Genomic DNA, 115,343 nt, shown 5'->3' with positions numbered 1-115,343 from the left:
CTGCACCATGTTCAGGCGGTCTGGCAGGTTGCTGCTGGTCGATCCGGTTGCAACGAAGCTGACCAGCCCTGCAAACAGCATGGCTCGCAAAGTCTTATGCATGATGATGCCCCCCACTGGCTGGCGTCCTCCTAGCTCGCCAATGAGTCGTGCGCGTTTCTTCCGCACTGCAATATGATGAAAGTTGGATGGCGGCGGCGTCACTGAACCGACCAGTAATTGTCATGCAGCGATCGGCAGGCTGCGTCTGGTCGCTTCATAGAGGGTGAATAGGTCGGCGAAATGCGCGTCCATGGTGCGCGTATCAATGGCGGCGGCGCTAGCATTGGCCAGATGACCGGACGGACCCTGCGCCAGGAAAAGGCGAATGGCCGCTGCCAGGCTGGATGCGTCGGCCGCGCGGTAATGATGGCCAGCGCCCGGCACCAGATGATCCGCCGCTGCCCCGCCATCGGGCAAGAACATCGGAATGCCGCTGGCCCGCGCCTCTGCCGCGATCATGCAGAAGGTTTCGGATTCGCTGCCATGGACCAGCGCGTCGGCGCTGGCGAGCAGGCTGGCAAAGCCATGGCGGTCCGTGATCGGCGCCATCAGCCGGACATGCGGATTGTCCGCTGCGGCGCGCTGCACGCTGGCGCGCGCGCGACCATCGCCAGCAATGACGAGGCCGACCGGGCGATCGAAGCCACACGCCGTTACCGCTTCGATGATCATCGGCCATCGTTTTTCCGGGGCGTGACGCCCGGCACCGAACAACAGCAGCGCATCCTCATCCAGGTCGCACCATTGCAGCAGCCTTCGCCGCAGATCGGGGTCGCGGTGACGGGGCGAGAATATGCCGGGCTGCACCCCCATTCGATTGGTGACGACATGCCGCAGGCCGCCATTTACAAGCCGTGTCGCCAGTTCGTCGCTCGCGCACACGATATGATCGAAGCGCGCGTCCAGACGCCGCAAATGCCGCCAGAACCAGTCAAATCCGCGATCAATCTGTTCGCGGCTGGCAAGGCTGCGAAACCAGCGATAGGCGTAGTTGCCCAGTGGATCGGCATGCATGATCAGGCTGCGCGGAACATCGCCGCGCCAGTTGGCGACCATTGATGCGCTCCCCCATGGCGTCGATGCCTCCACCAGATCGGGGCGCAGGGCATCCAGCCGGGCGTGCAGGGCCGCTTCATCATGAAAATAATGATAGCGTCCGTCGAGCGGGAAGCGGCGGCCGGGCACATATTCGATGCGCCCATGATCGCCAAAATATTCCACATGCGCCTGCGCCGCTGGCGCAAGAATGATGATTTCATGCCCGCGTGCAGGCCCGGCCAGCATTTTGTGCCGGACATAGGTTTTAACGCCCCCGCCCTGCGGCGCGTAAAAGGCGCAAATGTCGACGATCCGCATGACCTAAAGCGCCTTGATCGGGCCGAAGGACAATAATCCCCGGCGATAATTCATGATGATCCGCCCGCGCGTCGGCCCGCTGCCGACGATCATCGTGGCGGCTGCGGCCTTGGGCTTGCCCATGCCCAGCTTCGGGTTGCCGCCAAAGCCGACGCCGTCGACCGATAGCCCGAATTTCCGATTGCCGTCGCGATCATGCAGCACGCTGACCGCATAACGGCCAGGCCCCGGCACACGGATGCAAATTTGCGCCACATGGCCATTTTGCGTCGCAACTTGCTCGACCGGCGCTTCCACCCGGCGGAATGTCTTGCCCTGGGAAATCAGGATATTGTCGTCCTGAAGAAAATCCTGATCATTGGCCGGATAGACTTCCGCCTTCAGGCGGCCTTCCCGATCCTTCAGCCCCACTATGTCCAGCAGTAGGGAAGGGCCGTTCTCGCCGGGGCGACAGCGCGCTTCCGCTTTCCCCAGATCCGGGGTCGACGGGATGGTCGGCACCGCCGCAGCGGCGATGATGCCGATCGTCCAAAGGGCCGGAATTGTCATGCCTGCCTCCGCTGTTTCACAAGCCCGCTCACGCCCAGGATCAATCCGACCAGCAGATGCGCGGCCAGCAGCAGGCTGGCGATCACGGCCAGAACCTGCGCAATTTCCAGTTCACGCCCGACGAGGAAAACGGCGACGCCTGCGAACAGCACGTCCTTGTTAGGCACCATCGGCAGGCGGGAGAGGACCAGCCGCAGCGTCGAGAGCATGAACCACCAGCTCAGCGCGACATCGGGCAGCAGCAGGTGCCACAATGTCGCATAAAGCAGCACATTCGCGACAATCCGCGCCAGATGCACCCCCGCCACCATCCGCCGTTCGGGCCAGGGCAGGCTGAAAACCTTGCGGCTGAACAGGATGGGGCCAAAGGAAGTCGCCACAAGGATGGTGAGCGAAATGCCCAGCGCCCGCCCGTCCATCGCCAACCGCAGCGATGACAGCAGCGGCAGCGTGAAGAGCAGCATCGCCAGCGTGACGATATTGCCCATCACGCCCGACAATATCGCTGAATCCTTGACTGCGCCGAAGGGCGATCCGGCCATCGTCACATGCCGCCGCGCCCATGCGTAGAAATAGACATCGCCAAGATAGCCAAGCAGCAATTCATTGCTGATCCGCTTGCGAAACAAGGCTGACAGGCCACCGGCTGGTATCGACCATAATCGGTTGAAAATGACCCAGTCGCACACCGGCGTCAGGCTGTATGTCACGGCAAACAGCAACCAGAAGAGCGGCGTTCTCGGCAGCATCGCGACAAGCTTGTGAAAATCGAAGGAGCCGATCTGGACGAATACGACCGCCAATATCGCAAAGGAGATGAGCGGACCGAACCATGCCGTCCAGTTGCGGCCAGACCGCACCAGCGGTGTCGGGTCCAATATGGCGCGCGCACCCTGCGGGTTGATCAGCGGGGCAAGGGTATCGGCTTGGCTCATGACAGCTGCGCCTCCAGAGGGGATTGCGAATGGAGCGTGGCAAGCGCGGCGTGGCGCTGGCGCGGGGACTGGGTCAGCATGTGACGGAAAAGCGCGCGATAGGCTGGAACGGCGCGTTCGATGGTGAACGCCGCCGCCTTTGCGCGGGCGCGCGGACGATCCTGCATATCGCTGTGCGCGGCACGGATGGCATCAGCGAACGCCGCTTCATCATCGCCATCGACCAGCGTGCCGAGCGCGCCATCGTCAAGCAGGGGCGACATGCTGGCGCAGCATCGGGTGGCGATGATCGGAAGGCCGCATGCCAGCGCTTCGACCACCACGCCCGGCTGCCCTTCATAGCGGGATGACAGCAGCAACACGTCATGGTCCGGCAACTGGCGTCGGACATCCGCGCTGAATCCGGCAAAACAAAGCTTCCCTGCAATGCCGAGACGGGCGGCCAGACGTTCGAGCCCGTCACGCGCGCGCCCTTGTCCAAAAATGGTCAGCCTGTCGTCCGGCCCGCGTCCCGCCGCGAAAGCGCGCAGCATCAGCGGATAATTTTTCTGCCGTTCCAACCGACCCACCGCCACGAAATGCCTGCCCCGGCGCGGCAGCGACGATGACGGCAATGGCGCGACGTCATCGAGATCGGCCAGCGCCAGCACCGGATTGGGCACGACATGCACGCGCGCATGATCAACGCCCATCCGTGCTGCGACTTCCTGTGCCATCGGATCGGACAGGGCGGCAAAATGGTCGATCGCCCTGCCCTGTATGCGCAGCCAAAGCCGATAAAATGGCCGCATGATCCATGGCATGTCGGATCGCATCAGGTCGTTGCTGATCTTGGCCAGAATGAGCGGGCAGCGCCGCCCCAGCCGCAATTTCAGCAGCACGGCCACGATCGCATAGACATTGCCGGCACAAAACAGAATGTCGGGCCGGTACGCATCAATGGCGCGCGCCATAGCAACCAAAAGGCGCAGGCTGGCCAGGCGTCGGCCGATCAACGGCCAGGCCGGAAGATATTGGGTGGCGTCGCCGGGCGGCATTTCATGCTGCATCGACCCTTCAGGGTTGCCGAGGAGCAAGCGCACGTCCATGCCGTCCCGCCGCCAACCGTTGATCAGCCGCAACGCAATGCGTTCGACCCCACCGGGGCCGGGTCCATGCAGAAAGACCAGAACGCGCGGTGACAAAGCCGCTTCACGGTTGCTGCCGACGATAGCATTGTCGCTTGGCGGTAACGGCGGAAGAGAGCAGTGCATGACCCGCCCATGTCGGATATTCATAACAGGCTGATGCATTATTCGTGACGGAATGATGAAGGCTGGACGAACCGCTTGTCATCGTTGCGCCGATCATGAAGCCGTCACAAATGTCGGCATATAGGGTGGAGATGCTCGTCTCTCTCCTTTTGCCCGTGCTGCTTGCCGTTCAGGGCGCGGCGCAGCCAGCCGTCCCTGCCGACATTGCGCCGGTGACCCTGCGCATAGAGGCAGAGGAAGCGCGGCAGGGCGTCGCTTCCGATGGCGTTCATATCTATGCGATCGATAATGATCGGATCGGCAAATATCGGATCAGCGACGGCGTGCGCATCGCGCAGTGGAAGGGCGACCGGACATTATTTGCGCATATGAACAGCTGCACGGTGGTAGGCCGTGAACTGATATGCGCCGCGTCCAACTATCCGGCGGTGCCACAAACGAGCGCTGTCGAAATCTTCGATACCAGGAGCCTGCGCCATATACGCAGCATCAGCCTGGGCATGGGACCAGGATCATTGACCGCGCTTGATAGGCATGACGGGGCCTGGTGGGCGATGTTCGCCAATTATGACGGCAAGGGCAGGGAAGCCGACCGCGACCATCGCTACACGACCCTCGTACAGCTTGACGATCAGTTCCGGCAGTTGCGGGGATGGCTGTTCCCGGCAGAGGTGCTGGCGCGTTTTGCGCCGTTCAGCTGCTCGGGCATGAGCTGGGGACCGGACGGGCGTCTATATGTCACGGGGCATGACCGGCCCGAACTCTATGTCATGCGCCTGCCAAGCGCTGGATCGACGCTGGAGTTGCTGGCGACCATCCCCATCGCGACGGAGGGGCAGGCGATCGATTGGGACCCCAAGACAGCCCATCGCCTCTGGTCGATTATGCGCGGCCAGTCCATTATCGCGGCCAGCGACATCCGTTGGAATGGCGGCAAGCCCGACTAGACGCCTTGCCTACAGCATCATGCGCTTTCATCTTCGACCGGCCGAAGCCTTGTTTTCAAAGAATACGGGCGAAACCGGCCACGCCTTCGGCTGCTGGCGCCGATATTGTCGTGGGTCTTGCAACGGGTAAAACCGGGCTACCACCGAAGCCAAACATCGCCTCGATATTGCGTACGCAGAGCGCCACATTCTCGTCCGCCAGCCTGTACCAGACCTGCTTGGCTTCCTTGCGCGTCTGAACGAGGTCAGCGCGGCGCAGTTCGGCCAACTGCTGGCTGAGCGCTGGCTGGCCGATGGAGGTGATGTCGGCGATTTCCCCGACATTATACTCGCCGCGCAGCAGGCAGGACAGGATCATCAGGCGCTGGGCCTGGGCGAATGTCTTGATCTTGTCCGCAGCAGCCGCGGCTGCATCGCGATCCTGGTAGAGCGCGGTCATGACTGGGGCGCCATCCGGCAGAACCAATCGGGCGCGGCGTCGGTGCCTTGCGCAGGCGGCAGCAAGACCGGCTGATCGGGTATCCAGCCTTCCGGCGTCAGGCTGGTTCCGCTGTCGACCCGTTGCAACGCGCATAGCAGGCGCAGCATTTCATCCACGGATCGACCGACATTGTGGGGGTAGGCCGTGGTCGCGCGGATCACGCCCTGCGGGTCGATGAAGAAGGTCGTCCGCATGGTCATGCTGTCCGCCGCATGCTCGTCGATCATCCCATAGGCGCGGCCAACGGCCATGCTGGGGTCTTCGATGATCGGGAACTCGATCTCTACATCGAACAGATCGCGCAGCGCCCGGACCCAGGCGATGTGGGAATACAGGCTGTCGACGGACACGCCCACCAACCGGCAGTCGCGCGCCGCAAAGTCCGCCTGCCGCCGTGCAAGAGCCGCAAATTCGGTGCTGCACACCGGCGTGAAATCAGCCGGATGGGAAAAGAAAATCACCCACTGTCCCCGCAGCGCCGACAACTGAAAATCGCCCATTGTCGAGCGCGCCCGAAAATCGGGTGCGGGGGAACCGATACGAAGCGGGATCGGGCGGGAAGTCGTGACATCATTCATGGCGCTTTCCTGCAACTGCCAGAGGCGTGTTGCAACCCCTTGACGATTTCATATTATATAAATACATGGTATGTGTAAATGTGAAATTGAAGGAGAGTCGCATGACCGATCCCGCACTTGAAAAAGCCTTTGTACAGGTCAGTGTCGCCAGAAGCGGAGTGCCGGTGGTCAAGGCCTTCTTCGACGCGCCGACCTTCACGTTCACCTATGTGGTGCATGACGCCGAAACCCGTCGCGCGGCCGTGATCGACAGCGTGCTGACCTATGATCCCGCCGCTGGACGTACGGGCCATGAAGCGGTCGAACCGGTCATCGCCTATGTAGAAGCGCAGGGGTTGAGCGTCGACTGGCATCTGGAAACCCACGCGCATGCCGACCATCTGTCGGCGGCGCCCTATCTTCAGCAGAAACTGGGCGGCAAGATCGCGATCGGCGCGCATATCTGCGAAGTGCAGCACACCTTTGGCGCGCTGTTCAACGCAGGTACGGCGTTTCAGCGTGACGGGTCGGACTTCGACCATCTTTGGGCCGATGGTGACCAGTTCATGATCGGCAATATCGCGGTCACGGTGCTGCATGTCCCCGGCCATACCCCGGCCTGCGTCGCCTATGTCATCGGCGACGCAGCGTTTGTGGGCGACACCATGTTCATGCCTGATTATGGCACGGCCCGCGCCGACTTCCCCGGCGGCGATGCACGCACCTTGTTCCGGTCGCTCCGTCGCCTGCTGGAATTGCCACCGGAAACCCGGCTGTTCCTGTGCCACGATTATCTGCCCGAAGGGCGCGATCATTATGCCTGGGAAACCACGGTCGCCGAACAGCGCCGCGCCAACATCCACGCGCATGACGGCGTGAGCGAGGATGATTTCGTCGCCATGCGCGAAGCGCGCGACGCCACCCTCGACATGCCCCGCCTCATCCTGCCATCGGTGCAGGTGAATATGCGCGCAGGCCATCTGCCGCCGCCCGACGACAATGGCGTCACCTATCTCAAAATCCCGGTTAACCAGCTATGATAGCGGGGTTTCCAGATGCGCAGCCAATTGCGGGCCTGATCGGCGGCCTCATGATCGGGCTGGCTGCCGCGATCATGTTGCTGGGGCTGGGGCGGATCGCCGGGGTCAGCGGGCTTGCGGCGCGGGCCATCGGCCTGTCTGCCAGCGGCCCGCCGCGCGGCGTGGCGATAGCATTCACCGTTGGATTGCCTGTTGGCGCGGTCCTGGTTGCGCTGCTGTCAGATGGCATCCCTGCCACCTTTCCAGCGCCTGGCTTGTTGATCGTCGCGGGTCTGATCGTGGGATTTGGCACCCGGCTGGGATCGGGCTGCACCAGCGGCCATGGGGTATGCGGCCTGTCTCGCCTGTCCCGCCGATCAATCGTGGCGACTGCCTTGTTCATGGGCAGCGGCTTTGCAACCGTGGCGCTCATGCGCCTGACGGGCATGATATGATGCGGATCATCATTGCCTTATTGTCGGGCGCACTCTTTGGCGGCGGGCTTGCCATTTCGGGCATGGCAGACCCCATGCGGGTTCGCGCCTTCCTTGACCTGTTCGGCGCATGGGATCCCACGCTCGCCTTCGTCATGGGCGGCGCGATGATCCCGATGGCGCTTGCATGGATGGTCCAAAGACGGGTCAGCCGCCCCTTTGCCGACCGTGCTTTCGCTCTGCCCGACACGCGCGCGATCGACGGCAAGCTGGCGCTTGGCGCAATAGTGTTCGGTATCGGCTGGGGCATTGGCGGGCTTTGCCCCGGTCCCGCCATTGCCAGCCTCGCGCTTTCCCCGGCGGCGGCCGCACCCTTCGTGCTGGCCATGCTGGGCGGCATGGCGATCCATCACTTCACGATAAAATCATAACCGGCCGCGCCGGATAGAGGAGGTTCATCATGGCCATCAAGCAATTGACCCCGACACTGAGTGTCACCGCGCAACTAACCCCGGCGGATATCGCGCAGGCAGCGGCGATGGGTTTCCGTGCGATCCTGTGCAACCGCCCCGATGGCGAAGGCGCGGATCAGCCGACGGCAGAGGAGATGGGCGCCGCTGCCCGGGCCGCGGGACTGGACTTTGCCTATGTTCCTGCGGTGGCCGGGGCGCTGACCGATGCCGATGCCATCGCCATGCGAGCCGCGCTCGACAGCCTGCCGGGACCCGTGCTTGCCTATTGCCGGTCGGGCGCACGCGCGGAAAAGCTGGCGGAGATGGCGGGGGCATTGGTCCGTCAGGACGCTGCCCATTATGACGTTGTAATCGTGGGCGGTGGCAGCGCCGGGATCGCGACCGCCGCCAGCATTCTAAAACGACGGCGGGGTATCCGCCTTGCGATCATCGAACCCAGTGAGGCCCATTATTATCAGCCCGGCTGGACCATGGTGGGTGCGGGCGTGTTCGACAGCGGCTTTACACGGCGTGAGGAAGCGCGACTCATTCCGCGCGGCGTGACGTGGATCAAGGCATCGGCTAGCGCTTTCCTGCCCGATGAGAAGCAGGTAGTACTGCATGACGACCGACGGGTCACCTATGGCGTGCTGATCGTTTGTCCGGGCGTTAAATTGGACTGGAACGCCATCCCCGGTCTGTCGGAAGCCTTGGGCAATGACGGCGTGACCTCCAACTATCGCTACGATCTGGCCCCTTATACCAACCGTATCGTCAAACAGTTCAAGGGTGGCCGCGCCCTGTTCACCCAGCCGCCCATGCCGATCAAATGCGCAGGCGCGCCGCAGAAGGCGATGTATCTGTCCTGCCATCGCTGGGAGAAGGCCGGCATGCTGGGCAATTGCGACGTGCAGTTCCATACGGCGGGCGCCGTCCTGTTCGGCGTTCCCGCCTATGTCCCGGCGTTGATGGACTATGTCAGGCGCTACGGCATCAACCTGAACTTCGGGTCGAAGCTGGTCGAAATAGATGGGCCGTCCAAAACCGCGATCTTCGAGCAGGCGGACGGCGACAGCGTTCGGCGCGTGGCCGAGCGGTTCGACATGATCCACGTCGTGCCGCCACAAATGGCCCCCGATTTCATCCGCCATAGCCCGCTGGCGGCGGCCTCTGGCTTTGTCGAGGTGGATGAAGCCACGCTCCGCCACCCGCGCTATCCGGACATTTACGCTCTGGGCGACGCTTGTTCGGCTTCCAATGCCAAAACCATGGCGGCCGCGCGCAAGCAGGCGCCGGTGGTCGCGGTCAACGCGCTGGCGGCACTGGATGGCCAGCCGCCTGTCGCGATCTATGACGGCTATGGCAGTTGCCCGCTGACGGTCGAGGCAGGCAAGATCGTGCTGGCTGAATTTGGCTATGGCGGCAAGTTGATGCCAAGCTTCCCCAACTGGTTGATCGATGGCACCCGGCCTTCGCGCCTGTCCTGGCTGCTGAAGGACACGATCCTGCCGCCCGTCTACTGGCACGGGATGCTCAAGGGGCGCGAGTGGATGGTAAAGCCCTGCCTGATCGGCGCGCAGTCATGATGACGAACATGCAATATCTGCTGGGCGGCCTGTCGGGCGGTCTGGTCGGCTTCGTGCTGGGCCTTGTCGGCGGGGGCGGATCGATCCTCGCCGTGCCGTTGATGGTCTATCTGGTCGGCGTGCCCAACGCCCATGTCGCCATCGGCACCAGCGCTCTGGCTGTCGCGGCCAATGCGGCGGCTGGCCTCGCCAGCCATGCCCGCGCGCATCATGTCAAATGGCGGTGCGGCGGCATCTATGCGGCGGCCGGGATCGTAGGCGCGCTCGCCGGATCGACCTTTGGCAAGATGGTCGATGGCGACAAGCTGCTGTTCCTCTTTGCATTGGTCATGCTGCTCGTCGGTGTGCTGATGCTGAAAGGGCGCGGCAATCCGGGCAATCCTGGGGCCGAATGCAATCGGGAAAAGGCGCCCAAGGTCGTTACCTATGGATTGGGGTCGGGATTATTTTCCGGCTTTTTCGGGATTGGCGGCGGTTTCCTGATCGTGCCCGGACTGGTGGCATCGACGGGCATGCCCATGTTGATGGCGGTCGGCACGTCGCTTGTCGCGGTGACGGCTTTTGGCCTCACAACGGCCGCGAACTACGCCTTTTCGGGTCTGGTCAACTGGCCGCTCGCTGGGATATTCGTGGTCGGTGGTGTTGTCGGCAGCATTGGTGGCACGCGGTTGGCCGAAACGCTGGGCGGCAAGACGGGCCGGCTGACCATGGTGTTTGCCGGGCTGATCTTCATCGTCGCCCTCTACATGCTCTGGCGCAGCGCGGCTGCCTTTTTGCCCGGCATGACAATCTGACCAATCCCCTTCCCCCTCCCCGCCTGCTACATGGCGGGTGAAAGGACATGCCCATGTTCGACTCGCTTGACGCACTGCTTCTTGCCCGCGCGCAATTCGCCTTCACGGTGAGTTTTCACTTCCTGTTTCCTGCCTTTTCCATAGGCCTTGCCAGTTATCTGATGGTGTTGGAGGGACTATGGCTGGCGACCGGCAAGGGCGTTTACGCCAATCTGTTCCGCTATTGGCTCAAGATTTTCGCGGTCGTATTCGCCATGGGCGTGGTATCGGGCCTGGTCATGTCATATCAGTTCGGCACCAACTGGTCGGTCTTTTCCGATAAGGCCGGCCCGATCATTGGCCCGTTGATGGCCTATGAGGTGTTGACTGCCTTCTTCCTGGAGGCCGGCTTTCTGGGCGTCATGCTGTTCGGCATCAACAAGGTGGGGCGCAAGCTGCATTTCACGGCTACGTGCGCAGTCGCGATCGGCACCTTCATTTCGGCCTTCTGGATATTGTCGGTCAACAGCTGGATGCAGACGCCGACAGGCTATGAGATCGGCGCGAACGGACAGTTCCTGCCAGGCCCAAGCTGGACAGCGATCATATTCAATCCCAGCTTTCCCTACCGGCTGGTCCATACCGTGTTGGCCGCCTATCTGACGACGGCCTTTGCGGTCGGTGGCGTCGGCGCCTGGCACCTCCTCAAGGACCGGACCAATCCCGGCGCGCGCACCATGTTTTCCATGGCGATGTGGATGGCGGCGATCGTCGCACCAATCCAGATATTTGCAGGCGACATGCATGGCCTCAACACGCTGGAGCATCAGCCGGTCAAGGTGATGGCGATGGAAGGCCATTATGAGAGCCATCCTGACGGTGCGCCGCTGATCCTGTTCGGCATTCCCGACAGCGCCAGGAAGCGCGTCGATTACGCCATCTCCATCCCCAAGGCGTCGTCGCTAATCCTCAAACATGATCTGAATGCCCCTATGAAGGGGCTGGACAGCGTACCCGATGCCGATCAGCCCCCGGTGGGTATCGTGTTCTGGGCGTTTCGCGTCATGGTCGGCTTAGGGCTTGCAATGCTGGGCCTTGGTCTGTGGAGCCTGATCGCCCGCTGGCGCGGCAAATTGCATGAATGGACGTGGCTGCATCGCGCGGCGTTACTGCTGGGACCATCGGGTTTCATCGCAGTGCTGGCCGGCTGGATCGTAACCGAAGTCGGGCGGCAGCCCTTCACCGTCTATGGCCTGCTACGCACTACCGCCAGCGCTTCGCCGCTGGATGCGCCCGCGGTCGCAGCATCGCTGCTGGCGTTCGTCCTTGTCTATTTCAGCGTATTCGGCATGGGCATCTGGTATCTTCTGCACCTTATGAGGAAGCCACCGCAAGCGCATGAAAGTACGCTGGACGGCGCGCCGATCCGCACCGCCGGCATCACACCTGCACCCGCCATCGAAGGAGGCGAAGGATGATCGACCTGACTGTCATCTGGGCCGCCATCATCGGCTTTGCGATCATCGCCTATGTCGTGATGGATGGATTCGACCTTGGCATCGGCATCCTCTTCCCGCTGTTCAAGGTGGGAAAAGATCGCGACACGGCGATGAACAGCATCGCGCCGGTATGGGACGGTAACGAAACCTGGCTGGTGCTGGGCGGCGGCGGCCTGCTCGCTGCCTTTCCCCTCGCCTATGCCATCATCCTGCCCGCCCTGTATGCGCCGCTGATCGCAATGCTGCTGGGCCTTGTCCTGCGCGGCGTGGCGTTCGAGTTTCGCTGGCGCGATCCGGCCCACAGGGCGATGTGGGACCGCGCCTTTACCGGCGGTTCGGCAGTGGCGACCTTTGCCCAAGGTGTGGCGCTGGGCGCATTGTTGCAGGGGATCAGCGTGGAGGGACGCGCCTATGCCGGTGGCTGGTGGGAATGGCTGTCGCCCTTCTCGCTGCTGACCGGGGTTGCCCTCATGGTGGGCTACGCCCTGCTGGGTGCCTGCTGGCTCAACTGGAAGACGGAAGGCGGGTTGCAGCGGCAGGTGGTGACCTATGCCGGACGGCTGGGCATCGCGCTGCTCATTCTGATCGGCGCGGTCAGCCTGGCCACATTGACATTGGAGGCGAGCTATCAGAGCCGCTGGCTCTCCTGGCCCGGCATCCTTGCCACAGCGCAGGTGCCGCTGGCGACCGTCATCGTCACCGCGCTATTCTATCGCAGCCTGTCGCAGCGCAAGGACGCGCAGCCTTTTCTCTGGGCGCTCGCGCTGTTTGGCCTTTGCCTGCTGGGACTGGGGATTTCGATATGGCCCTATGTCATCCCTGCCCGCGTCACGATCTGGGAAGCGGCGGCCCCCTATCGCAGCCAGTTGTTCATGCTGGTGGGCGGGGCCGTTCTGGTGCCGGTGATCCTGGCTTATACCGCCTGGGCCTATTGGGTGTTCCGGGGCAAGGTCGACAGCGAAGGATATCATTGATGCGCGCGCACCTGGTGAGGCTCGGCTGGTTCGTCGGCATATGGACGGCGAGCGTTGCCGCGCTGCTGCTGGTATCGCTGGGACTGCGTTACTGGCTGGTGTAATGGCTCGGCCGTCGGCCCGATGCCCTGCCCTACCCTGGCTCAGGTCTGCCCATTGTCATGATCTAGGCGTTTCTGCCGGATCGTGACGAGCGGACTCCGCTTCCGCATCTGTCTCGGCCGGCGGTGGCAGGAATGAAAGCGAGAGCGCGTGGTAAAGCCGCTCCTTCGAGACGGTCTGTGCAACCACATCGGCGATCAGCGCCGAGGCGAGCAGCGGCATCATCAAGCCGCGGCTGGCCGTCGTTTCCGAGATGATTATGACCGCAGTCAGCGGTGCGCGAACAACGCCGGTAAAGTAAGCGACCATTCCCAGCAGCACGATCGCGCCACCCGGATAGGTCGGGAACAGCCAGCGAAGCATGTCGCCGACACCTGCGCCGACCGACAGAGACGGCGCGAAGATACCGCCGGGCATGCCCGACACCGCCGTTGCAAGCGTCGTCGCCAGCTTGGCCAAGCCATACCAGTGGGGCGCATCGGCCCCGGTGATGATCGCACGCGCCGCGCTGTAGCCGGTGCCCCATGTCAGCCCGGTGGCGACCCCGATGATCGCGACGATGGCGCCAAGCAGCCCGGCGAACAGCATCGGTCGCGCCCGCAGCCACGCGACGGGAGACCAGCGCGTGCGCCCTGTCACCAGTACAGCGCGCGAAAAGAACGCACCCATCAGCCCGCCCAGCACGCCAGCGCAGGGCGCTGCCAGCATCGTCTCACGCACTGACAGCGTCTGCCGCATCACACCAAAATAGACATAGTCGCCCGACAGGCCGAGGCTGGTCATGCCCGCGATGAGCACGGCGGTCATGACGAGCAAGGTCATGCGCTGTTCATAGGCGGCGGCCAGTTCCTCGATAGCGAAGGCAACGCCGGCAAGCGGGGTATTGAAAGCGCCAGCGACGCCAGCTGCGCCACCTGCGATAAACACCGACGCGCGCAGGGGGATGGCCATGATCCGGTGCGCATAGCCCATGATCGACGCCGCGACCTGAACGGTTGGGCCCTCACGCCCGGTCGATGCACCAACAAGCAGCGTGCCGATCGTCAGGCCAAGCTTTACGATGACGATCCGCGCCGACACGAGCGCCGACATGGCATGATCGGGATCGCGCGTCGCCGCCATGACTTGCGGTATGCCCGACCCGCGCGCCGCAGGCGCGAGGCGAGCGGTGATGCCGGCAATGGCGGCATAGCCCAGCGGCGTGACGATCAGCGGCGCCCACCACCAGCGCATGGCAAGGACGGTAAAGCGTTCGCCCGCCCAGTCGGCGAGATGCGCGAACAGCAGAGCGACCAGGCCGATCGTGACTGCGCCGCCAAGAATAGCGACACGTCGCCGCCATACGGGCGCGGTGGGGCCATGTTCGCGCAGCAGATCGCGCGCCTGTTCGGGAAGATTCACCATGATCCGTCCGCCATAGCGCGTAACACTGCGGAAGTCAGGCAAAGCCGCCCGGCAAATGCGATAATCATGCGGAGCCGCCCAGCCAACCAATATCGTCCCGTAGCCGGCGTTTGTAATCCGGAGCCGCCAACGCCCGGAGCAGAAGGTCGGCGCGACCGACAACCACGTCGCGACACGCCCCGTCCAGCTTCCCCTCCGCCAGCGTCCGAAACGCGCGCGCCTCGTCAACAAGCGTGGCAATCCGCCCAGCATCGTCGCAGCTAAGCGCGACATCGCCGAGCGCCTCCAGGAAGCGCTTACCCGCGATCCTGTCCGCACTGGCATATTGGGCAAGTGCACCGAACGCGCGGTCAATGAAGCCGTCGAACGTCACCGGATAGGCAATGACCCGCAGCGCATGGTCTTCGTCAGTGCGCAGGTGCGATGGAAGGTCGCGTCGGGCCAGTTCCGCCATCGCCGCGCCAAGCCAGTCGAGGCAGCTGTTCGCGGTGAACGGGTCATTGACCCCCGGCGAAAGGGCGCGCGCCGCAATCTCCACCAGTTCATCGATCAGGAAGCGCAGATCCTGGAGAGCCGTGCGCCGCGCGCCGACCGCGAAGGCTTCACGCAACGCCTTCACCGCATCCTCACCGCATCGTTCGGCGGGCCAGGCTTCCAGCAGCACGCTGCCATTATGCGCGAAGTCGCCGGACTGATATTGCAGGCGGATCACCAGATCATGCTCACGCGCGGCCGCGAGCAGCGTGCCTTCGTCGATCAACTGGATATAGCCGATGTTCTTCGATCGAACAGGCGTCCGGCGCTCATATTCGGCAGAGGTCGCGTCTTCGCGGAAGGCGGAGGGAACAGAAGGATTGTCCGGGCGCTCGCCGGGCGCTTCGCCTATATAAGTCGGAAAGCGGGAGTCTATCTCCTCAATCAATCGGTCGCCAATGCGTTCGATCACATTGTTGATATGTATCCGCATCGGCACATGGTGAATGAAGAAGATCAGCACCGCGATCGAACAGAGGACGAGGATCAACGCCACCAGCAGCGCCAGTTGCGGCACGAATGCGGGTGCGCTCGCGCCGCTTTCCCCGGCCGATCGTATCGTGCGCAACACCGTCAGCGAATAGACGAAGGTCGCGATAAAGGTACCCAGCGTTACCTGGTTACCGCGATCGGACATGAAGTTGCTGAGCAAGCGCGGGCCATACTGGCCGGAGGCGTAGACAACGGCGGCGATCGTCACCGAAAAGGTGGTGCCGGCCACCCCGATCATCGACCCGCCGATCGAGGACAGCAGGGCGCGGGCACCATCGGGACGCGCGGCATAGAGCCACGGCATCCCGTCCATCCAGGTCGAACCAGCGTGGCTGTCGACATAGACCATTCCCGACGCCAGCAGCAGAGCGGCGATGGCCATGATCGTCGGCACGAACCAGTAGCTTTCGCGCAGGTCGTTGGACAGTCGCAGCAGGCGTGCCTTCATGACTGGTTCCTCGCATCGGCAGCAGTGAGCCGTTCCAGCACCCGCTTGATCGTGCCGCCCTGAACAATGACGGAGAACAGGACGACGACATAAGTGGCGGCAAGGATCACCGAACGCGCAGGCCCATCGGGCAATCCGAGCGCCAGCGCAATTGAGATGCCGCCACGCAAGCCGCCCCAGATCAGGGTGACCGGCACAACCCGGCCATATCGGTGCCCTGGCCGGATCGCACGAAGCGGCAGCAACACCGACAGCGAGCGAGCTACGAGCGCCAGAGGAATGGCAGCCAGTCCGAGGACGAGGAGCCGCAAATCAGCGGGGATCGTCACAACCTCCAGCCCGATCAGCAGGAACAGCACAGTGTTCAATATATCGTCGATCAGATCCCAGAATTTATGGAGATAATCGCGCGTCGTCTCGCTCATCGCATGCGCGACCCCGGCATTGCCGATGATGAGCCCCGCCACCGCCATCGCTACCGGGCCGCTGGCATGCAGCGGCCGGGCAATCGCATAGCCGCCCATCACGACTGCAAGGCTGATCAAAACCTCGACCTTATAGTCGTCGATCGAACGCATCATCCGGAACGCCAGCCACCCGACAATCAGTCCAAGCAGCACGCCGCCGCCTGCCTCCACCGCGAATAGTTCTGCCGCATGGGCCATTGAGAATGCATCGCCAGACAGGGCGGACGCCAGGAGAATGGTGAAGATCACAACGCCGACACCATCATTGAACAGGCTCTCACCGGCCACAGTCGCCTCCAGCGTGGGCGAGACGTTCGCGCGTTTGAGTACCCCCATCACCGACACCGGATCGGTCGGGCTGATGAGCGCCCCGAACACGAAGCACCAGATCGCTGGCAAATCGAACCCGATCGCGCGGGCGAGCAGCAGGAAGCCACCACCGACAAGGGCGGTGGAAAGGGCTACACCAATCGTACTCAACACAATGATCGGCCAGCGCCCGCGCCGCATCTCCCCCCAGTCGACGTGGAGCGCGCCCGCGAACAGCAGGAAGGAAAGCATCCCGTCCATCAACGTGGTGTGGAAATCAATGCCGGCGATGAACCGAACGACATCGCGCGCAAAGTCCGCGCCGGGCAGAATTCGGTCGATCCCGACCACGAGCAATGAAGCAATCGCACCCATCACGGTCAACCCGATCGACGAGGGCAGCTTCAGATAGCGATAGTTGAAATATCCAAGAGCGGCGGCCAGGACGATGAGGATCGCTGCCGCGTCAAACGGCGTCAGCCTGAGGCCGCCGATCATTGTGCGTCCCCGATAGACAGGCTGAAGCGTTGCCCCCCGCCCGGCGCGGGGGCGGCACGGATGCCCTGCGTCGCCAGCAGGGCGGCCACGGTCATGGCGCGGCGTTGGGTCAGGTTGGGACGTGCTGGCGGTTCGCCGACCGGCAATCCGGGCACAGCCAGCATCGGCACGTTCCAGCGTTGTGCCGCCCAGATGGACGTCAGCACTGCAGCGCGCGCCGATGGATCGAGCGTATCGACATTATCGGCGAAGGCGATCTCCGGCAACGGGCCTTGCGGCGGTACGATCGCAACGTGCCAGCCATCGGTTTCGGCTGCGGCGCGTTCCTCCAATGTGCGATAGGTGGCGACGGTCGCGCCCGGCAGCGGAACGGCGGCTGCGGTCGCGCGGCGGTGATCGCGGTCGATCGTCACATCATCGCTGGCAACTCCGGTGATCAGGGCGATCATCCGCGCCAGCGCGGCCATGCGCTGCGCCTCCAAATTTGTCTGTTCGCCCGCTTGCCGCAATTCCTCGCGCTGCGCGTCGAGCGCGCCGGCGCCCGGTTCGAGCAGGATCTGATCGATATCGAGCCGAACCGGATAGCCAAGCGCCGTCTCGATCGCCTGCTGCAGATCCGCGGTTCTCTGGGTCCGATTGCGTGGCGTGATGACGACCGCACGGACGACATTGGGATTGCGGTCGAACGCCACTTCCAACTGGGTCACGCGCGCATCGCCGCCGAAGCGTTCGTTCAGCAACGATCGAACGCTGGATATCGTCAGCGCCTCACGGGCAATGCGGTTGAGCGACAGGCCGAGCGGCACGGCCATGACGGCAAAGACGAGCAGCAGCACCACGGTCTGCGCCCAACTCTGGCGGCTGGAGAGATGATGCCCGAAGCCATAATAGCGCGCCATCACCGTTGCGGAGAGCGAGATGGTAATGAAGTTGGTGACAAATAGCGCAAGCGCGCCCCCCAGCACCGGCAGGTTCCAGGTCGCAAGACCATAGCCCACTACGGCGAGCGGCGGCATCAACGCCGTGGCGATGGCGACGCCCACGATCGTCTCGCCCCGGCCGCGAATGATCGCGAAGCTGCCGGCCAGCGCGGCAAACAGCGCGACGCCAAGGTCAAAGAGATTGGGGCGCGTGCGCGCGACAATCTCCGCCGTGGGCGCCTGCAATGGCGAGGCTGTCACAATCAGCGCCGTGAAGGCAACGGCAGCGAAGGAGCCGATGGCAAGCGCCAAAAGCGATCGCCGCATCTCGGCGAAATCGAACAGCGCGAGGCTGAATCCGAAGCCCAGAATTGGACTCATCAATGGCGAGATCAGCATCGCGCCGATCACAACCGCCGGGGATGATAGCAGCAGGCCGAGCACCGCAATGCCCGCGGACATCATCGTCATGAAAGCATAGCGGGGCGACCATCCACTTTCGTCGATGATGCGGGCGACGACCGCCTGATGGTCGATTGTCCCGACGACGCGCCGCCGCCACCAGCGATACAGGGCCAGCCGGGCCAGCCCCGCATTCACCCGCCTGCCCGCGACATATGCGCGTTCGGTCAATCCTTCCATGCTCATTCCGCCATGTCCCCCGATGCATGTAGCGCCACATTACCCGCCCGATGCAGCACGGCAAAGCCGATCAGCCCGGAGACAAACGACCCCGTCAAAATGCCGATCTTGGCCTGCGCTTGCAGCAATGGACTGTCGGGAAACGCAAGAAGCGTGATGAAGATGCTCATCGTAAAGCCAATACCGCAAAGAAGCGCTATGCCCAGCATCTGGATACGGCTCGCATGGGCGGGAAAATCCGCTATCCCCATGCGGACAGCCAAGGATGAAAAGCAAAACACGCCGATCGCCTTCCCGAATATCAGCCCGGCGGCGGCACCGAATGTGACGGGCGCCATCAACGCGCCGGATGGCAATCCGAGCAACGGCACGCCAGCATTCGCCAAGCCGAAAATCGGAACAACGATAAAGCCGACGGGCTTTTGCAGCGCGCGCTCGAGACGATGCAAGGGGCTGTCGCAGTCAGCGTCGGAGCGGCCAGGGGTGCGCTCCATCGGTATGGCAAAGGCAAGTATGACGCCAGCCAGCGTCGCGTGCAGGCCCGACCACAATATCAGTAGCCAGAGGAGCAGCCCAACCAGCAGGTAGGGCGACAAGCGGCGAACCCCGAAACGGTTAAACCCGATCAGGACAAAAATCGCGAGGATCGCGCCCGCAAGATAAGGCAGCGAAAGGCCAGACGTGTAAAAAGCAGCGATGATGATCACCGCACCCAGATCATCAATGATCGCCAGCGCAGCCAGAAATATGCGCAGCGATCCCGGCACCCGCCTTCCAAGAAGCGCGATGACGCCCAGCGCAAATGCGATGTCGGTCGCCGCCGGGATCGCCCATCCGATTGCTGTCGAACCTCGATTAAAACCAAGGTAGATCAGCGCCGGAACGATCATCCCGCCAAGCGCGGCCACACCTGGCAGGGCGCGCCGCGGCCATGTGGAAAGCTGGCCATCCAGAATCTCTCGCTTGATCTCCAGCCCGACCAGCAGGAAGAATATCGTCATCAGACCATCGTTGATCCAATGTTCCAGCGAAAGCGGTCCGACGTTGGCATGGAGGATTGCAGCATAATCCTGCGCCAAGGGCGAGTTGGCGATCAGCAGTGCCGCGACCGCAGCGCCCATCAGCACGATTCCAGCGGACGACTGCGCTTCAAGAAAGCGCCGGATCGCGCTCGGGTGCGCGTGGGGGTGGTACATGATATGATCGTCCGAATACGGCTAATGGTCGCTGGCGGCCCGACCAGCGTGAATACCTGCCCGCACCTGCATATGGAAAACGAACACCCGGCGCCTCCATCGCATCGGCGGGAGGCAACCGCAACCGCTTCCGGGATTTTCTGACCAAGGTCTTAGTCCTCAAAGCGCTTCTGTCATGGCGCCGCTGCACCATAGGGGTGAGCAGCCGTTCTCTCAGCCCTTCCGCCTTGAGTGTTGACGCTGCCGAGATTGATGTTTGACGGGACGTGATGGAGCACGAAGGTCAGGGCATTGCATTTCCGACAACGGACGTGATCTTGACCAAGCACGCATCCGCGGTGACGTTCCGTATCAGGATGAAACCGCCGCGAAATGTTGCAGCCGGGCGCCCTTCAGTGCGATTTCGCGAAGTTTGGCAAGGTCGGTGAATATCATGGAGCCCTGATGGAGCGACATGATGCCTAACTCCTGAAACTCGTGCAGCACCTTGTTTACGGTCTGTCGGGCGGTGCCAACCATCGCCGCGAGTTCGGACTGCGAGAGCCGCCGGGACAGACCGATTCCATCGTCGCGCGCAACGCCGAAGGTTTCCGTAATGTCGAGAAGGCGCTGGGCGAGCCTTGACGACACTTCGTCGAACGTAGCCGCCGCAAAATAGTCGCTGAGCAGCCGCATATGCCGCGACAGCAGCTTCAGCAGGGCATCGTTCAGTTCGGGATGCGCTTGCCGCAGTCGGTTTATCGTCGCGCGGTCGAACACCTGCAATGTCACGTGGTCAAACGCTTCTGCGGTATGGGGGCGTGGTTCTTCGTCAACGACGCTGCTGGTGCCGAAACAATCGCCGGGGCTGAACAACTGGTATAGAAGATCGCGGCCATCATCGCCGATCAGCGACAGTCTGACCGTCCCGGATACAAGCCGGAACATATCCCGGCCTTCTTCGGACTGCAGATAGATCGAACTGCGTGCAGGAAAGTGGCGCGTTTTGCCTTCCGCCAGAAACGCATCGGCGGTGTCCTTTGAAAGCCATTGCAGCAAATCGAATGCCGAATATCGTTCAGTCATCACTCCTTCTCCTTCGGTTGGCAGGGGAGAGCAATCTGCGCTGTCATGCAGGTGACAGCGCTTCATCAGCGCTTCCGATAGACGGTCACGGACGAGAAACGGGACCGATATGACCATAATCACCCTAGACGACAAATGGAATGTAACCACTGGGCGCGTGATGCTGAACGGCACCCAGGCGCTGGCCCGCGTGATGCTTACGCAGGCCGCGCTCGATGCGCGGGCGGGATTGAAGACGGCGGGCTATATCAGCGGCTATCGCGGATCGCCGCTGGGCAATGTGGACATGACCCTATGGTCGACGTCCAGGCGGCTTGAGGCGGCGCATATCAAGTTTCAGCCTGGCGTAAATGAAGACCTAGCGGCGACTGCCATCGCCGGCACGCAACAGATCGATCAGCTGCCCGGCGCTCGATATGATGGCGTGTTTGCCGCATGGTATGGCAAGGGTCCCGGGGTCGATCGGTCGGGCGATGCGTTCAAGCATGGCAATTATGCGGGCGCTCATGCCAAAGGCGGTGTCGTCCTGTTCTATGGCGACGATCATGGGGGCAAATCGTCAACCGTCGCGCATCAAAGCGAACAGGCTATTGCCGCGAGCCTGATCCCCTGTTTCTATCCCGCCGACGTGAGCGAGATTCTGCACTATGGATTGCTGGCGCTTGCGCTCTCGCGCCATTCGGGTCTGTGGACTGCCGTGAAGTGCGTCAACGAAGTGGTCGAACAGACCGCTACGATCGATATCGACCTCGAACATTTCGCGCCCGCGCTGCCACCCATCGCATCGCGGCCGCCCGAAGGGCTGCACGCTGCGATCCGACCCTATAATCCGCTGCGCGCGGAACAGATCGTGGTCGAGCACCGACTGCCGCTGGTCATCCCGTTCGTTCGCGCCAACCGGATCGACCGAACGGTCTTTCGTGCGGGGACGCCGCGGCTTGCCATCGTGAGTACCGGCAAGAGCCATGGCGACGTGATGCAGGCGCTGGAACTGCTTGGCCTGGACGCGGTGCGCGCTGCGGCAATGGGCATCTCGCTGTACAAGGTCGGGTGCATCTGGCCGCTCGACGGCGAGCGTGTCGCCGAATTCGCGAGCGGGCACGACACGCTGCTGGTGGTCGAGGAGAAGAAGGCGTTTCTCGAGGTGCAGATCGCCGAGGCGCTCGTCAACGATCGCGATGCGCCGCTTCTGATTGGGAAAAAGGATGAAAGCGGACGGGCACTACTGTCGTCCGTCGTTCAGCTCGATCCCGCCGATATCGCGCGGCTGATTGCGGGCAGGCTGGCCGAACTCGGCATTCGCGACGCGGCAATCGATCGGGCGATTGCGCACCTTACGTCCGCCCGCCCCGACAATGCCCATATAGCCAGTCTGAAGCGGAGCCCGTTTTTCTGCTCGGGCTGTCCGCACAACCGCTCGACACTAATCCCTGACGGCAGCGTTTCGATGACCGGCATCGGGTGCCACACGATGGTCAACTTCGTCACCCCCGACAAGGCGATGCTGCCGACTCAGATGGGGGGCGAGGGCGCCAACTGGATGGGGCTGGCGCCCTTCACCGACACCCCGCACATTTTTCAGAATATGGGCGACGGCACCTATTATCATTCCGGATTGCTAGCGATCCGGGCAGCGGTCGCCTCCGGCGTCAACATTACCTACAAGATCCTCTACAACGATGCCGTTGCCATGACGGGTGGCCAGCCTGTCGATGGCCCTTTATCGGTTTCGGAAATCGCACAGCAGCTTCTGCACGAAGGTGTCGGCAAGGTGGTCGTCCTGAGCGACAATCCCGATCACCATCGTCGCGACCGGACCATGCCGAAGGTGGTAACCATCGAGCATCGCGACGAGCTGGACAGCGTACAGCGGATGCTGCGCGAAACGCCGGGCTGCACGGTGCTGATCTATGAGCAGACGTGCGCGGCAGAGAAGCGACGCCGTCGCAAGCACGGCAATTTCCCTAATCCGCCCAAGCGGATGTTCATCGCCGAAGATGTTTGCGAAGGCTGCGGCGATTGTTCGGTCCAATCGAGCTGCGTCAGTATCCTGCCGCGGGAAACCCCGTTTGGCCGCAAGCGCGCGATCGACCAGTCGAGCTGCAATAAGGATTATAGCTGCGCCGACGGATTTTGCCCGTCGTTCATCACCATCCGCGATGCCGAGCCGCGAACGCCGAGCGGTGTCACACTGACGGACGCGCTGTTCGATTCACTTGAAACGCCCAAGGTGGTGCCGGGCAAATACAACATCATGGTTGCAGGCATCGGCGGCACGGGCGTCATCACCGTGGGTGCCCTGATCGGCATGGCGGCGCATATCGACGGACGCGCAGCATCCCTGTTCGACATGACGGGACTGGCTCAGAAAAACGGTGCGGTGTTCAGCCACATCCGCATCGCAGACACACCGGACGATCTGCATACGCAGCGGCTGGGGAGCGGAGAGGCCGACCTGCTGCTCGCCTTCGATCTGGTCGCGGCGCTTTCGCCCGAATCAGCATCGACGCTGTCGCCGAAAAGCCGTGCCATTGCCAATGAAGCGGTGGTTCCGACGGTGGCGTTTCAATTCGATCGCGACGCTGTTCCGCAAAGCGAAGTGCTGGTCGCGCATCTTGCCGAAAAGATCGGCGCGGAGCGCATGCAACAGGTCGATGCGACGGCGCTCGCGCTTGGCCTGACCGGCGACACCATTGCTGCCAATCTGATGGTCGTGGGCATGGCGGCGCAATCGGGCCTGTTGCCGGTTTCGGTTGCGGCGATGGAACAGGCGATCACGCTGAACGGCGTCGCGGTCCGTCTCAATCACAATGCCTTTCGTCTAGGACGCCTTTTGGTCGCCAATCCCGGTCGGGTGACGGCAATGATGCCTCGGCCAGACGTCGAGGATGCCGTACCCAACACATTGGAAGCGATCGTGGCGCATCGTTCCGCGCACCTTGCCACCTATCAGAACGAAGCACTTGCGCAGCGCTACCGCGAACGCGTTTCGGCGGTGCAGGCGCGTGAAAGCGCGGCGGTTCCCGATTCAACTATTCTGACGACCATCTTTGCGCGCAACTATGCCAAATTGCTGGCAATCAAGGATGAGTATGAGGTTGCGCGGATGCTGGTCGATCCGAAGCTGCACGCGCGTTTGCGCGAGAGTTTCGCCGAAGGCGCGCGCCTGAGCTTCAATCTGGCGCCTCCCTTTCTGGGCGGACGCGGGCGCGATGGGCGGCCGGCCAAGCGCGAATTTCCCGCATGGTTGATGCTGCCCGCATTGCGTTTCCTGAAAGGCCTGAAATTCCTGCGCGGAACGATGTGCGACCCTTTCGGCATGACAGCGGAGCGCCGTGCGGAGCGCAAGCTCATTGGCGACTATGAGCAACTAGCGGAGCGCACGCTCGATGGGCTGAGCGATGCAAATCTGCCGGAAGCGGCTGCACTGCTGGACGAAATTGACGCCGTGCGTGGCTATGGGCCGATCAAGGAGACCGCGATGGAAGCCTATGCAGAGCGGATCGCTGCTGCTGAAGCGCGGTTTGCGTCCCGCAATGGTGCCGCGAGCAGCTGGCCCTGAGCTATTGACGTTGGACACCAGCGGAACAAGACCTCCGCCCCGACGCCCCCGAAGTCGTCACCTTGCGTAGCGACTTGCGATCTGCTCCTGCGCCGCGGCGGCGAGTTGCCGGATCTGATCGGCATTTTCGGGTGCAGCGGCGGTGACGGCAATCTCGAAAGACGGACGGTTCTGAACCCGCTTCCACCATTGATGCAGGCGGGGCCCTTCTGCCTCAGGGAGCAGCAGTCCCAGCAATTCCATTCGCGCAAGAAACGGCGTCAATGCTGCGTCGGCGAGGCTATAGTCGCCCAAGAGGAAATCGGTAACCAGGCTCCGTTCGGCTTCTTGCTGCAACGCCTTGAGTCCTTGCAACGCGCCCGCCACTTCCAGCGCCTCCAGTCCCTGTTCGACTAGGTTGCGGTAGAGTTGCCGTCGCTCCGGGATCTGGACCGATGCATAATAGGCTTCGCGCTGTTCGATGGGCAGAGCGAGGATCGGATGCCGCATCGCAATCGCATAGGTGGCGATGCCCAAATGTCGCAGGCTGTCGTCGAGGAGCTTCAACCAATAGTTCACCCGTGCACGGCCGAGCGGGTGGTGGGGTCGTAAGGGTAGTCTGTCAAACGGCGTTCAAAAGGGACCCCCGATCGGCGTCGAAGAGGGACCCCCTTTTCAGATAATATGATGCTGGTTTGTTGAAGATGGCCTTGCGCTGCGTGCGGCGGAGGGCGGGCGTAGCCCGACCGGAGGCGCGCGCAGCGCAAGATAGATTTTTGAAGGCGCCGAAGGTGGCTGTCAGCTGCGGTTTTTGAAGCGCCAGCTGTCGTTGCCCGTCTCGACGATATCGCAGTGGTGGGTGACGCGGTCGAGCAGCGCCGTGGTCATCTTGGGATCGCCGAACACGGTCGGCCATTCGCCGAAGGCGAGGTTCGTGGTGATGATGACGCTGGTCCGCTCATAAAGCTTGCTGATGAGGTGGAACAGCAACTGCCCTCCCGAGCGGGCGAACGGCAGATAACCGAGCTCGTCGAGAACGATCAGGTCGAGCCGCGACAGCTGCGCCGCCAGGGTCCCGCCTTTGCCGATCCGGGTCTCCTCTTCGAGGCGTGTCACCAGATCGACGGTGTTGAAGTAGCGGGCGCGAGCGCCCCTTCGCACGACATTGGCGGTGATCGCGATGGCGAGGTGGGTCTTGCCTGTCCCCGTGCCGCCGACCAGCACGATATTGCGGCGAGGCGGGAGGAAGGAGCCATCGTGAAGGGAGCGGATCATCTCCTCATTGATCGGTGTGCCCTCGAAGCTGAACCGCTCCAGGTCCTTCACCACGGGCAGCCTCGCAGCCGTCATCCGATAGCGGATGGAGGCTGCATCCCGGTGGGTCGCCTCAGCACGGAGCAGGTCGGTCAGTATCTCCATGGTGGTGCGCTTGCGCTGGAGGCCGGTGGTGACCGCCTCGTCGAACGCCGCCGCCATGCCCTTGAGTCCGAGGCCGCGCATCGTGTCGATCATATCATGCCGCTGCATCATAGCCTCGCAGCAGATCATAGCGGGCACAGTCGGCGAGCGGAGGATGCTGCAGCATCCGGTCTTCCGAAGTGACGATGCTGTGGGGTGTCGCCGGCTCGCGGCGCCGGGAGAGGATGTTGAGGATCAGCTCGTCGCTGGCCGTTCCGTTCGCCAACGCTTCGCGCACGGCAGCCTCTACCGGCTCCAGGCCATCGGTGAGCACCGCCGAGAGGACCCGCACGAACCTGCGATCGGCCTCGTCCCCGGTGCCGAGCCTTCGCCGTAATCGGTGCAGGGCGGGCGGCAGATCCCAGTCCTGGAACGGTGCGCCGTTACGCAGCGCGCCGGGCTTGTGCGCGAGGACCGGCAGATAATGCCAGGGATCGTATATCGTGCGGTTCCGACCGAAGTGGCGCTCATGCTCCCCGACGATCGCATCGCCGCAGCGTATGACGATGCGATCGGCATAGGAGCGCACCTGAACGGTCCGGCGTGCGGCCGTCGACATGACCGAGTAGCGGTTGCGATCGAAGCTGATGAGGCAGGTGCCGGTGACGGCATGCTCGCTCTCATGGAAGCCGTCGAACGGTGCCAGGATCGGCTGCAGGGCCGGTCGCTCCATATCCAGCGCCTCGGCGACGGTAATATCCCCGCGTTCGGGATGGGCATGATGCTCGGCCCAGCGCCGGCACTCGGCCTCCAGCCACCCGTTGAGCTCGGCCAGGCTGGCGAACCGGAGCCGCGGCTGGAAGAAGCGGCCTCGGATTGTCTGGACCTGCTGCTCGACCTGGCCCTTCTCCCATCCCGCCGCCGGCGAGCAGGCGGTCGGCTCGACCATGTAATGATCGGTCATGATCAGGAAGCGGCGGTTGAACACACGCTCCTTGCCGGTGAACACGGCCGTCACCGCCGTCTTCATATTATCGTAGATACCGCGTCGCGGCACACCGCCGAAGAACGCGAACGCCCGGGCATGGGCATCGAACAGCATCTCCTGGCCCTCGCGCGGATAGGCCCGGACATAGGGTGCGCGCGAGTCGCAGAGACGCATATGCGCCACCTTCACCCGCATCGGCTTGCCGGCGATCTCCACATCCTCGTGGCTCCAGTCGAACTGGTAGGCCTCACCCGGCTGGAAGGTCATCGGGATGAACGCCGGTGCGCCTTCGCCAGCATCCTTCCGCCGCGCAGCACGCCAGCGCGCCGCATAGCGGCGCACCGCATCATAGGATCCATCGAACCCCTCGCGCACCAGCAGGTCATGGATACGCGTCATCCGTAGCCGATCGCGGCGGCCGCGACCTTCGTTCTCCTCAAGCAGCGCATCGAGACGATCCTGATAAGGACCGATCCGCGGCAGCGGCTGGACTTTGCGCTGATAGTTGAACGCCGCCTCCGGCGACCGGATCGCTTTGCGGACGACCTTCCGCGACAAACGAAGGTCACGAGCGATCGCCTTGATCGCCTTACCCGCTGCATGCTCACGCCGAATCCGAACCACTGTCTCCACGATCAACATCCCGTTCTCGCCAACTGATCAAAACCAGTCGGCCGACTAAATCCCCGGGATGAAGGGGTCCTTTTTGCACGCCGATCACCCCACGAAGGGGGTGCCTATTGCACGCTGATCCTCAACCTTGGTCACGCGCGACTGTTCAAAGATGCGCCCGCCCAGTGCCTCAAATGCTGCCGCTTCGCCTAGCACATAGTTCAGCGAGTGCATGTGGCCGCCGCGCGGATCGTAATAGCCACCGACATAGCGATCGGAGTTGACGACCTTGCGGATTGCATCGCCTTCCAGCAATTCGACGTCGGTATAACCGTGGCGGTGCCATTCCTCCACGCGACCACGCAGGAAGCGCATGTGCGCATCGTGCATGCCGACAATGCTGTTTCCGTCGCGCAGGTCACATTCGATGCCATATTTTGCAACACGTTCGCGAATGATGTCCGATCCTTCGCGCGCAATTTCGCCAAACTGGCGCTCCGCCTCCGCGCCATAATGCTTGCGCACTTCGGAAAGCTGGCGGCTGTAACCGTTGACGAGTTGGCCGCCATTGCGACCGGAAGCCCCCCAGCCCACCCGTTCGCCTTCAACCACGATGACGCTATATCCGCGTTCGGCAAGTTCAAGCGCCGCCGACATGCCGGTGAAGCCCGCACCTACGATCGCCACGTCGCACCTTTCCTCGCCGCGCAGCTGCGGGCGTTCGGTCACGCGATTGGCGGTTGCGGCATAATATGAGGGCAGGCCGGCATAGGGCTTGCGGATCGGCGCATGTTCCATCGATCAGACCGTTTCTGGTTAGCTTTTAGAACCGCACGACAACCGTGCGGCTGGGAATAAGTTTGGCGGCAGAACGATCCGGACCCACGACTGCGTGTGGCATTTAACGGACTTCGTCACAGTAGATCATGGATCGTTGCATACTGCTATAATGTGATCACATATTAAGACATCCTTTGGTTGTCAACACCCATAGCGATGCGATAGAGGCGGGATGTTGGCATCACATTTTCCCGTAGCCGTCTGTTTGAGGTGAAAAAATTGTCTAGGATCGCCGAGATTGAGCCGGTGGACCAGGATGCTGCGGTCGACGTCGTGACTGTGCAGCAACGGGTTTACAGCGAGTTGCGGACCGACATCCTGCTCGGCCGGATCGCACCCGGTGAACCGCTAACGATTCGCGGCCTGGCCGAACGACTCGGCGTAAGCGCCATGCCCATCCGCGAAGCGTTGCGGCGTCTTGCCGCGGAACGCGCCGTCGAACTGCTTGGCAACCGGCGCATTCGCATTCCGGTCATGTCGCCCGAGCGATTCGATGACCTGCTGGCGGCGCGCATAGCGCTGGAAACAGAGGCTGCGTCGCGGGCGCTGGGATATGTGGACGATGCCCTGATCGCAAAACTCGTCGAGTATAACGATGAAGTCGATGAGGGAGTCAGGATCAGGGACTATGATCGATGGCTGGCTGGCAACTTTGCTTTTCACCGCACGCTATATTCGGCACAGCCCGATTCGGTGTTCGTACCGTTGATAGAATCACTCTGGCTGCAGATCGGGCCGTTCCTGCGCCAGGCATTGGTATATATCGGGCCTGAATTCACGGTAGATCGCCATGCCGAGGCGCTGGACGCCGTGCGCGCCCGGAACCGGATGGCCCTTCGCATTGCTATCGAGGCCGATCTTCGCGACGGCATCACCCACATCGGCAATGAACTGATGCGCTTCAATGCCGCAGCAGCAGCGAAGGATAGCAAGCCGCGAAAGCGCGGCTAACGACCGGCACTGATCAAGGGTTCAGCAATCGGAATATCGACAGCTGTACCGCCGGCTTCTCGGCAGTACCGCCCTGCCCCACGGTTCCGGTGAAAATATAGCGATTGAGCCATTCGTAGCGACCGTCGGGTGCCTCCAACTGCGGAGTCGTCACCGCATAAGTTGCAGGCCAATCCCCGCTGGCGCTGTACCAAAGACCCTGATTTAACACATGAATCTGGACGCCGTCCGTAGTTTCCATGAAATAGTCGGCGGATAGTTCCCAATAGGCGTCCCGACGCAGGAGCTGCCAGTCGAAGCCGCCCGGCAAAATGCGACCGCTCATCTCCGGGCCGGAGAATGTGCCGCCGATGATCGGCACGCGAAAACGATCGCCCCGTATCGTCTTGCCCATCGGAATGTCCTTCTCAAGCTCCACCGTGGCGTCGTAAATCCACTCCGGGCGCGGCGCAGGTCGCGCTTTGCCGTGCGCCATGCCAGCCGAGGCAGCAGGGGCCGCGCCCGACGCACCGGCACTGGCAGCAAGCAACGATATGCCGCCTGCGCCTGCCGCCGCCATCATCCTTCGCCTCGTCAATTGGGCCATGACATCCTCCTTGTGATCACTAACACGACAGTTGCGGTTGCAAACGGGTTCGAGCTGAGGCAGGATAATGTGATCACACCTTGAGGTCTATAATGAAAAATATCCTTCTGATGGAAGGCAGCAGCCAGCCCGCACGGGAACGCGCCGCGCATCTTGGGCAGGAGACGACGGCTGAAGTCTATGTCCGGGCTTTGCTTGCCGAAAACCCGAACTTGCAGATCGATGTCCTTTACGGCGCCGACGAAGGCGCGCAGCCGCCTCGCTCGCCTGAAAATTATGCGGGCTTTGTCATCTCCGGCTCTGCCCTGCACGCTTACGACAATGAGCCGGACGTCACGCGCCAGATCGACTGGGTGCGGCGCGTGGCTGACGCAGGCCTGCCGATCCTTGGCAGTTGCTGGGGGTTGCAAATTTGCGCGGTCGCGGGGGGTGGCGCGATCGAGCGCAACGACGCCCATGCAGAGATGGGCTTTGCACGAAAGATCGTCCCAACCACCGATGGGTTAGGCCATCCTCTCCTTACCGACCGCGCCAGCGCGTTCGATGCGCCATGCATTCACTACGACCATGTCTCACGCCTTCCTGAAGGCAGTGTCTTGTTGGCCAGCAACAGCCGCTGCCCGGTCCAGGCCGCCGTCATTCCCCTTGGCAGGAGCATCGCCTGGGGCGTGCAATATCATCCTGAGTTCGACCTCCCGCATCTTGCCGAAATATACGAAGGCTATGGCGACGACATGGTGGGCGGGCAATTCTTCGATACCCGCAATATGCTCGACAGTCACATCGCAGACTTGCGGATCGCTGCGGAAGCCGCGGTCGACGCACCCGTGGTCTGGCGGCTCGGGATCGACACCGACATTCTCGATGGCAGCATCCGCCGCACTGAACTGCGCAACTGGCTGCGCCATCTCGGCGAATAGCAGCAAAGGGTCGCATGCCATGATTACTCCAGATGACGCCTTGGCGCATGTGTCGCTGCTCGTGCATAGCCTGCCTCCGCAGCCGTTCGTCGACGGCGCTTTCCGCGCAACGGCGCATGGCGAAACGCTGGACAATGTCAGCCCGCGCGATGGCACCAGCATCAACCGGATTGCGCGGTGTACCACAGCAGACGTCGATCTTGCCGTGGCGAATGCGAAAGCGACTTTCGATGCCGGACAGTGGCGCCACATGGCTCCGCGCGATCGCAAGCGCCTCCTGCTCCATTTTGCCGACCTGATCGAGGCGCAGGCGGAGGATTTTGCGCTGTTGGAATGTATCGATACCGGCAAGCCGATCAGCGCCACGCGCAGCTTCGACATTCCACAGGCGATCAACACGCTGCGCTACTATGCCGAGGCGATCGACAAGGTCTATGGTGAGGTTGGCCCGTCACCCGCCTCCCGTCTGTCTTATGCCGTGCATGAGCCTCTTGGCGTGATCGGCGTGATCGTACCGTGGAATTTCCCGCTTCATCTGGCGATGTGGAAGATCGCGCCCGCACTGGCGACAGGCAACACCCTTGTGATGAAGCCGTCCGAACTCACATCTCTGACTGCGCTCAAGCTCGCCCGGACCGCGATTGAGGGGGGCCTTCCCGCAGGCGTGCTCAACGTCGTGACGGGCCTTGGGCACGAGGCAGGCGATGCTCTGGCGCGGCATATGGACGTGCAACTGATTGCCTTTACCGGTTCCGAACGAACGGGCCGACAATTGCTGCGTGCGGCTGCCGATAGCAACCTGAAGCGGGTCAGCCTCGAACTAGGCGGCAAGTCGCCGCACATCGTCTTTGCCGACTGGCAGGATCTGGATATGGTGGCCACCCAGGCCGCCTGGGGCATCTTCTATAACCAGGGACAGGTGTGCACGGCAGGCTCACGCCTGCTGGTGGAGCGTGCGGTGATGGAGACGGTGCTCGATCGCGTGACCGCCGTTGCCAGCAACATCATTCCCGCCGATCCGCTGGACGAAGCGACGAACCTTGGTGCGCTGTCGAGCAAGGGTCATCTCGAAGCGGTCTTGGCACAGGTCGACCGTGCACGGGCGGACGGGCTGAGTATCCTATGTGGGGGCAGGCCGCACGCACAGATACAGGCGGCTACTATATGCTGCCCACGATCATTGCCGATGTGCCGTCCGACCACCCACTGGCGCAGGAGGAGATTTTCGGTCCACTGTTGTGCGTCACCGCATTCGACACTGACGATGAAGCGTTGAGCATTGCCAACGGCACGCGCTACGGCCTTGCGGCAGGGCTCTGGACGGCCAGCATGAACCGGGCGCACCGCTTTGCCGACGCGCTGGTAGCGGGCATGGTATGGATCAACGGTTGGGACAGCTGCGACATCACTATGCCTTTCGGCGGCTTCCGCCAGTCCGGCTTTGGCCGTGACCGCAGCATCCATGCGCTCGAAAAATATTGCGACGTGAAGGTCATAAGCCACACGTTCGGCTAAGTCAGAAGCCATGCGCCGGCCACTGCCCCCGCGTCGGCGCATCCTAGCGTCAGGACGCGAGCGCCTTTTGAATGTCCTGCGCAAGCTTTGGCATCCAAAGCTCTTTGCGCAGGTTTGCGGCTATATCGGGCCGCATTTCGCGCCAACTCACCAGTTGTAACGACCGTAGGAGCAGGAACAGATCAAGCTGTTGCAGAATGTCAGCCTGCAACGCATGCTGCATTTCGTAGCCTGCAAGAAAATGGTCGCGGATCGATGCGAAGTCAGCATGGCCCCAACTGCTGTGCAAGGCCACGCACATATCGAATGCCAGCCACCCATAGCAGCAATCATCAAAGTCGATCAGACCAAGACGGTCTCCACTGATCAACACATTGTCGAGATGACTGTCGGCATGAATCAGGCCGAACAACGCGCCGTTGGCCTGAAGATCATATAGTCTAGCGGTGGCCCATTCCCGCGCGCTCAACAGCAAGCGTTTTTCCTGATCGTCGAGCAACGCGCTGTCCCAGAAGCGACCCCAGAAAGGCGTTTCGCCCACCAGGCCATCGATGTCGAGCCGATGACGAACGAACCCTGAAGGGATCACCCAATTCCGGGTGTGGGTGTGCAATTCGCCAAGCAGAGCGCCCAGCCTGTGGAACCACGGCCAGGTTTCAGGCCCACGGTCCGATCCGATCCTGCTTTCCAGCGTTTGCCCTTCGTGCCAGATCGTCACCCCGGCATGGCGAAACCCACCGGGATCGGGCGTCGCAATAGGCACATACCAGTCTCCATTTGAGGCCCGTCTTCCAGTCGGTACCATCATCCCCTTGTCGGCCAGGGCCGTTGTCCAGTCACGCTCGGAAACCAGCGTGTCCAGCGCGTGATAGCCCGGACGGTGCAACCGCAAGGCATAGAGTTGACCTGTCTTCGCTTCACGCAGTCGAAACACGACATTTTCGGTCATCGAGATCGGACGCAGTTCCGCAGCCTGGAGGCCGAAGGCATCAGCCGCCGCCTGCGCCGCGTCAGCATAGTGCTCGATCGTCAGCTTTTCAGGCATGGATGGATTTCATGACGACGTCGAACGCATCGAGAAACGCGGCGGCGTCGGCAGCCTGCAATGGCAGCGGCGGGCGGATCTTGACCATGTTGTTGAACGCCCCGTCGATAGAAGTGAGGAAACCATGATCGCGCAGGCGGCACACCACGTCGAAGGCGAGAGGCTTGTCTGGCGCGCCCCCGCCATCGACGAACTCGATCCCGATGAACAAGCCGACACCGCGCACATCCCCTATGCTATCCCAGCGCCCCATGCTCTCCATCAGCCCGGCCTTCAGCGCCGCTCCCACGGTGCGGGCATTGTCGATCATCCCTTCGGATTCGAGCGTGTCGATCACTGCAAGCCCGACCTCGCCCTGCAACGGACTTGCCGCAAATGTGTTGAAGTAGCGGGTTTCTGCGCGGAAAGCTTCGACCAGATCCCGGCGAGCGGTGGTGGCCGCCAGTGGCAGGCCCGCCCCCATGGGCTTGCCGGTGACGACGATGTCCGGGATCAGCCCGACCGCGTCATAGCCCCACCATTGTCCAGTGCGCCCGTACCCCGCCTGAACCTCATCCGCGATGATGAGGCCACCGGCGGATTTCACCTCGTGCATGGCCTTGCCCATGAAACCCTCCGGTATGTCCGGAAGTCCCTCGTTAGCGAGGATCGGGCACAGGATCAGGGCAGCGATCCCTGCGCCTTCGGCCTGTAGTTCATCAATCGCCGCGCGGAGCCGGGCGATATAGGCATCGGCCAACGCTGCCCCCGATAAACCATGTTCGATCGGACGATAGGTTTCGGGAAAGGGTATCGACCGCAGGCCGGCATGGCGTCTGTCGTCCACGCTCAGATTGGTGAGCGCGCCGACAAGCGCGTTATTGCCATGGTAAGTATGGTTCGTGCAGATGATCCCGCGCGCGCCAGTAGCAATTTGCGCCATGCGTAGCGCTACTTCGACGGCCTCGGTGCCGCTGCAACTGAACACGGCGCTTTCGGTGACCCGTTGCAAGGCGGTAAGCCGCTCTGCAAGAGCTATGGCGCTTTCGTGTAGATAGCGACTATGCGTGTTGAGCGTGCCTTGCTGACGCGTCATAGCCTCTACTATGCGCGGGTGGGCGTGGCCGACGCAGGGTACATTATTGTACATATCGACATAACGGCGACCGCCCGTATCGAACAGATACGCGCCTTCACCCCGCGTCAGGTGCAGCGGCTTTTCATAGAATAGTTTCGCTCCACGGCCAAAGGCAGCATTGCGGCGCTTGATCAGGTCGGCAATGGCCTGATCATTCATAGGCTCGTTCACGGCGTTGTTCCCTGTCCGGTGGGCTGGCACCAAAGCGGGCGGATCAGACGGTCTTGAGATACCAGTCGTAATCCAGCGAAACGACTTCGCTGAAGAAGCGATCCTGCTCGACGCGCTTTACGGCGCAGTACATGTCCACGAACCGCGATCCGAGATAATCCCGCAGGATGTCGGATTTATCGAGCGCATCGATCGCTGCGTACCAGTTGCCCGGCACCTGGTGGGGCGAGCTTGCAGCAGCCTTATAGCCATCACCTTCGACCGGAGGGCCGGGATCGACCTGGTTGATGATGCCATGGTGGACACCTGCCAGCATCGCCGCCAGCGCCAGATAGGGATTGGCATCGGCACCTGCGAAACGATGTTCGACATGGCGCGACTTGGGCGGCCCGGCTGGCACGCGCAACGAAACCGAGCGATTGTTCACGCCCCAGATCGGCGCTGTGGGCGCATAGGAATTGGCCCGGTAACGCCGGTAGGAATTGGCGTTGGGCGCGAAAATGCCGAAAGCTTCGGCCTGCGTTTCGCGCAAGCCGCCGATGGCATGACGCATCACGAGCGTGCCTTGTGGATTTTCGCTGGCAAAAATATTGTCGCCTGCATCATCGTTGATGCTGAAGTGCAGGTGCATGCTACTGCCTGCTGAATGGGTGAACGGCTTGGCCATGAACGTGGCTTCCATCCCCATCGTCGCCGCCAGGCCGCGCGCCAGACGCTTGTACATCAGCGCCTCGTCCGCCGCGCGCAGGGCATCGGGGCCATGATGCAGCGTCAGTTCCACCTGGCCCGCAGCATATTCCGAAATCACCGCTTCAAGCGGGATGCCCTGTATGTCAGCCAGACGCCACAGTTCCTTGAAGAAAGGGGCATAGTCCTGAATGTCACGCAGGCTGAACACATCGATAAGTTCGGGCGGGTTCGCCTTGCCCGGCGGTGGTGCCAGGCGCAGCTCGCCACGCGGTCCGCGCACCGGATCGACCAGATAATATTCGATCTCGCAAGCAACCACCGGCGTCAGGTTGATCTCGGCAAAGCGATCAAGCACCCGCTGAAGCACATGGCGCGGATCAAGATCGTTGGGTGTATCGTCGAGATTGTACATAGATGTGATCACTTGTGCCACACCTTCGCCCAGCCAAGGCGCCTTGACCAGCGTCCCTGGAACCGGACGCAGCAAGAAATCGGGATCGCCATTGCCCCAGACCAGCCCGGTCTCTTCGCAATCCTGTCCGGTGACATCAACCACCAGCATGGAGCCCGGCAGCAGCCGCCCATTTTCGTATATGTTAAGCAGTTCCGAGCGTCGCACACGCTTGCCACGCGGCACCCCTGCCATCGAGGTAAAAATGACCTCGATGAATTCAATCTCCGGATTCGCCTCTAGAAATTCCAAGGCATCGGCTGGTTGAGGAATGTTCTGCATGGCTTCCAAACTTGACTGACGCGGTTTTATACAGTTGCACGCCAATATAGTGATCACATTATCGACGTGTCAAGGCTATTGTCGGCACTGTGGCAGGCGGTGACAACCAAGTGAATGGCGCGTCGGCGTTTTGCTGGGCCGGAGGGTGTTGTCGAAAATGTACGAGCTTTCGCTGCTGTCGGTGCAGTTGGGTTGTGCGTTCTGGCTGAGTCGGATTATAGGATGACCAGAGCACGCCAACTGATCATAAATTCGCTGCGACTGCCCACCGAGTATATCCACAATGCGAGGTCGAGAAATTATGGACCTGTTCGACACCCGAAAGGCGCTCGTTCGCATTTCAGGACCGGCTCTTCCATGTAAGTAAATGTTGCACAGCAGCATTGCCATCTTGTCGGCGGCCAGCGACCTTTTTACATGCGCCACACACATAAGATGAGGACGGAAATTGGCTGGCGAGCAGTTCGGTCTGCGGCATGCTGCCGCGTGGCTTGGTGAGATAGTCGGACCCGACAAGGGCTATGTGAATGTTGGCGTCGTCTACACGCTGGCCATTACATTGCTGTCACTGGCGACACCGATTTCGGTCCAGCTACTCATCAATTCGGTGGCGCGCACGGCCCTGGTCGCGCCGCTATGGATATTGTCGGGCGTCCTGCTGGTCCTGCTGCTCCTTGTCGCTTGCCTGAGCGCCCTGCGCCTCTACCTGCTGACGATGTTCGAGCGTCGGATTTTCGCGCGGGTGGTCGCCGAAGTCACGGTTCGGGCTGTTCATGCGCAGAACCCGTTTTTTCTGGATGAGAGCCGGGGAAGCCTGTTCAACCGCTATTTCGACATGATCGTCGTTCAGAAAGCGGTGCCCAGCCTCGTCATCGGTGCCTTCACGATCATCCTTCAGGGCGCGGTCGGCCTGGTCGTGACGAGTTTCTACCACCCCTTTTTCCTGGCGTTCAACATAGTGCTGATCGTCACCTGCATTGCCATCTGGATGGTATGGCGTCACGGCGCGATCACAGGCGCTATCGGCGTGTCACATGCCAAGCATGAGGCCGCTCAATGGCTGGAGAGCGTCGGCGCATCGAACGGCTTTTATAAATCGGCGCGGCATTTGACCTTTGCGATGGACCAGTCGGAGGCCGTGACGGCCAATTATATCCGCGCCCACCGTCGCTACTTCCGCTATAGCTTCGCGCAGGCTCTCGCCTATTTCCTGGTCTATGCCTTCGCTGCGGCCGCGCTGCTCGCGCTAGGCGGCAACCTCATCCTGGCAGGCGAACTGTCGATCGGGCAGCTCGTCGCCGCCGAACTCATATTGTCGGGGGTGTTCTACGGGATTGCGCAACTCGGCTGGTATCTCGACACTTTCTACGATCTGGTGGCCAGTTCGGAAGAACTGTCGCAGATTTTCGCCATTCCCCAGGAGGCGCTGGACTTAAATGGCCAGGCTCCGCCTGACGGTTCGGTCCGCTTTCGCAATGTGGAACTGGCCAGCTCACGCTTCAATTTTTCGATCGAGAGCGGCGAGCAGACCGTCATGCTGGCAGAGCCCGGCGTCGAGAGGCAGATCGCGTTGCTGCTCAAGCGTCACGTCAATCCCGATACCGGCCTGCTGACGATCGGTGGCAGCGACCTTGGCAGTTTTGATATGTATCTGCTGCGGTCCGCCGTGGTGGTGCTGAACCGGCCCAGTATCGTCGATGTGACCATCCGCGAATATCTGAACATGGCGGCAGGGGGAGATGCCGACAGCGCCGTCATCATCAAGGTGCTCGACATTGTCGGCCTCACGACGCGCATTTCGAGCCTGCCCAAAGGTCTGGACACGCAACTGGCAAGTTCCGGGTCACCGCTCTCCATCTTGGAGGTGATGCAGCTCAAGGCCGCCACCGCGCTGATCAGCCGGCCCAAAGTATTGCTGCTGTCACAGCTGTACGATATGATGCCCGACGGCCCCCTTCAGGCGACGTTACGGATGTTGCGCGAACAGGGCACGACGGTACTCTTGTTTACCGGAAGGCCCGAAGCCGTACATCTCGACAGCTGCTATTGGCTGGGGGCGACGACGCAACATCGCTTTACCGACACGGCCGCCCTGTCACGGTTCCTGGTTGAGAAGGAGGCACAAGCGTGACGATCAGCGCGAGCCACCTGACGCATTTCCGTTCCCTTGCCAGCCTCAACCCGCCACGCTTGGTCATCGTCGTGGCCTGGCTGATATTCGTTGGCCTGTGCCTTGCCATCGCGATCCTCTTCGTTCCCTGGCGGCAGACTGCGCAGGGCGGCGGACAGGTCATTTCGCTCGACCCGGACGACCGGCCGCAGCAAGTGTCGTCGCTGGTGGAAGGCCGGGTGGACCGCTTCTTCGTTCAGGACGGGCAACTGGTCAAGGCGGGCGATCCGATCGTCAAGGTCGTTGATCTCGACCCCAACTTTCTGGAGCGCCTTGCAGCGGAAAAGGCCGAAGTGCAGGCGCAGATTGCAGCGGTCGAACAGGCCCGCGCGGTCGCCTCGATCGACGTTGGACGCACCGGCCAGCTATTTTCCGAAGGATTGGCCGCGCGACGCGACTATGAACAGACGCAGATCAAGGTTGCGGATGCCAACGCCAAGCTTGCTGAAGCGCGGGCGAAGCTCAAGCAGATTGAAGTCCGGCAAATGCGGCAATCGGCGCAGATCGTCACCGCGCCGCGGGGCGGACGCATACAAAATCTGAACGCGCAAGCAGGCGGCGCTCTGATTTCTGCGGGAACGGTGCTGGCCACCATCGCGCCAGAACAGATTGAACGTGCTGTCGAACTGTTCGTTGACGGACGCGACATCCCCCTCGTCGACAGAGGGCGCCCTGTGCGACTTGAGTTCGAAGGCTTCCCCGCATTCCAGTTCAGCGGATGGCCCGCCTTCGCGGTCGGCATCTACGATGGTCAGGTCCGCTCTGTGGACCCGACCCCGCGCACCGATGGCCTGTACCGAGTGCTGGTCGAACCGCGGCCCGGAAAGCCGGCCTGGCCGGACCGCCGTTTCGTCCGCCAGGGCGGGAAGGTGCTGGGCTGGATACAGGGTGACAATGTAACGGTCGGCTACGAACTATGGCGCCAGCTCAACGATTTCCCCTTGAACTTCGGGCAGGATCAGGTCGCGCAGAAGGCGCAGGAAACATCTGGCAAAAGCTCGATCGAAAAGAAGAAGTGACGATGCGGATCGTGATCGGCATGGCAGCATTGCTAAGCGCTGCCGTACCTGCGACTGTGCATGGCCAAGAGAATGCAGCGCAGTCGTCGGTGAACGAAGCGGCCCGGCCGCTAACGCTGCAAGAGGTATTGCGGTCGTCAGCCCGTTCCGCGCCAGAAATCATCGCGGCACTGGCACGCAACCGTCAGGCCGAGGCGCGCGCGCTGACCGCCCAGGGCGCGTTCGACACTGTCTTTGCGGTCGAGGCGCGCAGCCGGACGCTGGGCTATTATGACGGCACGGAAATTGCCGGCAAGACCGAACAGCCGCTCAGCAACAATGGCGGCTATGTCTATGGGCAATACCGCGCGTCGCGCGGCGACTTTCCCATCTATGAAGACAAATCCTACACCAACCGGCTAGGCGAACTGAAAGTCGGCGGGCTCTATTCGCTGCTGCGCGATCGGCTGATCGACGCGCGGCGTTCCGAGTTCAGGCTGGCCGCCAATGATATCGACATCGCTCGCTTCGAAACCAGAGCGACGAGCATCGGGGTCCAGGCCCGCGCGGTTGAAGCCTATCAGAAATGGGTCGCCGCCGGATTGAAGCTCAAGGCTTACGAAGCACTACTGGCGCTGGCGGGGGGACGTACCGACGGAATCGAGCGGCAAGTGCAGCTTGGTGCCAAACCCGACATCCTGCTGACGGAGAATGAAGCGAACCTGGTCAGGCGGCAGGCTTTCGTGGTCGAAGCCCGGCAGGATTTCCGGGCCGCTGCGGTAAAGCTGTCGCTCTATTATCGCAGCGCGGATGGCACGCCGGTTGTTGTCGACGAAGCGCGGCTGCCAGCCGATGCTACCGCACTCGATGGCATCAGGTCAGATCCCGCCTTCAATCTGGAGGGCCGTCCCGACTTTGCAATCATGCTTGAGGAGATTGACAAGGCAACCGTCAAGCTCGCGCTCGCCCGCAACGACCTGATGCCCCGGCTTGACCTTGGCGGAGAGGTCGCCAAGGACGTTGGACCGGCGGGCCTTGGCGGCACGAACCGGACGCCGCTTGAAATGATCGTCGGCATCACGTTTAAGATTCCGCTCCAGAACCGCAAGGCCAAGGGCAAATTGGCCGAAACACGGGCGAAGATCGATGAACTGTCGGTCAAGCAACAGTTTCTGGCCGAGAAAATCCGCGCCGAAGTCACCGCAATCGGGATAGAAGTGGACACGGCAAACCAGTTGGTCGCGACGACCGAAAAAGAGCTCGTGCTGGCGCAGCGGTTGGCAAGCGCGGAACGCCGCCGCTTCGCGCTTGGATCAAGCGACTTTTTCCTGGTCAATCAGCGCGAGGAAAGCGCGACGAACGCCGAGGTGAAGCTGATAGAAGCCCAAGCCCGCATCGCCGCAGCGCGCGCTGAACTCGCCGCGGCGACTGCCGATGAAGACGCGCTCGGCCTGGCCGTCATTTCAGAGTGATGAGACAATATTAGCAATCGACCAATCGCTGCTGTGATGTCCTCCAGCAGGTCATGCAGCCCTCCGCGACCTTCTGGTTCCTTGCTTCAATATCTTTCATGGGATACGGACTCGAACCTAATCCGCCTATTAGCTATGCCGCTAATCGGCAAATAATCTGTGGACATTGCGATAGGTTATGAAATCCACCCATGCCTCCAGCCTCGCGGAACTGGCAAAGATCGCTGGGGTCTCTGTATCCACAGTGTCGCGGTCCTTGTCGGGCAACCCGATGATCGCTCGCGCCACCCGCGAACGGATCGAGGCGCTGGCGCAGGAACATGGGTTTCAGATCAACCGCGCGGCACGGAACCTGCGGCTTGGACGCACCGGCGCGATCGGTGTGATCCTGCCCCTTGGCCATGAAACGCAGCAGCATCTGTCCGATCCCTTCTTCATGAGTCTGATCGGGCCGCTGGCCGATGCGCTGGCCGACCGTGGCTATGACCTGCTGCTCACGCGCGTCATTCCCACCGACGGTCAGTGGCTGGACCGGATCGTCGATGGCGGGCGGGTGGATGGCGCGCTGCTGATCGGCCAGTCCGACCAGATCGACGTGATCGAACGGGTAGCGGCGCGCTATCAACCGCTCGTCGTCTGGGGTGCGGCGGTCGATGGCTATGCCCAACTGACCGTAGGGTCGGACAATGTAGCGGGTGGCCGGATGGCGGCGGACCATCTGCTGGCGCAGGGCCGCAGCCATCTTGCCTTTTTCGGCAATCCCGACGTCCCCGAATTCGCCGCCCGCCATGCCGGTTTTCGTGCAGCGCTGGCGCAGGCTGGCAAGGGCGAAGGCCTGCTCCTTCCCGCCCATCTGACTACCCAGGCATCCTATGACGCCATCCGTGCCTTCCTGGCCGATCATCCGCCCGTTGATGGGATCGTCGCGGCGTCGGACGTGATCGCCATGAGCGCATTGCGGGCGCTGGGCGACGCCGGACTGCGGGTGCCGCACGACGTTTCGGTTGTCGGCTATGACGATGTGATGGTCGCGTCCCAGACCAACCCGCCGCTCACCACGATCCGGCAGGATGTCGCGCGCGGAGCGGCGCTGATGGTACAGCTTTTGTTCGATCGGCTGGCCGGAACGCCCGCGGAATCGGTCTGTATGGCACCGACACTGGTACAGCGCGCGTCCGCCTGACGATCAGGCCGGAATAGCCGCGCGCGCAGCCGGACGCTCCCGAATAGCCAGTGTCGCGATCGCTGCCAGCAGCATCAACACCCCCGCCAGCATCAGCACGTGACGCGGATCGCCGCCCAGCAGCGGGCGGTAGATCAGCGGCATGGTCAGGCTTTCGATCATCATCGGGATGACGATGAACATGTTGAAAATGCCCATATAGATTCCGGTGCGGGCCGGCGGAATGCTGTCTGCCAGGATGATATAGGGATTGCCCATCATGCTGGCCCAGCCCAGCCCGATGCCGATCATCGGGATGAACAGCATCGCCTGGCTGGAGCAATATGGCAGCGCCAGCATCGCGATGCCTGATGCTGCCACGCTCACCGCATGCACAGGTCGCGCGCCCATCTTGCGGGCGATCGGCACCATGGCGAAGGCCGCGATGAAGGCGATGAAATTATAGAAGCCGCCAATCTGTCCGTTGACCAGCACTGCCTGACGAAAGCCGGCGCTGCCTGAATCGGCCGTATCATAAAGCGAACGGGCGATGGCGAAGGCGACGAACTGCCAATAGCAGAACATCGCATACCATTGAAACAACATGGCGATGGCAAGCTGGCGCATCGGCACGGGCATCTCGACGATCGCCTGCTTCAGGTCGCGCAGCGTGGTCCGGGCGGACAAGGGTTCAGCCCGCATCGCGGCGATTTCCTCTGCGCTCAGCGGCAATTCCGGGACACGCAGCACCGACCAGAGGATGGTCGATAAGGACAGGACCGCGCCGACGATGAAGGCGATCCGCGTGATCACCGGAATTCCCGACGGGTCGACCGCATCGGCGTTCAGCCCGCCCCAGACCAGCAAGGAAGGCGCCAGATAGGAAAGCGTCTGGGCCAGCCCTGTGAACGCGCTTTGTGTCAAAAAGCCGAGCGGTCGCTGCGCCTGGTCCAGCCGGTCGCTGACATAGGCGCGGTACGGCTCCATCGTCACGTTATTGGCCGCGTCCAATACCCATAACAGGCTGGCCGCCACCCACAGCGCCCGGCTGTAGGGCATGGCGAACAGGCACAGGCTGCACAATATCGCACCGATCAGAAAATAAGGGGTACGTCGGCCAAAGCGGGTTACGGTGCGATCACTCATCGCGCCGATGATCGGCTGGACAAGCAACCCCGTCATCGGCCCGGCCAGCCAGAGCAGCGGCAAGGACGCCTCGTCCGCGCCCAGATAGGAATAGATCGGCCCCATATTGCTTTGCTGCAAGCCGAAGCTGAACTGAAGCCCCAGGAAGCCCAGGTTCATCTGCACGATCCGCCCGAGCGAAAGGTGCGGCTTGCGGGGTGTCGGGTCGCTCATGCTCTTTACCTCTCCGGTCTGGCGGACTGTGGCCGTCATTACAAGTCCATCTGTATCAGTTTCTCAATCGATTGCAATTCCGCTTGCAAACGATTGAGAAAAATATCATCACAGGATCAGGCCGGATCGAATCGGCAGGGAGAGAGACGATGAAGATGCGGATCATGGGGCTATTGATGACCTCCAGCATGGCAGTTGCGGTGCCTGCCTATGCGCAGCAACAAACTCTAGCTGAAGATCAATCCACTCCATCAGACGAAATCGTCGTTACCGCGGTTGCCCGCGGCCAGAACCGGCTCAACAGCAGCGTCACGGTCAGTTCGCTCAGCAACGACGACATCGCCAAAGCAGCCCCGCGTTCGGTCGCTGAAATCTTCCGCAATCTGCCTGGCATTCGCTCCGAATCTTCCGGCGGCGAAGGCAATGCGAATATCTCGGTTCGCGGCCTGCCGGTCGCGTCGGGCGGCGCGAAGTTCCTGCAGTTGCAGGAGGACGGCCTGCCTGTGCTGGAATTTGGCGACATCACCTTTGGCAATGCCGACATCTTCCTGCGCTCCGACTTCAACATCAGCCGGGTTGAATCGGTCCGCGGCGGATCGGCCTCGACCTTCGCATCCAATGCGCCCGGCGGCGTCATCAACATGATTTCAAAGACCGGGGAGCAGGAAGGCGGGGCCATTCAGGCGACAGCTGGCATCGACTATCGCGACTATCGCCTGGACTTCGACTATGGCGGCAGGATCAGCGACAGCCTGCGCTTCCATTTCGGTGGTTTCTATCGCCAGGGCGATGGCCCCCGCCAGGCAGGCTATGACGCCAACAAGGGCGGCCAGATCAAGGCGAACATCACCAAGGAGTTTGCTGGCGGCTATATCCGGCTCTACGGCAAATATCTGAACGACCGCGCCATCGGCTATCTGCCCAATCCCGTGCTGGTGACGGGCAGCAACAGCAATCCCAAATATCAGGATTTGCCCGGTTTCAGCATCAACAGTGACACGCTCCATTCGCGTTACTTCCGCGACAATGTGACGCTGGACGGTCGCAACAATCTGGTCACGCGCGACATTCGCGATGGCCAGCATCCCTTGGTTTACGCAATCGGCCTGGAATCGCAGTTCGAACTGGGCGATGGCTGGAACGTCACCGAACGCTTCCGCTATTCCGACGTGTCGGGCGGCTTCAGTTCGCCCTTCCCCTCCGCCGTCGACACCGGATCGGCCATCGCGACTGCGCTGGGTGGTGCCGGATCGACCCTGACCTACGCCAATGGTCCAAAGGCTGGTCAGGCCTTTGCGGGCAGCGATTATCTGGCACAGATTGTCCTGTTCGACGTCAAGATCAACAGCATGAACAACATTACGAACGACCTGCGCGTCAGTCGGGATTTCGACACCAGCATCGGCAAGCTGACCGCGACCGCGGGCTTCTACAAATCGCGCCAGACCATCGCCACGGATTGGCTGTGGACGTCGCATCTGTTTGAAGTAGCCGGCGGCGGCAATGCGGCGCTTGTCAATCTGACCAACGCAGCGGGTCAAGCGCTCACGCAAAATGGCACCTATGGCTATGGCGCAACCTTCTTTGGCAATTGCTGCCGCCGCAGCTATGATGTCGACTATAACACCAACGCTCCTTTTGCGTCCTTGAGCCTTGCTACTGGCGCTCTGACGCTGGACGGCAGCCTGCGTTATGATTTTGGCGACGCCAAAGGGACGATCGCAGGATCGGATCTGGGCGGCGGGCGTGTCGGCGTCACCAGCCGCGACATGAACGGCGATGGCGTTATCTCGATCCCCGAAACCAATGTCGCGGTAATCCCGACGCCAAGTGCGCCGGTCGACTATAGCTATGAATATCTGTCCTATTCGTTCGGCGTCAATTATCGCCTGGCCGATGATGTCGCGCTGTTTGCACGCTATAGCCGGGGTGCGCGCGCCAATGCCGACCGGTTGCTGTTCGGCCCGGCCGTCAGCACTGTCACCGGCAAGCTGACCGATAGCAGCGCAGCGGTCGATTTCGTCAAGCAACTGGAAGGTGGCGTCAAATATCGCAATGGCGGTCTGACGCTGAACGCCACGGCATTCCACGCCAAGACCGAGGAACAGAATTTCGAAGCGACGACGCAGACGTTCTTCAACCGCAACTATCGCGCTTATGGTCTGGAACTGGAGGGTGGCTATCGCGCCGGCCCGTTCAGCATCTCGGCAGGCGGCACCTATACCGACGCCAAGATCGCCAGCGACGTGCTGAACCCTGCGGTGGTCGGCAATCGCCCGCGCCGCCAGGCCAAATTCCTGTATCAGGTGACGCCGCAATATGACGCGGGAATCTTCACTGTCGGCGCGAATGTCATCGGGACGTCGAGCAGCTACGCACAGGACAGCAACCAGTTGAAGCTGCCCGGCTACACGCAGGTCAATGCCTTCCTGACGGTCAGGCCGATGGATCGCATTCAGCTTTCGCTCAATGCCAACAACCTGTTCGACGTAAAGGGTTTCACCGAAGCGGAGGACGCCACCATTCCCGCCAACGGCATCGTCCGGGCGCGCTCTATCAACGGTCGCACCGTCTCCGCCTCGATCCGGTTCGACTTCTGATCCCCTCTTTCCGGGGCGTTTGACGCCTGTGGAAATCATGGTCTCCGCCGGTGACTGCACGCACCGGTGGAGACCATGGCCTGACCTCCCTGTCCATGGATACCCGACAATGACTAGCCACTGGACCGCCGCCCATGTCGCCGCGATCGATCGCGAAACCATGGCTTGCGCGCCGCTCTTCCCCAAGCCGCAGCCCCTGATACCGGGGGTCGACCTTTGGGATTATTGGCCCGTGCAGGAAGAGGACGGCTCGCAGGCGGTGATAGCAGGCGGCACTTTGTTCATCCTGCTGTCCGCCCCCACATTACTGGATCCCGAAGCCCGTCATGGCATGGCCCGGTTGCGACTGATGCACCGGGTGGGCAACGTCTGGCGCGATCTTGGCTTGTTGTTTGAAAACGGCTTTTCACCGGGTAGCCGCGAATGGTCCGGCTCGGCGATCGTATCGGGCGACCATGATCATATCACGCTCTATTACACCGTTGCCGGCACGCGGGGCGAACAGGTGCTCAGCTACAGCCAGCGCCTGTTCGAAACACAGGCCGCCTTGTCGGTAGTTGGCAACGCCATCACCCTGTCCGCCTGGTCGACCCCGGTGGAGATGCTGGTTCCCGACGGTATCGACTATATGCGCGACATGGAAGGCGGCGGGGCGATCGGCACGATCAAGGCCTTTCGCGATCCCGCCTTCTTCCGCGACCCCGCCGATGGCGCGGCTTACGTCTTTTTTGCCGCGTCGCTTGCGCGATCGGCATCTTTCTGGAACGGGGCCGTCGGCATGGCTCGGCTTATGCCCGATGGCCAGTGGCAACGGCTGCCGCCCCTGATTTCGGCTGACGGCCTCAACAACGAACTGGAACGACCGCACGTCATCGTCCATGGCGGTCGCTACTATCTCTTCTGGTCCACGCAGCAAAAAGTATTCGCAGACGGCGGACCGACTGGCCCGAACGGTCTTTATGGCATGACGTCCGACAGCCTTGACGGGCCATGGCGGCCAATCAACGGCACCGGCCTTGCCTTCGCCAATCCTCCGGGGGCACCCTTTCAAGCCTATAGCTGGTTCGTGCTGCCAGACCTGACAGTCCAGAGTTTCGCTGATATGACAGGGATCGCGCATGTTCCGGTCGATCCGGCGGAGGCTCGCCACCATTTCGGCGGCGCTCCTGCACCCGACTTGCGGTTGCAGATAGAGGGGGACCGAGTATGGCTGGCATGATGGTGGGCGAACCGCTGATCGCGGGAATCGAATTGGGTGGCACCAAATGCATCGCCACGCTGGCGCAAGGCCGCGTCATCCTTCAGCAGCGACGCTGGCCTACCGGAACGCCGGACACGCTGAACCTCATATCGGATGCGCTGGCGCAATGGGCCGAACAAACGCCGTTCGCCGCCATCGGCATCGCCAGCTTCGGGCCATTGCACCTGGACGCCCGCGCGCCGAATTTCGGCCATATGGGCAATACGCCCAAGCCCGGATGGGCAGGGTGCGACATCTATGGCCACTTCGCCCGCCGCTTCGACGTCCCGATAGCCATCGATACCGATGTTGCCGGTGCCGCGCTGGCGGAGGGCATGTGGGGCGCATCGCAAGATTGCGCGGTCCACGCCTATGCCACGATTGGCACGGGCGTTGGCCTGGGGGTGGTCGTGAACGGGCAGGCTGTCCATGGCCATTTGCATCCCGAAGCAGGCCATATGCGGATTCGGCGACAGCCCGGCGACCAATTCGCGGGCGCCTGCCCCAGCCATGGCGATTGCCTGGAAGGACTGGTTGGCGGTCCGGGATTGGCTGCACGCCTGCCAATGCCCGTGGCCGAAATGCCCGACGATGATCCGCATTGGGACCAGATCGCCGGCGATATCGCTGAATGGACGACGATGCTGATCCTGGCCCTGTCGCCGGAGCGGCTTGTCATGGGCGGCGGCGTCATCCAGGCTCGCCCGAAACTGCTTCCCTTGATCGCCGGGCAATCGGCCAGGCTCCTCAACCGCTATATCGAGGATCTGAACGCGCCCGCGCTGGAACAATTGATCGTGGCGCCCGGCCTGGGCGCAGATGCCGGTCCATTGGGCGCGATCCTGCTCGGCCAGCAAGCCGCGATGACGCGAGGCGATGGATAGGCGAACGATATGGGTGGCATTACAGAATGCATCGGTGCGCATTTCTCAGCCCAACAGATCAGCCGCGAAAGCTGGCAGGATCAATCCCCAGCTTTTGCAGCCGGTAGTAGAAAGTCTTTCGTGGCAAGCCGAGCGCAGCGCAGGCACGGGTAACGTCGCCCGCCGCCTCGCCCAGGGCCTCCTCGATGAGTTCGGTTTCGAACGCGTCTAGCCTGCTTTTAAGATCCGTCGGTCCGGCGCTGGCGCTGGCGCCCAGATCATGGTCGCCCAGGCCGAGTACGAAATTTTCAGCAAAGCGCATCAACTCGCGGACATTGCCGGGCCAGTCATGCTTTTCCAAATGCCTGAATGCGCGGGCTTCCAGCTTGGGCGGCGTCACGCCGAGCCGCGCCGCAGCCTGAAGAACGAAACGTCGGAAAAGAGGGGCTATGTCCTCCCGACGCTCACGCAATGGCGGCAGCCTCAAAGTGACGCTGTTCAGTCGGTAGAATAGCGAAAGGCGGAATTGACCAGCCTTCGCAAGCGTTTCGAGATCCAGGCTGCTGGCAGATACGACCCTAAGGTCGATCGATCGCCCGGCGATCGCACCTACGGGCATCACTTCGCGGCGCTCCAGAACGCGTTGCACCGCCAGTTGCATGGAATCGCTGAGCGCGTCGATGTCATCCAGGAATATGGTGCCACGGTTGCCCTGTTCGAGCCGACCGGTGCGCGGCATGCGGCTGCCCGGCACCGCGTCAGCGACATTGCCGAAAAGCTCCGCCTCGACCAGCCCCGCCGGCATGGCGCCACAATCGATCGTGACGAGCGGACCACGGCGTCGCGAAGCCGCGTGCAGCATCTCCGCGACCAGGCCCTTTCCAGTGCCGGTTTCTCCCTGGATAAGAACGTCGACGCCGATCGGCCCGATCTGGGCAATGGTGCGCCGAAGCTGCACTATCGCAGGCGAATGGCCGACCAGCGGCCCCGCATCATCGACAGGCGCCGCCTGCCGAAGCTGCCTGTTCTCCGCAATCAAGCGGCGACGTTCCAATGCCCGTTCCACCGCAGCGACGAGTTGCTCGTTCGAATAGGGCTTTTCCAGCACATCATAGGCGCCCGTTCGCAGCGCCCCCATCGCGGTCGGCACGTCGATATGCCCGGAAATCAGGATGACGGGCATGTCGGGATCGCGCGCGATGACCTGCTGCAACAATTCCAGCCCGTCCATGCCCGGCATACGAATGTCGGATATGATGATGCCATCGAAACCGGCATCGACTTCCCGCACCGCCGCAGCGCCACTGTCAACGGCCCGGACATCATAGCCTGCAAGCGACAATGTTTGCGCGGAAGCCCGGCGCAAATCATCGTCGTCGTCGACAAAAAGGACCGTATTCGTCATGCCATCTCCAGGTCGATTACGAACGCCGCGCCCGCGATCGGCGCCGCTGCGACCAACGTCCCGCCAAAACCGGCCACGATGTCCCGGCATATCACCAGCCCCAGGCCAAGGCCGTTCCGTTTCGAGGTCTTGAACGGCATGAACAGCGACGCCCTGACCTCGTCCGTCAGTCCCGCACCATCGTCTGCGACGGTAATCGCGACACGGTCTTTGTGAGGGGCGACCGTAACCGTGATGGTCAATGCGCCGGCGTCCAGTGCGTTCTGGATAAGGTTGACCAGCACTTGTTCCAACCCGACCCGCTCGGCGCGAACCGCGACCATGGCGCCTTCGATCTCCAGCCGGGCACCAAGCATCCGCATGCGATCGCGCAGCAGCAGCGCCGTGCCTGCCAGCGCCTCCTTCACAGCCACCGGTTCGACGTCGCCCGACGATCGCCTCGCAAAGCCACGCAATTCGCGCGTGATGATGCCAATACGTTCGGTCAGCGCGCCGACCTGCTCGATCGCTTCGGATGCATGCGCATGGTCGCCGCGACGATTGAACGCCAACGCATTGCCCGCATAGGCAGAGATTGCCGCGAGCGGCTGATTAATCTCGTGCGCGACGCCCGCTGTAATCTGACCCAGCGTGGCCAGCTTGTTGGCCTGGACAAGCTGTTCGCGCAGCCCGGCCAGCCGTGTTGCTGTTTCCCGTTCGACGCGCGCTGCTTCGGCGCGGCGCCGCATGCGCCAGAGCAGGACAAGACCCACTAGGACGAGCGCAGTGATCGCGACAGCCAGCCGGGCGAAGTTCACCGCAACGCGGACAGCCCGCTCGGTCGGTTCCAGCACATGCACGCGCCAGCCCCCGCCTACATCCTCGCTCGCTTCGACATAGGCGAACTCCGGCGTTGCCCGGCCGCGCGGCGCGACTTCACCTGCAGCATATAGCGCATTCTGCACCAGCGGCACCGCGCCATATTCGAACGCGCGGCGCGCGCCCGACCGTTCTGACGCCGACAGGGGTTTGGTCGTCTGGAACTGCCATTCGGGGTTTGACGATATGAGGATAATGCCCCGCCCGTCCGTGACAAATGCGCTGGTAGCCGTCTCGCGCCACTCACGCTCCAGTGACGAAAAATCTACTTTCACGACGAAAACGCCGAGCAACCGACCGCCAGACTCTACCCGGCGGGAGATATACAGGCCCGGACGGCGGCTCCGCTGGCCGAGCGCGAATTGCTGCGCGCTGCCCAATCGCGCCGCGTCGCGATAATAGGCGCGGTAGGCATAGCTGTCGCCAACAAAGCTGTCCGGTCTTTGCCAGTTACTCGCGGCGACCGTTACCCCTTTGGCGTCGAGAAGATAGACATTGCCCGCGCGTGTCGCATTGCTCAGTGCCTCCAGCTTCCGGCTGAGTTGCGACAGCCGGGCGGGATCGTGCGTCGACAAGGCCTCACGCGCTTCCTGATCGTCCGCCAGCACGATCGGAACCAACCTGAACTTGTCCAGCTCTCGACGGAAGCTGGCCGACAGCAGGATCGCGGAGGACTGGGCTCGGTTCGAAACGTCAGCGATGCCCTGCTGCTTGGCGACGCGGTCGGAAATGACGAAGGCCAGCGCCAGGACGAGGACCGCCGCTGCGATCAGGATCGATCGAACCACAATTGTCAGCTGAACGGTGCGCATGACAGGTGTGTGGAGAATATTGGCCCATCAGGCAACTACCCATGGGCAACTTTTTGCACACACAAACGAGGGATCTATACCTAATTCATTGATATAACTAAACTATATTGGTTTTCTGTTTTTGTTGCGAAGTTTCGCCTTTTCGAGGATTCAAGGTGGGACGTTCCGAAAGAGGATGCAGATGGAGAGGCACCGCCGACGGGATACCGTCGAAAACATGCCTCTCGCACGAACAATAACTGCCCTTTGTTGAGGGGCGATAAATGGAGAGGCAAGGACATGATGAAGGGGCAACTGCTTACGGCATTGATGGTGGGCACGGCATTGACGGCGGCCGTGCCAGCTTGGGCTCAGGACGTTCCGGGGATGCGCCCGGCACCCGATGAACCGGCCGCGCCTGCCGAGGCCGCCATGCCAGAGGCGCAGGTCGAACCGCCAGCCCCGGACGCGCCCGCGGCGATGAGCGATCCGCAGTCCAGCGACATCGTGGTGATCGGTTCACGCGGCAAACCGCGCACGGACGTGGACCGGCCGGTAGCGGTGGACGTGGTCAGCAATGTCGAACTGCGCGCCACTGGCCAGACCGACCTTGGCCAGCAGATACAGTTCACTTCCCCCTCTTTCAACTCGGCCAAATATGGCGTCAACGGCGCAACCAATTTCGCGGACCCTGCCTCGCTGCGCGGCCTGGCCCCCGATCAGGTGTTGGTGCTGGTGAACGGCAAGCGTCGCCACCAATTCTCCGCCATCAACCTCAACGTGGCGCCTGGCCTTGGCACTGTGGTTACTGACCTTAATTCGATTCCGACTGGCGCTGTAAAACGGACCGAAGTGCTGCGGGATGGCGCCGCCGCGCAATATGGCTCCGACGCTATCGCCGGCGTGGTCAACATCGTGCTGAACGATCAGGTCGGCGGCTATCTTGAGGCCAATGGCGGCATCTATCAGGAGGGCGACGGCTTCACCAACAAGATCAGCCTGAACCACGGCATTGCGCTGGGTAGCGGCGGCGGCTTCATCAACTACACGCTCGAATATTTCGGGTTCGAAGGCACCAATCGCTCCGACACCTACACCGGCACGCTCTATCCCGCGACGCCAGCCGACTACGCCGTGACCGGCCCGACACCCAACTTCCCCTACAGCACCGCCAACCCGCGTGCGGACCGCGGCGTTTATCCGCAGACCCCGTTTGTCGTCGGCAATTATGGCGCGAACCGCAACCGCACTTATCAGGCGTTCGTCAACGCATCCTATCCGGTTAACGACGACACCAATATCTACGCCTTTGGCGGTTACAGCCGGAAGGACATTCGCGCGTTCGGCTTTTTCCGTTCGGCGGCGGTAGCGTCCAACGCCGCGCTCGGCATCTTCCCTGACGGCTATGTCCCGGTGCTGCCGGGCACGTCGATCGACTGGTCGGCTGTGGGCGGCGTGAACAGTGTGGTCGCCGACTGGAAAGTCGATTTCAGCGTCGGCTATGGCGACAACCATCTCGATCAAAATGCCCGCAACACCGTCAACGCATCCCTTGGCAATGCCAGCCCGACCGAATTCTACGTTGGGCGCACCGCCTTCAACCAGTGGACCGTCGACCTCAACGCGTCGAAAGATTTTGGCCCTGTGGGCTTCATCGGCAAGAGCCTGAACATCGCATGGGGCGGGCAATATCGCCGCGACAATTTCATGGTCAAACGCGGCGATCCGGCCTCTTATGCCGTGGGTCCGCTCGCCGTGACAGGCAAGGCGCCGGGCGCCAACGGCCGCCCCGGCTACGCGCCAGCGGACGAGAATGACGTGAGCCGTCACTCGGTAGGCGCATATGTCGATGCAGAGGCTGAGTTCGACGACCGGTTGCTGGTCACGGCGGCACTGCGCTTCGAGAAATATTCCGATTTCGGCAACAATCTGTCCGGCAAGTTGGCCGGGCGGTACAAGATCACCGACCAGATCGCGCTGCGCGGCTCCTACAATCGTGGCTTCCGCGCGCCCTCGCTCCAGCAGACCGGCAACCGGGTCAATACTTCGACGGTGCAGAACAACCAGATCTTCATTACCCAGCAAGTATCGAGCGACGATCCGCGCCTCGCCGCGCTTGGCGTACCTGATCCGAAGGCGGAAATCTCCAATAGCTATTCGCTCGGCATAACCGGCGACCTGCCGGATGTTCTTGGCGGAAAAGTCACCGCCACGATCGATGCTTTCCAGATCGACATCAAGGACCGCATCGTCATCACCGAAGGCCTGCTTACCGCGCAATATCCGGCGGTCCGTGCGCTCTTCCCGCAATCGCGCGAAATCCGTTTCTTCACCAATCAGATTGATACCAGAACGCGCGGCATCGACGTGGTTCTGACCTACAAGACGCAGATCGGATCAGACCAGAACCTCACGCTCACCCTGGCGGGCACCCACGCGCAGACCGACGTGCTGCGCCAGCGGGCGACCCCCGCGCCGATCCTGGCCGGCGCGTCAGCTACGGCGCAGCAGATCCAACTGCTGGGCCAGACCGCGACCGAACTGATCGAGGTCGCGCAACCGCGCACCAAGATTCTGGGATCGGCCAATTATGGCTGGGACAAGCTGAACCTGGGCCTGCGCGCTTCCTATTTCGGCAGTGTCAAGGCGTTCTCAACGGGTCTCTCTTCGCAGGACAAGAATGTGAAATGCGACGCGACGAACCGCTGCGTACAGACATTCCGGGGCAAGGCGCTGTTCGACGCAACGCTGAACTACGCCTTCACCGAATCCTTTTCGCTGACTGTCGGCGCGAACAACATCTTCAACACCTATCCCGACAAGTGGAAGAACAGGCGCGATGGCGATGTCGGTCAGGCGGCGTCCTATTCCGACGGTCAGACACCCTACACGCGGAACGCAAACCAGTTCGGCTTCAACGGATCATATTATTTCATCACCGCAGGCGTCAAATTCTGAGGGAGGGCGATATGGCGCGCATTTTACCGATGGGGACGATCACCAAGGAAGAGTTCGACCGGCTTCGCCGGTCGCTTCCCGCCGTCACCAAGGAAGGGGTCATGGCGACCTACGGCATCAGCCAGCACAGTTGGTATAAATTGCGGGACGGCAAACCAGTCAAGCAGAAGGTCATCGAACGGATGCGCGCGCGCTTCGCGGCGATGGCCGACCGCCCAAATCCGGGCCGATCCGCCCCTCCCATCGATCAGGACACACGCAGTAGCCTGATCGGATAACTAAAAGGTCGTTTGCGTGACAAAGCTTACAATGGATATGAATATCGGCGGCGAGGCGGTCGTCCGGCGGCCGTGGTATACCAGCCTGTATGTGCAGGTATTGACCGCGATCGTTGCGGGTGTCCTTCTAGGGCACTTCGCGCCGACCACTGGTGAGGCGCTGAAGCCGATTGGCGACGGTTTCATCAAGCTGGTGAAGATGATCATCGCCCCGGTCATATTCCTCACGATCGTGACCGGCATCGCCGGCATGCGCGACCTTGCTTCGGTCGCGCGGGTCGCAGGTAAAGCATTCGCCTATTTCCTGTTCTTTTCGACACTGGCGCTGATTGTCGGGCTTATAGTCGCCAATGTCGTGCAACCCGGCGCGGGGCTCAATATCGACCCTGCTTCGCTCGACGCGTCCAAGGTAGCAGGCTATGCGGCTAAAGCGCACGAAACGACATTGGTCGGCTTTCTCCTTGCCAGCATTCCCGACACTTTTCTGTCGGCGCTGACTGCTGGCAACATCATCCAGACGCTGTTCGTTGCGATCCTGTTTGGCGTCGGCCTGGCCCTGATCGGCGATCGCGGCACCCGCATTCTGGGCGCGCTCGAAGATCTTTCGCTGGCGGTTTTCAAGGTCGTGTCGATCGTAATGAAGGCGGCGCCGATCGGTGCGTTCGGGGCAATGGCGTTCACCATTGGCAAATATGGGGTGGGCACGCTCGCCAACCTCGCCGCGCTCGTCGGCACCTTCTACCTGACCTCGCTGCTGTTCGTGATCGTCGTCCTGGGCGCGGTCTCATGGCTCGCGGGCTTCTCGATCTTCCGTCTGATCGCCTATCTGAAGGCAGAATTGCTGCTGGTGCTCGGCACATCCTCGTCGGAAAGCGCGTTGCCCAGCCTCATCGAGAAAATGGAACGCGCGGGCTGTCCGAAATCGATCGTGGGGCTGGTGGTCCCGACCGGCTATTCCTTCAACCTTGATGGCACCAATATCTACATGACGCTGGCCGCGCTGTTCATCGCGCAGGCGACCAACGTTCACCTGTCCCTTGGCGAGCAACTGCTGCTGCTCGGGGTCGCGATGCTGTCGTCGAAGGGCGCAGCCGGTGTCACAGGCGCAGGCTTTATCACCCTGGCCGCCACACTCTCGATCGTTCCGTCAGTGCCGGTAGCCGGCATGGCCCTGATCCTTGGCGTAGACCGCTTCATGAGCGAATGCCGCAGCCTGACCAACTTCATCGGCAATGCGGTGGCCACCGTCGTCGTCTCATGGTGGGAAGGTCGTCTGGACCGCGACCGCTTCAACGCAGCGATGGCGGGCCAGCCCCTTCCATCCGACGCTGTTGCCGCCGAATAGACCGCAACAATGCCTTTAAAGGACGTACAGATCGTCAGCGGCCTTGTCGCGGCGCTGGCTGGCGCGACTTCTTCAGTCGCGCAGGCCGAACCGGCCGATCCGGTCATCACAAGCTATCCCAGCGCAGCGGCAGGGGATGGTGCAACCATCAATGGCTATAACCTGTCGCGCTGGGCCGAAGACTGGAGCACATATCGCGACCCGGCCAAGCGCACCGATCCTCTCGACAGCCTTAAATATCTCCCGCTCGACGATGATGGCGACATCTATCTGACGATGAGCGGGGAGGCCCGGCTGCGCATGAACATGACCAGCAACCCGCAACTGATCGAAGGCCCGGAACAGCGGCAGGACATTATACGCCTGGTGGGTGGCGCGGACCTCCATGTCGGCGATCATTTGCGCTTCTATGGCGAAATTGCCCATGGCCAGTTGTCGGGCAAGAATGTCGGCACGCCGTCCGGATCGTTGCGCAACAAATTCGTGCGCCAGCAATATTTCGCCGAAGCCAAGGGGCGTGTCGGCGATGTGGACCTTGGGGTCCGCTATGGAAGACAGGAATTTACGGACGGGCCGAACCTGTTGATTTCACAGCGCGACAATAACACGATCCGCTTCGTGCTGAACGGTACCCGTGCATGGGCCCGGACGTCGAAGATGCGGGCGACCCTGTTCGATTTCGAAACGACCGACCTTGGCAATGGCGGACTGGGCGACGATGTGCCGGACAAAAACCGGCGATTTAGCGGCGTGTCCGCGGGGTTCGTGCTGCCCGGTCAATGGCTGGGTGGATCGAACCTCTATTTCGATCCGTTCTTCTGGCGGCGACGCAACTACGTAGGCACCTGGGGAGGCGTCGTATCGCCCGCCGTGCGCTATTATGCCGGTGCACGATTGTGGGGCAATGTCGGGAAGGTGGCGCTGGATTGGACGCTGGTTCACCAATATGGCCGTTTCGGCAATCGCCCTATCCGCGCCTGGCAGGCCTTCGCCGCGCAGTCGGTCCGGCTGGGGACGGACAAGAGCGCGCCCCGCATCGGGTTCCATGCCGATTATGGCAGCGGCGGGGGCGGCTTTGGCAATGGCACGCTGCGCAACGCCTATGCGCCATTCGGCAATAATATCTATTTCAGCTATGGCCTGTTTCTGACCGCCACCAATTTGATTGCCGTCGCGCCCAATATCTCCTTCCAGCCGATCAAGGGGGTGCAGGCCCGACTGGAATATCAGTTCAGTTGGCGCGACAATGTGCGCGATGCCGTCTATCGCGCCAACTACTCGCCCTATATCGGCACCGAACGGGTGCCGGGCAAGGCCGTGAGCCGCATCGCCCGTGCGCAGATCATCTATGCAATCTCACGCCGGCTAACCCTGACCATGCGGGCGGAGTATCTACAGGCGCAGGACGTTCTGAGTGCGGCCAATTACAAGAATTCCGCCTTCCTGGCGACCTGGCTGAGCTTTCGATTCTAGCGCACATCCAAGCTATGCGAACTAAAGGCCCAACCTCCCGCAGCATTGGCGTAAAGGTTCATCCCCAACGGGACCAGCGCGGCACTGCGCTGGCCTGGACGAAAGAGGATAGTCAAGCGGCGGAATGCATCGGGCGTTTCGTCGTTTTTCCTACGATGACGACTGCTGTTGCGCTGGCGATTGTGAGGAAGGCTATGGGAAGCAGCGCCAGCACATAACTGCCGGTTGCCTCATGGATCAGGCCATAGACGTTCACCATCAAACCGCCGCCGATCAGGTTGGATGTCGCATTGATCGCAGCGATCCCGGCGGCGGCAGTGCTGGCGGAAAGCCAAGTCGACGCCATGCTCCAGAACGGTCCCTTGAAACAATAGGCTCCGACCAGAACGAAGGTCAGCAGCAACACCGTCGGGGCAAGGCCCGCCACGGCAAATGTACCGATCGTCCCGACCGCGATCAGAAGCAGCGGCAACGCCGTGTGCCAACGCCGTTCGCCGGTCTTGTCCGAATGACGGCCCCAAAAAACCATCGCCAACGCCGCGACGCCGTAAGGCACCGAATTGACCAGCCCCGTCTCAAGGTCGGTAAGGCCGAAGGATTTGAGCAATTGCGGCTGCCATACGCCCAGCACGCTGCCCGCTGCCGAAGCGCCGGAACAGGCGATGACCATCGCCCAGAAGGCAGGCGTACGGATCAGGCGCCAAGCCGATCCGCTGACCAGTGGCTTGTCGTTCCCCTTTGTGACCAAAGCGTCCGTGAGCCATGCGCGTTCTTCGGCGTCCAGCCAGTTCGCCTTTTCGGGCCGGTCCGTCAGCAGCTTGAGGCAGGCAAAGCCCAGAAGGACGGTGGGAATGCCTTCGCAAATGAATAGCCATTGCCATCCGCGCAGCCCGGCTAGGCCGTCCATCGCCAGCAGCAAGCCGGACAGTGGCGATCCAACGAAGCTGGAAACAGGGATGGCGATGGCGAACATCGCCAATGTGCGCCCGCGATAGGCCGGGGGCATCCAGTAGGTGAGATACAGGATGACGCCGGGGAAAAAGCCCGCTTCGGCCGCGCCCAGAAGAAAACGCATGACGTAAAAACTGTGCGCGTCCCAGACGAACGCCATGCAGGTGGACACCATCCCCCATGTCACCATGATCCGCGCGATCCAGTAGCGGGCGCCGACCTTCTGCAGCATCAGGTTGCTGGGCACTTCCATCAGGAAATAGGCGACGAAGAAGAGGCTTGCGCCAAAGCCGAACACCTTGCTGCTCAGGCCAAGGTCAGCATTCATTTGCAGCGATGCCATGCCGACGTTCGCACGGTCGATGAAGGCCATCAGGTAACAGAGCATGAGAAATGGCAGGAGCCGCCACGTCACCTTCCGCATGGTTCGCATCTCAAGCGCGTTGGGACTCATCATCGTCTCTCCTGCGGCCATCGCGATCCTGTGGCCTGCTTGTTAACCCATTAGGGCGATTTCAGACGCGCGCCATGGCGGCGTTGACATGATTGCGCGGGTCCAGCCGCCCGCTATCCAGATAGTCCGCAATTTGCTCGACGCAGCTTATGCCGACACGGATGCGGGCTTGCAGCGTATTGGCGCCCACATGCGGGCTGCCTACGACATTGTCGAATGCCCAAAGCGGATGATCCGCGCCGACCGGTTCGCTGGCGAACGTATCCAGGCCCGCGCCACCGATCGCACCAGCGCGCAGCGCCTCCACCAACGCGTCCTCGTCGATCAGTTCACCCCTCGCCGTGTTGATAAGAATGGCGCCATCCTTCATCTGCCCCAGAGCGGTCGCGCCAATCAATCCGCGATTGTCCGTGGTCAGGGGGCAATGCAGGCTGATGATGTCGCTGACCTGCAACAGCGTCTCCACGCTGTCGACGGCAATGGCACCCGCCGGCAAAGCGTCGCTGGGCAAATAGGGGTCGTACACCCGCACGGTCATGCCAAATGGTGCAAGCAGGGCAAGAAAGGCGCGGCCAATAGCACCAAGTCCGACAAGGCCGATCGCCTTGCCAGTGAGTTCCGTCCCGGCATAGGTCGACTTGTCCCAATGTCCGGCGCGAAGGCGGCGATCGAGATACGCCGTCGATCGGGCCACACTGAGCAGCAGCGCCAGCGCCTGTTCTGCGACCGACTGCGCATTTGCGCCGCCAGCGATGACGACGGGAACGCCCCGCGCAGCGGCTTCATCCAGATCGATGCCGTCCACCCCGACGCCATGCTTGGCGATGATCCGCAAGCCAGGCAGGCCCTGCAGGGCTTCGGCCGGGACTTTGCCCATCCGGATAATCAGCGCCTTTGCATCGCAGGCTATGACATGCGCGATCAGTTCGTCGACCGAAGGATAAGGATCACAGGACGCCAGCATGAGCCCCCGCGCCTTGGCGACAGACATCGCCGCCGGTGAAATCTTGCCGCCGACAATCAGGGCGGTGGGGCTTGCCATTGTGACCTAAATCCTCGTCCCGGTGCACGATAATGCGTCGACTTTACTGTAGTCGACCTATTTTGCAACGGCGTTTCAAAACAATGTTGCGATAATATATGAGATTTTTTCGGGCGCTGGTCGCCCTGCTACTTCGCGGTCTCGACAACCTGCTTGGGGGGCTGACCGCTCAGGATCGGATTCAGGCTCCCCGGCGCGGCCTTGAACACCGCTTCGTCGATGTCTGCGCTGAGGCAGGCACGCCACTCAGCGTCATAGCGCACCACGCCCTCGCGACCGACGACATAGGGGTTGGGATCGCCAGCCTTGCGTTTCTGCAGCGCTGCGACCCTCACCAGACCGTCATCGCCCACAGTATGGTTCGACAGCACGACATCGGCCTGCATCAGGTCGGTATAGTCAGCGAAATGATTGAGAGAGCGGCGAAATTCCAGCAGCGACGCCACGTCGCGCGGCGAACCCTGGCCGCCGAACAACGACGCCATGTGCGGTACGCCCTTGTCCTTGACCGGGAATAGCAACGATACCGTGCCCGGCGTATGACCGGGGGTCAAAAGCACCGTCAGCGTCTGGTCGCCCAGCGTAATCGTCTGGCCATCGGTCAGGTAGAAGTCGTCCGCAGCCTTCACCGGCAACGTCCCCCACTTCACCTCGGCGGTCCAGTCCGCCTCGCTCATCGCCAGTTTCGCGCCGGACAATGCCTTCAGATAGGCCGCCCCGCCAAAATGATCGAGATGATTGTGGGTGATGAGGATGATGCGGATGCGCTTGGGGTCCAGGCCCAGCGTCTGCATGTTCTTGACGATGACGTTCTTGGCGTCCTCCTCGGTCGTCAGCGCATCGAGCAGGATGATCCCATCCTTGGTATCGATCGCCCAGATATTATTTTCTCCCGTCCCTATCGAATAGACGTTGTCGAACACCGCAATGGGCTTTGGCATCGCCGCCCTGACGGGCTTGCGCGTTCGCACTGCCTGGCACCGATAGTAGAGCGTGACAGGCCAGAGCTTGCCGCCTGCCTCTGCGGCCATGTCTGCATAGGCGCGCGCGCCGGGCGCGGTATATCCGCCCATCTTGCGCATCTCTTCCACATTGTGGATTTCCGGCCGTCCGCCATTGGGGTTGACGGAGAAGGACGATGCAGTGGTCTGCGCGACGGCGGGTGTCAGGGCCGTCGAAAGCGCGAGAAAGGCGGTAAGGGTTTGCCGGAAACGCATGGGGCTTCTCCTTTGCGGAAAGGGCTATCGGACCTGATGGCCCTCAATCTGTGCGATATGCCGGACGCGATCCGTCACGCGTTCGGCCAGCGACCGGCGCACCGGACGCCCGGCAATCAGCTTTCGCCATGTATTGTAGCTGATGCCGAACCGGTCATTGAGCGCCTCGTCGGTCTTTGCGGTCGCCAGCCTTTTCATCTGCTCGACAACCAAAGGGTCGATGAAGGTCTGGCCGCCCGGAATTTGCCGATGGTCGAGGATGTCACTCATTACGCCCACCGATCAGAACGTCGCGATCGGGTTGACCGGCACACCGGTCCCGGTCTTGACCCGGATCGGCGCGGCGGTGAACAAAAAGCTGTAGCGCTTGAGCCGCGCTGCCTCTTTCGACAGAGGCCCCAGATCGGCATTGTCGATCAACGGCATGCCCAACGCCACCAGCGCGAAATTATGCACCGGCAGATAATCGTCGGGATTGTCGATCTTCGTCGTTTCAGGAAATGGCACGACGCTAAGCGCGGATTCGCTGCCCAGCAGGGCGATGTCCCGCTTCTTGAGCCATGGTATCACGGACGCATCGAGCCCAGCTGCCGACTTTGCGATGTCCCATGGCCCCTTGTCGGCTTCCCGTTCCCAGCGGCCGGTGCGAATGAATACAGCGTCCCCAGGCTCGATCCGTACGCCGGAGAATTTCTCCCACGCTTCCAGATCCTCGGCATAAATGGGGGTTCCCGGCTCCAGATAGGGCACGCCTTTGAGAAGCGGCATGTCCACCAGCACGCCGCGCGTAAAAACGCCATCGGCGACCGCCGCGATGCTGCCGCGCGTCAGGCCCTTGTCCATCAGCAGATGCTCGCTGGCGGCAAAGCCGTTGTACATCTTTCCGTCGAACAGATGGTGGCCCAGCGCGTCGAAATGCGTGAGATTATATCCGTGGGCAGCGATGTTGAGCTGGTCGGTCGACCCGCTGGGCCGCTTTGGCGGGCCGGACAGCATCTTCTGCTGCACGGGCGCCCGTGTTGGCGGAGCGTCACCGTCGGGCGGCAGAAGGACGGGCACGATCTCCCGCTCCATCGACACGGCGATGCCCTGCTTCACCAGCGCCGCGGCCTTCTTGCGGACCGCGGGGGTGATGAGGTTGAGCGTACCCTTCTCGTCATCCGGGCCCCATCGGCCCCAGTTGCTCTGGCTTTTCTTCCATTGATCCATGGTTGCCTGCGTGACGCTGTGATCGGCTGCGATCGCAACAGTCGCCGCACCCATCATCAACAGTGCCAGGATAGTCTTCGAGAGAGGCGTCATGATCCGTCCTTTTCAGAAACTGGCGCGCACGCCAAAGCGGAACATCCGCCCGGTAGTGTCATAGAGGAAGGGGTTGGTCACAATCACCAGATTGCCCGCCAGTGGCGCGATCCGGGGGTCGGTATCCAGGATGTTTCGGACATTCAGGTAAATCTGGCCGTTGCGACCAAGCTGCGGCAGTTTGTAGCTGATCTGTCCGTCCAGAAAGGCCTGTGCGGCGACGTCGCGGAAGCCAAGCTGGGCGGGAGAGCGGGACTTGTCATAGGTTCCGCTGCCGACATAGCGGCCGATCAGCGTCAGGTTCAGGCCATCCAGCGTATAATCCAGTTGCCCCTGCGCCCGCCAGTGCGGCTGGCTGTCGACGATCGAACCCGCAACATCGCGCGTGACCAGACCCGGTGCCGACGTGGTAAAATGGTTCACCCGGTTGGCGACCGCGCGCAGGTTGAGTTGGCCCTTCCACCAGTCAAACATGCTCGCCATCGGCACGGCGTAGGAAGCTTCGATGTCGATACCGCTGGTCAAAAGCTGCGAATAGTTGATGGGGGACGAACGGAACCCGGTCAGGTTGCCATTCGCATCGCGGCTGCTGAGGGCGCAGAAATCGGCCGATCCCTCAAAACACTGGTCGAGCGCCACCTGATCGGTAACGGTCGCGATCGCGCCGTCGATCTTGATCCGATAATAGTCGACGGACAATTGCAGTCCCGGCGCCCAGGACGGGCTATAAACGCCGCCATAGGTCAGCGTGTTGGCGATTTCCGGCCTCAGATTGGGATTGCCCGTCGTCAGGCTCGAAATATTCGACGCGATCACATTGTTGCGAAAAGGGTCGCGAACGGTCGAAACACTCTGCCGTCCTTTCGAAAATAGCTCGTTGAGGTTGGGCGCGCGGATGTCCCGCGACCGGGTGATGCGCAACCGCAGATCCTCGATCGGCTTGTAAGTCAGGCCGCCCTTCCACGTCGTCACTGACCCGCTGGTGCTGTAATGCGTCCGGCGCACGGCAGCATTGGCTTCCACCAAGCGCAGCATCGGCATGTCATTGGCCAGAGGCACGACCGTTTCTGCGTAAAATTCGCGGATGCTGTAGGCGCCGGACCAGGGCTGCTGGTTACCGATCTTATAGCCGTTCAGCAGCGACAGCGCGTCCGATTCCACACGCGCCGTCTCGCGCCGATATTCGGCGCCAACCGCCAGAGAGACCGGCCCGGCCCAGGTCGAAAAGGGTTCGCCCGACAGGTTGAGGGCCGCGGCCTGCTGCGTCGTGCGGATATAGGCGGGGCTGTCGCCATTCACATAGGCCAGCGATGCCGAGGACGGGCTGCCGACGCCGAAGGGATTGAATGGCACACAACCATTACCGGGACTTGTCAGCGTCGAACGGCACACAATGCTGCCGTCAGGCGCCCGTACTGCGTCTGTCGCCAGATTGAAGTTGGTGATCTTGTTGGTGGTCTTGACGATGTTGGTGTTGCGGTTCTGGCCCCACTGATAATAGCCGTCGAGCTTCCAGTCGCCGATCCGCCCTTCAAAGCCGCCAACGAGCCGGGTGGTCCTGTTGCGGTTGTCGGTATGGGTTTTGCCATCTTCCAGATCCCAGCGGGTCATGGTGAGGCTGGTGACGCCCGATGCGATCATCTGGTTGCGAATGCTGTCGGGCAGATAGGCATTGTCCTGACGGATCGTGATGAATGCAGTCTGCGCGGCATTGCTGTTATGGACATTGGGGCCATTGATATAGTCCGACCGCACTTCGCCATAGCTGCCTTCCCCGAACAGCGACCATTCAGGCGTGATGTCGAAACTGGCTCGGGCGAAAATGGCCTTGCGGGTCAGCGGGCGGTTGATCTGCTGGATAATAGCATTGTCGACGCCCGATCCGCCGACCTGGGTGCCTGCCGTGGTCAGGGTGCCGAAATCAAAGGCCTGCGGCACGCCGCCGGGGCCAAAGCTGATGCCCCGGAAGCTGGCGTTCGCGGCGGCCGTTCCCCCATTGCCATTCAGGATAAGCCCGCCATAGCTGGTGACGAGGCGGACGTTGGGCGAGAGAATCTGCGTGGGATTGGCTTCCGTTCCATTGCCGGTCGGATTTGTGATGACCTGATAGCCGCTGCGCGCCCAGTCGCGTGCGTCGCCACGAATGCCCTTATTCTCGAAATATTCGCCGCTGACGACCAGATGGCCTCGACCACCGGCAAACGCCGTTCCGCCTGTCAGCGTCGCGACAAATTCATGATTGTCGTCATGCGATGTCAGGCCATATTGCGCGCTGGCCTTGATGCCTTCGTATCGGCTGTCCAGCACGAAGTTGACCACGCCTGCGACCGCGTCCGATCCATAAGCAGCGGACGCGCCGCCGGTCACGACATCGACCCGTTGAATAAGGGCGGACGGTATGAGGTTGGCGTCCACGCTGCCGGTGATGTTCGTGGATACAAAGCGCCGTCCATCGACCAGCGTCAGCGTGCGGGTGGCGCCCAGCCCTCGCAAGTTCAGGAAGCTCTGGCCGCCCCCTGCGCTGCCTGAGTTGCGCTGCGTGCCGGACGTATTGGTGAGCGCAGGCAGCGTACGAAGCGCCTCGGACACGGTCGAAGGCGAGGATTTCGCAAGCTCGGCGCTGCTGAGCGCCGTTACAGGGGTAGGAGAGGTAAAGCCCGGACGCGCGACGCGCGATCCGGTAACAACGATGTCCGCTGCGCTAGGCCCGGCATCCGCTGCACCGGCTTCTGGTGCGCGAGGCAGCTGCATCGAGCTGTCGTCGTCTTGAGCAGGCGCGACTGCCGACTGGGCCGACGCAGGTGCGGAGCACATGAACATGATGGCTCCGACAGCGGTCGTGGCTGCCAGTGCGCGGCGAACAGGGGTCATATTGTATCTCCTCTCCAAACGCTCGAATTCGAGTCGGTCACGATCTCTAGGCATTTTCACTGAAACGCAACGACGTTTCAAAATATGATTGCAATCACTTTCCTGGCGATTATGAGGGCGGCAATGGCAAACGCTATCGGGAGGAGAGGTTCATGAAATCGGCAGTCATTGCGTCCAAATTTGGAAAATCCTTATTGCTCGGCTCGGTCGCCGCATTCGTGGCGGTACCCGTCGCCTACGGCCAGGCGGCGCCGGACGCCGCTGCTGTAGCCTCATCCGAACAGGACGCGATTGACGCAGGCGACACCGCGCCCGACGCTGGAACGAGCGACATCGTCGTTACCGGCTCGCGCATCGGCCGCACCGGCTTCACCACCCCCACGCCGGTAACGGTTCTCAACGCGGACCAGTTGAACAAGGCTGCGCCGTCGACCATCGCCGATTCGCTTCGGACGCTTCCCGCGCTGACCGCAACCAGCGGCCCGCAGCGCGCGACCGGCACACAAGGCGGCGGACAGAGCTTCCTCAACCTGCGCAACCTGGGCGCGGTGCGCACGCTGACTTTGCTCGATGGCCGCCGCTTTGTCGCTGCCAGCCAATATGGCACGGTCGACGTCAACCTGCTGCCTGCCGGCCTTGTTCAGCGCGTCGATGTCGTGACCGGGGGCGCTTCGGCGGCCTATGGCTCGGACGCTGTTGCCGGCGTCGTCAACTTCGTCCTCGATACCAAGTTCGAGGGGCTGAAGGGCGAAGTTTCCACCGGCATCGCCGATGAAGGGGATAATCAGGAACTGCGTGGCTCGCTGACGGGCGGCATTGCGCTCGCCGACAGCCGGCTGCGCCTGCTCGGAAGCGCCGAATATTATCGGAACAAGGGCATTTTGGAAGGCGAACGGGCCTGGGCCCGGCGCGGGTCCAACCTCATCAACGGCCCGGCAGGCGGTCCTGCCCTGATCGCAGCGGAAGATGTGCGCGCGATTGGCAGCAATGGCGGCATGATCAGCACTGGCAACGGCGGAAGCGCGGCCCAGAATGCGCTGTTCCGCGGCATACAATTTGGTCCTGGCGGAACGGTGTTGCCCTATAATTATGGCTCATACACCACCGCGACACAGCAGATCGGCGGCGACGGCTTCAACACCGAATTCCTTCAGGAAATCAATCGTCCGCTGGAACGGGCCGCCTTTTTCGGTCGCGCCGAATATGAACTGACCGATCGGTGGTCGGTATTTGGTGAAGCGTCCTATGGCTGGACCTATACTCGCTATTCAACCTCGGCCAATCGCCATCTCGCGACCAACCCGATAACGATTCGGCGCGATAACGCCTTCCTGCCTACGCCGCTTCGCACGCTGCTGGACGCCAATCCGCAGGTCACCTCACTGACGATGCTGCGCTGGTCGATCGAGGGCGGGCTGGCGGACGTGTCCGTGGATACCAAGACCGATCGCTACGTCACGGGCTTCGCTGGCGAGCTTGGTGGGCTGAAGGTCAATGGCTATTATCAGCATGGCCGCACCCGCCAGCAGACTGACGTCATCAACAACGAAATCACGCCCAACTTCACCCGCGCGGTGGATGCGGTCGTCAATCCGGCCAATGGCGCGATTGTCTGCCGATCGACGCTGACTGACCCCACTAATGGCTGCGCCCCGTTCAATCCGTTTGGCGTCGGTTCGCCTTCCGCCGCGGCGCTGGCCTATACGCGCGGTCTCAGCCGCACCGACTCGGTTTTCAAGGAAGATGTCGCGGCCATCAATATTTCGGGCACTTTGTTCGAAGGTTGGGCTGGCCCGATCTCCTTCGCCACCGGCGGCGAATATCGCAAGGAACAGGCGCAGTTGGCCGTCGATCCGCTCTCGCAGGCCGGCGCGTTCCTGTTCGCCAATCCCCAGCCTTGGTCCGGCAGCTATAATGTGAAGGAAGGCTATCTCGAAACCGTCATACCGCTGCTCAAGGATCTGCCCTTCGCCCGCGAACTCGAATTCAACGGTGCGGTTCGCTATACCGATTATTCGACCAGCGGCGGCGTCACCACCTGGAAGGCGGGCCTCAGCTGGACGCCGGTCAGCTCACTGCGCCTGCGTGCCACCCGCTCCCGCGACATCCGCGCACCCAATCTGTCCGAACTCTTCACCAGCGGGCGGACCCAGTCGGCGACGGTGGTGGACCCGTTCAAGAACAATGTCCGTACATCGGGCATTTTCATCACCACGACCGGCAACGCCAACCTGCAACCGGAAAGGGCGGACACGCTGACGTTGGGGGCGGTGTTCCAGCCGAGCTTCGTTCCTGGCCTCAGCATTTCGGCGGATTATTACGACATCAAGATCAACGATGCGATCGGTTCGCTGTCGGCGCAGCAGGGCGTTGACCAGTGCTTTGCCGGCAACCAATTGGCCTGTGGCTTCATCACCCGCGACGCAGCCGGAAACATCTCGGCCCTGACGGCCTATCCGATCAACCTCTCCACGCTCGTCACCAACGGCGTCGATGTCGAATTGAGCTATCGCGTGCCTTTCGCGGATATGTCCAACTCACTGTCGCTGCGCAGCATCATTTCCTATGTCGGCAAACTTGCGACGACGACACCGGGGTCGCCTTCCATCGACCGGGCGGGCGAAGTGGGTATCAATTCCAATCCGCACTGGCGCGTCAACGCCCAGGCCGATTTCACGCACGGCAATTTCAACTGGTTCAACCAGCTGCGCTTCATCGGTGGCGGGCGTTACGACAATACCAAGGGTCCGCAGGCAGTCAGCCTGCAGCACATCAAGCCGCAAGCCTATTGGGACATGCGCTTTGCTTATCGGTTCGAAGATCTGGGTAAGGGCGCGGAGATGTATTTCAACGTCCAGAACGTCCTTGATCAGGAGCCGCCCTATGCGCCGGGAGAAGGATCGATCGCGGTGGCGACCAACACCCAGCTCTATGACACATTTGGCCGCGTCTATCGCGTTGGCTTCCGTTTCAAATTCTGATCGCGACTGGAGATTTTATGAGCATCGGTTTCCGAGTATTGCCCGTCGAGCGTCGCGTGCCCGCCGATCTGGTCAAGCGTGCCGCACAATTGCCGGTCGCGAATGTGAGCGACGCCATGAACCGTATGTTCGCTGGCGGCGCGGCGCTTCGCCCCATGCACGGCGGCGGCGTTCTGGCTGGACCTGCCGTCACCGTGAAGGCACGACCCGGCGACAATCTCATGCTGCACCGCGCGCTCGATATTGCCGAACCGGGCGATGTGGTGGTGGTCGACGGCGGGGGTGACCTGACCAACGCGCTGATCGGTGAGCTTATGGTCGCCCATGCGGAAAGCCGCGGCCTTGCCGGCATCGTGATCTTCGGCGCCATTCGCGACGCCGCGGCGATCCGGGCGGGCAGCTTTCCGGTCTTTGCCGCTGGCATCACGCACCGTGGGCCTTACAAGGACGGCCCCGGCGAAGTGAATGTGCCGATCGCCATTGACGGCATGGTGATCCAGCCGGGCGACCTGATCCTTGGCGACGATGACGGCCTTATTGCCGTCACCATCGACGAAGCGGAGGCTGTGTGCGCCAAAGCAGCGGCAAAGCATGCTGCCGAAACCGAGCAGATGGCCAAGATCCGCCGGGGCGAAAATCCGCGCGCCTGGGTTGAAGAAACGCTCAAGCGTTTGGGTTGCGAAGGGATTTGATAGCCTGATCCCTGCCCGTCCGCTAAAGCAGTCGAAGTTTCAGAGGGATTGCGATGGCGACGGACTTCAAGGATCGACCGGCACTGGAAGGCGTAGCCGCCCTTGAAAGAGGGCTGCTGCTGCTGACAAGCTTCAAACAGGGCGACGGCGTTCTTGGTCTTGCCGAGCTTGCCGAGCGCACTGGCCTGGTCAAAAGCACCATCATGCGCCTGGCCGTCTCACTGGAACGCTACAATCTCCTGATCAGGATGCCCGACGGCCAGTATCAGTTGGGCAGCGAGGTGGCTCGGCTCAACTCGATCTTCAGGGAAGGCAACGATCTTGAAAAGCATGTCCAGCCGATTCTCGCCAAACTCGCCTTTGAAACCGAGGAAACAGCGACATTCTATGTGCGTCAGGGAGATGTGCGGCTTTGCCTGTTTCGGGTAAATTCTCCAAGCAATCTGCGGCTCGACGTCCAGCCAGGCACACAGCGGCCGCTCGATGGATCGGCATCCGCGCAGTTGCTGCTTTTGTTCGAGAACTGGCCGGAGGTTAAACCCGCACTACCGCCCCTGCCCATCTATACCTCTGGCGTCACGACGCCGCATGTTGCCTCGCTTTCGGTGCCGGTGATCGGCCATGGCGACCGGCTCGTGGGCGCGCTCAGTATCGCAGGGCCCGAAGTACGCCTGTCTGGGTCGCAAAAAAGACTGGCACTGCCTTTGCTACACGCTGGCCTCAACCTGTGCCGTTCCCTTGGGGGCAATGCCGAGGCAATCTATCGGGTGCCAATCGCGCTGGCGACATAGTCCAGAAGATCGGGCCGCTGTCATTCCATTGATCGGACTGATCACGTTAAGCTGGGCAGCCGCGCCACGATGGTCGGGGCGTGAGGGCCATCTTGCTGACTCCATTGATTCACGGCTTGGGCGGAACTGCCCGAATGCCGTCGATGGCTGAACGCACAGCCGCCCACACTATATAAAGAAACCTTTATATAACTCTTGACAATTATGCCTGAATGGCGTCAAACGAGCCTGTCAAGGTTCCCCGCCTCAGGCATGATGGCGGGGCTAAGACGGGAAGCCGGTGGTGCCTTTTCGAGGCAGAGTCCGGCGCTGCCCCCGCAACTGTAAGCGGCGAGCGGCGGTTCCATTTCGCGTCACTGGGTTTTTGCAAGAAACCCGGGAAGGCCGGAACCACCGCGATGACCCGTAAGCCAGGAGACCTGCCTTCGGCGCCATAACTTTCCTCGGACGGGGGTTCCTCCGATGGATCGCGCTTGAAGCGTTGCCCGTGCCGCAAAGCACTTTCCGGGTAATTCATGCCTTGCGCGTTCTTCTTTGGCCCTTCCGCCCGGCAAATGCAGGTGATCGGTCAATGCTTCCAATCCTGTTCCGCCTCATTCGCTACCGACGAATGCGTCCGCGCGCCGTGCCATCAGGCTGACCCCTGACGGAAGCGGCGCGCCGCCAATTTCCCATCATTCAGCCCGCTAAAGACGGACGGCGCTCGCGCCGGACCGAAGGAGCCTTTGCATGCCCGTGACTTGCGCCAATCCTGCCCTTTCCCGCCACGACCACAGCACGCCGACCATCGCCACCGACAAGCAGCCATCAGGGCATCGGATCATGACGGGCGAGGAGCTTACCTTTTCCATCACGCGCCTTCGCTTTGACGACGATTATCGCCCGTCGGATACCACGCGCATCACGACCAACTTCGCCAATCTGGCCAGAGGGGAGAACCGGCAGGAGAATCTGCGTGGCGTGCTGAGGATGATCGATAACCGTTTCAACGATCTAGCCGATTGGGACAATCCCGATGGGGATCGCTATGGCATGGAACTGGATATCATTTCCGTCGCGATGAGCCTTGCCGCTGCCAACGGCCTCACGGCGTTTCCCATCATCGAAATCCTGAACACCAGCATCATCGATCGCAAGACGGACAAGCGCATCGCCGGCATCGTTGGAAACAACTTCTCCTCCTACCTGCGCGACTATGATTTCAGCGTGCTGCTGGCGGCGCACAACCGGGACCGCGTCGGTTTCGACACGCCGGACGGCTTTGGTGATCTGCACGGCTGTCTGTTCCGCCATTTCGTGCAGTCCGATACGTACAAGGCCAATTTTTCCAAGCCTCCCGTCATCTGCCTGAGCGTATCCAGCAGCAAGACCTACCATCGCACGGAAAACCGTCACCCCATTCTGGGCTTCGAATACCGGCAAAGTGAATTCTCGCCGACCGACGAATATTTCGCCAAGATGGGTCTTAAGGTCCGCTTTTTCATGCCACGGGGCAGCCGCTCGCCCATGGCCTTCTATTTCTCCGGGGATCTGCTCGGCGACTACAGCAATCTGGAACTGATCGGCACCATCAGCACGATGGAATCCTTTCAGAAGATCTACCGGCCCGAAATCTACAACGCCAATCGCACAGCGGGAACGCGCTTCCGGCCCAGCCTGACGCATCAGGACTTTTCGTCCACGCGCATTGACTACGACCGCGAGGAACGAAGCCGCCTGGGCATCGAACAGGGCCGGTTCGCAGAAGAGAATTTCATCAAGCCTTACGGCCAACTTCTCTCGCAATGGTCCGCCACGCAAGCACCCAAGAACATGATTTGACCCAATAGAAGAAAAGGCCCTCCATCATGAATAGAATATTGCCCTCATCGACCGCCGGCAGTCTGCCCAAGCCATCATGGCTTGCGGAGCCGGAGAAACTTTGGTCGCCCTGGAAGTTGGAGGGTGATGAATTGGCCGTCGCCAAGCACGATGCCCTGCGCCTCGCCCTGGACGACCAGCGGCAGGCGGGGATCGACATCGTTGGCGATGGCGAACAGACCCGCCAGCATTTCGTCACGACCTTCATCGAGCATCTGAGCGGCGTCGATTTTGAAAAGCGTGAGACCGTCAGGATTCGCAATCGCTACGATGCCAGCGTGCCCACGGTCGTGGGCGCGGTCGCACGACCAAAACCCGTTTTCGTCGACGATGCGACATATCTGCGCGCCCAAACCAGCCAGCCGATCAAGTGGACCCTGCCAGGCCCGATGACGATGATCGATACACTGTACGATGCCCATTACCGCAGCCGCGAGAAGCTGGCCTGGGAGTTCGCGACGATCCTCAATCAGGAGGCAAAGGCGTTGGAAGCTGCAGGTGTCGATGTGATCCAGTTCGACGAACCGGCCTTTAACGTGTTCTTCGAAGAGGCGAACGACTGGGGAATCGCTACTCTGGAACGCGCGATCGAAGGGCTGACATGCGAAACGGCGGTCCACATCTGCTACGGCTACGGCATCAAGGCGAATACGGACTGGAAAAAGACGCTGGGATCGGAATGGCGGCAGTATGAGGAGACCTTCCCCAACCTGCAAAAGTCCAAGATCGACATCATCTCGCTGGAATGCCACCGCTCCCGCGTTCCGCTGGACCTGATCGAACTGATCCGGGGCAAGAAGGTGATGGTCGGCGCCATCGACGTGGCGAGCGACGCCATCGAGACCCCGGAGGAGGTGGCCGATACGCTGCGCAAGGCTCTCCAGTTCGTCGATGCCGACAAGCTCTATCCGTCGACCAATTGCGGAATGGCACCGCTGTCCCGGCAGGTGGCGCGCGGCAAGCTGAACGCCCTGGGCGCGGGTGCCGACATCGTCCGCCGGGAACTTGAGGGCTAATGCTCCGCTAGTCGACCGCACGCGCTTTACCATGGTGGTGCGGACCAGACGGGTCATGCGATGACCGCATTCGCAAAATTCGCTGATTTGCAAAAATCCGTCCGCACCCCTTCGCCTTTTCAGCCATTTTCGAAAAGCCGCGCACCGCCGATAACGCCCCCATGGCGCAGGATGAAGCGCCCCGACCCGATCCTGATGTCGATACCCTGATGGAAGACCCAGCGCCGATGAACGATGCCTATCGCAAACCGCTGCCCGGCACCGCAGTCGACTATTTCGACACGCGCGCCGCGATCGAGGCGATCCGCCCCGGCGCTTATGTTGGCCTGCCTTATGTCTCGCGCGTGCTGGCTGAGCAACTCGTCCGCCGCTGCGATCCTGCGCTGCTGACCGACGCGCTGACCCAGATCGTCGAACGCAGGCGCGATCTCGATTTTCCGTGGTATCCCGCGCGTGTCGTGTGCCACGACATTCTTGGCCAGACGGCACTCGTCGATCTGGCAGGACTACGTGACGCGATCGCCGATCAGGGCGGCGATCCCGCCAAGGTCAACCCCGTGGTGCCGACGCAGCTGATCGTCGACCACTCGCTTGCGGTCGAATATGGCGGCTTCGACCCGCACGCGTTCGACAAGAACCGCGGGATCGAGGATCGCCGCAACGAGGATCGCTTCCACTTCATCGAATGGACCAAGAGCGCGTTCGAGAATGTCGACGTGATCCCGGCGGGTAACGGCATCATGCACCAGATCAATCTGGAAAAAATGTCGCCCGTCATCCAGGTGCGCGATGGCGTCGCCTTCCCGGATACGTGCGTGGGCACCGACAGCCACACTCCGCACGTCGACGCGCTGGGCGTCATCGCCATCGGCGTCGGCGGGCTGGAGGCCGAAACGGTCATGCTCGGCCGCGCCTCGATGATGCGCCTGCCCGATATTGTCGGCGTGCGCCTGACCGGCCGCCGCAAGCCGGGGATAACGGCCACTGACATCGTGCTCGCAATCACAGAATTCCTGCGTCAGAGCCGCGTCGTCGGCTCCTGGATCGAGTTCTTCGGCGAAGGCGCCGACGGCCTTTCGATCGGCGACCGCGCGACGATCTCCAACATGTGCCCCGAATATGGCGCCACTGCCGCGATGTTCCACATCGACAGCCAGACGATCGACTATTTGTTGCTGACCGGACGCGATGCAGCGCATGTCCGCCTGGTCGAGGCTTACGCAAAGCGCACCGGGCTGTGGGCCGATGATCTGCGCGCCGCCGAATATGAGCGCCTTCTGGAGTTCGACCTGTCCACCGTCGTACGCAACATGGCCGGGCCGTCCAACCCGCACCGCCGCCTGCCGACGTCGGCGCTGGCAGAACGCGGCATCGCCGGCCATCTCGTAGAGGCCAAGGCGCAGGAGCGCGATGGGCTACTGCCAGACGGCGCCGTGATCATAGCTGCGATCACCAGTTGCACCAATACGTCGAACCCGCGCAACGTGGTCGCCGCCGGACTGGTCGCGAAAAAGGCGAACGCACTGGGCCTGGCGCGCAAGCCATGGGTCAAAACCTCCTTCGCGCCCGGTTCCAAGGTCGCGCGGCTCTATCTGGAAGAAGCCGGGCTGCTGCCCGAACTGGAAAAATTGGGGTTCGGCATCGTTGCCTATGCCTGCACCACCTGCAACGGCATGTCCGGCGCGCTCGATCCTGCGATCCAGAGCGAGATCATCGAGCGCGACCTCTACGCCACCGCCGTGCTGTCGGGGAACCGCAACTTCGACGGGCGCATCCATCCTTACGCCAAGCAGGCCTTTCTCGCGTCGCCGCCACTGGTGGTCGCTTATGCGATAGCGGGCACCATGCGCTTCGATATCGAAAATGATGTGCTCGGCGTGGCGGAGGGCAGAGACATCCGCCTGGCCGACTTGTGGCCGAGTGATGAGGAGATCGACGCCATCGTGGCAGCCTTTGTGAAGCCGCAGCAGTTTCGTGCAATCTACGATCCGATGTTTGCCCCGCGTAGCCGCGACGAGGCCAGCCCGCTCTACGACTGGCGGCCACAATCAACCTATATCCGTCGCCCGCCCTATTGGGATACCGAAGGCGTGGGCGCGATGGCTGCCTTCCCGCGAACCTTGAAGGCCATGAGGCCGCTGGCGATCCTGCCCGACAATATTACCACCGACCATCTCTCGCCATCCAATGCGATCCTCCCCAGTTCGGCAGCCGGCGAATATCTGGCGCGGATGGGGCTGCCGGAGGAAGACTTCAACTCTTACGCCACCCATCGCGGCGATCATTTGACCGCGATGCGCGCCACCTTCGCCAATCCGCAGCTGGTCAATGAAATGGCCGTGGTCGATGGCGCAGTACAGAAAGGCTCGCTCGCCCGCGTAGAGCCAGAGGGCAAGGTCATCCGCATGTGGGAAGCCATCGAAACCTATCTGGATCGCCGTCAGCCCCTCATCATCATTGCCGGGGCAGATTATGGACAGGGCTCCTCGCGCGACTGGGCGGCCAAGGGCGTGCGGCTTGCGGGCGTGGAAGCCATCGTCGCTGAAGGGTTCGAACGCATCCACCGCACCAACCTCATCGGCATGGGCGTACTGCCGCTGGAGTTCCAGCCCGGCACCACCCGCCTGACGCTGGGCCTCGACGGCACCGAAACCTATGATGTGGAAGGCGAACGCTGCCCGCGCGCCACACTGACTCTGGTGATCCGCCATGCCGACGAAGCGATCACGCGCGTACCTGTGACCTGCCGCCTGGATACGGCTGAGGAAGTCTCGATCTATGAGGCAGGCGGGGTGCTGCAGCGTTTTGCCGCCGACTTCCTGGCTTGCGAAACGGCGACCGTCTGATGTCCCAGATCGCCATCCCCGCCACCTATATGCGCGGCGGCACCAGCAAGGGCGTATTCTTCCGTCTGGAAGATCTACCCGAAGCGGCCCGCATTCCCGGCCCGGTCCGCAATCGCCTGTTCCAGCGGGTGGTCGGCAGTCCCGACCCCTACGGCGCGCAAATCGACGGCATGGGCGGCGCGACGTCCAGTACCAGCAAGTGCGTCATCCTTTCGCCCAGCGCCCGCCCCGGCCATGACGTCGAATATCTCTACGGGCAGGTTTCCATCGACGCCGACTTTGTCGACTGGTCGGGCAATTGCGGCAATCTCTCGACTGCTGCCGGGGCGTTCGCGATCCATGCAGGCTATGTGGACGCCGGTTCGGACGGGGTACGCACCGTGCGCATCTGGCAGGCCAATATCGGCAAGACCATTATCGCCCATGTCCCGGTCAACGGCGGCGCGGTGCAGGAAACGGGCAAATTCACGCTGGACGGGGTGACCTTTCCCGCTGCCGAGATCGTGCTGGAATTTCTCGACCCTGCCGATGAGGGCGGCGCGATGTTCCCGACCGGCAACGTGGTGGACGATCTCGAAGTGCCTGACGAACTAGTCGCTGGCGGGCGGATCAGGGCCACGCTCATCGACGCGGGCATTCCAACGATCTTCGTCGATGCCAAGGATCTCGGCTATACCGGCACTGAACTGCGGGAAGCCGTAAACGGCGATGCGGCTGCACTCGCACGCTTCGAGGCACTGCGCACCATCGGCGCGCTCAAGCTGGGGCTGATCGGGACGCCAGAGGAGGCGGCGAAGCGCCAGCACACACCCAAGATCGCCTTCGTCGCCCCGCCCGTCGATCATCGCACGGCAAGCGGCCGACATGTGATGGCAGGAGAGATCGACTTACTGGTGCGGGCGCTTTCGATGGGCAAGCTGCACCATGCGATGATGGGCACCGCTTCGGTCGCGATCGCGGCGGCTGCCGCCGTGCCCGGAACCCTCGTGAATCTTGCGGCGGGTGGAGGAGAACGCAAAGCAGTCACGTTCGGCCATCCTTCCGGCAGCCTGCGCGTCGGAGCCGAGGCCGCGCTGGTGGACGGCAAATGGACCGTTACCAAGGCGATCATGAGCCGCAGCGCCCGCATCCTCATGGATGGTCGTGTGCGCGTGCCCGCCGCTATACTGGAAGGAGGACAGATATGATCTCCAACCGCCCGGAAAAGGGTCTCGACCTTTTCGGAGCCATGGTCAGCGCCGCCGCCGATCGCGCTTCCTCGCATCTGGTCGGCACGATCCGCTTTGCCAGATGCGAATCTGTCCAGCTCAACGAAGGCTTCGCCTCGCCCGGCGTCGATCTCGAAACCTGGTCGGTCAGCGCCGATCATCAGGCCATAATCGTCTCTGTATTCGCGACCGCGACACAGGACGGCGGCCGGACCATGGCCGCCAGTGGCCGCTTCACTTTCACCACGCTCACCCACAAACGGGACTATGCCGCATGAACGCCGAAACTGCCTTCAAACCCAAAAAATCGGTTGCGCTTTCGGGCGTTGCCGCGGGCAACACCGCTTTGTGCACTGTCGGCAAGACCGGCAACGATCTGCATTATCGCGGCTACGACATTCTGGAATTCGCCGAGGGGGCCGAATTCGAGGAAATCGCTCACCTGCTGGTCCATGGCGAATTGCCCACTGCACCGCAACTGGCCGCCTACAAGGCCAAGCTCAAGGGTCTGCGCGGGCTGCCACATTCGGTGAAATCAGCGCTCGAAGCTATTCCGGCTGCCGCGCACCCGATGGACGTGATGCGCTCAGGTGTTTCTGCCCTGGGATGCGTGCTGCCCGAAACGCACGACCACAACCAGCCCGACGCGCGCGATGTCGCCGACCGGCTGATGGCCTCGCTCGGCTCCATCCTGCTCTATTGGTATCACTTTGCCCACCATGGCCGCCGCATTGAGGTAGAGACCGACGACGACAGCATCGGCGGGCATTTCCTCCACCTGCTGCATGGCAGGCCTGCCCCGGCACGCTGGGTGCGCGCCATGCACACCTCTTTGATCCTCTATGCCGAGCATGAATTCAACGCCTCCACTTTCACAGCGCGCGTCATCGCCGGCACCGGGTCGGACATGTATTCATGCATCGCAGGCGCCATCGGCGCGCTGCGCGGGCCAAAGCATGGGGGTGCCAACGAAGTCGCCTACGAAATCCAGAAACGCTACGCGACCCCTGACGAGGCCGAAGCCGACATTCGGCGCCGGGTAGAGGCCAAGGAAGTGGTGATCGGTTTTGGCCACCCGGTCTACACGATTTCCGATCCGCGCAATGTCGTCATCAAGCGCGTCGCCAAGGCGCTGGCGGACGAGGCGGGCGCCCAGCGCCAATATGCCGTCGCCGAACGGATCGAGCGCGTGATGTGGGACGCCAAGGCCATGTTCCCCAATCTCGACTGGTTTTCGGCGGTATCCTACAATCTGATGGGCGTGCCGACCGCGATGTTCACGCCACTCTTTGTGATTGCCCGCACGTCGGGCTGGGCCGCGCATGTGATCGAGCAGCGCGTGGACAACAAGATCATCCGCCCATCGGCCAACTATACCGGCCCGGAAAACCTGCCTTTCGTGCCGCTCGCCCAGCGCAGCGAAGCGGCTTGAGGAGACACCCATTGCCCTATCTTCTCGCTGACGACCTTCCCACCGAATCCGCCGGCAAACGCTTCCGCGCCGCGTTGGAGCGTCCGGGCATCTATCGGCTGCCCGGCGCGCACAACGGCCAGGCCGCGATCCAGGCGCGCAACGCCGGGTTCGACGGGCTTTACCTGTCCGGCGCGGCGATGACCGCCTCTATGGGCCTGCCGGACCTTGGCATTATCACCGTGGATGAGGTGACATTCTTCATTCGCCAGATTGTGCGCTCTTCCGGGCTGCCGCTGCTGGTGGACGGGGACACCGGCTATGGCGAAGCACTTAATGTCATGCACATGGTCCGCTCTTTTGAGGAAGCGGGCGCAGGGGCGGTCCATCTGGAAGACCAGATCCTGCCCAAAAAGTGCGGACACCTCAACGGCAAGGCACTTGTCTCCCCTGTCGACATGGCCACCAAGGTCGCCGCCGCGAAAAAGGCAAGCCGCGACATCATGATCGTCGCGCGCACCGACGCCGCCGGGGTCGAAGGCTTCGATGCCGCTGTGGATCGCGCTAGGCTCTATGTCGATGCCGGAGCCGACGCGATCTTCCCCGAAGCACTGAACACTCGCGAAATGTTCGAAAAGTTCGCCGCAGCCCTCCCAAACATACCGCTCCTCGCCAACATGACCGAGTTCGGCAAGACCCCATTCTACACAGCCGATGAGTTCGAGGCGATGGGCTACAAGATGGTCATCTGGCCCGTCTCCTCGCTTCGTGTCGCCAACAAGGCGCAGAGCCTGCTCTATGCCGCGATTGCACGGGACGGCGGCGCACATGCCATGGTCGATGCCATGCAGACCCGCGCCGAGCTTTACGAGACGATCGGCCTCCATGCTTACGAAGAACTCGACGCGTCGATCGTGAAGACGATCGTGCCCGAAGCGGTCCCGCAGACCTAGACGCTTTCTGCTTTCCAGTATCCCTGCGTGAGGGTGGTCTTTCGATCTCGATGGATCGGAAGGTCGTTTCCATGCGCGTGCCAATCACGAGATTACAGGACCATCGCCATGACCGCCATAGGCCACGACACCTTGGGCACCCGCACCACCCTGACCGTCGAGGCGCAGGATTATGCTTATTACAGCCTCCCCCACGCTGCTGAGCGATTGGGCGACATCAGTCGCCTGCCCTTCAGCCTCAAAGTGCTGCTGGAAAACCTCCTGCGCTTCGAGGACGGCGCTTCGGTCACGGTCGATGACATCCGCGCCTTCGTCGAATGGCAGCGGGACTATCGCTCCACGCGCGAGATCCAGTACCGTCCGGCCCGCGTGCTGATGCAGGACTTCACCGGGGTTCCGTGCATCGTCGATCTGGCCGCCATGCGCGATACCATGAACCGGTGGGGCGCCGATGCGTCGCGGATCAATCCTCAGATACCGATCCACCTGGTAATCGATCATAGCGTCATGGCAGATGAGGCCAGCACGGCAAATGCGTTCGATGCCAATGTCGCCATCGAATATGCACGCAATGCCGAACGCTACGAATTCCTCAAATGGGGCGCGGCCACGCTCGACAATCTGAAGGTCGTGCCGCCGGGCACCGGCATCTGCCATCAGGTGAACCTGGAGCACATCGCCCAGACTGTCTGGACCAGCGCGGACGAAAGCGCTGCCCTGATCGCCTATCCCGACACCTGCGTCGGCACGGACAGCCATACTACGATGGTCGGCGGCCTTGGCGTGCTGGGCTGGGGCGTGGGCGGGATAGAAGCCGAAGCCGCCATGCTGGGGCAGCCGGTGTCGATGCTCATTCCCGAAGTCGTCGGCTTCCGCCTGACAGGCGCGCTGACCGAGGGCGTGACCGCGACCGATCTGGTGCTCACCATCACCCAGATGCTGCGCGCCCATGGGGTGGTCGGGCGTTTCGTGGAGTTCTGTGGCGCCGGGCTCGACGCCCTACCGCTGGCGGACCGCGCGACCATCGCCAACATGGCCCCGGAATATGGCGCGACGTGCGGCTTCTTTCCGGTTGATCAAGCGACCATTGCCTACCTGCGCCTAACCGGGCGGGATGAAAGGCGGGTAGCGCTGGTCGAGGCCTATGCGAAGGCGCAGGGGATGTGGCGCGATGCGGCCAGCCCGGAGCCCGTTTTCACCGATCTGCTGGAGCTTGACCTGGCCTCGGTGCTTCCATCTGTTGCAGGCCCGCGCCGTCCGCAGGATCGCGTGCGGCTCAAGGATGTAGCCCACGGCCTGCGCACCGAACTGGCAGGTGCCTACGGCAAGGCGGACGAACTGAACGCGCGCGTGCCCGTTAACGGCGCGGACTTCACGCTTGGCCATGGTGACATCGCCATCGCTGCGATCACCAGTTGCACCAACACCTCCAATCCTTCGGTACTCGTCGCGGCTGGTCTGGTCGCTCGCAAGGCACGGGCGCTGGGTCTGGTGCCCAAACCCTGGGTGCGTGCGACGCTCTCCCCCGGCAGCAAGGTGGTGACCGATTATCTTGTCCGCTCCGGCCTTCAGGAAGACCTTGATGCGCTGGGCTTCGCGCTGACCGGCTATGGTTGCATGACATGCATTGGCAATTCCGGTTCGCTGGAAACGTCGATCAGCGAGGCGATCAACCGGAACGGCCTTGTCACTGCGGCCGTGCTATCGGGCAATCGCAACTTTGAAGGCCGTATTTCGCCCGATGTTCGCGCCAACTATCTGGCCTCGCCGCCGCTGGTAGTCGCCTACGCCCTGCTGGGTAGCGTGTCGCGCGACATTAGCACCGAACCGCTCGGCAATGGCGCGGAAGGACAGCCAGTATATCTGCGCGACGTCTGGCCGTCCAACGCCGAAATCGCCGCCACTATCGCCACTTCGATCGATCCTGAGATGTTCGCCGCCCGCTATGCCGATGTTTACGAAGGCGACGCGCGCTGGAGGGCGCTGGCGGTCAAGAAAGGCGCTACATATGAATGGCCGACGTCCTCCACCTACATCTCGGAACCGCCCTTCTTCGAAGCCCTAGATCGTCAGCCTGCGCCGGTGACCGATATCATCGCGGCGCGATGCCTCGCCATCTTTGGGGATTCGATCACCACAGATCATATCTCACCGGCAGGATCGATCAAAGCTTCCTCCCCCGCAGGCCAATGGTTGCAGGAGCAGAACGTGCTTCCTGCAGATTTCAACAGCTATGGCTGCCGTCGCGGAAACCATGAGATCATGATGCGCGGCACCTTCGCCAATATCCGCATCCGCAACGAAATGATGGGCGGTATAGAGGGTGGCAACACGATGTTGAACGGCGAAAGCCTGCCGATTTATGAGGCTGCCATGCGGCACAAGGCGGCCGGGACGCCCCTGATCATTATGGCTGGCAAGGAATATGGAACCGGCTCATCCCGCGACTGGGCTGCGAAAGGAACTGCGCTACTTGGAATTCGCGCGGTCATCGCCGAGAGCTTCGAACGCATTCACCGCTCCAACCTTGTCGGCATGGGCGTCCTGCCGCTCCAGTTTACCGATGGGATGACCCGCAATCGTTTCTTCCTACGTGGTGACGAGCGATTTACCATTACCGGTCTCGCTGGACTGCAGCCGCGCCAAATCGTGACGGTCGAAGGGGAACGGGCGGATGGCCTGCGCTTCAGCTTCAAGACGCTCTGCTGCATCGATACGACCGACGAGCTGGCCTACTACCTGAATGGTGGCATCCTGCCTTACGTGCTGCGCAATCTCGCGGCCTGAGCCTTTCGCAAACATTTCAGATTGCGGCTAATGCAAAAATGCGCTGATATTCAACGATAATGAGATCGGGGCCTGAGAATTTGCGAATAATGCGAAGAGCGACAGATTGATGCGCAAGGCCTTTATGGGCGTGCGATTGCGGCGGCTGCGGGAGGAAAAGAAGCTCAAGCAGATCGAACTGGCACAAGCGCTCGGCATATCAGCCAGTTATCTCAACCAACTGGAACAGAATCAGCGGCCGCTGACCGTGCCGGTGCTGGTGAAGATCAACGCCGTATTCGGTATCGATGTCCAGCTCTTTTCCGACGACGAGGAAGCGCGGCTCATTACCGACCTGCGCGACGCCCTGTCGGATGGGTCGGATACAATCTCGCTGGCCGAAGTGCGCGAACTGGCGATGAACATGCCGGCTGTTGGTCGCACGCTCATATCGCTGCATCGGCGCTATCGCGAAGCCTCGGAACGGTCCGAGGCGATGGCTGCGCAGCTAGGGGACGAATGGGTCGCCGGCGGCCCGCCGCGCATGCCTTTCGAACAGGTGCGCGATTTCTTCTACGCCCGCCACAATCACGTCGAACCGCTGGATGAAGCGGCCGAACGGCTTTACCTGCAAGCCGGTTTGACACCGCGAACCATTCATAGCGGCGTGATCATGTGGCTCAAGGAGCGCCATGGCGTACACGTCCTGTGTGACGACAGCGATGCTGAGAACAACTGGACGCAGCGTCGCTACGATCCGTTGACCCGCACGCTCCATGTTTCGGCCAATCTGAATACGGGCCAGCAAACCTTCCAGATGGCCACGCAATTGGGCTTCCTGGAACTGGGCCAAGAGATCGACCGATTGGCAGATGATCCGGTCCTGACTGGAGAGGAAGCGCGCAGGCTGGCGCGGATCGGCCTTGCCAACTATTTCGCAGGTGCGCTCATTCTGCCTTACGGCCCTTTTCTGGCGGCGGCGGAACAGGAGGCCTACGACATCGAGAAGCTCGGCCGCCGCTTCGGTGTCGGCTTCGAAACGGTTTGCCACCGCCTTTCCACGCTGCAGCGCACGCAGGCACGCGGCGTGCCATTCTTTTTCATCCGGGTTGACCGGGCAGGGAATATCTCGAAACGGCAGTCCGCTACCGATTTTCACTTTTCCCGCGTGGGCGGCACCTGCCCGCTGTGGAACGTCTATGAAGCTTTCGCACAACCCGGCCGAGTGCTGACCCAAGTGGCACAGATGCCGGACGGGCGCACCTATCTATGGGTGGCCCGCACGGTGGGCAGCGGCAACGCAGGTTACTCAGAGCCGAGCAAGACTTTCGCTGTCGGCCTTGGCTGCGATATTCGCCATGCCTCCCGTCTGATCTACGCGCGCGGACTGGACCTTGCCGATCCCGCCATGGCGACGCGAATCGGGGCCGGTTGCAAGGTCTGCGAGCGGCCAAACTGCCTGCAACGCGCTTTCCCACCAATTGGTCGCCCCGTGACGGTGGACGAAAACCGTAGCTCAGCCGCGCCATATCCGGTGGACTAAGGCGCGGCACTCAAACAGTCTCAGCCACGCCAAACCGCCACCGGAACAGATCGTCCGTACGCGGGATCGTACCAGCCCCTTGTGATAAGTCGTCAGGCGGGTAGCAGGGCGCGATTGCCCTGTGCTTCGGCGCGGCCATGATCCACAACCGCCTCGCCTATCAACAACAGGGTCGGTTCCTTGTCGCTGACGGCCTGAACCAAGAAGGCGAGCGCGGAGAGTTTGCCCCGAATGAGTCGCTCGGTCGGCAGGGAGACGTTGACCGCGACCATGACCGGCGTGTCAGGGTGCCGCCCCGCATCGATCAGATTACGGCTGATCTCGCTCGCCGCCGCGCGGCCCATGTAGATGCCAAGCGTCCCACTGCTCGCAAGCGCCGGCCAGTCAAGCGCGAGCGGCTCGCCGGCCATTAGATGGGCGGTCACCAGCGTCAGCCCGCGCGCGACGCCGCGCAGCGTGAGTGACATATGGCCGCTCGCTGCCGCTGCGCTCGCCGTGGTGATGCCGGGGCAGATGTGGACAGGGATGCCTTCACGCCCCAGATGCGCCATTTCCTCAGCCGAACGGCCAAAGATGGACGGATCGCCGCCCTTCAGTCGGACCACGCGCCGCCCCGCCTTCGCCGCCGCGAGCAGGAGGTGGTTGATGCTTTCCTGAGCTTTGCTGTGGCGGCCCGACCGCTTGCCGACACCCACCCGTTCCACGCCTGGCGGGATCAGGCCAAGCACCCCCGGCCCTACCAGTGCATCGTAAAAGACGATGTCGGCAGCAGCGATCAGCCGTTCGGCCTTGCGGGTCAGGAGGTCTGGATCGCCAGGCCCCGCCCCCACTAGCCACACCTGTCCGGGCGCTATCGGGGAATCTGGCAAATCATTCGGCTGCATGAAGCGTCTCCTGTTGTGCCTGCGCTAATATACTGGCCAGCGCGGGGCGGCATGACCCGCAATTGGTTCCTGCCCCCAAAGCTGCGCCGATCGCGGACACATCGACCAGACCCTGTTCACGAATGGCCGTGACAATCATGTTCAGGCCAATGTCGAAACAGACACAGATGATAGCGCCCTTGTCGGGCTGATTGCCTGGCCCGCGCGCGGCCAGCACCGATGCGCCGACTCCCTCGACCGCGAGTTGGCCGATCAGCCAGTCGCGGGTCGGCAATATGCCGGTACGGGTGACGATCAGCACGCCCGCCAGCTTGCCGTCGCGGATGATTGCGACGCGGCGGGTACCGCGCGCCCGATCGATCGCCTCGACCCGGTCACCCTTGGGCAGGCAGGCTTCCAGCCGTGCCGGATCGCCATTACCCGCCACTTCGTAGAGCGCGCCGCCCGGCACGGTGATGCGCGTCACCCATAGGCATGGCACGCGGACGGCTTCGGCCCCGCGCAGGATCAGAAAACCCTTCCATTCGGTGGCAAGCTTTTCGACCCGGACGGGGGTGGATTTGAACCCCGGCTGGCCCGAATGGGGATCGACCAAGGGGCGCGGCAGCAGGCCGGTGCGACCGCCGCTCGATTGCTGGTCGGTCCAGTGGATCGGCGTAAAGACTTCGCCGGGGCGCTGGCCATCGCTGATCCGCGCGCGGAACAGACTTTCCCCCTGCGGCGTCGATACGCGGGACAGATCACCATCGGTTATGCCCAGCCGAGCGGCATCGTCTGCATGGATTTCGACCAACGGTTCTTCCCGGTGTCGCGCAAGTTTGGGGCTTAGGCCCGTGCGGGTCATGCTGTGCCACTGATCGCGGTAGCGCCCGGTGTTGAGCGTCATCGGCCAGTCCCTAAGTGGACCCTGCAGGTCCATTTGCGTCACCAGCACCAGCCGCGCCTTGCCGTCGGGGGTCGAAAAGCGCCCGTCGGCAAAGGGCGTGCCGCCCCAGCGGAAGGGTTCCATCGCATCATAGGCGTCATTGCCGATCGTCGCTTGCGCCCGCAGGTTCAGCAGCCGCGCGCCATCATTCTGATAGGCGGTCAGCCGGGCATGTTCGCGCCAGATTTCGGCAGGACGATCATAGGCGAAGGCGTTGCGCCAGCCCATCCGGCGGGCAACCTGCGTCACGATCCACCAATCGGGCATGACCTCGCCGGGCAGCGGCATCAGCGCGCGCTGGCGGCTGATCGTACGGTCGGAATTGGTGACAGTGCCATCCTTTTCACCCCAGGCCGCAGCAGGCAGGCGGACATGGGCGTGGACAGCGGTATCGGTGGTGGCCATCACGTCCGACACGACCAGGAACGGCACCGTTTCCAGCGATTCGCGGACGCGATTGGCGTCGGGCATCGACACGGCAGGATTGGTCGCCATCACCCACAAAGCCTTGATCCGGCCTTCGTTGATGGCGCGGAACATGTCGACGGCCTTCAGCCCCGGCTTGGTCGCCATGGTCGGCGCAGCCCAGAAGCGCCCGACCCGCGCAACATTGTCCGGTGCGAAATCCATATGCGCGGCTATTGTCGAGGCAAGTCCCCCAACTTCGCGCCCGCCCATGGCGTTGGGCTGACCGGTGATAGAGAAAGGCGTCGCGCCCGGCTTGCCGATACGACCGGTGGCAAGATGGACGTTGATGATCGCATTTACCTGATCCGTGCCGCGGATCGACTGGTTGATCCCCTGGCTGAACAGGGTAACGGTGCGCGGCGTCGCGGCGAACAGCTCATAAAATTGCTGGAGCAGCGCAGGCGAGAGGTCACAGGCTTTCGCCGTGGTCCACAGGTCATGGCCGGTGCGAATATGATCCCAGAAACCGTTGGGCGCGCTGACGCTGTCGCGCAGAAAGTCCACGTCAATCAGCTTTGCCTGATCCATCCAGGCCAGCAGCCCGTTCATCAGCGCGACATCGCTGCCGGGCCTCAACGCCAGATGCAGGTCCGCGCCCTCGCAGCTTTCGGTGCGGCGTGGGTCTATCACCACCAGTTTCGTCCCGCGCGCGGCGCGGGCGGCCTGTATCCGCTGATAGACGATCGGGTGGCACCAGGCGGTGTTGGACCCGATGAGGACGATCAGGTCGGCTTTGTCCAGATCATCATAGCTGGCGGGCACCACATCTTCGCCGAAGGCTCGGTTGTGTCCCGCCACCGCGCTCGACATGCACAACCGGCTGTTGGTGTCGATATTGGCCGATCCGATAAAGCCCTTCATCAGCTTGTTGGCGACATAATAATCTTCGGTCAGTATCTGGCCGGAGACATAGAAGGCGACGCTGTCCGGCCCATGTCTGGCGATCGTGTCGCGGAACCGCTTGGCGACCAGGTCCAGCGCCTTGTCCCAACTGGCCCGTCGGTCGCCGATCATCGGATGGAGCAGGCGGCCTTCAAGGCCGACCGTCTCGCCCAGATGCGTGCCCTTGGAACAAAGCTTGCCGCCATTGGCCGGATGCGCCTCATCCCCCCTGATTGTTACGGCGCGGCCGCCGGTCGGCGTCGCTGCGATGCCGCAGCCGACGCCGCAATAGGCGCAGGTGGTGCGGATCGCCTGGCGCATCAGGCAGCCACCTTAGCCATTTCGGGCCGCGCGATCCATATACGGCCATACTCCTGCTTCACCGCGATCGTCGGAGTGCAGCCCTTATCCTCGCCCTGCGCCTCGCCGCTTTTCAGCGCGATGTTCCAGTTATGCAGCGGGCAGGCGACGCTATGGCCATGGACGATACCCTGGCTCAGCGGCCCCTTTTTGTGCGGGCATTCATTGACCAGCGCAAAAATCTGGTCGTCGCCGGTGCGGAATACTGCAATTTCTTTCTCGCCACCGATGTGAACGGTGCGGGCACCGCGCGGCGGAATGTCGGCCAGCGTGCCGATGTCGATCCAGTCGGTCATATGTCTCACTCCGCCGCGATGGAAATGGGGCTTAGGGGCTGGTGCAGGTCGCTATGGACGCCGACTGCACGCTCCGCCCACGGATCATCCTGCATGAACTGCTGCGAAAACAGGAAGCGGGCGCGCAGCGCCTCGCGCCCGGCATCGTCCTCGACGATGCGCTGCTTGACATAGGCGATGCCGACCCGCTCGATCCACGGCGCGGTGCGCTCCAGATAGCGGGCTTCCTCGCGATACAGCTGGGTGAAGGCGGCGCAATAATCGAGCGCTTCCTGTTCGGTCGCGACCTTGCACAATAGGTCGGTGACGCGAACATGGATGCCGCCATTGCCGCCGACATGGAGTTCATAGCCTGAATCCACGCAGACGATGCCGAAATCCTTGATCGTCGCTTCCGCGCAATTGCGGGGGCAACCCGACACCGCGATCTTGAATTTGTGCGGCATCCACGACCCCCAGGTCATCCGTTCGGTCTTGACGCCAAGGCCAGTCGAATCCTGCGTGCCAAAGCGGCACCATTCGGACCCGACACAGGTTTTGACGGTGCGCAGCGACTTGCCATAGGCGTGGCCGGACACCATGCCCGCCGCGTTCAAGTCCGCCCAGACGGCGGGCAGATCTTCCTTCCTGATGCCGAAAATATCGAGCCGCTGGCCGCCGGTCACTTTGACCATCGGCGCGTCGTATTTTTCGACTACATCGGCGATCGCGCGCAGTTCGCGCGGGTTGGTGAGGCCGCCCCACATGCGCGGGACGACCGAATATGTGCCGTCCTTCTGGATATTGGCGTGCATCCGTTCATTGACGAAACGGCTCTGCTGGTCATCGACATAGATGCCGGGCAGCGCACACAGCAGATAATAATTAAGCGCTGGGCGGCACGACGAACAGCCGTCGGGCGTGGACCAGTGCAGCTTTTGCATCACTTCGGGGATGGACCGCATATCCTGCGCCACGATTTCACGGCGGACATCGTCATGGCCGAAACTGGTGCATTTGCACATCGTTTTGGGACCGGACTGCACCTCATCACCCAGCGTCAGCGCAAGGATATTTTCGACAAGGCCGGTGCAGCTGCCGCAACTGGCCGATGCCTTACACCCTGCGCGGACCGCATCCAGGCTGCACGCCCCCTTGTCGATGCAGGCGACGACCTGGCCCTTGGAAACGCCGTTGCAGCCGCAAATCTCGGCATCTTCCGAGAGCGCTGCAACGGCCGCCTTAGGGTCCAGCGCGCCCCCTCCGGAGGCGAAGGCTTGGCCGAAGATCAGCAGGTCCCGAATGTCGGCGACATTTTCGCCGCGCTTCAACAAGTCGAAATACCAGCCGCCGTCCGCTGTATCACCATACAGGACCGCGCCCACGACCTTGTCGTCCTTCACCACGACACGCTTATATATGCCGCGCGATGCGTCGCGCAGGACGATGTCCTCGCACCCTTCGCCGCCGGAAAAGTCGCCCGCGGAAAAAACGTCCAGACCCGCGACCTTCAGTTTGGTCGACGTGACACTGCCCTTGTAGCCACTATGCTGATCGGTCAGGCCATCGGCCAAGGCGCGGCACATATCCCACAGCGGCGCGACCAGGCCATAGACATTGCCGTCATGTTCGACGCACTCGCCCACCGCCAATATGGCGGCATCGCTGGTGACCATATGGTCGTCCACCTTGATGCCGCGCCCGACATCCAGCCCCGCATCGCGCGCCAGCGCGACCGACGGGCGAATGCCTACCGCCATTACGACCAGGCTGGCGGGGATTTGCGTACCATCCTTCAGGCGCACGCCCTCGACCTTGCCATCACCGTATATTTCGGCTGTGTCGGCACCGGTCAGGATCGTCTGGCCCCGCCCTTCCAACGCACTCTTGAGCAGCCAGGCCGCCGCTTCGTCGAGTTGCCGTTCCATCAGCGTGGGCATGATGTGCAGCACCGTCACCTTCATGCCGCGCAGGGTCAGGCCATGCGCCGCTTCCAGCCCCAGCAGACCACCGCCGATGACCACGGCGTCACCGCCGCGATTGGCGGCATCCAGCATCGCATCGACATCCTTCATGTCGCGGAAGCTGATGACGCCGGGCAGATCCTTGCCGGGCACCGGGATGATGAACGGGTCGGACCCCGTGGCAATCAACAGCCGGTCATAGCCGATGGTACGACCTGACCGGCTGGTGACGGTCTTGCGCGCTCGGTCGATCGCCGACACCGGATCGGACGTGATCAGGGTGATGTCATGATCGTCATACCAGGCGCGGTCATTGATGATGATGTCTTGAAACGTCTTTTCCCCCGCCAGCACCGGGGACAGCATGATCCGGTTATAGTTCACATGCGGTTCGGCGCCGAAGATGGTGACGCGGTAGCGCACCGGGTCACGCGCCAGCAATTCCTCGACCGCTCGGCACCCGGCCATGCCATTCCCGACCACCACCAGATGTTCACGCACATCGTCCATTGGGACGCCGATGTCGTCCCCGCTGTCCGTCACCGGACTTGAACCGCCCTGAAATTCCATCCTCGTCACTCCGGAAAACAAAAAAGCCGCCATCCTGACCCCGGTAAGAACCGAAAGTCAGGATGGCGGCTTTGCCATCATATGCGCCTTGCCGATCCGCCTGTGGACCGCTTCGGCTATGGTAGGAAGGGCAGCATCGCCCTCTTGCGTTGCACCATAAACGGAATCGCCGATACGCTCAAGCGATTCCGTTCATGATCGATCAATAGGACCAATCAGCCTGAAGCCACAATTTCTGCGTGTCCGTCGCCATGGCCTTTGCATCATAGCGGGCGTAGCGGACGGAGAGCGCCGTTTTCTTCACCTTCGCAGATGCGATAAGGTTGATCTCGTCGCCATAATGCTGGTCCAGCCGGTCGCTGTCGAACCGATGCCACACAGCCATCAATGCCGCACCGGAAAAAGGGCCTAGCTGCTTCCAGCCGTAGCCAGCACCAACATAGATGTCGCGAATGCCGTTGCCTGGCGTCGTGAGGAATTTGTCAGCCCAGCCCTGAAATTTGAAATTGGTACCAAGCGGTGTCTGGAAACTGGTCAACGCAGCGCCGCTACTCGCGCCCAGGACTTCGTAACCAGCGTTGAGTTTCCAGCCCTTCACGTCCAGCGTCGCATCGGCCAGCCAATAATCCGCGCTGTAATTATTGGGGTTGGCGTGATGGTCGGCCTGCTTGGCATAACTCAGCTGATAGGAGAGTTTCGCCGCCTTGGACAAAGGCTGCGTCCCTGCCAGCCGCACGCCATAGGTCTGGCTGGACAGGCGGAATGCCTGCATCGCCGCTTCATCCTGATCGACCAGATAGGCAAAGCCGCTCAGCGTCCCGACCGGCGTGACGTAGGACAGGTTGACGAAGATATTGTCGCCGCTCACCGCCTGCTGCCGCGCGCCCTTGCCCTGAAAACCCCAGATGGTGCGCACGCTCCAGGCATAGGACAGGTCCAGTTTCAGCCCCTGCGCGGGGGTCAGTTCCATCCGCATCGCGTCGAATGTCTGGCCATTGTTGCGGAACGCGACATTGCCGACGAACCGTTCGTCGTCCAGCGCGATCCGCTGCCGACCGCCGGTCAGCGTGACCAGCTTGGTCTTGTACTGAAGCTGGGCGATATAGAGCGCGACATTCTCAGGATCGGCTATGATCGGCCGGTTCGCCGCCCCGTTCAGCCCATCATAATATCTGTCGACCACCGCCAGATTGCCCTGCCCAATGACTGTGGCGCTCAGCGCCCCGCTGGTCGCGGCCAGCCCGGCACGGGCGCGGATGGTCAGCGCATCGGACTTGTCTATCGCCAGTCCTTCCTGATCGGCATGTTCGTAACGCAGGCGTGCTTCGGCCACCGGCTTGATCCTGATGTCCTGGGCCTGGGCCGCGGACATGACGGTCCCTGCGGCGGCCGATATGGCCGCCGTCGCAATCATATATTTCATGGATGTCATCCCCCCTCGGATGATGGTGCGACCGGTATAAGGGGGCGGCCTTCCATGAAGGTCCGCCCCTCCCCTCCAAACGTCAACTCAGATTCGGGCGCCCGTGCTCCAGGTTGCGCGCCACCGGGCCTTGACCAGCGCCAGCCCAGCAAAGGCGATGACCGCCAGCCCCGCAAAGATCAGGAAACCGGCCGAAAAGCTGCCGGTCAGTTGCTTGGCAAAGCCCAGCGAACTGGCGAGATAGAAGCCGCCAATGCCGCCCGCCATGCCGACGAGGCCGGTCATCACGCCGATTTCCGCCTGAAACCGCTGCGGCACCAACTGGAACACCGACCCGTTGCCTGTGCCGAGCGCCAGCATGGCGATGACGAACAGGCCCAGCGCAGCCCCCAGCGTGGTGGCGAAGGCTACCCCCGCCAGCGCAATCGCGGCGACGATATAGACCATCATCAGCGCCTTGACGCCGCCAATCCTGTCAGCCAGCGCGCCACCCAGCGGACGGACCAGCGATCCGGCGAACACGCAGCCTGCAGTGCAATAGCCCGCCATCACCGGAGTCAGGCCGAACTGGTCGGTGAAATAGATCGGCAGGCTGGCGGCAAGGCCAACGAACCCGCCGAAAGTGACGGCATAGAAGGCCATCAGCAGCCAGGCGTCGGCCTGTTTGAGCGGCTGGAAATAATCGACCATCTTCTTGGCCGGGGGCGCATTGGGTGCATCCTTCGCCATGATCATATAGATGACAAAGACGATGCTGAGCGGGATGCAGGCCAGGCCCAGCACGGCGTTCCAGCCGAACAATTTGGCCAGGCCCGGCGCGAACAAGGCGGCCAGCACGGTACCCGAATTGCCCATGCCGGCCAGACCCATCGCCTTGCCCTGATGTTCGGCGGGATACCAACGGCTGGCGAGCGGCAGCGCGATCGCAAAGCTTGCCCCGGCGAAACCCAGCACTACGCCCAGCGCCAGCGTACCTTCAAAGCTGTTGATGCCCAGCGCCCAGGCAGTGAACAGGCCGATGATGACGATAACCTGGCTGATCGCGCCAGACAATTTCGGGCCGATCCGGTCGACCAGCAGGCCGTTGACCACGCGCAACAGCGCCCCCATCAGCGTCGGCGTGGCGACCATCAGCCCCTTTTCGGCGGGCGTCAGCATCAGCGTCTTGGCGATCATCGGGGCGAGCGGCCCCAACAGCACCCACACCATGAAGGCCAGGTCGAAATAGAGAAATGCCGCGATCAGGGTCGGCGTGTGGCCGGCCTTCCAGAAGCTGGTCGTGGCGGCGGGTTGCTGCCCTTCGCCCTCCCGGTCCCAATATGCAGTTGCCATGATAGGTCACCCCAGGTTCGAAAATGAACAAAAAAAGCCGCAGGCCGGACATTTCCCGATGGGACGTCCGGTCAGCGGCTTTGCTGTGTGATAGATCGGAATGGCGGTCCCGACCTTGGGATGACGCATTCCTGTTCAACGCGCATCGTCGCGCGGTTACAATCTTATCTCGCGATTCGCGTCATGTTGCAAGGCACAATTTTTCGCCGAAAATCAACGCAGCGGCGCAAAACCGCTCAGAAATTCGTCGATTCGTTCCGGGTCGAACACCCGCTTGTCAAAGAAGCTGTCCGGCCCCAGCGTCAGCTCGCCCCGGCGAGATCCGACCGCCAGCGGTGCGGCGACCGCCCCTTCCAGCTTCATGCTGGCGCCGGGCATCGGCACATTGCTGTCGGCCAGCGCGCGGCGGAATATGTCGGGGCGGAACACGGCCCCTGCCCGCGCAGCCATATCCGGATCATGATCGACCATGCCCCAGCGCACCAATTGCGAATAGATCCACAACGCCTGACTGCGCCAGGGAAAGGGCGTTGCTTCCCGCCCGAACAGCATGAAATCGGGACTGACGATCGAGGGTTCGCCAGCCCGCGCGACAAGTGTGCCGGAGAGGGCGCGATCGATCAGATAGGCGGGCTGGTCGACATAATCCGGTCGGGCCAGCAAATGCGTCAGGTCGTCGCGGTGCGCTGGATCATCGCACCATGCCGCCGCCCGCACCAGCGCGCGCAGCAGTCGGTCGACGGTTTGCGGATTCTCCTCCAGCCAGGATTCGCGGAAAGCCAGCACCTTTTCGACGCCGCGTCGCCAGATGCGCTCGCCGATCGCCACGGTTTCAGCGAGGCCCGCTTCCACCGCCGCGCTGCCCCACGGTTCGCCCGCGATGAAACCGTCTATCTCGCCCGCGTGCATCGCCTCGACCGTCAGTGAGGGCGGCAGCACGCGCAGCACGACATCGCGATCCGGGTCCACGCCCGCGCTCGCCAGCCAATAGCGCAGCATGATCGCATGGCTCGAAAAGCGGTGGACGACGCCAATCACCGGCTTACGCCGCCACAGGCCGATCGCGGCGGCAAAATCATGCGCGGTGCCCAGCGGATCGGCCAGACGGCTGGCGATAGCCTGCTCCAGCGCCTTGGCGAAATCGCAGGCCATGACCAGCATATTGCCGTTGACGTTCAGCTTGTAGGGCGCAGCCAGCGCGGCGGGCTGCTGGCTCAGCCCCAACGTCACCGCTACGGCCAGCGGCGCCAGCATGTGCGCGGCCTGCACCTGACCAAAAACCAGCCGGTCGCGCAGCGTCGCCCAACTGGTCGTGCGCACGAGATCAAGGGCAATCCCCTCCTCCTCGGCAAAACCCCTTTCCCGCGCCGCCACCAAGACGGCGGCATCGGTCAGCGGCAGGAAGGCGATGCGCAGCCCTGTCGTCATAATCCCCCTCCCAACAGGTCGCTGGCGGTGATCAGCGCCTGCGCCACTTCCACGATTTTCTTGCCCTGATTCATCGCTGCCGTCCGCAGCAGCGCATAGGCATCCTGCTCGCTCAGCGACCGCTGGTTCATCAGAATGGACTTGGCGCGGTCGATGATCTTGCGGTCGGACAGCGCGCTGCGCGCCTCTTCCAGTTCACTCTGGATCTTGGCAAAGGCGTTAAAGCGCCGCACCGCCAGTTCCAGCACCGGCTTGACCCGCTCCTTGCGCAATCCGTCAACGACATAGGCCGACACGCCCGCATCGATCGCCGCACCGATCATCGCCTCGTCAGACTGGTCCACGAACATGGCGATCGGCCGGGCGAGCGCACGGCTGACCGTCAGCATCTCCTCCAGCGTATCGCGACTGGGGCTGCCAAGGTCCATCAGAACCACATCGGGGGCCATGCGTTCGAGGCGCGCGACAAAGCCGCCGCGCGGCGGGACGATATGAATATCGTCATAGCCCGCCTCGTGCAGCCCCTCTTCGAGGACGCTGGCCCGCAGCCCGCTGTCATCAATGATCACGATTCGCATGGAGCTGACTCGCCGGACATGGGGACGGCAGGTCGGGCAACGGCAAGGCAAGGTCAAGAGGAGAAGCCACGGATGCGTTCCCTTCGCCTCAGATGGCCCTGTCACGCCTGCCGGCGAATATCGTCAGGAACTTTGACCTGAAGCTGCCTTGTGCGCCTTTTCGCGGGCTAGCGAATTGCCATGTGGTCGCAGAATACCACTACGGCACTAGCAACGACTTGCGCTATCATAGCGTCACAGTCGGTCGGGGACCAAGGCGTCTGTTCCTCCTCGACTCTCCCGACTTCCGAAAAGCAGAGAGGCGGAAGCGCCGCTTGACTTCACCATGCCAGAATATAACGTTATCTCATATCTGATCGGAGACATGCGTTGCGAGCTGCGGCTTTGTTTTTTTGCCATGCCATGGCGGCTGCGATCCTGATCGCACCGGCGGCGGTCGCGCAGCGTCCCGATAATTTGAAACCGTCAGAATCGATCTGGAAGCCTGCGGCTGCGCCGCCGGGCGGCATATCCTGGGCCGTGCTGGAATCGACCAAGGAGATCCAGCGACGCCAAGCTGGCACCATCTATTCAAAGCCTGCCTTCTCACCGAAGGTCAAGGCGCTGAAAGGCAAGCGGATCAAGGTAAGCGGTTATGTCATGCCGCTTCAGAACAGCCCCAAGCAGACGCATTTCGTACTGCTCGCCTACCCACCCGATTGTCCTTTCCACCTGAACCCGGCTCCTAATCAGTTTGTCGAGATCAGGACCAGTGCACCCATTGCGGTGCGATCGGGCGTACAGTCGTTCGAGGGACAGTTGATCTTGAGTGGCGAAGACGAAAGCGGCATTTTCTACCTTATGAAGGAGAGCCGCGAGATTTGAGCGCGGCGTCGAAAGGACGTGATTTATGCGAGGTCCAGTTTCAATCGGCGTTCAGCTCGCCTCGGCCGCGTCGCTGCTCGTCGCGATGCCGGCCATGGCCTGCGATATGCACGGATATGGCTTCGGGGAAGCGGATATTTTGGCCGCGATCGACTATACTGGCCTGTCCTACAGGGAACAGCTCGCCGCGCAAGAGGAAGCGCTGGCTCGCTATGAACAAGAGAAGGCTGCCGAACTGGAACGGGCCAAGACGGCGTTCGCTTCACGTTTCAAGGTTGATCCCGCACCGGTCGAAATGGCGCAGCAATAAACCCGTATTGACGATGATCAGCCATGGCTGGTGCAAAATGAACTGCCTGCGCCCGATGCTTGATCGCAAAGCCCAGATGCCTATTGCCGAGTAGGCTGCGGCTGGCAGAATCATGTGGTCACTGGCTTGGCCTGTCGCTCAACGATTTTGCCCATGGCAACGCGCTAATCTGATCGGAGCGGGGGCGGCTCATCCCGACACATAGCTGAACATAGGTGATCGTCTGCGCCGAATGTAGCTGCGCCGGACGCCACGAAGCAGCGATGGCAACAGAACCAGCAATATAAAATTACACGCACAGTATGTTATGGTATAACATACTGTGCAATATGAGATCATCTTGCATGTGCAAGAAGGCGGATCGGAAGCGGCTTTGCCTGTCCAAGGCAGAGCATATCGGAGTTGGCGAACGAATGTTTACGGAAGATATGGTGCATAACGCGTTGCAGACATGGTGCGACAACGTCGTCGCAGTCGGCAAGGCGCATTCCGAAGGCGGAGACGCCCGTGCTGTCGCGGTACAAGTCCTGCACGATAATTATGACTATGATAATGGAAAGGTTCTGTTCAAGCCGACCCTGACCTTTGGCACGCAGACCTATCGTCCCACAAAGGAGGGGGCGCTCGCCTATTTCACGGGCGGCGACGAGAATTTTCCCGACGACAAAGGCTTCAAGCTCAAGCCATGGGTCAAGGTCTGGTATAGCAAGGAGGATTTCATCCTCCATGGCGATCTGGCGATCGTGCAATGCAACGTGCATTTCATAGGTGGAGATGACAGCCACATCTTCGTGAACAAGAGCTTCGTGTTCAAGGAATGCGATGATGGCAGGGTCCGGATCATCTTGCACCAATCGTCTTTGCCCTATCAGCCATGACTTCAAGGCGCGGCAACACAGATGTCGCCTTATGGCAAAGGGCTGCCGTGCGATGGATCAAACAATGATTCATTATAACCCGTTGAGAAAAAGCAGCTTCTCCAGGACAGAATGGGCTTGTGGCGGGGGGCATATGTCTGTCCCCCCGCAAAACGGCGCGATGTGTGGAGCGATGTCGTGAATCGCGCCAAGATGGAGCAACTGGTCACGATTGCAGGCGACCGCGCCTCGCTAGACCGCATTGCGAGCCCCGATGCGGCGCTGGCAATCTGGTGGCGCCAACTACCGGAGACGCTCAGAGTGGCTCTGGCAGAACTGGACCTTCATTCCATTGCCGACATCTCCGTAGACATTGATTTCAGCGGTTCAATTGCCGCCGCTTTGCGTACTGCTGAATATCCCGAAGCTTCTGTTATGGCCTTGTCCTCCGACATCGATCTGCTTGTCAGGCGCGATGCCGCGCTGACAGGAGAAGATCGCCTGCACGTCCAGCTTGCCGTGGTCGAGAACGATCCTTGCAGCCGCTTTCGGGCAGACTGCACCACATTGCGTCTGCAATGCACCTATCTCGGACCCGGCACACAATGGTGTTGCGTCGACGGTCAGGACGCGATCTGCGAAGTCCCAACCGGGTCAGTGGGTGTATTCAAAGGCCGATCGCTGCTCGACCCCCCAGCCATTCTCCACCGCCCACCGCCATTTGGCGCCCCGCGCCTGGTGCTGACGATCGATCCCGCCGGGTCTCGCTAAGCCGAACGGAATAATCGCGATTATATTGTAATGCCGATCCTACTCGCGCCCGATCGGATAGAGCAGATAGCGATCATCGAAATAGGGCGTACGCTCATAGAACCAGGCGAGCCGCGCATTGCCATCGGCTGCGAACGCAGGATCGGCGGCCAGCTTGGTTTCGAATTCCTGCCTGAGCGCGGCATTCTGGGTCAGCATCCGCTCTGCCAGCGGCGCGATCGCATAGGCTTCGATATATTCGGTGCGCTGGAGCATGCCGGGGAAGAAATTCCAGGCAAGCACGCCATCCGCGCTCTCCGGCTCAAGCAATGCCGCCGCGAGCAAGCCAAGCGGCTGATCGGACGGCACCCGCACCGATCCCGCCGGGAATGTCTCGCTGCGGCGGCCATGCGTGAAACCGCCTGCCATGAGCGGCACCCTTCCCTCGATCGGGGCACCCAGCTTCGGCTCTGCGATACGCACCATGTCCAGTTCGATGGTGCGCGGCGCATCGATGGTCTCGAAGCGAATCCCGTGCAGCTTCAGTCGTTCGATCACTTCGGGCGCGGTCGCAGGCACCCACCAGGCCTTCGGCAACCGCACCGATTGGTCGGGCTCCTCACCGAACACCGGTATCTTCTGGGTGATGGGACGGCCAAGCCAGCGGATCTCCTCGCGCCCCGAAGCAGCCGACCGATAGCGATCATGCGCGATACCGAGGAAATCGACAGTGTAGATCGGGTCCTTCAGCGGCTTCCACTTGACCACGAGATCGGCAGGACGCTCGGCTCGATCGGCATCGATCGCCGCGCGGAGGCGTGCGCCTTCATTACCGGCCAGCCGCAGCGCTTCCTCAACGAAAACATATGTGCCGAGCACACGCTGGCGATAGGGTCGCAGCGAAAGTGTCTCGATCAGGATCGTCGGCACGTGGCGATAGTCGCCATAGCCTGTCGAATAACGCGGCGTGTCGGGATCGTGGCTGATGCCCTTGTCGGGATTGCGATTATCGACCGCGCTTACATAATAGCCTGGCGTGTGGCCCGCCCGCTTGAGCGCCGCGTCCATCGCGGGGCGCAGCCGCGTATCGAGCCAGCGACCGATGGCGGGCGATTTCGCATAATATCCGCGCCAGCCTGAAAAGGCATAAGCGACATCATATTGATGATCGATGCCGTCGGTAACATGCAGGTCCAGATAGAGGGTAGGATCGAGCCGATTGATGAGGGCGATCATCGCCTGCATTTCGGGCGCATCGGCCTTCAGATAATCGCGGTTGAGATTGAGATTCTGCGCGGTGGTGCGCCAGCCCATCGAGCGCGGGCCGCGCTGGTTCGGGCGGTTCCACGGACTTGCGCGCTCATGCCCATCGGCGTTGAAGATCGGCACGAAAACCAGGTCGACCTTGTCAAGCAAGCCATGCTTGCCGCGATGCGCGATATCGCGCAGCAACATCATGCCTGCGTCCTTGCCGTCGATCTCGCCCGAATGGATGCCCGCCTGGACGAGCAGCACCGGCTTGCCCCCGCCGCCCTTGCTCGCGCGCACGAAATAAAGGTCGCGGCCTTGCGCCGTCTTGCCGAAGCTCTCGATCGAAAGCAGCTGCGGCGCGGAAGCGACCAACCGCTCGAGCCAGGCGCGCGTCGCGGCATAGTCCGGCGTGTCGACGAAGTTCACACGCTCCGCGGGCGTAATCCACGGATCATTTGCGCCGACGATCAGCTTTTCGCTGGCGCCTTTCCATGGCGCGAGCGGGGGCAAAGGCGCCTCAAGCGACTGTGCCAGCGCCGGATGCGCGGCCATGAACAGGACCAAAGACAGAAGTCGCCGCATTGCAAATCCCCTTCACATCACATGCCCCAAGGCGCCGTGATAGCTCATATATTTGCCGGACTATCATAGAGGGTGCGGCCCTTGGGAGAGAAATAGACACAGGCTAGTCACGCCTGCGCCAGCGTCGTCCATTCGCCGAGCAGCGGATTGGCGGACTGGTCGGCGGGGATGGCCGCGACCGGCGAGGCGGCGGCGCAGGGAGGAGACAATGTCAGCATGGCAATGGTGGCGGTACAGGCAAGCAGGCGCGATCGCACGTTCAAACTCCGATTATATTGGGTGGTGGGGTCGAATCCGAAAAGACCCGCTTCGCCTCATGCTCACGGTTCGGGTGATCATGGGTCGCGCAGTCCCGGCAGCATCCGTGCATCTCGACTACGGTCCGGTCGACGGCAAAGCCGAACCGATGCGCGCAATCCTGTAGCCGGGCAAACAGGTCTGGGTCCGACAAGATCTGGACGGCTTGGCACTGATCGCAAATAAGGCATCCGTCGAATGACTGCTGCTTGAGCATATAGGCCGACAGGGATTCCACCCGATGGACCAGACCCTGATCGATCAGCCGCGCGAGGGTGCGATAAACCTGATTGGGCACAATCGACTGGCCAGCGACTATGGACCGGTCAGAAATGTCGTAGGCGCTGATCGGCCGGTTCGATGCGGCAAGCAGGTTAAGGACGAGCGCGTCCAGATCTTCAGGCGTTCGCCGTGCGGCCAGGCGTAATTTGGGATTGGCCCCGTGCAGTGAAGGAGACCCGGCGTGCATGATCACAACCGGGTTGGGTTTGGAAGGCCGGCATAAACGGTCTCTGCATCGAATGCGGCCCTATGCTCGACCCGCTCCAGCCGGATGGGAGCATCCGTCGCGACGCTGGCCAAGTCGACTTCGCGATAGAAGCATGACCTGAAACCAACATGGCAGCTTCCAGGGCCGTCGATTGTCACCAACAGGATCAGGGCGTCCTGGTCATCGTCGATCAGGACATGTTCAACCCTTTGGGCAAAACCGCTATGCTCGCCTTTGCGCCACAAGGCGCGTCGACTGCGCGACCAGAAATGCGCCTGGCGCGTTCGCAATGTTCGCTCCAGCGCTTCGGCATTCATGTAACCAAGCATCAATATCATCTTGTCGTCGGCATTGACGACAATGACCGGCATCAGCCCTTCAGCATCGAAGCGGGGCGCGAGAGTCTCGCCCAGTTCGATCTGCTCGACGCTCGATCGTTCGGCGAATATTGTCATGACGCCATTTTCTCCGGAATGAGTGAGGGCGTACGATCATTGAGCAGATCCTCGACATAGCCCGAAAGTTCGTAGCGGCGGATATGGTTGGTCAGCAGCATGAGCGTACCGCGCAATTCCTCGGCGCTAACATCGCGCGTGATGAAAACGAGCCGCGTGCGTCTGTCGTCAGAAGGCCAGTCATCGAGCAGCACAGGTGGATGAAAGATATGCTGAACGCCGTGGATGACGACCGGCTTCGGCTCGCCGATCAGGTTCACAATGCCCTTGATGCGTAGGATATCCGGTCCCTTGAACATGGTGAGGATATCGAGCCACCGCTCGAAACCTTCGGCATCGAGCGGTTCGTCGAACGTCAGGCAAGTGGCGTGAATATGGTCATCATGACGGTTCAGGTCGTGATGATGATGGTCGTGGTGGTCATGGTCATGCTCGTGATCATGTCCGTGATCGCTGCCTGCATAGGCTTCGGCCCGAAGCCAGCGCTGGACGTCGTTGGTCTTGGTCGCGGGATCGTAAAGACCTGCATCGAACAGCGATGCAGGATCAGCCTGTCCGTTGCTGACGGGAATGATAGGCGCGGCGGGATTGAGAGCGCGCACTCGTCGCTCGATCGCGGCGCGCTCTTCGCCTGACGCGAGATCGACCTTGGTCAACAGGATTCGATCGGCCATGGCGGCCTGCTTGACCGCCTCCTCCTGCGCGTCGAGCGTCGCCATGCCCGCGGCGGCGTCCACCGTCGCGATCACGCCGTCGAGCCGATAGAGCGTCGCCAGATCGCTGTCAGTCATCAGCGTGTGCAGGATCGGCGCAGGATCGGCCAATCCCGTCGTCTCTATCACCACACGATCGAACCAGCATGTTCCGTCACGCGCAAAGCGCCAGGGCGCATCGCGCAATGTTCGAAGCAAATCTCCGCGGATCGTGCAGCACAGGCAGCCGCCCATCATCTCGACCACCAGATCGTCGCTCGACCGGGTGATGAGGTCATGGTCAAGGCTGACGGCGCCAAACTCGTTGATGACGACCAGCGCACGGCTCATCTCTGGCGCATTGACCAGATGGTTAAGCAGCGTGGTCTTGCCGCTGCCAAGAAAGCCCGTCAGAACCGAAACCGGGATCAGCGACTGCGGACCGGCAAAAAGTGCGCTCATGCGATGCCTCCGGCAGCGAGTTCAGCGCGGGCCTGGTTAAACCAACCCCTCACATTATCGAGATGCGCTTCGCCCCACGTCTCGATGAAGCGCTGCGTTCCATAATCCCGCGGATCGGCGAGCGCTGCGATGCGCGCATCGACATAGCGGGGCGTCAGCGGAATCCGGCAAAGGACCGTGATACAATGCTTCCACTCATCATAAGAGCACGGAACGATAGGCGGCTTCATACTCTTCTGTTTCCCTTCTTTGGCGCGCCGCTCTTGTGCAATGCCTTCCAGTTGAGACCATGTCCCAAGGCAAGGAGCAGGGCACCAGCAACTGACAACATCGTCTCCATGGCTTCGGTGGGCGCCTGCAATGCCCCCAACGCCAGCAAAGCAAGTCCCGGCAGCGCAATTGCCGTCGGCATGATCCTGCGATGGCGGCGATAGCCAGTGGTCAGGGCCAGGACGCTGGTGGGCACGGCAAGCGCAAGTGCCCAGAGATGAAATGATTCGGGAAACGCCAGAAAGGCTGCAAGGGTCGGCAGCAAGACGATCAGCAGCGGCAGGACCAGACAATGGATCAAGCACAGGATCGAAGCGCCGATCGCCACACCGTCATATAATCGTTGCCCTTGCGTATTTACAGTCATGCCCGACTCCCATCAGCGCTGGACATCTCCTGCCCTAAATCCTATTTAGTGATGATATACCATATCTTTCAAGTCAAGGACCGTTTATGCCCGCGCAAGATTACCGACTGCCCATTATGCTGCTTGCGGCGGCAAAATCGCCGCTCTCAACAACATCCTCGCAAATCGCGAGAAACGAAGAACGACGCCACGCCGACGCTGGTGCGCTGCGCAGTCTATGAGTTCGGCGCGCGGGTCGAACGCGGTCCGGTCATATTCACGCTCACGCACTGGTGGGACCGCTCTGCGGGTGCGTCATGTCGGGTCACGCCCGCTGATCGAGGACAACAGCCTGCGAGGACCTGCTACCGCGATCGTCAATTGCGAGTGAGCGGAACGATATTGTTATAGTTCGTGTGAGCGGGACCATAAACCAAAGTCGCGAGTTGCACTCATGGGGAATGGGAACCGCCCGCCAGCATCAGGAGGACTAAATGAAGAGAATTGCATTGTTGTTGGCGATGGCCGCCGTCGTTCCAGCTATGCCATCAGCCCTTGCGCAGAGCGCTCCCGCGCCAGCCACCTTCACCTTGCCGCCGCTGCCCTATGCCGCGAGTTCACTTGAACCCGCAATCGACGCGCAAACCATGACCATCCATCACGACAAGCATCATCAGGCTTATGTCGACGCGCTTAACAAAGCTGTTTCGGCCGATCCTGCGCTGACGGGTCAGTCGCTCGAACAGCTTGTCGCAAAGGCGGGAACTTTGCCTGCGGTCGTCCGCAACAATGCCGGTGGGCATTGGAACCACAGCTTCTTCTGGAAATCCATGGCCCCGCCTGCGCAAAGTGGTGCGCCGTCACCAGCGCTCGCCGCCGCGATCGACGCCAGTTTCGGCTCGCTCGACAAGTTCAAGGCGGCGTTCAAAGCAGCCGGGACCGGGCGGTTCGGCTCGGGCTGGGTCTGGCTGATCGTCGGTGCGGACGGCAAGCTCGCCATTACATCGACACCCAATCAGGACAATCCGCTGATGGATGCGGCGGAAACGAAAGGCAAGCCGATCCTGGGCAATGACGTGTGGGAACATGCCTACTATCTTAAATATCAGAACCGCCGCGCAGACTATCTCGACGGCTGGTGGCAGGTCGTGAATTGGCCCGAAGTCTCGCGGCGCTATGCCGACGCGACGGCACGAAGGTAAAGGCGCCGATCCGGGGTGTTGCTGGCCGTACGGCCAATTGCCTCCCCAAACTTTGCGGACGCAATTGTGCGCAGCGTTACGTCGCGCGCAGGATCTGCCAATCCGCCAGACGCGTTTTCTGTCGTTTCAAGGGGCCGGTCAGGAATGCTGGATATTGCCTCCTGACCGGACCTGCCGTTCCCGGCATCCCAAAAAAACGGAAAGTCCACTTTGCCCGGCGGCTCACGGGTACCAGCCGCCGTTCGTCTCTACGATCGACGAGGCTCAACGACCAGCAATGATGACAAAAGCAAAATTTTAATCAGGATCAATGCTGGCCGCTGGTCGTTGACGAAATGCAGTTAAATTCGGGGGCATTCATGGCCGATCTTGTGAAGACCTTTTTCAAGGCCGCTCGATTGGCGCGCAAGGGACGCCCGATCTCTGCGGCCCTGGCGATGAGCGATAGCGTCACCCCATCGGTCCGCCCGGCTCGCAAGCGGGCCAAGAAGGCCAAGCAAGCCTCGCCACGGACGACGGTGCCGGTCTTGCCCCGCCCCGCACCGGGCAGCTTCATCACGCAAGAGTTCCACTGCAAGCACGGTACCTTGGCTTATAAGTTTTACACACCGCACGGTTCGGCTCGTCGACGCATGCCGCTCGTGGTGATGCTGCACGGCTGCTCGCAATCGGCTGCGGATTTCGCTGCCGGAACGGGCATGAACGCGCTCGCCGACGAACTTGGTTTCCTCGTGCTGTATCCCCAGCAGTCTCAACGCGCGAACCTGGCGCGCTGCTGGAACTGGCACAATCCCGCTCATCAAAAACGCGGTCGCGGAGAACCGGCGGTCATCGCCGCCCTCACCCGCCACGCAATGGCCCTTGGCCGTGCCAATCCGGCCCGCATCTATGTTGCCGGGCTATCGGCAGGCGGGGCAGAGGCGGCCATCCTCGCAGCAGCCTATCCTGACATCTTTGTTGCAGTGGGCATCCATTCAGGCGTAGCGCATGAGGATGTCCAGTCCCTGCAAGGCGCGATTGCCGCCATGCGCGGCGATACGCGGCCTCGTCCGACAGGAAAGGTCCGGCGGCCGTTGCCGACGATCGTGTTCCATGGCGACCATGATCGCGTGGTGCACCCTTCCAATGCCGGCGCGTTTCTGCGCGATCTTGAACGATCCAACCCTGGCCAACTTGTCACTAAATCCGTGTCTGGCCGTTCACAAGGCGGCCGGGAATTTACGCGCAGGATCCATAGATCAATGGCCGGGACCGTGCTGCTCGAGGACTGGACGGTCCATGGTGGGGGCCATGGCTGGTCGGGAGGACGCGGCGGCTCCTTCACCGATCCGGCAGGGCCTGATGCATCCAGGGCCATGCTAGACTTCTTCCTTGCCATTCGACGCAGGCCTTAAAATGACGCTTTTCTGCCGATTATCGCCCAAATTCCTGTCACCCAATGCAGACGTTCCGCTTAGCTCGACCCGAGCGTGCTGGCCGACGATCTCTACATTCCGTTCAGGGAAGTGCGGCTCGTTCGCTGGAGGCTTTGCGGGCTTGTTCAGTTCGATTGGAATCCATGTATGACCAATGTTCAACCCTCCATCGATCTCGATCGCCTCCGGCATATTATCGGCAGCCTGAGCGAAGGCGTAATCCTGGTAGATGCCAACCAGGCCATCATATGGGCGAACGAGGCAGCGCTTCGGATGCACGGCGTCGATGACCTGAGCGGCCTTGGAAAGGATGTCGACGATTACAGGGAGCGCTTCCAGTTGCGGTATCGCAACAAGCATAGACTGGGAGAAGGCGATTATCCGATCGACCGCGTCATTGCTGGAGAAGCCTTTGACGAGGTCGTCGTGGAAGTCATCCCGCGAGATGAGTGAGGATCAGCGTGCAATAGGCACCCCCTTCGTGGGGTGATCGGCGTGCAAAAAGGACCCCTTCATCCCGGGGATTTAGTCGGCCGACTGGTTTTGATCAGTTGGCGAGAACGGGATGTTGATCGTGGAGACAGTGGTTCGGATTCGGCGTGAGCATGCAGCGGGTAAGGCGATCAAGGCGATCGCTCGTGACCTTCGTTTGTCGCGGAAGGTCGTCCGCAAAGCGATCCGGTCGCCGGAGGCGGCGTTCAACTATCAGCGCAAAGTCCAGCCGCTGCCGCGGATCGGTCCTTATCAGGATCGTCTCGATGCGCTGCTTGAGGAGAACGAAGGTCGCGGCCGCCGCGATCGGCTACGGATGACGCGTATCCATGACCTGCTGGTGCGCGAGGGGTTCGATGGATCCTATGATGCGGTGCGCCGCTATGCGGCGCGCTGGCGTGCTGCGCGGCGGAAGGATGCTGGCGAAGGCGCACCGGCGTTCATCCCGATGACCTTCCAGCCGGGTGAGGCCTACCAGTTCGACTGGAGCCACGAGGATGTGGAGATCGCCGGCAAGCCGATGCGGGTGAAGGTGGCGCATATGCGTCTCTGCGACTCGCGCGCACCCTATGTCCGGGCCTATCCGCGCGAGGGCCAGGAGATGCTGTTCGATGCCCATGCCCGGGCGTTCGCGTTCTTCGGCGGTGTGCCGCGACGCGGTATCTACGATAATATGAAGACGGCGGTGACGGCCGTGTTCACCGGCAAGGAGCGTGTGTTCAACCGCCGCTTCCTGATCATGACCGATCATTACATGGTCGAGCCGACCGCCTGCTCGCCGGCGGCGGGATGGGAGAAGGGCCAGGTCGAGCAGCAGGTCCAGACAATCCGAGGCCGCTTCTTCCAGCCGCGGCTCCGGTTCGCCAGCCTGGCCGAGCTCAACGGGTGGCTGGAGGCCGAGTGCCGGCGCTGGGCCGAGCATCATGCCCATCCCGAACGCGGGGATATTACCGTCGCCGAGGCGCTGGATATGGAGCGACCGGCCCTGCAGCCGATCCTGGCACCGTTCGACGGCTTCCATGAGAGCGAGCATGCCGTCACCGGCACCTGCCTCATCAGCTTCGATCGCAACCGCTACTCGGTCATGTCGACGGCCGCACGCCGGACCGTTCAGGTGCGCTCCTATGCCGATCGCATCGTCATACGCTGCGGCGATGCGATCGTCGGGGAGCATGAGCGCCACTTCGGTCGGAACCGCACGATATACGATCCCTGGCATTATCTGCCGGTCCTCGCGCACAAGCCCGGCGCGCTGCGTAACGGCGCACCGTTCCAGGACTGGGATCTGCCGCCCGCCCTGCACCGATTACGGCGAAGGCTCGGCACCGGGGACGAGGCCGATCGCAGGTTCGTGCGGGTCCTCTCGGCGGTGCTCACCGATGGCCTGGAGCCGGTAGAGGCTGCCGTGCGCGAAGCGTTGGCGAACGGAACGGCCAGCGACGAGCTGATCCTCAACATCCTCTCCCGGCGCCGCGAGCCGGCGACACCCCACAGCATCGTCACTTCGGAAGACCGGATGCTGCAGCATCCTCCGCTCGCCGACTGTGCCCGCTATGATCTGCTGCGAGGCTATGATGCAGCGGCATGATATGATCGACACGATGCGCGGCCTCGGACTCAAGGGCATGGCGGCGGCGTTCGACGAGGCGGTCACCACCGGCCTCCAGCGCAAGCGCACCACCATGGAGATACTGACCGACCTGCTCCGTGCTGAGGCGACCCACCGGGATGCAGCCTCCATCCGCTATCGGATGACGGCTGCGAGGCTGCCCGTGGTGAAGGACCTGGAGCGGTTCAGCTTCGAGGGCACACCGATCAATGAGGAGATGATCCGCTCCCTTCACGATGGCTCCTTCCTCCCGCCTCGCCGCAATATCGTGCTGGTCGGCGGCACGGGGACAGGCAAGACCCACCTCGCCATCGCGATCACCGCCAATGTCGTGCGAAGGGGCGCTCGCGCCCGCTACTTCAACACCGTCGATCTGGTGACACGCCTCGAAGAGGAGACCCGGATCGGCAAAGGCGGGACCCTGGCGGCGCAGCTGTCGCGGCTCGACCTGATCGTTCTCGACGAGCTCGGTTATCTGCCGTTCGCCCGCTCGGGAGGGCAGTTGCTGTTCCACCTCATCAGCAAGCTTTATGAGCGGACCAGCGTCATCATCACCACGAACCTCGCCTTCGGCGAATGGCCGACCGTGTTCGGCGATCCCAAGATGACCACGGCGCTGCTCGACCGCGTCACCCACCACTGCGATATCGTCGAGACGGGCAACGACAGCTGGCGCTTCAAAAACCGCAGCTGACAGCCACCTTCGGCGCCTTCAAAAATCTATCTTGCGCTGCGCGCGCCTCCGGTCGGGCTACGCCCGCCCTCCGCCGCACGCAGCGCAAGGCCATCTTCAACAAACCAGCATCATATTATCTGAAAAGGGGGTCCCTCTTCGACGCCGATCGGGGGTCCCTTTTGAACGCCGTTTGACAGCTCTGCAGGCGGAATTTGCGCTGACGCCAGTCGAGGCGGGGTGGATGACGGTCGCATTCTACGCGACCTATGCCACGATGAGCATGCTATTGTTTCGCGTGCGACAAGAATTTGGCATCCAGCTGTTCTTGCGATGGGCGATGGCGGGGCTCGTGCTCGCCAATTTCGTGCAGCTTATCGGGCCGGGCTATCACGCCGAATTGGCCGCGCGTGCCGTTGCCGGAATTGCTGCGAGCGGACTGTCGGCTCTCACTATCTATTATCTTATGCAGGGCCTTCCGCCGACGATGCGGACTGCGGGTCTCGTACTCTCACTTGGACTCACGCAAATCGCTTTTCCGTTCTGCCGTGCGCTGTCCCCCGCGCTGTTGGTCGATGGCGATATGACCCATGTTTTCCAGTTCCAGTTCGCACTCTCGCTGCTGGGTCTTGCTTTTGTCTACCTGCTGCGTCTGCCACCGGGCGTGCGCAAGATGACCTTCGAAAAACTCGATATCCCGAGCATGATGCTGTTCGTGCTGGGCGTCGCCTCGCTCTGCGCGTTCCTGATCCTGGGACGCATCGTGTGGTGGGACGCGCCATGGCTGGGCTATACGGTGGTGCTTGCGGTTATCGGGCTAGGCGGCTGTCTGCTGATCGAGGCCAACCGAAGGAGCCCGATGCTCGACCTGAGCTGGCTATCGAGCCGTGCGATCCTCAGCATCGCGGCGATTGGGGCGACGGTGCGCATCCTGGTCGCAGAGCAAGGTTTCGGGGCGAGCGGCATGTTCACGGCGCTTGGTTATGGCAATGAGCAGCTGACCGGCTATTTCTGGGTGCTGACCGGAGCGACTACTGCTGGCATGCTGCTATCGGTCATCCGGCTCGACCCAAAGGATTTGACCCGGCCCGTGCTATTTGCCGTGCTCGTGATCAGCGTCGCAGCCTTTGCCGACACCCGCACCGGCGTCATGAGTCGCCCTCAGGATCTCTATCTGTCACAGGCAGCTATCGCCTTTGCTGCCGTGTTCGCCATGGGGCCCGTGCTGATGCAGGGGATGCTGCGCGCGCTTGCTGCGGGGCAAAATTATATAATCAGCTTCATTGCCATCTTCTCGCTGTCGCAATCGGTCGGCGGCCTTGCTGGCATTGCGCTGCTGTCCGCCTTCCACACGGTCCGGCTCAAGACGCATCTGATCGATGCTGGCACGACGCTCGCGATGAGCAATGTCCAGCTCTCTCAAGCTTTCTCGAACACGGCGCAGCGCACCGCGCCATTGCAGCAGGACCCGGCGCTGGTGCAGCAGGCTACCTCGGCCAGTATCTCGGCCCAGATCGGCCGCGAGGCAGCGGTGCTCGCGTTCAACGACGTCTTCTTCCTCATCTGCACGCTCTCGGCGATCACCTTCGTTGCGCTGCTCGTGCCTTGGGTGATCAACAAGATTCGCGGGCGCAATCCGCTCGCCAAGGAACTCGCCTTTATCGAGGCCATGCGCGCAAGGAACGACCCATGACATCCGTCAACCCGCAAGCTGCCGCCACCGAAACATCGGCCGCCGCCAGCACGCCTGCGCCGCCCGAAAAGGGCTGGTCGCCCCAGCTGTCGCGCGAGCGCGTGCTGATTGCTGGCGCGCTGATAGTCATTGGCGTGCTGGTTGCGCTGTTTGCTTGGGGGTTGCCACCCTTTGCCGGAGGCGATCAAACCACCAACAACGCCTATGTGCGCGGGCGCACGACCATCGTCAGCCCGCAGGTCGCAGGCTATCTCGTCGAGGTTCGCGTCGCCGATTTCCAGACAGTGAAAGAGGGCCAGTTGCTCGCGCGGATCGATGCCACGCCATTCCGCCAGAAGGTGCAACAGGGAGCCGCGAACATCGCCGCACAGCAGGCGACACTGGCCAATAGCGAGCAGAGCCTGCGCTCGGCCCAGGCACAGTTGCAGCTCCAGGATGCGGCTGTGGCCAGCGCCCAGGCGGGCTACCAGAAGGCACAGGCAGATATGAACCGCATCAACGAGCTGGTCGATGAAGGCTCGATCTCCTTGCGCGAACGCGATCAGGCGCTGGCGGCGCTGCGTCAATCGCAGGCCGGCGTAAGGCAGGCTGAGGCTCAGCGCGCTATTGCGGCCCAGAATGTCCGATCCGTCCGGGTGGGTCGCGGAGCGCTGGAGGCTCAAGTCCAAGGCGCCGAGGCATCGCGCGATCTGGCCGCCTTCGAGCTGTCGCGGACGGAAATTCGCGCACCGCGATCGGGTCGATTAAGCGAAATCACCGCGCGAGAAGGCCAGCTGGTCAGCGCCGGAACCCAGTTGATGTACATCGTCCCCGATGAACTTTGGGTGGTTGCGAACTTCAAGGAAGCGCAGACGGAGAATATGTCGGTCGGCCAGCGCGCCACACTGGAAATCGATGCGCTCGGCGGGGCACAGCTGACCGGCCGGGTCCAGAGCATCGCGCCTGCGGCCAGCAGCGAATTCAGTATCGTCAAGCCTGACACCGGCGCGGGCAATTTCGTCAAAGTGCCACAGCGGATCGCTGTGCGCATCGTGCTTGATCCTGACCAGAAGATCGCCCGACGGCTTGGCCCCGGCATGTCCGTAGTCGCCACCGTGCATACCGGGGAGTGAAGCCGATGCGCAGCCGCTTCATCGCCACGCTCACCGGCGCCCTGCTGATTTCTGGCTGCGCGCCTGCCTTGCAAGATGCACCCCGGGGTGCGTCGGTGGCTGCGCCGATCGCTTGGCGCACGCAGCTTGGCGTGCCCGCTCCGGTCGAGGCGCAATGGTGGCAACGCTTTGGCGATCCGCAAATGTCTGCACTGGTCGAAAAGGCTCGCGCGAACAATCCGGATGTCCGGATCGCCGCTGCCCGTGTCGAGCAAGCGCGCGCCACGGAGCGTGGATCACGCGGCTTGTTGCTGCCCTCGCTCGGCATAGGCGTCGATGGCGCGGTTCGGCGAGAAGTGTCTCCCTTCGGCCAAGGACTGGAATCAGTCGGTGTGCAACCGGCATTTCGCGCCAGCTACGAGCTGGACACCTCGAAGAACCGCTGGATTTGCGTGTAGGGTCGACGGTGCGGATTGAGGCGGCGTGGAAGGAGTGATGTTGCAGCGTATTTGTCGGTGATTTCGATATTGCCGGTGCCGCAGTGGCCGGATTTACCGTCGGTGGCGCTTGGTTCATATCAAGCAGGCGCAGTTCGCCCTTCGAGCCAGGCCAAGCGCTGGAAGTTATAGGCCAAGTTGGCCATGCCGATCTTGATGGTAGCGCGGGCGATGCCGATGGTGCGCACGACCAGCCCCATGCGGTTCTTTTGCCCGGCGAACACATGCTCGACCTGGGCGCGGATCTTGGAACGCCGGGTATTGGCCTTGGCGATCCGCTCAGGCAACGCTCGCCGCGGTTTACGCCGCTGGTGAATGTGGCTGGTGAACATGCCACTGGCCAGGAACGCCTCGTTCTTCTTGGATCGATAGGCGGTATCAGCCCAGACGCCGGAGGCAGTGTTGTCCTTACTGATCAGAACCGGCAGCCGTGCGCCGTCATGGGCATTGGCGGCGCTGGCATCCCAGGTGCGGATCAGCCCATGGGTTTTGTCGATGCCGATATGATTCTTGTACCCGAACATCGGGATGGCCAGATCGACCGGCCTAGCCGCCTTGGGATCGGCGCCCTCTTTGATCTTGGCCTTGCTGTACTTGATCGACCAGCGCGCATCACGGTCCTTTTGCCGGGTCTTGGCCGGCTTCCAGCCCTCGGGCACGCCGCCTTCCTTGATCGCTGCTTTCTCCGCTTCGGTATTGCGCTGTTTGGGTGCCTGCACGACCGTAGCGTCGATGATTTGCCCGCCCATGGCGAGATAGCCCCGATCCTTGAGGGCAGCGTCGAAGCGAGCGAAAAGTTTGTCTATGGCCTTGGCATTTACCAGGCGTTCCCGAAACAGCCACACCGTGGTCGCATCCGGCACGGTGCCATCGAGCCCAAGGCCCAGGAACCGTTGGAATGACAACCGGTCTTTGATCTGAAACTCGGCGGCCTCGTCCGACAGCGAATAGAGCGCCTGTAGAACCAGAATCTTGAACATCAGCACCGGATCAAAGGGCGGTCGCCCACCCTTGCCGCGAACGCAGCGACGAAGCGCTGCCACCAGCGGACCACGGAAAACCTCGAAATCCACAACTGCCGCTAATCGCTCCAGCGGATCGCCCGCCGCGCTCAGCGCATCGTACCGGTCCGAAAGATCGAAGAAACCAGGCTGACTTGCCATCATCGCCTCCTACGCATCGCCGACGAAGTGAATCAAATCCGCCGATCAAACGCCAGAGTTTTTCGAGGTGTCCAGCTTGATCTCTTTGGCAAGAATGCCGCGCAGATCGACGCGGCCAGCGCCGGCGTTGCCGCGAGCGAGGCCAGTGAAGAGGCAGTCAGGCTCTCCGTGACTGCCGCAACCGCAACTGGCTATATCACGCTGCTGGCGCTCGACGCGCGTCTGATGGTGCTCGAAGATACGGTCGTAGCGCGTCAGCAGGCGCTCAAGTTCGCCCGTGACCGCGCCGAAGTCGGCTATACATCGCAGCTCGAACTCCGTCAGGCCGAAGCCGAATATCAGGCGGCGGTCCAGCTGGTGCCACAGCTCCGGGCACAGATTGCGCGGCAGGAAAACGCGCTTGCGGTGCTGAGCGGCGATCTGCCACGAACGGTTGATCGTGGTGGCACGCTTGATAACCTGCGTCAGCCAGCGGCGCCCTCGACTTTACCTTCCGAACTGCTTCGGCGCCGTCCCGACATTGCGGTTGCCGAGTATCGCCTCGCCGCTGCCGATGCGCAGATGCGGGCAGCCCGTGCGCAATTTATGCCATCGATCAACTTGGGCGCGAGCGCTGGCATCGCGATTTCGGATCTGCTCGCCGATCCGATCAGCTTATGGTCGGTAGGCGGCAGCATCCTTGCGCCGATCTTTCAGGGTGGACGTCTTACCGCGCAGCTGGACGCCACAACTGCACAGCGCGATCAGGCCGCTTGGGCCTATCGCTCGGCGGCACTCAACGCGTTCCGCGAGGTAGACGACCGTATGGCGGTGCTCGCCAATCTCACCAAACAAGAGGTCGCGTTGCGGGCCCAGAGAATGGCGGTGGCAGACGCCCTGCGCCATGCTTCAAACCGATATCGAGCCGGCTATACGGCCTATATCGAGCAAATCGACGCTCAGCGCGCGCTTTTGGGAGTCGACCTGTCTTTGATACAGACCAGAACCGATGAACTCACTACCCTAATTGGTCTTTACCAGGCGGTGGGAGGCGCGGCAGATTAGATGGCGCCGCCATTATCAATGCGAAAATAGAAACCAGAGCACTTGGCAGCATATTAAGTCCCCTAAACAAGCGCGATTTCATAATAGTGAACCATGCCGGATTTGTCGAAGGCCCCAACTCTTAAGTAGATGGAGCTGATTACACCTTGGAAATGGCTCGACTGGTTGAGAATGCGCAAAGCCCCGGCACTTTTGCGTCGGGGCTTTGAGTAAGGTGTCTGGCATTGGTTGCGGGAGTAGGATTTGAACCTACGACCTTCAGGTTATGAGCCTGACGAGCTACCGGGCTGCTCCATCCCGCGTCACCAAAGGACAAAGGGCGGACCTTTTGGGTCCGCCCTTTGATGAACTGTGAATGGGTTTTTGTGTGTCCTGATATGCGCGTGCTTCAATGCCTGGCGACGCCCTACTCTTCCAGTGCTTGAGCAATAGTACCATCGGCGCAGACTGGTTTCACGGCCGAGTTCGGGATGGGATCGGGTGGGTCACAGACGCTATGGTCACCAAGCAATGAAGCAGGCGCATATAAGGGGTTTCAATCGATACCGTGCACATTTGTTTATGAGAGATCTATCTGGCTGGCTTTATAACCGACCATGTCTGTCAGGCATCTGTTGTCCAGAGCTGTCATTGATGGTGGGACTCTGCGGTTCGTGATGAACCGTTTAAGCGCGAATAGGACAATTAGTATCGGTTAGCTTCATGCGTTACCGCACTTCCACATCCGATCTATCAACGTGGTGGTCTTCCACGGTCCTGTGAAATCTTATCTTGAGGGAGGCTTCCCGCTTAGATGCTTTCAGCGGTTATCCCGTCCATACATAGCTACCCTGCTGCGCCACTGGCGTGACGACAGGTACACCAGAGGTATGTTCAACCCGGTCCTCTCGTACTAGGGTCAACTCCTCTCAAATTTCGACGCCCACGGCAGATAGGGACCAAACTGTCTCGCGACGTTCTGAACCCAGCTCACGTACCACTTTAATTGGCGAACAGCCAAACCCTTGGGACCTGCTCCAGCCCCAGGATGTGATGAGCCGACATCGAGGTGCCAAACGATTCCGTCGATATGAGCTCTTGGGAATCATCAGCCTGTTATCCCCGGCGTACCTTTTATCCGTTGAGCGATGGCCCTTCCACGAGGGACCACCGGATCACTATGACCGACTTTCGTCTCTGCTCGACTTGTCAGTCTCGCAGTCAGGCGGGCTTATGCCATTGCACTCTAACAGACGGTTTCCAACCGTCCTGAGCCCACCATCGCGCGCCTCCGTTACTCTTTAGGAGGCGACCGCCCCAGTCAAACTACCCACCACAGAGGGTCCCTGCACCGGATAACGGTGCGAGGTTAGACATCAGAAAACAGCAGGGTGGTATTTCACCTATGGCTCCACTCAGGCTGGCGCCCAAGTTTCAAAGCCTCCCACCTATGCTACACAGCTCTTTCCTAATGCCACTCTGAAGTTGCAGTAAAGGTGCACGGGGTCTTTCCGTCTAACCGCGGGTACTCCGCATCTTCACGGAGAATTCAATTTCGCTGAGCATATCCTGGAGACAGTGGGGAAGTCGTTACGCCATTCGTGCAGGTCGGAACTTACCCGACAAGGAATTTCGCTACCTTAGGACCGTTATAGTTACGGCCGCCGTTTACCTGGGCTTCAATTCAGAGCTTGCACTCCTCCTCTTAACCTTCAGGCACCGGGCAGGCGTCAGGCCCTATACGTCGTCTTGAAGCCGACTTAGCAGAGCCCTGTGTTTTTGCTAAACAGTCGCTACCCCCTGGCCTGTGCCCCCCACAAGTGCTTGCGCATATGTGGGGCCTCCTTCTTCCGAAGGTACGGAGGCAATTTGCCGAGTTCCTTCAGGATACTTCTCTCAAACGCCTTGGTATACTCTACCATTCCACCTGTGTCGGTTTAGGGTACGGTCTATACGGAGGGGCTATTTCCTGGGACGACTTCACAGCCTGGAGCAATCCAATAAGCCCAGACCATTTACGCCATCCGTCACACACCTCCAGGCCCACGAATATTAACGTGGTTCCCATCGACTACCCCCTTCGGGCTCGTCTTAGGGGCCGGCTTACCCTGCTCAGATTAGCTTTAAGCAGGAACCCTTGGAATTTCGGCGACAGTGCATCTCACACTGTTAATCGCTACTCATGTCTGCATTCGCACTTCCGATACCTCCACGACCCATTACCAGATCGCTTCAACGGCCTACGGAACGCTCCGCTACCGCTCAGTCAAAGACTGAACCCTAAGCTTCGGTGCATCACTTTAGCCCCGTTACATCTTCGCCGCAGGATCTCTTGTTTAGACCAGTGAGCTGTTACGCTTTCTTTAAAGGATGGCTGCTTCTAAGCCAACCTCCTGGTTGTTTTGGAAATCCCACATGCTTTCCCACTTAGTGATGACTTGGGGACCTTAGCTGTAGGTTAGGGCTGTTTCCCTTTTGACGACGGACCTTAGCACCCGCCGTCTGTCTGCCGAACTAGACTCGTTGGTATTCGGAGTTTGGTTAGAGTTGGTAGATCTCGCGACCCCCGCATCCATCCAGTGCTCTACCCCCAACGGCAATCATTCGACGCTCTACCTCAATAGATTTCGCGGAGAACCAGCTATTTCCCGGCTTGATTGGCCTTTCACCCCTAAGCACAACTCATCCGACAATTTTTCAACATTGAACGGTTCGGTCCTCCAGTGCGTGTTACCGCACCTTCAACCTGGTCATGCATAGATCGCCGGGTTTCGGGTCTAATGCATCAAACTTCGTCGCCCTGTTCAGACTCGCTTTCGCTGCGCCTACACCTAACGGCTTAAGCTTGCTTGA

At 61.7% G+C, this 115,343-nt stretch carries 94 protein-coding genes, 1 tRNA gene, 2 rRNA genes, 1 pseudogene and 1 riboswitch (2 of these 99 only partly in view); of the genes and pseudogenes, 49 read left to right on the top strand and 49 right to left on the bottom strand.

Annotated features, from left to right (window positions below; translation table 11 throughout):
* The 5 genes from CJD35_RS17360 to CJD35_RS17340 form a co-directional block, all read right to left on the bottom strand.
* Positions 1-102 carry the 5' end (the start) of an endonuclease/exonuclease/phosphatase family protein gene (locus CJD35_RS17360; protein ID WP_026002134.1) on the bottom strand. It extends 996 nt beyond the left edge of the window, so only the first 102 of its 1,098 coding nucleotides appear in the window; the start codon lies at positions 100-102; the stop codon falls past the left edge of the window.
* Positions 103-222: 120 nt separating this feature from the next.
* Complete coding sequence (locus CJD35_RS17355; protein ID WP_017181629.1) at positions 223-1,398, bottom strand: glycosyltransferase; 1,176 nt, start codon at positions 1,396-1,398, stop codon at positions 223-225.
* Positions 1,399-1,401: 3 nt separating this feature from the next.
* Positions 1,402-1,947 carry a DUF2141 domain-containing protein gene (locus CJD35_RS17350; RefSeq protein WP_017181628.1) on the bottom strand — a complete coding sequence of 182 codons (546 nt, stop codon included), beginning with the start codon at positions 1,945-1,947 and terminating at the stop codon, positions 1,402-1,404.
* Positions 1,944-2,882 (bottom strand): hypothetical protein, encoded by a 939-nt coding sequence (locus CJD35_RS17345; RefSeq protein WP_017181627.1) that lies wholly within the window; start codon positions 2,880-2,882, stop codon positions 1,944-1,946. Before CJD35_RS17345 ends, CJD35_RS17350 begins: the two co-directional genes overlap by 4 nt.
* A complete protein-coding gene (locus tag CJD35_RS17340) occupies positions 2,879-4,135 on the bottom strand; it encodes a glycosyltransferase (protein ID WP_244917272.1) in 1,257 nt (418 codons plus the stop codon). Before CJD35_RS17340 ends, CJD35_RS17345 begins: the two co-directional genes overlap by 4 nt.
* A 110-nt stretch (positions 4,136-4,245) precedes the next feature.
* Here CJD35_RS17340 and CJD35_RS17335 point away from each other — a divergent pair, with 110 nt between their 5' ends.
* Entirely contained in the window at positions 4,246-5,082 is an 837-nt protein-coding gene (locus CJD35_RS17335; RefSeq protein ID WP_380789815.1) for a YncE family protein, read from the top strand.
* Between the two features lie 55 nt (positions 5,083-5,137).
* On the opposite strand, the gene CJD35_RS17330 is transcribed toward CJD35_RS17335, so the two are convergent.
* Together CJD35_RS17330 and CJD35_RS17325 are read right to left on the bottom strand one after the other, a co-directional pair.
* Complete coding sequence (locus CJD35_RS17330; protein ID WP_017181624.1) at positions 5,138-5,521, bottom strand: ArsR/SmtB family transcription factor; 384 nt, start codon at positions 5,519-5,521, stop codon at positions 5,138-5,140.
* Complete coding sequence (locus CJD35_RS17325) at positions 5,518-6,141, bottom strand: peroxiredoxin (RefSeq protein ID WP_037514041.1); 624 nt, start codon at positions 6,139-6,141, stop codon at positions 5,518-5,520. The genes CJD35_RS17330 and CJD35_RS17325 overlap by 4 nt, the downstream gene beginning before the upstream one ends.
* A 101-nt stretch (positions 6,142-6,242) precedes the next feature.
* On the opposite strand from CJD35_RS17325, the gene CJD35_RS17320 reads away from it, so the two are divergent.
* Genes CJD35_RS17320 through CJD35_RS17285 form a run of 8 tightly spaced genes read left to right on the top strand, consistent with a single transcriptional unit; the run spans position 6,243 to position 12,961 of the window.
* Positions 6,243-7,160 (top strand): MBL fold metallo-hydrolase, encoded by a 918-nt coding sequence (locus tag CJD35_RS17320; RefSeq protein WP_017181622.1) that lies wholly within the window; start codon positions 6,243-6,245, stop codon positions 7,158-7,160.
* Positions 7,157-7,594 (top strand): YeeE/YedE family protein, encoded by a 438-nt coding sequence (locus CJD35_RS17315; protein WP_017181621.1) that lies wholly within the window; start codon positions 7,157-7,159, stop codon positions 7,592-7,594. The genes CJD35_RS17320 and CJD35_RS17315 overlap by 4 nt, the downstream gene beginning before the upstream one ends.
* Complete coding sequence (locus tag CJD35_RS17310) at positions 7,591-8,004, top strand: DUF6691 family protein (protein ID WP_017181620.1); 414 nt, start codon at positions 7,591-7,593, stop codon at positions 8,002-8,004. Before CJD35_RS17315 ends, CJD35_RS17310 begins: the two co-directional genes overlap by 4 nt.
* Positions 8,005-8,033: 29 nt before the next feature.
* Positions 8,034-9,611, top strand: a complete 1,578-nt coding sequence (locus CJD35_RS17305; RefSeq protein WP_017181619.1) for a bifunctional protein tyrosine phosphatase family protein/NAD(P)/FAD-dependent oxidoreductase — start codon at positions 8,034-8,036, stop codon at positions 9,609-9,611.
* Positions 9,608-10,405: a sulfite exporter TauE/SafE family protein gene (locus CJD35_RS17300; protein ID WP_017181618.1), complete on the top strand. Its 798-nt coding sequence runs from the start codon at positions 9,608-9,610 to the stop codon at positions 10,403-10,405. The genes CJD35_RS17305 and CJD35_RS17300 overlap by 4 nt, the downstream gene beginning before the upstream one ends.
* Positions 10,406-10,458: 53 nt before the next feature.
* Positions 10,459-11,862 (top strand): cytochrome ubiquinol oxidase subunit I, encoded by a 1,404-nt coding sequence (locus tag CJD35_RS17295; protein WP_086486456.1) that lies wholly within the window; start codon positions 10,459-10,461, stop codon positions 11,860-11,862.
* Positions 11,859-12,857 carry a cytochrome d ubiquinol oxidase subunit II gene (gene cydB / locus CJD35_RS17290; RefSeq protein WP_017181616.1) on the top strand — a complete coding sequence of 333 codons (999 nt, stop codon included), beginning with the start codon at positions 11,859-11,861 and terminating at the stop codon, positions 12,855-12,857. The genes CJD35_RS17295 and cydB overlap by 4 nt, the downstream gene beginning before the upstream one ends.
* Entirely contained in the window at positions 12,857-12,961 is a 105-nt protein-coding gene (locus CJD35_RS17285; RefSeq protein WP_017181615.1) for a DUF2474 family protein, read from the top strand. The genes cydB and CJD35_RS17285 overlap by 1 nt, the downstream gene beginning before the upstream one ends.
* A gap of 55 nt (positions 12,962-13,016) precedes the next feature.
* On the opposite strand, the gene CJD35_RS17280 is transcribed toward CJD35_RS17285, so the two are convergent.
* The 6 genes from CJD35_RS17280 to CJD35_RS17255 all read right to left on the bottom strand — a co-directional run bounded on the left by CJD35_RS17280 (position 13,017) and on the right by CJD35_RS17255 (position 20,907).
* A complete protein-coding gene (locus CJD35_RS17280) occupies positions 13,017-14,363 on the bottom strand; it encodes a chloride channel protein (protein WP_017181614.1) in 1,347 nt (448 codons plus the stop codon).
* Between the two features lie 64 nt (positions 14,364-14,427).
* Entirely contained in the window at positions 14,428-15,837 is a 1,410-nt protein-coding gene (locus CJD35_RS17275) for a DUF2254 domain-containing protein (RefSeq protein WP_017181613.1), read from the bottom strand.
* Entirely contained in the window at positions 15,834-17,111 is a 1,278-nt protein-coding gene (locus CJD35_RS17270; RefSeq protein ID WP_017181612.1) for a cation:proton antiporter, read from the bottom strand. The genes CJD35_RS17275 and CJD35_RS17270 overlap by 4 nt, the downstream gene beginning before the upstream one ends.
* A complete protein-coding gene (locus CJD35_RS17265; RefSeq protein WP_017181611.1) occupies positions 17,108-18,679 on the bottom strand; it encodes a DUF389 domain-containing protein in 1,572 nt (523 codons plus the stop codon). Before CJD35_RS17265 ends, CJD35_RS17270 begins: the two co-directional genes overlap by 4 nt.
* Positions 18,676-19,869, bottom strand: coding sequence for a Na+/H+ antiporter NhaA (gene nhaA / locus CJD35_RS17260; protein ID WP_086486376.1), 1,194 nt, complete (start codon positions 19,867-19,869; stop codon positions 18,676-18,678). The genes CJD35_RS17265 and nhaA overlap by 4 nt, the downstream gene beginning before the upstream one ends.
* Before the next feature lie 351 nt (positions 19,870-20,220).
* Complete coding sequence (locus CJD35_RS17255; protein WP_167383169.1) at positions 20,221-20,907, bottom strand: Crp/Fnr family transcriptional regulator; 687 nt, start codon at positions 20,905-20,907, stop codon at positions 20,221-20,223.
* Between the two features lie 136 nt (positions 20,908-21,043).
* On the opposite strand from CJD35_RS17255, the gene CJD35_RS17250 reads away from it, so the two are divergent.
* Positions 21,044-24,496 carry an indolepyruvate ferredoxin oxidoreductase family protein gene (locus tag CJD35_RS17250; RefSeq protein WP_026002130.1) on the top strand — a complete coding sequence of 1,151 codons (3,453 nt, stop codon included), beginning with the start codon at positions 21,044-21,046 and terminating at the stop codon, positions 24,494-24,496.
* Positions 24,497-24,553: 57 nt separating this feature from the next.
* On the opposite strand, the gene CJD35_RS17245 is transcribed toward CJD35_RS17250, so the two are convergent.
* From CJD35_RS17245 to CJD35_RS17230, 4 genes are all read right to left on the bottom strand, one after another.
* Positions 24,554-25,054, bottom strand: coding sequence for a glutathione S-transferase C-terminal domain-containing protein (locus CJD35_RS17245; RefSeq protein WP_157742335.1), 501 nt, complete (start codon positions 25,052-25,054; stop codon positions 24,554-24,556).
* A 219-nt stretch (positions 25,055-25,273) separates the two neighbouring features.
* Positions 25,274-26,002: an IS21-like element helper ATPase IstB gene (istB, locus tag CJD35_RS17240; protein ID WP_031304487.1), complete on the bottom strand. Its 729-nt coding sequence runs from the start codon at positions 26,000-26,002 to the stop codon at positions 25,274-25,276.
* Positions 25,989-27,503 carry an IS21 family transposase gene (gene istA / locus CJD35_RS17235; protein ID WP_021238707.1) on the bottom strand — a complete coding sequence of 505 codons (1,515 nt, stop codon included), beginning with the start codon at positions 27,501-27,503 and terminating at the stop codon, positions 25,989-25,991. The genes istB (CJD35_RS17240) and istA (CJD35_RS17235) overlap by 14 nt, the downstream gene beginning before the upstream one ends.
* A 75-nt stretch (positions 27,504-27,578) precedes the next feature.
* The gene (locus tag CJD35_RS17230; RefSeq protein WP_244917271.1) at positions 27,579-28,271 is read right to left on the bottom strand and encodes an NAD(P)/FAD-dependent oxidoreductase; all 693 of its coding nucleotides are present in this window, start codon (positions 28,269-28,271) and stop codon (positions 27,579-27,581) included.
* Positions 28,272-28,523: 252 nt separating this feature from the next.
* Between CJD35_RS17230 and CJD35_RS17225 the strand changes: the two genes are divergently transcribed.
* Positions 28,524-29,264, top strand: coding sequence for a GntR family transcriptional regulator (locus CJD35_RS17225; protein ID WP_017183745.1), 741 nt, complete (start codon positions 28,524-28,526; stop codon positions 29,262-29,264).
* Positions 29,265-29,277: 13 nt separating this feature from the next.
* Here CJD35_RS17225 and CJD35_RS17220 read toward each other — a convergent pair whose 3' ends face one another.
* Entirely contained in the window at positions 29,278-29,850 is a 573-nt protein-coding gene (locus CJD35_RS17220) for a DUF3237 family protein (protein WP_241763668.1), read from the bottom strand.
* Positions 29,851-29,942: 92 nt separating this feature from the next.
* Between CJD35_RS17220 and CJD35_RS17215 the strand changes: the two genes are divergently transcribed.
* Positions 29,943-30,770 (top strand): type 1 glutamine amidotransferase, encoded by an 828-nt coding sequence (locus CJD35_RS17215; protein WP_095687288.1) that lies wholly within the window; start codon positions 29,943-29,945, stop codon positions 30,768-30,770.
* Positions 30,715-32,285: pseudogene (locus CJD35_RS17210) on the top strand (aldehyde dehydrogenase). The gene CJD35_RS17215 and the pseudogene CJD35_RS17210 overlap by 56 nt, the downstream one beginning before the upstream one ends.
* Positions 32,286-32,334: 49 nt before the next feature.
* On the opposite strand, the gene CJD35_RS17205 reads toward CJD35_RS17210, so the two are convergent.
* From CJD35_RS17205 to CJD35_RS17195, 3 genes are read right to left on the bottom strand one after another with little or no spacing between them, the layout of a single operon-like run.
* Positions 32,335-33,330, bottom strand: coding sequence for a phosphotransferase enzyme family protein (locus tag CJD35_RS17205; RefSeq protein WP_086486379.1), 996 nt, complete (start codon positions 33,328-33,330; stop codon positions 32,335-32,337).
* Entirely contained in the window at positions 33,323-34,618 is a 1,296-nt protein-coding gene (locus CJD35_RS17200; protein WP_086486380.1) for an aspartate aminotransferase family protein, read from the bottom strand. Before CJD35_RS17200 ends, CJD35_RS17205 begins: the two co-directional genes overlap by 8 nt.
* A gap of 43 nt (positions 34,619-34,661) precedes the next feature.
* Positions 34,662-36,041: a glutamine synthetase family protein gene (locus CJD35_RS17195; protein WP_167383168.1), complete on the bottom strand. Its 1,380-nt coding sequence runs from the start codon at positions 36,039-36,041 to the stop codon at positions 34,662-34,664.
* A 448-nt stretch (positions 36,042-36,489) separates the two neighbouring features.
* Here CJD35_RS17195 and CJD35_RS17190 point away from each other — a divergent pair, with 448 nt between their 5' ends.
* The 4 genes from CJD35_RS17190 (at position 36,490) to CJD35_RS17175 (ending at position 41,864) form a co-directional block, all read left to right on the top strand.
* Positions 36,490-38,172: an ATP-binding cassette domain-containing protein gene (locus CJD35_RS17190; RefSeq protein WP_086486382.1), complete on the top strand. Its 1,683-nt coding sequence runs from the start codon at positions 36,490-36,492 to the stop codon at positions 38,170-38,172.
* The gene (locus CJD35_RS17185) at positions 38,169-39,230 is read left to right on the top strand and encodes an efflux RND transporter periplasmic adaptor subunit (protein ID WP_086486383.1); all 1,062 of its coding nucleotides are present in this window, start codon (positions 38,169-38,171) and stop codon (positions 39,228-39,230) included. The genes CJD35_RS17190 and CJD35_RS17185 overlap by 4 nt, the downstream gene beginning before the upstream one ends.
* 2 nt (positions 39,231-39,232) lie before the next feature.
* Complete coding sequence (locus CJD35_RS17180; protein WP_086486384.1) at positions 39,233-40,681, top strand: TolC family protein; 1,449 nt, start codon at positions 39,233-39,235, stop codon at positions 40,679-40,681.
* A 178-nt stretch (positions 40,682-40,859) separates the two neighbouring features.
* Positions 40,860-41,864: a LacI family DNA-binding transcriptional regulator gene (locus tag CJD35_RS17175; RefSeq protein WP_019052826.1), complete on the top strand. Its 1,005-nt coding sequence runs from the start codon at positions 40,860-40,862 to the stop codon at positions 41,862-41,864.
* Between the two features lie 3 nt (positions 41,865-41,867).
* Here the strand turns inward: CJD35_RS17175 and CJD35_RS17170 are convergent, their stop codons facing one another.
* Positions 41,868-43,202, bottom strand: coding sequence for an MFS transporter (locus tag CJD35_RS17170; RefSeq protein WP_019052825.1), 1,335 nt, complete (start codon positions 43,200-43,202; stop codon positions 41,868-41,870).
* Between the two features lie 155 nt (positions 43,203-43,357).
* On the opposite strand from CJD35_RS17170, the gene CJD35_RS17165 reads away from it, so the two are divergent.
* From CJD35_RS17165 to CJD35_RS17155, 3 genes are all read left to right on the top strand, one after another.
* Positions 43,358-45,802 carry a TonB-dependent receptor gene (locus tag CJD35_RS17165; RefSeq protein WP_380823554.1) on the top strand — a complete coding sequence of 815 codons (2,445 nt, stop codon included), beginning with the start codon at positions 43,358-43,360 and terminating at the stop codon, positions 45,800-45,802.
* 109 nt (positions 45,803-45,911) lie between these two features.
* Positions 45,912-47,021, top strand: coding sequence for a glycoside hydrolase family 68 protein (locus tag CJD35_RS17160; protein WP_086486385.1), 1,110 nt, complete (start codon positions 45,912-45,914; stop codon positions 47,019-47,021).
* Positions 47,009-47,926, top strand: a complete 918-nt coding sequence (locus tag CJD35_RS17155; protein ID WP_086486386.1) for an ROK family protein — start codon at positions 47,009-47,011, stop codon at positions 47,924-47,926. Before CJD35_RS17160 ends, CJD35_RS17155 begins: the two co-directional genes overlap by 13 nt.
* Positions 47,927-47,984: 58 nt before the next feature.
* Here CJD35_RS17155 and CJD35_RS17150 read toward each other — a convergent pair whose 3' ends face one another.
* Positions 47,985-49,310, bottom strand: a complete 1,326-nt coding sequence (locus tag CJD35_RS17150; protein ID WP_086486387.1) for a sigma-54-dependent transcriptional regulator — start codon at positions 49,308-49,310, stop codon at positions 47,985-47,987.
* Positions 49,307-50,980, bottom strand: a complete 1,674-nt coding sequence (locus CJD35_RS17145; protein WP_086486388.1) for a sensor histidine kinase — start codon at positions 50,978-50,980, stop codon at positions 49,307-49,309. Before CJD35_RS17145 ends, CJD35_RS17150 begins: the two co-directional genes overlap by 4 nt.
* Before the next feature lie 279 nt (positions 50,981-51,259).
* On the opposite strand from CJD35_RS17145, the gene CJD35_RS17140 reads away from it, so the two are divergent.
* From CJD35_RS17140 to CJD35_RS17125, 4 genes are read left to right on the top strand one after another with little or no spacing between them, the layout of a single operon-like run.
* A complete protein-coding gene (locus tag CJD35_RS17140) occupies positions 51,260-53,917 on the top strand; it encodes a TonB-dependent receptor plug domain-containing protein (RefSeq protein WP_095687286.1) in 2,658 nt (885 codons plus the stop codon).
* A gap of 11 nt (positions 53,918-53,928) precedes the next feature.
* The gene (locus CJD35_RS17135) at positions 53,929-54,195 is read left to right on the top strand and encodes a hypothetical protein (protein ID WP_174703665.1); all 267 of its coding nucleotides are present in this window, start codon (positions 53,929-53,931) and stop codon (positions 54,193-54,195) included.
* Positions 54,196-54,226: 31 nt separating this feature from the next.
* On the top strand, positions 54,227-55,540 hold the full coding sequence (locus CJD35_RS17130; RefSeq protein ID WP_017182478.1) for a dicarboxylate/amino acid:cation symporter: 1,314 nt from the start codon (positions 54,227-54,229) through the stop codon (positions 55,538-55,540).
* 9 nt (positions 55,541-55,549) lie between these two features.
* Positions 55,550-57,013 carry an alginate export family protein gene (locus CJD35_RS17125; protein ID WP_017182477.1) on the top strand — a complete coding sequence of 488 codons (1,464 nt, stop codon included), beginning with the start codon at positions 55,550-55,552 and terminating at the stop codon, positions 57,011-57,013.
* 112 nt (positions 57,014-57,125) lie between these two features.
* On the opposite strand, the gene CJD35_RS17120 is transcribed toward CJD35_RS17125, so the two are convergent.
* From CJD35_RS17120 to CJD35_RS17095, 6 genes are all read right to left on the bottom strand, one after another.
* Positions 57,126-58,421, bottom strand: coding sequence for an MFS transporter (locus CJD35_RS17120; RefSeq protein ID WP_244917268.1), 1,296 nt, complete (start codon positions 58,419-58,421; stop codon positions 57,126-57,128).
* Between the two features lie 58 nt (positions 58,422-58,479).
* On the bottom strand, positions 58,480-59,460 hold the full coding sequence (locus CJD35_RS17115; RefSeq protein ID WP_017182475.1) for a hydroxyacid dehydrogenase: 981 nt from the start codon (positions 59,458-59,460) through the stop codon (positions 58,480-58,482).
* Between the two features lie 128 nt (positions 59,461-59,588).
* Complete coding sequence (locus CJD35_RS17110; protein WP_017182474.1) at positions 59,589-60,677, bottom strand: MBL fold metallo-hydrolase; 1,089 nt, start codon at positions 60,675-60,677, stop codon at positions 59,589-59,591.
* Between the two features lie 24 nt (positions 60,678-60,701).
* Complete coding sequence (locus CJD35_RS17105) at positions 60,702-60,947, bottom strand: hypothetical protein (protein WP_017182473.1); 246 nt, start codon at positions 60,945-60,947, stop codon at positions 60,702-60,704.
* A 12-nt stretch (positions 60,948-60,959) separates the two neighbouring features.
* Positions 60,960-61,979, bottom strand: coding sequence for a cyclase family protein (locus tag CJD35_RS17100; RefSeq protein ID WP_026002273.1), 1,020 nt, complete (start codon positions 61,977-61,979; stop codon positions 60,960-60,962).
* A 12-nt stretch (positions 61,980-61,991) separates the two neighbouring features.
* The gene (locus CJD35_RS17095) at positions 61,992-64,850 is read right to left on the bottom strand and encodes a TonB-dependent receptor domain-containing protein (RefSeq protein WP_241763620.1); all 2,859 of its coding nucleotides are present in this window, start codon (positions 64,848-64,850) and stop codon (positions 61,992-61,994) included.
* A 152-nt stretch (positions 64,851-65,002) separates the two neighbouring features.
* Between CJD35_RS17095 and CJD35_RS17090 the strand changes: the two genes are divergently transcribed.
* The 12 genes from CJD35_RS17090 (at position 65,003) to CJD35_RS17035 (ending at position 82,917) form a co-directional block, all read left to right on the top strand.
* On the top strand, positions 65,003-67,831 hold the full coding sequence (locus CJD35_RS17090; protein ID WP_095687284.1) for a TonB-dependent receptor domain-containing protein: 2,829 nt from the start codon (positions 65,003-65,005) through the stop codon (positions 67,829-67,831).
* A gap of 17 nt (positions 67,832-67,848) precedes the next feature.
* The gene (locus tag CJD35_RS17085) at positions 67,849-68,523 is read left to right on the top strand and encodes an RraA family protein (RefSeq protein ID WP_017182469.1); all 675 of its coding nucleotides are present in this window, start codon (positions 67,849-67,851) and stop codon (positions 68,521-68,523) included.
* Positions 68,524-68,576: 53 nt separating this feature from the next.
* On the top strand, positions 68,577-69,314 hold the full coding sequence (locus CJD35_RS17080; protein WP_017182468.1) for an IclR family transcriptional regulator: 738 nt from the start codon (positions 68,577-68,579) through the stop codon (positions 69,312-69,314).
* A gap of 217 nt (positions 69,315-69,531) precedes the next feature.
* A riboswitch (cobalamin riboswitch) is annotated at positions 69,532-69,755 on the top strand.
* A gap of 288 nt (positions 69,756-70,043) precedes the next feature.
* Positions 70,044-71,135, top strand: coding sequence for a DUF1852 domain-containing protein (locus CJD35_RS17075; RefSeq protein WP_017182467.1), 1,092 nt, complete (start codon positions 70,044-70,046; stop codon positions 71,133-71,135).
* A gap of 26 nt (positions 71,136-71,161) precedes the next feature.
* Complete coding sequence (locus tag CJD35_RS17070; RefSeq protein WP_026002271.1) at positions 71,162-72,190, top strand: methionine synthase; 1,029 nt, start codon at positions 71,162-71,164, stop codon at positions 72,188-72,190.
* Between the two features lie 161 nt (positions 72,191-72,351).
* Positions 72,352-75,036 carry a Fe/S-dependent 2-methylisocitrate dehydratase AcnD gene (acnD, locus tag CJD35_RS17065; protein WP_017182465.1) on the top strand — a complete coding sequence of 895 codons (2,685 nt, stop codon included), beginning with the start codon at positions 72,352-72,354 and terminating at the stop codon, positions 75,034-75,036.
* Positions 75,036-76,223 (top strand): 2-methylaconitate cis-trans isomerase PrpF, encoded by a 1,188-nt coding sequence (gene prpF / locus CJD35_RS17060; protein ID WP_017182464.1) that lies wholly within the window; start codon positions 75,036-75,038, stop codon positions 76,221-76,223. Before acnD ends, prpF begins: the two co-directional genes overlap by 1 nt.
* Positions 76,220-76,522, top strand: a complete 303-nt coding sequence (locus CJD35_RS17055) for a hypothetical protein (RefSeq protein ID WP_017182463.1) — start codon at positions 76,220-76,222, stop codon at positions 76,520-76,522. The genes prpF and CJD35_RS17055 overlap by 4 nt, the downstream gene beginning before the upstream one ends.
* Complete coding sequence (gene prpC / locus CJD35_RS17050) at positions 76,519-77,676, top strand: bifunctional 2-methylcitrate synthase/citrate synthase (RefSeq protein ID WP_017182462.1); 1,158 nt, start codon at positions 76,519-76,521, stop codon at positions 77,674-77,676. Before CJD35_RS17055 ends, prpC begins: the two co-directional genes overlap by 4 nt.
* 11 nt (positions 77,677-77,687) lie before the next feature.
* Entirely contained in the window at positions 77,688-78,608 is a 921-nt protein-coding gene (gene prpB, locus CJD35_RS17045) for a methylisocitrate lyase (RefSeq protein ID WP_017182461.1), read from the top strand.
* 108 nt (positions 78,609-78,716) lie between these two features.
* Positions 78,717-81,395 carry an aconitate hydratase AcnA gene (acnA, locus tag CJD35_RS17040; protein WP_017182460.1) on the top strand — a complete coding sequence of 893 codons (2,679 nt, stop codon included), beginning with the start codon at positions 78,717-78,719 and terminating at the stop codon, positions 81,393-81,395.
* A 109-nt stretch (positions 81,396-81,504) separates the two neighbouring features.
* Entirely contained in the window at positions 81,505-82,917 is a 1,413-nt protein-coding gene (locus tag CJD35_RS17035; protein ID WP_017182459.1) for a short-chain fatty acyl-CoA regulator family protein, read from the top strand.
* A gap of 92 nt (positions 82,918-83,009) precedes the next feature.
* On the opposite strand, the gene cobA is transcribed toward CJD35_RS17035, so the two are convergent.
* From cobA to CJD35_RS16995, 8 genes are all read right to left on the bottom strand, one after another.
* Positions 83,010-83,801, bottom strand: coding sequence for a uroporphyrinogen-III C-methyltransferase (gene cobA / locus CJD35_RS17030; RefSeq protein WP_017182458.1), 792 nt, complete (start codon positions 83,799-83,801; stop codon positions 83,010-83,012).
* Positions 83,788-86,397, bottom strand: coding sequence for a nitrate reductase (locus tag CJD35_RS17025; protein ID WP_017182457.1), 2,610 nt, complete (start codon positions 86,395-86,397; stop codon positions 83,788-83,790). The genes cobA and CJD35_RS17025 overlap by 14 nt, the downstream gene beginning before the upstream one ends.
* Positions 86,397-86,732 carry a nitrite reductase small subunit NirD gene (nirD, locus tag CJD35_RS17020; protein WP_017182456.1) on the bottom strand — a complete coding sequence of 112 codons (336 nt, stop codon included), beginning with the start codon at positions 86,730-86,732 and terminating at the stop codon, positions 86,397-86,399. Before nirD ends, CJD35_RS17025 begins: the two co-directional genes overlap by 1 nt.
* Before the next feature lie 5 nt (positions 86,733-86,737).
* Positions 86,738-89,245 carry a nitrite reductase large subunit NirB gene (gene nirB / locus CJD35_RS17015; RefSeq protein ID WP_086486391.1) on the bottom strand — a complete coding sequence of 836 codons (2,508 nt, stop codon included), beginning with the start codon at positions 89,243-89,245 and terminating at the stop codon, positions 86,738-86,740.
* 202 nt (positions 89,246-89,447) lie between these two features.
* The gene (locus CJD35_RS17010) at positions 89,448-90,668 is read right to left on the bottom strand and encodes an alginate export family protein (protein ID WP_017182454.1); all 1,221 of its coding nucleotides are present in this window, start codon (positions 90,666-90,668) and stop codon (positions 89,448-89,450) included.
* An 87-nt stretch (positions 90,669-90,755) separates the two neighbouring features.
* A complete protein-coding gene (locus tag CJD35_RS17005) occupies positions 90,756-92,000 on the bottom strand; it encodes a nitrate/nitrite transporter (protein WP_017182453.1) in 1,245 nt (414 codons plus the stop codon).
* A 213-nt stretch (positions 92,001-92,213) separates the two neighbouring features.
* Positions 92,214-93,428, bottom strand: a complete 1,215-nt coding sequence (locus CJD35_RS17000; RefSeq protein WP_017182452.1) for an ABC transporter substrate-binding protein — start codon at positions 93,426-93,428, stop codon at positions 92,214-92,216.
* Positions 93,425-94,006 (bottom strand): ANTAR domain-containing response regulator, encoded by a 582-nt coding sequence (locus CJD35_RS16995; RefSeq protein ID WP_017182451.1) that lies wholly within the window; start codon positions 94,004-94,006, stop codon positions 93,425-93,427. Before CJD35_RS16995 ends, CJD35_RS17000 begins: the two co-directional genes overlap by 4 nt.
* 402 nt (positions 94,007-94,408) lie before the next feature.
* Between CJD35_RS16995 and CJD35_RS16990 the strand changes: the two genes are divergently transcribed.
* The 4 genes from CJD35_RS16990 (at position 94,409) to CJD35_RS16975 (ending at position 96,808) form a co-directional block, all read left to right on the top strand.
* Positions 94,409-94,870 (top strand): DUF3299 domain-containing protein, encoded by a 462-nt coding sequence (locus tag CJD35_RS16990; RefSeq protein ID WP_019052796.1) that lies wholly within the window; start codon positions 94,409-94,411, stop codon positions 94,868-94,870.
* A gap of 25 nt (positions 94,871-94,895) precedes the next feature.
* Complete coding sequence (locus CJD35_RS16985; protein ID WP_017182449.1) at positions 94,896-95,180, top strand: hypothetical protein; 285 nt, start codon at positions 94,896-94,898, stop codon at positions 95,178-95,180.
* A 428-nt stretch (positions 95,181-95,608) separates the two neighbouring features.
* The gene (locus CJD35_RS16980; RefSeq protein ID WP_244917267.1) at positions 95,609-96,058 is read left to right on the top strand and encodes a hypothetical protein; all 450 of its coding nucleotides are present in this window, start codon (positions 95,609-95,611) and stop codon (positions 96,056-96,058) included.
* A gap of 177 nt (positions 96,059-96,235) precedes the next feature.
* Entirely contained in the window at positions 96,236-96,808 is a 573-nt protein-coding gene (locus tag CJD35_RS16975; RefSeq protein WP_244917266.1) for a DUF1826 domain-containing protein, read from the top strand.
* Positions 96,809-96,847: 39 nt separating this feature from the next.
* Here the strand turns inward: CJD35_RS16975 and CJD35_RS16970 are convergent, their stop codons facing one another.
* The 7 genes from CJD35_RS16970 to CJD35_RS16945 all read right to left on the bottom strand — a co-directional run bounded on the left by CJD35_RS16970 (position 96,848) and on the right by CJD35_RS16945 (position 101,614).
* A complete protein-coding gene (locus CJD35_RS16970) occupies positions 96,848-98,590 on the bottom strand; it encodes a M14 family metallopeptidase (protein ID WP_244917265.1) in 1,743 nt (580 codons plus the stop codon).
* A 137-nt stretch (positions 98,591-98,727) separates the two neighbouring features.
* Positions 98,728-98,877 (bottom strand): hypothetical protein, encoded by a 150-nt coding sequence (locus CJD35_RS22510; protein ID WP_157742334.1) that lies wholly within the window; start codon positions 98,875-98,877, stop codon positions 98,728-98,730.
* A 2-nt stretch (positions 98,878-98,879) separates the two neighbouring features.
* On the bottom strand, positions 98,880-99,386 hold the full coding sequence (locus CJD35_RS16965; RefSeq protein ID WP_244917264.1) for a Fur family transcriptional regulator: 507 nt from the start codon (positions 99,384-99,386) through the stop codon (positions 98,880-98,882).
* 2 nt (positions 99,387-99,388) lie between these two features.
* On the bottom strand, positions 99,389-99,862 hold the full coding sequence (gene hisI, locus CJD35_RS16960; protein ID WP_095687280.1) for a phosphoribosyl-AMP cyclohydrolase: 474 nt from the start codon (positions 99,860-99,862) through the stop codon (positions 99,389-99,391).
* The gene (locus CJD35_RS16955) at positions 99,859-101,016 is read right to left on the bottom strand and encodes a CobW family GTP-binding protein (protein ID WP_095687279.1); all 1,158 of its coding nucleotides are present in this window, start codon (positions 101,014-101,016) and stop codon (positions 99,859-99,861) included. Before CJD35_RS16955 ends, hisI begins: the two co-directional genes overlap by 4 nt.
* Positions 101,013-101,246, bottom strand: a complete 234-nt coding sequence (locus CJD35_RS16950; protein WP_095687278.1) for a hypothetical protein — start codon at positions 101,244-101,246, stop codon at positions 101,013-101,015. Before CJD35_RS16950 ends, CJD35_RS16955 begins: the two co-directional genes overlap by 4 nt.
* Positions 101,243-101,614, bottom strand: coding sequence for a MerC domain-containing protein (locus tag CJD35_RS16945; RefSeq protein WP_244917263.1), 372 nt, complete (start codon positions 101,612-101,614; stop codon positions 101,243-101,245). Before CJD35_RS16945 ends, CJD35_RS16950 begins: the two co-directional genes overlap by 4 nt.
* A 560-nt stretch (positions 101,615-102,174) precedes the next feature.
* On the opposite strand from CJD35_RS16945, the gene CJD35_RS16940 reads away from it, so the two are divergent.
* From CJD35_RS16940 to CJD35_RS16905, 8 genes are all read left to right on the top strand, one after another.
* Positions 102,175-102,834: a superoxide dismutase gene (locus CJD35_RS16940; RefSeq protein WP_095687276.1), complete on the top strand. Its 660-nt coding sequence runs from the start codon at positions 102,175-102,177 to the stop codon at positions 102,832-102,834.
* Positions 102,835-103,193: 359 nt separating this feature from the next.
* On the top strand, positions 103,194-104,228 hold the full coding sequence (locus tag CJD35_RS16935; protein WP_244917262.1) for an extracellular catalytic domain type 1 short-chain-length polyhydroxyalkanoate depolymerase: 1,035 nt from the start codon (positions 103,194-103,196) through the stop codon (positions 104,226-104,228).
* Positions 104,229-104,303: 75 nt separating this feature from the next.
* Entirely contained in the window at positions 104,304-104,702 is a 399-nt protein-coding gene (locus CJD35_RS16930; protein WP_244917261.1) for a PAS domain-containing protein, read from the top strand.
* A 112-nt stretch (positions 104,703-104,814) separates the two neighbouring features.
* Positions 104,815-106,329: an IS21 family transposase gene (istA, locus tag CJD35_RS16925; protein ID WP_021238707.1), complete on the top strand. Its 1,515-nt coding sequence runs from the start codon at positions 104,815-104,817 to the stop codon at positions 106,327-106,329.
* Complete coding sequence (istB, locus tag CJD35_RS16920) at positions 106,316-107,044, top strand: IS21-like element helper ATPase IstB (RefSeq protein WP_031304487.1); 729 nt, start codon at positions 106,316-106,318, stop codon at positions 107,042-107,044. Before istA (CJD35_RS16925) ends, istB (CJD35_RS16920) begins: the two co-directional genes overlap by 14 nt.
* A gap of 172 nt (positions 107,045-107,216) precedes the next feature.
* Positions 107,217-108,716: an MFS transporter gene (locus tag CJD35_RS16915; RefSeq protein ID WP_244917260.1), complete on the top strand. Its 1,500-nt coding sequence runs from the start codon at positions 107,217-107,219 to the stop codon at positions 108,714-108,716.
* On the top strand, positions 108,713-109,828 hold the full coding sequence (locus CJD35_RS16910; protein WP_017183391.1) for an HlyD family secretion protein: 1,116 nt from the start codon (positions 108,713-108,715) through the stop codon (positions 109,826-109,828). Before CJD35_RS16915 ends, CJD35_RS16910 begins: the two co-directional genes overlap by 4 nt.
* 5 nt (positions 109,829-109,833) lie before the next feature.
* The gene (locus CJD35_RS16905; protein WP_095687316.1) at positions 109,834-110,265 is read left to right on the top strand and encodes an outer membrane factor lipoprotein domain-containing protein; all 432 of its coding nucleotides are present in this window, start codon (positions 109,834-109,836) and stop codon (positions 110,263-110,265) included.
* 119 nt (positions 110,266-110,384) lie between these two features.
* Here the strand turns inward: CJD35_RS16905 and CJD35_RS16900 are convergent, their stop codons facing one another.
* Positions 110,385-111,467, bottom strand: a complete 1,083-nt coding sequence (locus tag CJD35_RS16900; protein ID WP_031309815.1) for an IS5 family transposase — start codon at positions 111,465-111,467, stop codon at positions 110,385-110,387.
* A gap of 27 nt (positions 111,468-111,494) precedes the next feature.
* Here CJD35_RS16900 and CJD35_RS16895 point away from each other — a divergent pair, with 27 nt between their 5' ends.
* Positions 111,495-112,511 carry an efflux transporter outer membrane subunit gene (locus tag CJD35_RS16895; protein ID WP_244917259.1) on the top strand — a complete coding sequence of 339 codons (1,017 nt, stop codon included), beginning with the start codon at positions 111,495-111,497 and terminating at the stop codon, positions 112,509-112,511.
* 225 nt (positions 112,512-112,736) lie between these two features.
* Here the strand turns inward: CJD35_RS16895 and CJD35_RS16890 are convergent.
* The 3 genes from CJD35_RS16890 to CJD35_RS16880 all read right to left on the bottom strand — a co-directional run.
* Positions 112,737-112,813: transfer RNA gene (locus CJD35_RS16890), tRNA-Met, on the bottom strand.
* Positions 112,814-112,904: 91 nt separating this feature from the next.
* Positions 112,905-113,019, bottom strand: a 5S ribosomal RNA gene (rrf, locus tag CJD35_RS16885).
* A gap of 157 nt (positions 113,020-113,176) precedes the next feature.
* Positions 113,177-115,343, bottom strand: a 23S ribosomal RNA gene (locus CJD35_RS16880); it runs 629 nt beyond the window's last position.

This window comes from Sphingobium xenophagum (assembly GCF_002288285.1).
GTDB classification, from domain to species: domain Bacteria; phylum Pseudomonadota; class Alphaproteobacteria; order Sphingomonadales; family Sphingomonadaceae; genus Sphingobium; species Sphingobium xenophagum.
Note: the sequence above shows the minus strand (reverse complement) of the source record. Positions and strands in the feature narration are given on the sequence as shown.

Bases quoted from the DNA above. Each gene is read 5' to 3' on its own strand.
- CJD35_RS17355 (WP_017181629.1), bottom strand. From the start codon at position 1,398: ATGCGGATCGTCGACATTTGCGCCTTTTACGCGCCGCAGGGCGGGGGC.
- CJD35_RS17350 (WP_017181628.1), bottom strand. From the start codon at position 1,947: ATGACAATTCCGGCCCTTTGGACGATCGGCATCATCGCCGCTGCGGCG.
- CJD35_RS17345 (WP_017181627.1), bottom strand. From the start codon at position 2,882: ATGAGCCAAGCCGATACCCTTGCCCCGCTGATCAACCCGCAGGGTGCG.
- CJD35_RS17340 (WP_244917272.1), bottom strand. From the start codon at position 4,135: ATGCACTGCTCTCTTCCGCCGTTACCGCCAAGCGACAATGCTATCGTC.
- CJD35_RS17335 (WP_380789815.1), top strand. From the start codon at position 4,246: ATGTCGGCATATAGGGTGGAGATGCTCGTCTCTCTCCTTTTGCCCGTG.
- CJD35_RS17330 (WP_017181624.1), bottom strand. From the start codon at position 5,521: ATGACCGCGCTCTACCAGGATCGCGATGCAGCCGCGGCTGCTGCGGAC.
- CJD35_RS17325 (WP_037514041.1), bottom strand. From the start codon at position 6,141: ATGAATGATGTCACGACTTCCCGCCCGATCCCGCTTCGTATCGGTTCC.
- CJD35_RS17320 (WP_017181622.1), top strand. From the start codon at position 6,243: ATGACCGATCCCGCACTTGAAAAAGCCTTTGTACAGGTCAGTGTCGCC.
- CJD35_RS17315 (WP_017181621.1), top strand. From the start codon at position 7,157: ATGATAGCGGGGTTTCCAGATGCGCAGCCAATTGCGGGCCTGATCGGC.
- CJD35_RS17310 (WP_017181620.1), top strand. From the start codon at position 7,591: ATGATGCGGATCATCATTGCCTTATTGTCGGGCGCACTCTTTGGCGGC.
- CJD35_RS17305 (WP_017181619.1), top strand. From the start codon at position 8,034: ATGGCCATCAAGCAATTGACCCCGACACTGAGTGTCACCGCGCAACTA.
- CJD35_RS17300 (WP_017181618.1), top strand. From the start codon at position 9,608: ATGATGACGAACATGCAATATCTGCTGGGCGGCCTGTCGGGCGGTCTG.
- CJD35_RS17295 (WP_086486456.1), top strand. From the start codon at position 10,459: ATGTTCGACTCGCTTGACGCACTGCTTCTTGCCCGCGCGCAATTCGCC.
- cydB (WP_017181616.1), top strand. From the start codon at position 11,859: ATGATCGACCTGACTGTCATCTGGGCCGCCATCATCGGCTTTGCGATC.
- CJD35_RS17285 (WP_017181615.1), top strand. From the start codon at position 12,857: ATGCGCGCGCACCTGGTGAGGCTCGGCTGGTTCGTCGGCATATGGACG.
- CJD35_RS17280 (WP_017181614.1), bottom strand. From the start codon at position 14,363: ATGGTGAATCTTCCCGAACAGGCGCGCGATCTGCTGCGCGAACATGGC.
- CJD35_RS17275 (WP_017181613.1), bottom strand. From the start codon at position 15,837: ATGAAGGCACGCCTGCTGCGACTGTCCAACGACCTGCGCGAAAGCTAC.
- CJD35_RS17270 (WP_017181612.1), bottom strand. From the start codon at position 17,111: ATGATCGGCGGCCTCAGGCTGACGCCGTTTGACGCGGCAGCGATCCTC.
- CJD35_RS17265 (WP_017181611.1), bottom strand. From the start codon at position 18,679: ATGAGCATGGAAGGATTGACCGAACGCGCATATGTCGCGGGCAGGCGG.
- nhaA (WP_086486376.1), bottom strand. From the start codon at position 19,869: ATGTACCACCCCCACGCGCACCCGAGCGCGATCCGGCGCTTTCTTGAA.
- CJD35_RS17250 (WP_026002130.1), top strand. From the start codon at position 21,044: ATGACCATAATCACCCTAGACGACAAATGGAATGTAACCACTGGGCGC.
- istB (WP_031304487.1), bottom strand. From the start codon at position 26,002: ATGCAGCGGCATGATATGATCGACACGATGCGCGGCCTCGGACTCAAG.
- istA (WP_021238707.1), bottom strand. From the start codon at position 27,503: ATGTTGATCGTGGAGACAGTGGTTCGGATTCGGCGTGAGCATGCAGCG.
- CJD35_RS17230 (WP_244917271.1), bottom strand. From the start codon at position 28,271: ATGGAACATGCGCCGATCCGCAAGCCCTATGCCGGCCTGCCCTCATAT.
- CJD35_RS17220 (WP_241763668.1), bottom strand. From the start codon at position 29,850: ATGGCCCAATTGACGAGGCGAAGGATGATGGCGGCGGCAGGCGCAGGC.
- CJD35_RS17215 (WP_095687288.1), top strand. From the start codon at position 29,943: ATGAAAAATATCCTTCTGATGGAAGGCAGCAGCCAGCCCGCACGGGAA.
- CJD35_RS17205 (WP_086486379.1), bottom strand. From the start codon at position 33,330: ATGCCTGAAAAGCTGACGATCGAGCACTATGCTGACGCGGCGCAGGCG.
- CJD35_RS17195 (WP_167383168.1), bottom strand. From the start codon at position 36,041: ATGCAGAACATTCCTCAACCAGCCGATGCCTTGGAATTTCTAGAGGCG.
- CJD35_RS17180 (WP_086486384.1), top strand. From the start codon at position 39,233: ATGCGGATCGTGATCGGCATGGCAGCATTGCTAAGCGCTGCCGTACCT.
- CJD35_RS17175 (WP_019052826.1), top strand. From the start codon at position 40,860: ATGAAATCCACCCATGCCTCCAGCCTCGCGGAACTGGCAAAGATCGCT.
- CJD35_RS17170 (WP_019052825.1), bottom strand. From the start codon at position 43,202: ATGAGCGACCCGACACCCCGCAAGCCGCACCTTTCGCTCGGGCGGATC.
- CJD35_RS17165 (WP_380823554.1), top strand. From the start codon at position 43,358: ATGCGGATCATGGGGCTATTGATGACCTCCAGCATGGCAGTTGCGGTG.
- CJD35_RS17160 (WP_086486385.1), top strand. From the start codon at position 45,912: ATGACTAGCCACTGGACCGCCGCCCATGTCGCCGCGATCGATCGCGAA.
- CJD35_RS17155 (WP_086486386.1), top strand. From the start codon at position 47,009: ATGGCTGGCATGATGGTGGGCGAACCGCTGATCGCGGGAATCGAATTG.
- CJD35_RS17150 (WP_086486387.1), bottom strand. From the start codon at position 49,310: ATGACGAATACGGTCCTTTTTGTCGACGACGACGATGATTTGCGCCGG.
- CJD35_RS17145 (WP_086486388.1), bottom strand. From the start codon at position 50,980: ATGCGCACCGTTCAGCTGACAATTGTGGTTCGATCGATCCTGATCGCA.
- CJD35_RS17140 (WP_095687286.1), top strand. From the start codon at position 51,260: ATGATGAAGGGGCAACTGCTTACGGCATTGATGGTGGGCACGGCATTG.
- CJD35_RS17135 (WP_174703665.1), top strand. From the start codon at position 53,929: ATGGCGCGCATTTTACCGATGGGGACGATCACCAAGGAAGAGTTCGAC.
- CJD35_RS17130 (WP_017182478.1), top strand. From the start codon at position 54,227: ATGGATATGAATATCGGCGGCGAGGCGGTCGTCCGGCGGCCGTGGTAT.
- CJD35_RS17125 (WP_017182477.1), top strand. From the start codon at position 55,550: ATGCCTTTAAAGGACGTACAGATCGTCAGCGGCCTTGTCGCGGCGCTG.
- CJD35_RS17120 (WP_244917268.1), bottom strand. From the start codon at position 58,421: ATGATGAGTCCCAACGCGCTTGAGATGCGAACCATGCGGAAGGTGACG.
- CJD35_RS17115 (WP_017182475.1), bottom strand. From the start codon at position 59,460: ATGGCAAGCCCCACCGCCCTGATTGTCGGCGGCAAGATTTCACCGGCG.
- CJD35_RS17110 (WP_017182474.1), bottom strand. From the start codon at position 60,677: ATGCGTTTCCGGCAAACCCTTACCGCCTTTCTCGCGCTTTCGACGGCC.
- CJD35_RS17105 (WP_017182473.1), bottom strand. From the start codon at position 60,947: ATGAGTGACATCCTCGACCATCGGCAAATTCCGGGCGGCCAGACCTTC.
- CJD35_RS17100 (WP_026002273.1), bottom strand. From the start codon at position 61,979: ATGACGCCTCTCTCGAAGACTATCCTGGCACTGTTGATGATGGGTGCG.
- CJD35_RS17095 (WP_241763620.1), bottom strand. From the start codon at position 64,850: ATGACCCCTGTTCGCCGCGCACTGGCAGCCACGACCGCTGTCGGAGCC.
- CJD35_RS17090 (WP_095687284.1), top strand. From the start codon at position 65,003: ATGAAATCGGCAGTCATTGCGTCCAAATTTGGAAAATCCTTATTGCTC.
- CJD35_RS17085 (WP_017182469.1), top strand. From the start codon at position 67,849: ATGAGCATCGGTTTCCGAGTATTGCCCGTCGAGCGTCGCGTGCCCGCC.
- CJD35_RS17080 (WP_017182468.1), top strand. From the start codon at position 68,577: ATGGCGACGGACTTCAAGGATCGACCGGCACTGGAAGGCGTAGCCGCC.
- CJD35_RS17075 (WP_017182467.1), top strand. From the start codon at position 70,044: ATGCCCGTGACTTGCGCCAATCCTGCCCTTTCCCGCCACGACCACAGC.
- CJD35_RS17070 (WP_026002271.1), top strand. From the start codon at position 71,162: ATGAATAGAATATTGCCCTCATCGACCGCCGGCAGTCTGCCCAAGCCA.
- acnD (WP_017182465.1), top strand. From the start codon at position 72,352: ATGGCGCAGGATGAAGCGCCCCGACCCGATCCTGATGTCGATACCCTG.
- prpF (WP_017182464.1), top strand. From the start codon at position 75,036: ATGTCCCAGATCGCCATCCCCGCCACCTATATGCGCGGCGGCACCAGC.
- CJD35_RS17055 (WP_017182463.1), top strand. From the start codon at position 76,220: ATGATCTCCAACCGCCCGGAAAAGGGTCTCGACCTTTTCGGAGCCATG.
- prpC (WP_017182462.1), top strand. From the start codon at position 76,519: ATGAACGCCGAAACTGCCTTCAAACCCAAAAAATCGGTTGCGCTTTCG.
- acnA (WP_017182460.1), top strand. From the start codon at position 78,717: ATGACCGCCATAGGCCACGACACCTTGGGCACCCGCACCACCCTGACC.
- CJD35_RS17035 (WP_017182459.1), top strand. From the start codon at position 81,505: ATGCGCAAGGCCTTTATGGGCGTGCGATTGCGGCGGCTGCGGGAGGAA.
- cobA (WP_017182458.1), bottom strand. From the start codon at position 83,801: ATGCAGCCGAATGATTTGCCAGATTCCCCGATAGCGCCCGGACAGGTG.
- CJD35_RS17025 (WP_017182457.1), bottom strand. From the start codon at position 86,397: ATGCGCCAGGCGATCCGCACCACCTGCGCCTATTGCGGCGTCGGCTGC.
- nirD (WP_017182456.1), bottom strand. From the start codon at position 86,732: ATGACCGACTGGATCGACATCGGCACGCTGGCCGACATTCCGCCGCGC.
- nirB (WP_086486391.1), bottom strand. From the start codon at position 89,245: ATGGAATTTCAGGGCGGTTCAAGTCCGGTGACGGACAGCGGGGACGAC.
- CJD35_RS17010 (WP_017182454.1), bottom strand. From the start codon at position 90,668: ATGAAATATATGATTGCGACGGCGGCCATATCGGCCGCCGCAGGGACC.
- CJD35_RS17005 (WP_017182453.1), bottom strand. From the start codon at position 92,000: ATGGCAACTGCATATTGGGACCGGGAGGGCGAAGGGCAGCAACCCGCC.
- CJD35_RS17000 (WP_017182452.1), bottom strand. From the start codon at position 93,428: ATGACGACAGGGCTGCGCATCGCCTTCCTGCCGCTGACCGATGCCGCC.
- CJD35_RS16995 (WP_017182451.1), bottom strand. From the start codon at position 94,006: ATGCGAATCGTGATCATTGATGACAGCGGGCTGCGGGCCAGCGTCCTC.
- CJD35_RS16990 (WP_019052796.1), top strand. From the start codon at position 94,409: ATGGCGGCTGCGATCCTGATCGCACCGGCGGCGGTCGCGCAGCGTCCC.
- CJD35_RS16985 (WP_017182449.1), top strand. From the start codon at position 94,896: ATGCGAGGTCCAGTTTCAATCGGCGTTCAGCTCGCCTCGGCCGCGTCG.
- CJD35_RS16980 (WP_244917267.1), top strand. From the start codon at position 95,609: ATGGTGCATAACGCGTTGCAGACATGGTGCGACAACGTCGTCGCAGTC.
- CJD35_RS16970 (WP_244917265.1), bottom strand. From the start codon at position 98,590: ATGGCCGCGCATCCGGCGCTGGCACAGTCGCTTGAGGCGCCTTTGCCC.
- CJD35_RS16965 (WP_244917264.1), bottom strand. From the start codon at position 99,386: ATGCACGCCGGGTCTCCTTCACTGCACGGGGCCAATCCCAAATTACGC.
- hisI (WP_095687280.1), bottom strand. From the start codon at position 99,862: ATGACAATATTCGCCGAACGATCGAGCGTCGAGCAGATCGAACTGGGC.
- CJD35_RS16955 (WP_095687279.1), bottom strand. From the start codon at position 101,016: ATGAGCGCACTTTTTGCCGGTCCGCAGTCGCTGATCCCGGTTTCGGTT.
- CJD35_RS16950 (WP_095687278.1), bottom strand. From the start codon at position 101,246: ATGAAGCCGCCTATCGTTCCGTGCTCTTATGATGAGTGGAAGCATTGT.
- CJD35_RS16940 (WP_095687276.1), top strand. From the start codon at position 102,175: ATGCCATCAGCCCTTGCGCAGAGCGCTCCCGCGCCAGCCACCTTCACC.
- CJD35_RS16935 (WP_244917262.1), top strand. From the start codon at position 103,194: ATGGCCGATCTTGTGAAGACCTTTTTCAAGGCCGCTCGATTGGCGCGC.
- istA (WP_021238707.1), top strand. From the start codon at position 104,815: ATGTTGATCGTGGAGACAGTGGTTCGGATTCGGCGTGAGCATGCAGCG.
- istB (WP_031304487.1), top strand. From the start codon at position 106,316: ATGCAGCGGCATGATATGATCGACACGATGCGCGGCCTCGGACTCAAG.
- CJD35_RS16910 (WP_017183391.1), top strand. From the start codon at position 108,713: ATGACATCCGTCAACCCGCAAGCTGCCGCCACCGAAACATCGGCCGCC.
- CJD35_RS16905 (WP_095687316.1), top strand. From the start codon at position 109,834: ATGCGCAGCCGCTTCATCGCCACGCTCACCGGCGCCCTGCTGATTTCT.
- CJD35_RS16900 (WP_031309815.1), bottom strand. From the start codon at position 111,467: ATGGCAAGTCAGCCTGGTTTCTTCGATCTTTCGGACCGGTACGATGCG.